Origin of the sequence: Leptotrichia sp. oral taxon 218 (assembly GCF_018128225.1) — a bacterium.
Taxonomy (GTDB): Bacteria; Fusobacteriota; Fusobacteriia; order Fusobacteriales; family Leptotrichiaceae; genus Leptotrichia.
In genome coordinates this window covers 1,672,474-1,787,816 of sequence record NZ_CP072377.1, presented here as the reverse complement: position 1 = coordinate 1,787,816, position 115,343 = coordinate 1,672,474, and the positions used below count along the sequence as shown (strand labels likewise).

Here is a 115,343-nt window from a genome sequence, read left to right as displayed (position 1 = left end):
AATAATACCCAAACAACATTCTAGGTACTTTGAAATTCAATATACTTACGAAGTAAAAGAAGTTCAAAGGGAATTAAATGAAAACAATGCACTAGGAATTGATTTAGGTATAGACAATCTTTGCACTTGTGTAACTAATAATGGAGCATCATTCATAATAGATGGTAGAAAATTAAAATCAATAAATCAATACTATAATAAGACAAATGCAAAATTGCAAAGCATTAAAGATAAGCAAAAGATAGAGCATATAACATTAAGGCAAAAGAGAATAGCTAGAAAGAGAAATAATCGTATAGAAGATTATCTTTCAAAAGCAGCAAGAATGATTATAAATTATTGTCTTAATAATGATATAGGAAAACTAGTTCTAGGATGTAACGAAGATTTTCAAAGAAAATCAAATATAGGAAGTATAAATAATCAAAACTTTGTAAATATACCATATGGAAAATTAAGAGATAAATTAATATACCTATGTAAACTATATGGAATAGAATTTAAACTACAAGAAGAAAGTTATACATCAAAAGCAAGTTTCTTTGATGGAGATGAAATTCCAGTATATGATAAAGAAAATCCGCAAGAATATATATTCAGTGGAAAAAGGATAAAAAGAGGACTATATCAAACAAGTAAAGGCTATCAATTAAATGCAGATTGTAATGGAGCATTAAATATATTAAGAAAAAGTAAAGTTGTGGACTTAAGCGTCCTATACAATAGAGGTGAGCTGGACACACCTAAAAGAATAAGGATAGCATAGGACTATCAAACTTCTTAGAAAATTTTTAAATATTTTTAAAGATTTTAGAACCCTGCGACTTTAGTCGTGGGAGGTTCAGTTGTCAGCAAATACTTTGATATTTGTCAGCACAAAGAAATTGTCAAAATGGGTTACAATTATTTTGGAGAAAATAGAGCGCAACTTTATCGAGATAAATTAAATGAAATTGGTAACAACGGTATCAAATGGGATTTTATTGGAAGATTGCAAAAAAATAAAATAAAGTATATAATTGAGAGCGTAAATTTGATACATTCCATCGATTCATATGATTTACTTTTAGAAATTAATAAAAAGGCGGCTGAACACGGAAGAATTGTGAATGGACTTATACAAATTAATGTTTCAAAAGAAGAGTCAAAAACAGGAATTTATATCGAGGATTTTGAAAAAGATTATGAAAAATATTTTTCACAAAGTAATGTAAAAATAATAGGTTTTATGACAATGGCGCCATTTTCAGCGACAACTGATGAAATTGACAATTATTTTAAAAAGATGCAAGAATTAAAAGAAAAATTTTCAAAAAAATATGATTATTTGACAGAACTTTCAATGGGAATGTCAAACGATTATAAAATTGCTTTGAAAAATGGTGCAACAATAATTAGAATTGGAAGCAAATTATTTGAATAGGAGGTTATAATTTTGGGACTAAAACGAAAATTAATGGAATTTTTTGGGGATGATGTTGAAGACGACGATGATGAATTGGAACAATCGGCAGCAGAAGAAAATAAAGAAGTAGAAAGTCCAAAACCACAACAGCCAAACCCAAAACCAAACTTTAAAGAGGAAAAACATAATGAAGAAAAAAAAGGTATAGGAAGTATTTTTGGCGTAGGAAATAAAAAGGAGGAGAGTGCAAAGATGACAGCAGAAATGGCATCGGCTACAAAAGTTAGTTATGTTTCAATAATCAGACCAAAAGTTTTTGAAGATTCAAGACTTATTGCAGATGCAATAAAAGAAAATAAAGTGGTAACATTTAGTTTGGAATTTTTAGAATATGAAGTGGGACAAAGAGTAATAGATTTCGTGAGTGGAGCGGCATATGCAATGAATGCTCATTTATCAAAAGTTACAGATAAAGTTTTGACTTCAATTCCAGTTGGAATAGATTATGAAGATATTGATGCTTCGTTAGGTGAAGATTCTAAAGACGGTAATTATTTATAATTATAAAATTTTATTTGATAAAAAGAATTATTTCTATATTTTGATTTTGTATTTTGTAATTTTAGAAATAGTTCTTTTTAATTTAAAAAAAATTTTTAAAAAATAGAAAAATTTGTTATAATGTAAAAAGAATATTTAAGTATTAAATAAAACATTAATCGAAAAAATAGGAGAGATAACTATGATAAAAATAAATAAGAAAAAAGTATTATTTGTTGTAGGACTGATGGCTATGTCAGCGATTTCTTACGGTAAAGATGTGTTTGGAAATTATGGAGTCAGTTTTGGAAAAGTAAATTTATCCAAAGTTACTGGAATTGGTCCAGAAGATGCCAAAAGAATCAATGGAACAACTTATCAGCTTATCGGAAGCGGAGATTATAGAATTATGGATGAAGGTGGAAGAAGGCTTGTTGTCAATATGAGTAACGGAGTTTTAAACGGTAATTTTAATGAATATTATGCAAATGGAAATCAATATACGACTGGAAGATATGTAAACGGTAAAAAAGAAGGAGAATGGCTAGTTTACTCGGAAAATGGGAAATTATGGAAAAGATATCAATATGCTAACGATGAATTAAACGGAAGATATTATTCATATTACGGAAAAACAGGAAGTCAAGAAACAGTTGGACAATATCAAAATGGAAAAATGACTGGAACTTGGACAGAATATTATGAAAATGGTTCGAAAAAATCACAAGGAACTTACATAGACGGATATAAAAACGGATTATTTACTGAATGGAAATCAAATGGTACAAAAATTTCAGAAATTAATTATCAAAATGACCAAGTTAATGGATTAATGAAGGTTTACTACGAAAATGGAAATTTACTTTATGAAGCAAATTTAAATAATGGAGCTGGGACTCTAAAAGGTTATTATACAAATGGAGCAGTTGGATTTACTGGAAATCTTAATGGAAGAAGAAGAGTTGGAACTTGGACTTATTATGACAAATCTGGAAATTCTAGAACTGTAAATCATTAAAAATTAAAAAAAGGAAAAAAAATGTCATATTCAGCAAATTTAAAAAGGGAAATACTGGGTTTGGAAAATAAGAAAAATGAAGCAGTTTTTGCGGAATTATTTGGAATACTTGCTTCAAAAAATGCGATTTTAGAAAATGGGATTTTTTTTAGCACAGAAAATGTTTCATTTGCCAAAAGAGTTTATTCAAATTTGAGAAAAGTTACAAAAATGGATATACAATTAAAGTATATCGTAAATAAACGGCAACTGTCGTCAAAAATATATAAAGTAATACTTATTCCAACAAAACAAAATGAAAAAGAGTATAAAAAATTTTTTGAAAAATTATTTTCTTTCAAAAATTGTTCAGTAAAAAATTTTGAAGATGAAGAAATGATTTCAGGAATAATTCGAGGTGCTTTTCTTAGCTGTGGTTACATAAAATCACCTGAAAAATCTTATGCATTGGACTTTTTTCTGGATAGTGAAGATTTTTCAAACTTTTTATTTAATCTATTTAGCGAGATGGGGAAAAAAATTTCAAAAACTGAAAAAAAAGAGAAAAAAATAGTTTATTTGAGAAATTCGGAAGATATTTTGGACATAATTTTTTTAATAGGAGCAGTAAATTCATTTTTTGAATTTGAAGAAGTTACGGTAAATAAAGAAATTCGTAATAAAATTAACAGAAATATGAACTGGGAAATTGCAAATGAAACAAAAAAAATCTCGGCGTCAGAAAAACAAATAAAAATGATAAAATATATTGACGAAAAAATAGGTCTGTCTGAACTCTCAAATGTTTTACAGGAAACCGCAAAAGCACGGCTTGAAAACGAAGAGTTTTCACTTCAGGAACTTGCGGATTTGATGAACATTTCAAAATCTGGAATAAAAAGTAGATTTAGAAGAATTGAGACGATGTATAAAGATTTATTAAATTTTTAAAATTGGAGAAAAAATTGGAATTATTATCAATAATATATGGATTTATAGTATTTTTACGAAATAAACTTTTTGATTTAAATATTTTGAAATCTAAAAAGTCGATGGAGTAAAAGTGATTTGTATCGGAAATATTGTTGCGGGAGGAACGGGAAAAACTCCAGCTGTGCAATATTTTGTGAATGAATATTTAAGAAAAAATATGAAAGTTGGGATTTTGAGCCGAGGTTATAAAGGCAAGAGAAAGACGGATTTGCTTTTAGTGCGAGATGAAGAGAAAATTTACTGCACTTCAAGGGAATCTGGAGATGAAGCGTTTTTTCATGCTGAAAATTTTAAAGTTCCAGTAGTTGTGTCAAAAGACAGATATAAAGGTGCAAAATTTTTGAAAGAAAATTGTGGCGTTGAAGTTATTATTATGGACGACGGATTTCAGCACAGAAAACTTTTGAAGGATGAAAATATCGTTTTGATTGATGCAACTAATCCTTTTGGAAATAATAAATTTTTGCCGAAAGGTAGACTTAGGGAATCGATAGATTCGTTGAATCGTGCGGATGAAATAATCATTACTAAAAGTAATTATGTGGAAAAAAAAGAAATTTTAAAAATTTTGGAAAAAATAAAGAAATATGAAAAAAAAGTTTTTTTTGCCATTTTTGAGAACGATTATTTTTATAAATTAAATTTTGAAAATGATGAAAAATTTGGTAAAATAAATAGTGAAAATAATAAAAATTTTGAAAATAAAGAAAAAAAAGAAAATTTTAAAAATAGAATTTCTAAAAATATTATAAAAAATAAAAATATTTTAATTTTTTCATCCATTGCAAATCCTGCGGTTTTTTATAAGACAATAAAAAATTTGTTACCAAAAAATGTGGATGAAATTAAATTTTCAGATCATCATTTGTATAGTTCTGAAGATTTTGAAGAAATTCAGAAGAAGAGTAAAAACTATGATTTTGTCGTAACGACAGAAAAAGATGCCGTTAAAATTGATAAAAATATAGAAAATTTGCTTGTTTTAAAAATGAAATTCGATTTGAAAAAAATTTTTTAAAATTATGAAAAATAAAAAAATAATAAATAAAATAGAGAAAAAAAATTAGGTAAAAAAAAAACAAAAAAGCAAAAAACTAAAAAACTGGAAGGAGAAAGTTTTGGAGATAAAAAGTTTTTCACAATTTATTTTGGAACATAAAAATCATTTTGAAAAAAGAAAATATTTTATTTTGGACAAAAATTTTAAGATTGTTCGCAAAGAGCCGTCGTTTATACTTGAGATGGCTTATATTTATTGTGAAAATGAAAAAAGAGAAAAAAAAGAACTAAAAGAACAAAAAAAGAAAAAATTTTGGAAAATATAAAAAGTGAATTTGAAAAAACATTTTTAGAAAAAGAAAAAAAAATAAAAAGACAATCTAAAATTGAAGTTAAAAAGTTGGAAGATAGTTTTACTAGAAGTCTTTTTAACAGAGAGAGCAATCACGCACTAAAACTTGGAAACGAAATGTTTTATAAAAATAAAAAAAAATTTTTTGAAATTTTGTATAATTTTTCATTTATTTCGGCTGACGAAAATAAATTTATAAAAACTTTTTTTGCGGAAAAAATGATTGAAAAAATTATTTTTGAAAATGGCGAAAAATATTCAAATATAAGATTTTTTGTGGAAGAGATTTTAAAAAATATTTTAAATTATTTTACAAAGTCACAATTTTGTTTTTTGGATTTTGAAGATGAAAAAAATATAAAATATTTTTTGGAAAATGAAATTTCTATACTTTATAAAAAAATTTATGTGAAAAATTTTGACAAAATTATAGAAAAATATGAGATTCGAAATTTGAAAAAAATAAATTTTGAGAAAAATTATAGTTTTGAAGAATTATCAGAAAGTAAAAAAATATTGTATAATTTTATTTAAATATAAAAATAAAAAATAAAAAAATAGAGAAAGGAAAAAAGATGCTAGAAATGAGATATATCCGTGAAAATGTGGATAAAGTAAAAGAATTTTTAAAAAATAGAAAGAGCGATTTTGATTTGGATGCACTTTTAAAATATGATGAAGTGAGAAGAAATTTATTGCAAGAAGTAGAAATGCTAAAAAAAGAGAGAAATGAATCAAGTTCATTAATTGGAAAATACAAAAAAGAAGGAAAAGATACGGCTGAACTGCTTTCAAGAATGCAAGAAGTAAGTGCCAAAATAAAAGAATTGGACCAAAAATTGGCTGAAAACGATGAGAAACAGCTTTTATTAAATTACACAGTTCCAAATAAATTAAGTCCTGATACGCCAATTGGGAACGACGAAGATGACAATGTTGAAATTAGAAAATGGGGAACTCCAAGAGAATTTGACTTTGAGATAAAATCTCATGATGAATTAGGAGTTAATCTTGGAATTTTAGATTTTGAAAGAGGTGCAAAACTTAGTGGTTCAAGATTTACAGTTTATAAAAATGCAGCTGCTAGACTTGAGAGAGCGTTAATTGCTTTTATGATTGATGTTCATACTCAAGAAGAAGATTTTGAAGAAATTTTCACACCACAGCTTGTAAAAAAAGAAATGATGGTTGGAACTGGACAACTTCCTAAATTTGCTGAAGATGCTTATAAAATCGAAGGGGAAGAAATGTATTTAATCCCAACAGCAGAAGTAACACTTACAAATTTACATAATGGAGAAATTTTAGACGAAGAAGAATTGCCGAAACATTATTGCGGATATACGGCTTGTTTTAGAAAAGAAGCTGGTTCAGGTGGTCGTGATTTAAAAGGACTAATTCGTCAACATCAATTTAATAAAGTTGAAATGGTAAAAATTGTAAAACCTGAAACTTCTTATGATGAACTTGAATCAATGGTAAACAGTGCAGAAAAAATCTTGCAGAAATTGAATTTACCATACAGAGTGATTTCGCTTTGCAGTGGAGATATAGGATTTAGTGCTGCTAAGACTTATGATTTAGAAGTTTGGGTGCCTAGTCAAAATAAATATAGAGAAATCTCATCTTGCTCAAATACAGAAGATTTCCAAGCAAGAAGAGCTATGATTAAATATCGTGATAAAGAAACGAAAAAAAGTCATTTTGTACACACATTAAATGGTTCAGGACTTGCGGTTGGACGAACATTGCTTGCAATTATGGAAAATTATCAGCAAGCTGACGGAAGTATTGTAATTCCTGAAGTTTTAGTACCTTACATGGGTGGAATGACAGTTATTAAGTAAAAAAATATTTCTTTAAGATTGTCATAAAAAAGTGATTAAAATTCGTAAATTGAATTAAGTTAAGTTAAAAGGAGGAAAATCATGAAACAAATTATATTCAATGTTTTGAAATTTTTGGTTGTTGTGATAATCTTTGGAGGAATAGTAATTTTTTTAGAATGGTGGGGATATTTAAATCACAATGAAGCACTTGCTCTATTTAAGGGACACAATGTTCAAGGACTTGATATTTCGCATCATCAGGATAAAGTGAATTGGACGAGAGTTGATAAAAAATATAAATTTATCGTATTAAAAGCGACAGAAGGACAAAATTTTTTAGATTCAGATTTTTCGTATAATTGGAATAATGCTAGAATAAATGGATTTACAGTGGGAGCATATCATTTTTTTACTATGACCAGCAGTGGAGAAGCTCAAGCGGACTTTTATATAAGTAAAGTTCCCTATTCAAATAAGACTTTGCCACCAATTATAGATTTGGAAATTTCCACAAAAAAATATAAAAAAAGTGAAGTTTTGCCAGAATTGAAAAAAATGGTACAAAAGCTGGAAAATTATTATCAAAAAAGAGTGATTTTTTATGTGAATTACAAAACATATAACAGTTACATAAAAGGAGAATTTTTGCAAAATAAACTTTGGATAACGGATTATAAGTATTATCCGAGAATTATGGAAGATGAAAGATGGGTAATTTGGCAAATTTCTAAAAAGGGAAGAATTGAAGGAATACCTGGATTTACTGATAAAAATGTGCTAAGAAAAGGACTTACAGTTGAAAAATTGATTAAAGACAGCAAATTAAATTAAAAAATAAAAAATTATTTTATTTTAATTATTGATTTTTATAAAAAAATTTGGTAACATATAAGTAGGAAATTAATTTATTAATTAAAATATTTAGGAGGCAAAAAAATGAAATATCATTTTAAAGATTTAGGGTTAGTAAACACTAAAGAAATGTTCGCTAAAGCAAACAAAGAAGGATATGCAGTTCCAGCATTTAACTTCAATAACATGGAACAATTGCAAGGTATTATTGAAGCAGCTGTTGAAACTGGTTCTCCAGTAATTTTACAAGTTTCTACAGGAGCTAGAAAATATATTGGTAAAGAAATGTTACCTTGGATTGCTAAAGCTGCAACAGCTTATGTTAAAGCTGCAGGATCTGATATACCAGTAGCATTGCACTTGGATCATGGTCCAAACTTTGAAGAAGCTAAAGACTGTATCGAATACGGATTCTCTTCAGTAATGTATGATGGTTCTCACCACCCATACGACGAAAATGTTGCAGAAGCTAAAAAAGTTGCTGATTTTGCTCACCAACACGATGTAACAGTTGAAGCTGAATTGGGAGTTTTGGCTGGAATCGAAGACGATGTAAAAGCAGCTGAACACATTTACACTCAACCTGAAGAAGTTGAAGATTTCGTATCTAAAACTGGTGTTGACTCATTAGCAATCGCAATTGGAACTTCTCACGGAGCTCACAAATTTAAACCAGGTGAAGATCCTAAATTAAGATTAGACATCTTAGCTGAAATCGAAAAAAGAATCCCTGGATTCCCAATCGTATTACACGGTTCTTCAGCAGTACCTCAACAATTCGTAAAAATGATTAAAGAATATGGTGGAGAATTAGCTGATGCAATTGGTATACCTGATTCAGAATTAAGAAAAGCCGCTAAATCAGCAGTAGCTAAAATTAATGTAGATACTGATGGAAGATTGGCTTTCACTGCAGGAGTTAGAGAAGTATTTACTAAAAACCCTAAAGAATTTGACCCAAGAAAATATTTAGGACCAGCTAAAAACTATATCAGAGATTACTACAAAGATAAAATCAAAAATGTATTCGGATCTGATGGAGCTTACAAAGCAGGTTCTGCAAGATAATAATTTTAATTAAAAAAATTAAAAAATTAATTCAAAAAGGAAAAGTTAGTGTAATCTTTATTGATTTGCTAACTTTTCTACATAAATTTGCATTGATTCTTTAAAATGAGATGAAAATTTTTTTTTTCATCTTTTTTTTGTAAAATATTTATAATTAATAAATAAAAAGACTGATAAATAAAATAAAAAATAAAATTAATATTAAATGTAATACTAAAATAATAATAGCGATAATTATAATTTAAGGAGGAAAAATGAAAGTAAAAGGAAACACAAAATATATATTTGTCACAGGTGGTGTTGTTTCTTCGCTTGGGAAAGGAATTGTTGCGTCGTCACTTGGTAGACTTTTGAAAGAGAGAGGATACAAAGTGACAATTCAAAAGTTTGATCCATATTTGAATGTGGATCCAGGAACAATGAGTCCTTATCAGCACGGGGAAGTTTTTGTTACAGAAGATGGTGCGGAAACTGACTTGGATTTGGGACATTATGAGAGATTTATCAATGAAAATCTTACACAGTATAATAATCTTACTTCTGGAAGAGTGATGTCAAGAATTATTGAAAAAGAAAGAAGAGGAGATTTTTTAGGAGGTACGGTTCAAACAGTTCCTCATGTTACCGATGAAATTAAAAGAAATATAAAACTTGCAGGAGAAAAAACTGGTGCAGATTTTGTAATTACTGAGATTGGCGGAACAATTGGAGATATTGAAAGTGATCCGTTTATTGAAGCTATTAGACAGTGGAAAAGAGAAGCTGGGAGAGAAAATATCGCTTATATCCATGTGACTTTGCTGCCTTATTTAAAAGTGGCTGGAGAACTTAAGACAAAACCTACTCAGCACAGTGTAAAAACATTGCAAGGACTTGGAGTTGCACCTGATGTGATAGTTGTGAGAAGTGAACATCCAGTGGATCAAAATATTAAGAAAAAAATCTCTATCTTTTGTGACATTGATGAAGAAGCCGTGATTGAGTCAGAAGATGCCAAAAGTCTTTATGAAATTCCGTTGACAATGGAAAAATTGGGACTTGCTGATGTGATTTGCAAACATTTTAACTTAGAAAATAAAAAGCCGTCTTTAGCGGAATGGAGCAAGATGGTAGATAAATTTAAACATCCTAAAAAATCATTGAAAGTTGCAGTTGTTGGAAAATATGTGGAATTAAAAGATGCTTATATAAGTATTCATGAATCAATAGAACACGCTGGATTTAATCTTGATACAAAAGTAGAAATTGATTATTTGAAAGCTGGAGATTTTGATGTTAAGTGCCTTTCAAATTATGATGGAATCTTAGTTCCAGGAGGATTTGGCGACAGAGGAATTGATGGGAAAATAGATGCTATACAATTTGCAAGAGAAAATAAAATACCATTTTTTGGAATTTGTCTTGGAATGCAGATGGCTTGTGTGGAATTTGCAAGAAATGTACTTGGATATAAAGATGCGACTTCGACAGAATTTGACAAAGATACAAAAACTCCTGTAATTAGTCTTATGGAAGAACAAGAAGGAATTGAGGATATGGGAGGAACTATGAGACTTGGAGCATATCCATGTATTTTAAAAGATGACAGTATTGCGGCACAAGTTTATGGAAATACTGAAATTTCTGAAAGACATAGACATAGATATGAGTTTAATAATACTTACAGAGAAGAATTTGAAAAAGCGGGAATGGATATTGTGGGATTATCTCCAAATGGAAAATATGTGGAAGTTGTGGAAATAAAAAATCATCCTTATTTTGTGGCTTGTCAATATCATCCTGAATTTAAAAGTAGACCAAACAGACCTCATCCATTATTTACTGGTTGGATAAAAGCTGCTATAAAAAAAATCGAAGGAAAGTAGGAAAAAATTATGGATATTCAAAAAATTAGAAAAAATGTGAAAAAATATTTGGACGAAAAAAGATATGCTCATGTGGAAAGAGTGGCAAAATGTGCAGTTGAATTAGCAAAAATATACGGAGTTGATCCATCGAAAGCCGAAGCTGCTGGGATTCTTCATGATGTGGCAAAATTTTTTGAAATACCTAGAATGCTTGATTTAGTTCGTGGGAAATATCCTGAGATTGAAAATAAGATTTTTTGGACAAATGCGATTTTACATGGATTTGCAGGAGCTGAATTTGTTGCAAAAAACTATGATTTGTTTGAAGTTGACGATGATGACATTTTTTCTGCAATAAAATATCACACAATTGGCAGCGAAAATATGACAACTTTGTCTAAAATTATTTATTTGGCTGATGCGATTGAAGAAAAAAGAGATTGGGATGGTGTAGAAACTGCAAGAAAATTGGCAAAAGAAGATTTGGATTTGGCAATAAAATTTGAAATTGACAGAAAATTGGAATATTTACTTGAGAGAGATTCGGTTATTCATCCAAATATTATTAAATTTAGAAATTCTATTTTAAAATAAAAACTTTAAAAATTTAAAAAAATTAAAATAAAAGTTATTTAAAAATTTTATATTTTTGAGTAACTTTTTATTTTTTATTTATATGTAATTTATTATATTATATATATTATTTAACTTAAATTACTTAAATTATTTATTTATATTTATATATAACTTATTTTTTTTGAAAAAATTTGATTTTTTTATGAAGTTGTGATAATCTAAATAAAAAACTAAAAAGGGAGATGAAAATAGACAGCTATGAGTATAATTTTGACATTGATATTACTTGGAGTTATAGTTTTAATTCATGAATCGGGACATTTTTTTATGGCAAAATTTTTTAAAATGCCTGTTTTTGAATTTGCGATTGGAATGGGACCTAAGATTTTTTCATGGAAAAAGGGAGAGACAGTTTATTCAATTCGTGCTTTGCCGCTTGGAGGATTTGTCAATATTGGCGGAATGCAGCCAGAAGAGTTTGATCTTGAAAATTTTAAAAGAGAAAAAATTGATGAGATTGCCGAAATTTTGAAAGAAGAAGAAGATTTTGAAAATTTAGAAATGGACGACGAAAAATTTGTGGACGAAGTGGAAAAAAGAGTGAATCTTGAAATGAGAGAAGAAGAAAAAAGACAAAATTACATTTCTAAAAATGGATTTTACACAAAATCTCCGTTCGCAAGATTTGCTGTTTTGATTGCTGGAGTTGTAATGAATTTTATTTCGGCAATAATTGCGATTTTTATAATGCTTTCTGTAACTAATATGAAACCTATGGAATTGACAGAACCTGTTGTTGGCGTAGTTAGAAGTGACTCAAAAGTTAATGGTAAGCTGGAGAAAAATGATAAAATTTTGGAAATTAATGGGAAAAAAATTCAAAATTGGAAAGAGATGACTAAAGAAATTTCAAAAATTGGTAAAAATTATAAAGACGAAAATATTTCGCTAAAAATTTTGAGAAATAATAAAGAAATGACTCAAAATGTGAAATTAACTTATTACGGAGAAGCTAAATCAAATTTGCTTGGAATACAAGTTTTGCAAAAAAAATTGACTTTTGGAGAAAAGATAAATTCGACTTTTTATACATTTAAAGATTATTTTAAAATGACTCTTGACGGTGTGAAAATGCTTGTCACAGGAAAAGTTGGAATGAATGATATGACAGGACCTGTGGGACTTCCAAAAATTGTTGGAATGGCTTACAGTAACGGTGGTGCTTTGGCTCTACTTGGTATATTTATTTTGATTTCAATAAACATAGGAATAATGAATTTGCTTCCAATTCCTGCTCTTGACGGAGGAAGAATTTTATTTGTTTTGCCAGAATTTTTTGGAATAAAAATTAATAAAAAAATTGAAGAAAAAATACATATTATCGGAATGATATTTTTGATAGCTATTATGTTAATAATAGTATTTTTTGATATAACAAAGTATTTTTAGAATAAAAAGATATTGACAAAAGGGGGAAAAAATTATATTATATTTATTATATTAAGTGACTTATTAGTCATTTAATATAATAAAAAAATACGATTTTGGGAGAAGAAAAGTTGGCTAGAAGTTGTGAAAAGGAGAAAAAAAGAGAGAGAATTTTAAAAAAATCTTGGGAATTATTTAAAAAAAATGGGTATGAGGAGATAAAAATTGAGAGGATAACAAAGGAAGTGGGAATATCCAAAGGAAGTTTTTACACTTATTTTAAGACAAAAGAAGATGTTTTGTTCTCGATTTTGGAAAAAATAGAAATTGAAATCGAAAATTCTATAAATGATATAGATACTTCTGAAGAACCGTCAAAAATTTTGTATAATCTATTGGAAAAAAGAGTGGAGCTATTTTTGGGGTATATTCAAAATATGAAATTGGGAAATTTGTATATTATGAAATCAGGTCAAATTGATGAATTTAAAAATAAAATAACAGTTTTTTATACAACTTTTATTAAAGAAAATATCATAAAAAAATATGAGAATAAAAAAATTTGGGATTTGGAAATTATTTCAAAATATATAAATTCTTCAATTGAAGGTTATTTTTTTGAAGAGATATTTGAAAATAAAGGAATAGATAAAGACTTTGAAGATAGGGCTAAAATAGCAATTAAAGAAATTGCAAGGTTTATAGATAGTGCATTAAAATAGACTTACGAGGAGGAAAAATGAAAAGAAGTAATTTGAGAATACTGGTATCATTATTATTGTTTATTGCGATTCCAGCTTTTGCTGAAAAAATCTCAATTCAAGATGCGGCTGAGATGGCAATTAAAAATAATAAAGATATTAAAATAGCAATGTTAAAAACTGAACAAAGTAAAATTGATGTGGATAAAGCATGGTCCAAAAAGTTTTTCACGGTTGGCTATACAGCTGGGGCAAATACATATCTAAATAAAAATTTTGCCAAAACAGGAGAAAAATTTCAACATTATTTGACTTTGTCACAACCAATTTACACAGGCGGAAAGTTAAAGCTAGGGCACGAAATAAGTAAAGAAAGTCTGACATTGTCACAGCTTAATTTGGATAAAGTGAGAAAAGATACAATTCTTGATACAGTTAAAGCATATATTGATGTCTATGATGCTATGAGCACACTTGAAGTTTTGCAAAAATCTAAGGAAACATTGAATCAAAATTTGAAGACGCAGCAGGAGCTGTATGATTTAAGAATGACAACAAAACCTGAATTTACAGAAGCTCAAAGAAGTGTGGCTGATATTGACGCACAAATTGTGGAACAGGAAGGAAATATTGAAGTTTCAAAAGAAGCGCTTGGGATTTTGATTGGAGTGAAAGATAGCTCACAAATTGAAATAATTCCTTTTGGAGTCGATGATAACTTTACTTCAACAGTTAAATTGGATGAAGATTTGGCAAAACTTAAAACTGATAATACAGAATATAAAATTGCAATGAAACAAAATGATTTAAGTAGAAAAAATGTGGAAGTGGAAGAAGCTTCTTTTAAGCCGTCTGTAAATGGAGTCATTAATTATGGGACATTGCAAGGGCAAGATAGATTTGGAAATATTTTAAAACCGAGAAATTTTTCGACTTCTGCGGGAGTTAATTTTAGCTGGGATATCTTTGATTGGGGACAGAGAAAAAATAATGTGAGATATGCTAAAAAAACTCAGGAAATTTCTTCTGTTCAAATTGACCAGACACTTGACACGGTTACTGCAAATATGAGAAAAACTTATTTTCAGCTAAAATCGCTTGAAAAAAGTATAAAAGCGTTGGAACTTGCGGTACAAAAAGCTGAAGAGTCGTATGAAATGGAAAAAGAAAGATATGCATATAGACTTATCACAATGGAAAATTTATTGCAGTCGGAAACTAGTTTAAGACAGGCTCGTGTAAATTATGCTCAGGCAAAATTAAAATACTATTATTTAGTTTCAAAATATGGAGCGTTTTTGGATTAATAATTTAGATTAGAAAAAATAGGAGGAATATATGAAAATTAATAAAAAAATAGTTGCAGTAGTGGCAATTCTAGCGATGTTTTCAATTTCATGCGGAAAGAAAAAGCCAAAGATGTCTAGCTCTTCAAGACCAGTGAAAGTTCAAATGATAGGTCAAAATGAAATTTCTATAGGATATTCTGCTAGTGGAACGATAAAAGGTATTGAAGAAATACCGTATACAGCGACTTCAAGTGGAGAAGTGGTGGCAATTAATGCACAAAATGGAGATTATGTGGATGCGGGACAAGTGATAGTTTCGATTGAAAATCAGGCGGCTAAATCAGGAGTGAGATCGGCAGCTTCAAATGTTCGAACGGCTGAGTCAAATATAAGTTCAGCAAGAGCGGATATTAGCGCATCAGAAGGAAATATAAGTTCAGCACAGGCCGCTGTCGAAGAAGCAAGAATTAACTTTAGAAAATATCAAATGCTGTATGACAAAAGGCTAATAACAGAAACTGATTATTTACAGGCAAAAACACAGTTAAGTGCAGCACAAGCTAAGCTAGATTCAGCAAGAAGCAGTTATCACACAGCAGTAAATTCATTGTCTGCCAGAAGAAACAGTCTTGATTCAGCACAAGCAGATCTTGATACAGCAAGAGATACAAATAGTAAATCAAGCATAAAAACAAAAGTTTCAGGAGTAATTGCCAATATGAATTTGGAGAGAAGTCAAGAAGTTTCAAATGGACAGCAATTATTTACTTTAGTTAATGAAAGTGAAATGAAATTGGAAATTGGGGTTTCAGCTGATGTAGTTCAAAAAATTCAAGTTGGAACACCAGCAACTGTAAAAATTGATGATTTGAAGGGACAAGTATTGCAAGGAGTTGTTTATGAAGTTGCGGCAACAGCTGATTCGGCAAGTAGACAATTTATTGTAAAAATAAAACTTCCAAATGAAAATAGACAATTAAGAAGTGGAATGTACGCAAAAGCTAATATTTCAACAGGAGCAGAAAATGGTTTAGTAATTCCTAAAAAAGCTATTGTTGTAAGAGGAGTTCAACAAGTTATTTATGTTGTGCGAAATGGAAAAGCAGTGGCAATTCCTATAAATATAACAAATCAAAATGAAACATTTGCAGCAGTGACAGGACAAGGTTTAGATTCTGGTGACGAGTTAATTGTCGATGGACAAAATGTTGTACAAGCAAATGAAAAAGTCAAAATTGTCAGATAGTTATTTTTCATAAATTTAAGGAAAGGAGTACACGATTTTTATCGTGTGAAAAAAAATGACAGTAGCAGAATTTGCAACGAAGAGAGTAGTGTCGACAACGATGATACTTATATTTATGATTTTTGCTGGTTGGGTAGCGATGACAGGTATGAAACAGGAAAGAATACCAGATTATGATATACCGATAGTTGTTGTTAATGCCACTTGGACTGGAGCGACAGCGGAAGATGTAAAAACACAAGTATCTAAAAAAATTGAAGATGCGGCATTGAATGTAGATGGAATTAAAAATATTACAACATCTTCATCTTATGGTTCATCAGTAGTTACGATAGAGTTTAACTATGGTGTAGATACAGATATTAAACAAGTACAAGTTCAAACACAAATAGATAAAATAAAAGGACAATTGCCAGATGATGATAACTTTAAAGATCCTACAGTATCAAAATTAGATATAGCAGGGAGTTCCAACATGGCGTTAATGATTGGAATTACTGGGAAAAATAAAGAGTTAATAACATCATTTGTTGAAGAAACATTACAACCTAGATTGAAGAGAAATAGAGGTATCGGTAATATTTCTGTAATGGGTAATGCGACAAGACAAATTAAAGTTTGGCTGGATCCAGCTAGATTAAAGGAATATAATTTGTCAGCGGCAGAAATTTATAGTAAAATAAAAGCAGCTAATACGGTAACACCAGCAGGTACAATAACTGATGGGACGAAAGAATTTATCCTAAAAGTTGATGGAGAATTAAAAGAGCTTGATCAAATTCAGGATATCGTTATTTCAAATCAAAATAATCAAACAGTTAGATTGGCTGATGTGGCAAAAGTTGAGTATGGAACAGAGGATCCTACATCATATGTAACATATAATGGAAAAGAAATGGTTGCCGTTATGATTCAAAAGAGTAAAGATGGTAACTTGGTGGAGGTTGCTAAAAAGGCTAAGGAAACTTTGAAAGAAGCAAAACCATTATTTCCAGAAGGTTCTAGTTATAATATAATAGTTGATAACAGTGAAAAAGTTAGTGAATCAATAAAAAATGTTGCAAGTTCTGGGATACAAGCGGTTATCATTACAATCATAGTACTTTTTGTATTCTTGAAAAACTTGAGAGCGTCATTAGTTGTGGGAACATTGATTCCGATTTCAGCAATGTTTACATTCTTCTTACTTACAACACAAGGGATAACATTGAATATGGTTTCGTTAATGGGATTATCACTTGCAGTTGGATCATTAGTAGATAACGGAGTTGTTACGCTGGATAATATTTTTGATCACATTCAGATTAATAAGGAACCAGCAGATGTAGCAGCGATACGGGGTACAAATGAAGTAATTCTTCCGATGATGGCGTCAACTGCAACTTCAGTTTGTGTATTTTTACCAATTATATTATTTGAAGGACTTGCTAAGGAAGTATTTAAGAGTATTGCATTTTCAATGATGTTTGCGTTGTCAGCTTCGATTATTGTTGCGATGTTATGGGTTCCAATGGCTTCGAGTTTATTTTTAGATGTTAAAAAAATATCAGATAATGCTGAAAAAGCTGCTAAATTTAATGCATTTAGAGATAAATATAAAGAATTAGTGGCAAAAGTATTGGAAAATAGATGGAAAATGGTAATTGGAGTTACAATAACATTTGTTATAGTTGTATTTGGAATAGGAAAAACGGTAAAAACTACGTTCTTTCCAACGATTGACGATAATCAATATTCGGTAGTTGCGACACTTGCGACAGGATTAGATTTAGATGTGTCAAAAGATATTGCAAATAAAATGGAAGCTGTTGTAAAAGCAGATCCAGCGACTAAAGATATAAATGTTATTGCCTCAAAAAGTGCAGCGACAATAAATGTCGATGTAAAGAAAGATACGATGAAGGCAATGAACCGTGTCAGAGAAAAATTAAAAGATTTACCAAATGTAACACTTGCGGTTTCACCACAAAAAGCAGGAGGTCGTTCATCGCAGAAAGATTATTCGTTTCAAATAGAAGGTGATGACCCACAAGAACTGAATAGAATTGCAAATTCGATAATGAATGATATGAAGAGTCAGTCTTGGTTTAAGGATGTTAAGTCATCGACTGAAGGTGGATATCCACAAGCTAAATTGGAAGTTGACAGAGTGAAAGCGGAAAGTTATGGAATAACTGTAACAGATATTACTCAAATGTTATTTATGACAGCTTCTGGATCTGCAAATCCGATTGATGTAACTCAAAGTACAGAAACATTGGATGTAGTGTTGGAATTGGAAAAAAATCAAAAAATTCATTGAATAAAATTATGGATTTAGAGATAAAAACTAATAAAGGAACTTATGTTAGATTAGGAGATATTGCTACAATGCAATATGAAGAAAGTGCGTCAACTATTTCAACAGAAAATGGTAAAAGAATTGTAACAGTTGGTGCAAACTTGGATAAATCAAAAGGATTTAACGATGCAGCGACATTTATTCAACAGTCATTCAAGAAGGCAAATCCAGCTGAAGGATACAAAATTGGGGTAGCAGGACAAGCTAAAAACCAATCTGAAATGGGTGGACAAATTAAGAAAGACTTGTTACTTGCGATTGTGTTGATTTATACAGTACTTGCGGTTCAGTTGGAATCATTTATCTTGCCACTTATGATTATGACAACATTGCCATTATCAATGATTGGAGTAATTTTAGGATTAGCGATAACTAGAGTACAACTTAGTATGTTCGTTATGATTGGTATCTTGATGTTATTTGGTATGGCGGTTAATAATGCGATTGTAATGCTTGATTTCGTTGCGGGATTGCGGAAAAAAGGCTGGTCGATTCATGATGCCTTAGTAGAAGCCTGTGGTTCAAGACTACGACCAATTTTAATGACAACGCTTACAACAGTATTAGGTTGGTTGCCAATGGTATTCTCGAGTAAAGGAAGTTCGGGATACTATCAAGGAATGGCGATTGCAGTAATGTTTGGACTTTCATTCTGTACAATCTTGACATTGTTCTTTACACCAGTGTTATATTCGTTGGTTGAAGAAAGAAAAGAGAGAAAACAAAAAGAAAAAGAAGAAAAGAGAAGACAGGAAAAAGAAGAAGAAAGAAGAGGATATGCTAAATAATTCGATTCTTTGATTTATTAAAGTGTTTGGTAACTTATAAAATTTACTTTTTTATTAAATAGTGCAAGAACACTCGCGACTTTAGTCGTGAGATGAATTGCACGAAAATTTTAGTAAGCATATAGGGAAACTTGTATGTAGACACGGAGAAAAATCGTGCAACAAAGAAACTGAATTGCTGGGAACTCTTAAAGCTAGTATGACCACAACATAATACCTAATTGAGAATATGGTATAAGTGTGAAGGTAGCGAAAGCAGAAAAAATATACTAGATGGTGCAAGGTTAAATCCTAAACATTATGATAATAGACAATCAGCAGCTAAGCCTGAAAAGGAAAGTTCAACGACTATCCCTCGTGAGGGGACAATATAAGTGATTGGTATTGGAAGTGGTTTCGCCTAAGGTGTCAAAATACACTATGGATAAGATATAGTCTGTGCTTGTTAGAGATAACAAGAAGTTCATAAGAGAACTACATAAGTAGTAGCGCACTTATGTGAACAACACTTCCCACTGTTGTGGGGGTTTAAAAACTTTAAAAATAAATAAAAAATATTACTTTTTTGACAGATAAAATGTAGAATACATGGTATAATATCTCTGATGAAAAGGAGGTGATATCTATGTATTTAACATTAAAACAGCAAGTAAAACATCTTAGTAAAAAAGAGTTTAGGAATTTAAAATATTTATCTCATATAGCCAAGAACTTAACTAATGAAGCTATATATAATATTAGACAATACTATTTTAATAAGAAAAAGTATTTAAGTTATAATGAAAACTATAAAATACTTAAAAATAGTGAAAATTACAAGAAATTAAATTCTAATATAGCTCAGCAAATTCTAAAAGAAGTAGATGGAAGTTTCAAATCATTTTTTGGACTTTTAAGACTTGCTAAAAATGGTCAATATGATAATAAAAAAATAAAATTACCTAAATATCTTGATAAAGATGGTTTTACAACTCTTGTTATAGGTTTTATTAGATTAAAAGATAATATGCTGATAGTTCCTTATTCAAATTCGTTTAAGAAAACTCATCAGGAAGTTAAAATTAAGCTACCACCAGTATTAAAAGGCAAGAAGATAAAAGAGATTAGAATAATACCAAAACAACATTCTAGGTACTTTGAAATTCAATATACTTATGAAGTAGAGGAAGTTCAAAGGGAATTAAATAAAGAAAATGCACTAGGAATTGATTTAGGTATAAACAATCTTTGTACTTGTGTAACTAATAACGGAGCTTCATTCCTAATAGACGGTAGAAAATTAAAATCTATTAATCAATACTATAATAAGATAAATGCAAAATTACAAAGTATAAAAGATAAGCAAAAGACCTCCCGCACAACATTAAGACAAAAGAGAATAGTCAGAAAGAGAAATAATCGTATAAATGATTATCTTTCAAAAGCAGCAAGAATGATAATAAATTATTGTCTTAATAATGATATAGGAAAAATAGTTCTAGGATATAATGAAGATTTTCAAAGAAATTCAAATATTGGAAGTATAAATAATCAAAATTTTGTAAATATACCATATGGAAAATTAAGAGATAAATTAATATATCTATGTAAACTATATGGAATAGAATTTAAGCTACAAGAAGAAAGTTATACATCAAAAGCAAGTTTCTTTGATAGAGATGAAATTCCAATATATGATAAAGAAAATATACAAGAATATAAATTCAGTGGAAAAAGGATAAAAAGAGGACTATATCAAACAAGCGCAGGTAAACTCATAAATGCAGATTGTAATGGAGCATTAAATATTTTAAGAAAAAGTAAAGTTGTGGACTTAAGTGTCCTATACAATAGAGGTGAGCTGAACACACCTAAAAGAATAAGGGTAGTGTAAAGCTATCAAACTTCTTAGAAAATTTTTAAATATTTTTAGAGATTTTAGAACCCTGTGACTTTAGTCGTGGGAGGTTCAGAAAAATTAGAGGGGAGAATTTTGTGAAAAGATTAGAAATATATTTTGATTCATTTTATACGAAAAAAATGAAAGAAGAATTAAGAGAGTATGGAATAGATCAATATTTTATAGTTCCAGCTGTTCATAGTTCTTGGAGTAAAACTTTTAAACATTTTAATACACATGTTTGGCCAGGGACAGACAGTATTTTAGTTACTTATTTGGAAGACAGGCACGCACAAGAGATTATACGGATTATTAAAATTATGAAAATAGACTTAGGTCGAGGAATTTCGATGGGAGCGGTGATGTTACCAGTAGATGATATCATTTTGTAAAATAAAAAAATCAGCAGAGATGCTGGTTTTTTATTTATATTTTTGTTTAAAAATTTTTAAATTTGTGATAAAATAACTTCAAGAAAAAATGGAAAGGAAGTAAAATTATGGAAAAAATAGTGGAGTGCAAAGATTTAAAAAAATTGTATAAAAATAATGTGGCACTAAATAGTATTAATTTATCCATTAATAAAAATAAAATAATCGGATTACTTGGTCCAAATGGAAGCGGGAAAACGACTTTTATTAAACTTGCAGTGGGACTTTTAAAGCCGACTTCAGGAGAAATTTTAATTGATGGACTGCCAATTGGTGTGGAGACTAAAAAGATAATTTCGTATCTTCCAGATAGGGATTATTTGGACAAAAATCAAAGTATTGATTCGTTGATTCAATTATTTTTGGATTTTTATCCTGATTTTGATGAAAATGTCGCAAGAGGGATGTTAAAAGATTTGAAAATTGATAAAAATGCGAAATTTAAAGCGTTGTCGAAGGGAAATAGAGAAAAAGTGCAACTTATTTTGGCAATGAGTAGAAAAGCAAAACTTTATTTGCTGGACGAACCTATAGCTGGAGTTGATCCAGTTACGAGAGATTATATTTTAAATACGATAATTAAAAATTATAACAAAGAGGCGACACTTATTATTTCAACACATTTAATCAATGATGTGGAAAAAATCTTGGATGAAGTTATTTTTGTGAATGATGGGGATATTTTGCTGTACGATTCAATTGAGAATGTTAAAAAAGAGCATAATGTCAGTATTGATGAATATTTTAGGGAGGTGTTTAAATAATGTTGAAATTGTTTAAATATGATTTTAGAGCGATTAAAAGACGACTTATACCACTTTATCTGGTGGCAATTATAATTGGAGTTGTAAATCAAATATGTACTACATTTGTTATACGATTAAGTATGACTGCATCACAAGAAAATGCAAGTTTTATTATTTTTTATCTTTTAAAAATGGTATTTTCGCTTTCGTTTTTTTTGATAATGTCATATGCTTTCATTTTAACTATTTTTATTTTAATAATGAATTTTAATAATTCAGTTTATGGAAATGAAGGGTATTTGATAAATTCCTTGCCAATAAGTTCGAAAAAGTTAATTTTGGCAAAATATTTGAATTTTATATTTTGGACATTTATTTCAGCGATATTTTATATAGTTTTTTACATAATCGGAACTATAAACGGTCTGCTTGCAAGTGGTCAAAGTTTAAAAGTTATAAATTCAGAATTAAATGAGTTAAAAATGCAATTGTTTCATAGTCCGTATTTTGGGAAATTTGTGGGAGTGGCAATAATTGTGTTAATTTGTATAATTTTACAATATCTTTTAAATTCTTGGGTTTTTATGATGTGTGTAACTTTTGCAAATTTGGTAAAATCTAACAAACTTATTATGGGAATAGTTACATATGTTGTAACAAATATAATACTTGGGATATTTTATTTTTCATTGATGGCAAGTTTTTTATTTAAATTGAACTCTGATATTGAAATAAGAGATAATGTATTTTTTAGTTTAATGACAGAATATGGGATAACTTATATAGTTTTTGTGGCTCTTTTAAATGTTGGAATTTTCTTTCTTATAAATTACATTCATTCTAAAAAAATAGATTTAGAATAGAAAAAAGTTTCAGAATGTGCTATAATAAATGATAGTTAAAAAATCGGAAAATTTTGAGAAAGGAAATTGAAAATGGGAAACAGCAGAAAAGTAATTAAGAGATTGTCCATTATTATGATAGTTGTATTTGCAATTGGAATGCTTGCAAGTGCGATATTATTTTTGAAAAATAATATTTTTGGACAAATGTCAAATAGAGAAGTTATTGCGACAGTTAATAATGAGAAAATCTATAAAGACCAGTTTGAATCATATAAACAGATATTAAAAGATCAGTTGTCACAATTAAATCAGCAAAAAGCACAGATGGGAGTACCCCAAGAAAATTTACAAGATGTGCCAGATAGCATAACAGACGAGATAATTTTACAAAATCTAGTAAGTAAAGCGCTTTTAATTTCAGCAGCATCTGATTTTAAAATAAAAGTGCCAAATGGCGAAATTAATAGACAAGTTAATAAAGAAATTAAAGGTGTGAAAAAAGAAGATCTTATGAATGCGTTGGCAGCTCGTGGATACAGAAACTTAACTGATTACAAAAATGCAATAAAACAAGATAAGATTATGCAAAAATTACAGGAAAAAATGTTTGGAGCAGATCAGATTTCTGATGCGGATGTAAAAAAAGCGTTTGACAGGGAACAATATGCTGGACTTGCTGGAAAAGATTTCAATGAGATAAAAAATCAATTGAAAGAAAGTTTACAACAGGAAAAAAATGATGCACTGCTAAACTCTTATTTAACAAAATTGAGCGAAAAAGCAAGAATTGAGTTTAAAAATCCTGAAATAAAAAAAATATATGATAATTCTAAAGTGATTGTAGCTAGAAATGGTGAATATAAAATATTAAATAAAACAGTAAATGAAAGACTTTTGAAAACTATTTCAGAATCACAATTAGGATATTCCGAAAATTTATTAAACAGTATAAAAGCTAATTTAAAAGTGGAATTAGATAAACTGGTAAAAATTTCAGTAAAAGCAAAAGCTGCTGGATTAAAACCAGATCCAGAACTTGTCGGAGTTGATCAATTACAAGATTTATCTAAAAGATATTATAATTCTTTGATTGACAACTATAAAACTGACGATGCGACACTAAGAGCTAGATTTGAACAGAAAAAAGATAGCTATAGTACGAAAAACAGCATTGGAGGATATGTTATAGGAGATGAATATCAACCAAGTTCACAAGATTTAGAAAATGCTAAAAAACAGGCACAGGAAATTATGAAGACAACAAATAAAGATAACTTTGCACAAAAAGCGAAAGAATTTTCAAAAGATTTTAAGTCAGCTTCTAAAGGTGGAAGTTTAGGAGAAACAACTGATCTATCTGGACTTGTCCCAGAATTTGCAAATGCGGTTAAAAATGGAAAAGCGGGAGATATAGTGGGACCTATTCAAACACAGTTTGGATACCACATTATTTATATTGAATCAAAAGATGCAAATAATCCAAATGTAGCAAAAGTTAGTCACATTCTGATTACACCAAATATATCAGAAGCTACAAAACAAAAAGTTGCACAAAAAATTAATGACTTAAAAGCACAAGTTCAAAGCGGAAAAGCTACTTGGGATCAAGTTGAAAAACAAGACAGATTTAACTTTAATGTAAAAGAAAGATTTAAAAAATTACTAAAAGGTGAGACAGTTCCTGGAATTGGAAAAGATGATGAATTGGTAAATAAACTATTTGCTTCTAAACAAAATGAAATAATAGAAAAAAATCTTCCAGCTGGTTATTTCCTAGTTGTAAAAACTTCAGAAATACCGTTTACACCTGCCACTTTTGAAAATTCAAAAGAAAGAGCAAGATTGGAATTGGCACATGAATTTGCTGAAAAAACTTTTGCAAGTATAAAATAAAATAATTAAATTAATAAAATAAAAAAAACTTTATTCATTGAATAAGGTTTTTTTTTATGATATAATTAAGGCCGCTAAAAACAAAAATTTTATTAAAAATTATAATATTTTTTTTTTAATTGAGGATAAGAATAGGAGAATTTATGACAAATAATTTAAGACAAGCTCAAAGAGATATGAAAGCGTTAGCAAAGCAAGTGAGAGGTGTGAGATATACCGAGGCTTTGCTATTTACATATCTTATGACAGGAATGATAACTTTTTCGACAGGACTTAACACAAATCCTAATATGCTTTACGAAAGAGTAAATAAAGAAATTGTGATGGCGGCGGACAGTACACGACTTCACATTAAGAAAACTAAAAAGCAGAATGAAAAAGAAATAGATGATGCAGAATTAGAATTAATCGAACTTATGGAACAAGGGGATCAAGTTATAAAATCACCTTGGAGCAGCTGGCAATTTGGAGTGAATACTTTTGCTAGCAGAAATAGCGGAGTTTTCAAAGGATATGGAGATAAAGAAGGAAAATATATGTATTCCAGAGGAGACTGGTCGCAAAGAGGAGTTTTACTTACAAAAGGAAGAAATGCACAAAGTATCATGGGTCAAATTACAAACTATGATTCGACAAGAAGAACTACAAAATCTGGACTTGTAAACTTATTAGATGTTCAAGAGCCAGAAGTAGAAATTCAAATAATGGCAAATGTAAGACCAAAGTCAATTCAAAAGGAAGAAATAAAAATAGAGCCACAAATTGACATGCCAAAAAAAGTGATAAAACCAAATGTGACTTTAAATGTAAATAAGCCACTAGATGCGCCAGTAATAAAATTGCCAACAATAACGCCAGTTTCAATAAATGTTACTGCACCAAAAGCACCAGAGGAACCAGTATTGGCACAAGCGCCATCAATTTCAATGCAGCTTAGTTCGCCAAATATTGAGATGAATATAACTGCGCCAAGTGTTAATGAAATTCAGGCTTTAACGGTAACTCAGCCACAAAAACCTGTTGTGAAAACTCCAAAACTTACTATTAATAATGTTGAGTTTCAAGTTCCAGCTTTAGAGCCGTATGGGAATAACCAAGGATTTACAATGAATCAGAATAAAAATTTAGATGGAAAAGATTATTATTTAAGTAAAGGTGCTGCTAATAAGCAAAATGCAATTGCTGAATATATAACTAATAGTGGAGATTTTACTACTGCAACAAATACTGTTATGTATGTAGATATAACTACAAAAAGAGCAGTTACATTAGATCCGGGACTGCCAACCAGCCAAAAAAATGGAATAATAGAATGGGGTGGAATTACAACACCTGTTTATTCTTTTACTAATAATGGTACTATTTATTTAGTAGCTGAAGTTACGGCTGGAATAGAAGTTCAGCCAGATACGCATCAAGTCATGAAAGTTACGGGTATAAATAATGGACTTATTCAAGGAAATAATAATAATCAAGTTGCAATGATATTTACTTCTGAAAAGAATACTGGTGTAAATAAGCATACCTTAATAAATAAAAAAAATATTGTTATGAATGGAGAAAATTCAGCAGGATTTGCAACAAGTGATATTTTAGTTGATAATTCCATCCTAAAAAATAGTTGGCATATGATAGCTATTAATGATAGTAGTGGAACTATCGACTTGGAAAATAAAAAAAGCCATGGAATGGTAGTTGCAAAAACTGGAGTTGATTTAGGAAATGAATCAAAATTTCAAAATTTAGGAAATATAAATGTAAAAGGAGAAGAATCAGGTGGAATCACTCTTTTGGATGAATTAGGAAATGATGGAGCTGTAAATGACGGAACAATTACAATAACGGGAAATAACTCATTTGGACTTTACTCTGAAGTTAATTCAAAAGTTGAGAATAATAAAAATATAATAATATCTGGAAATGCAACTGGAAGTATGGGAATCCGTGTTGGAAGTGCAGATGCTACAAATATGAAAAATACAAGTACAGGAACAATAACTATTAACAGCACTGTTGGTGGAAATATGGGAGTTTTTTCTGAAACGGCGGCATTTGCAAATGATGGAAAAATTGATGTAAATGGAGACAAAAATATCGGAATGTATTTTAGAAACATTACAGGAATTAATGGAAACAACAATACTATCAATATTGCTGGAACTAATGGCTATGGTGTGATGTTGGAAAATACAAACTTTAAAAACTCTGGGACAATTGCTGCAACTGGAAGTAATTCAATAGGAGTGTATGCTGGAAATTCTACCGTTACAAATGAAAGCGGAAAAACTATATCAAGTGATAAATATCATGCTGTAGTTCAAAATGGAGGAACATTTACAAATGAAGGAAATGTAACGACAAACGGTGGAGGAGCAGTTGCGCTTTATTCTGAAAATGGGACATTTTCTCACGATGCTGGAACAATTACGGCTAATAATGGTGGAATAGGGATTTTTAATAATAATTCAACAGGAACGGTAAAATCTGAGATTGTAGTTGGGAACTCAACAACTTCTAATACAGGGATGGGAGTTTATTCAGAAGCTGGTACAACGACATTTTCTGATAACGCTAAATTGACGCTTGGAGAAAGAACAATTGGACTTTATTCTTCTGATACTTCAGAATTTGGTAATAGATTTTCTATAAATAAATTGGAAACAAGCATTGGAAAAAATGCGGTTTTTGCTTATTTTGGAAATGTAGGAACGCCAACTGTAAATATAACTAATTCTATACTTGGAAATTTGACAGTTTCAAAAATGGCTGCAGGTTCAGCTTTATTTTATAGCGAAAATGGGACAACTGTAAATATTGATGATGATTTAAATACAACGGTAGCAGGGAAATTTAGTAATGTGTCTGACAAAGCACAGCTTTTTGTGACAAATGGCGGAACAGTGAATATAAATTCTGGGAAAATTTTGACTTCGAATATAAAGACTACAATTTCTGGAATAAATAGAGCAACAGTTGAAAATAATGGGACACTTGCTTTGACTGGAAATAATGGAGCTGTGGGAATTTATTTAAATAATTCGACAGGGTTAAATAATAATATAATAACTACTGCAAACAAAGGTTCTACTGCTATTTATGGTAATAATAAATCAACATTGGAAAATAAAGGAAATATTACGACAAGTGGAAAATCTTCTGTGGGATTATTTGGAGATGCGAGTACGGTTTCTAATTTAAGTGGAACAATCAAAACAGAAGCACAAGGTTCAGCTGGAATGTTTGGAAAAAATGATTCGACTGTGACAAATGCTGCCACTGTTGATGTTGAAGGTGATAAGTCAGCTGGAATTTATACACAGGACAGTAATTCTACAAATAATAGTAATGGTGTGATAAATGTAAAATCAGGCGAAAGTGCTGGAATGTTTGCAAAACTTACGATAAATGCAACGAAAGATTATTCTGCTGTAAATAATGGGAATATAAATCTTACGCCAAGTGGAACTCAAAATAAAAGTGTTGGAATTTATGGGGAAACAGAAAGTGGTGTTTCAAAAGTTTTGACATTGAAAAATGAAGGAAATGCGACTATTTCTGTAGATATGGATAACTCAGTTGGAATTTTGGCAAAGAATAATGTTTCAAATGGCGTGGATAAAATAAATGTTTTAAATAATGGTAAAATTGCTGGAAGTAAAACTAAATCAATTGGAATTTCTGCAACTAAGTCGACTGTGACAAATGATGCAACTGGTAAAATTGAGATGTCTGGCGATAAGTCAGCTGGAATTTACGGAGAAACTGAATCTACAATTACGAATTTGGGAAAAATTAAAATGACTAGCGATAAATCAGCAGGAATTTTTCTTAAAAACAGTGATGCTGAAAATAAAAACTCGATTACTATTGAAAAATCAGATTCAGCAGGAATTTATGGAGAGTTTTCAAGTAACAGTCATAGTATGAAAAATAGCGGAACTATAAATGTTGGAAATGCTGGAAGCAGTGAAAACAAAAGTGCTGGAATGTACGGATTATTAACTGGGGGAACTTTAAATATAACTAATGAAAATGCAGGAAATATAAATGTCAATATGACAAAATCAGCAGGTATTTTTGCTGAAAGTTCAACAAGTTCAAATTCTGACTTAAATGCAGAAAATCAAGGGACAGTTACAGTAAATGGAAATGAATCTGTTGGAATGTATGGAAATAAATCAACATTGAAAAATTCTAAAGATATTCTTGTAAAAAGTGACCAGTCAACTGGAATGTTTGGAAAAAATGGAGCAGATGTCTTAAATAGTTCTAATATAACTGTGGAAGGAACTTCTACTGGAAGTCAGTCAACTGGTATTTATGTAAGTGATAGCGGAACTAAAGGTAAAAATGCTGGGACAATTACTTTGAAAAGTAAAAATTCGACAGGAATGGCGGCTATAGCAAGTGCAAAAATTGAAAATGCAGGAACAATTGTAAGTAATTTTGAATCTGTGATTGGAATGTATGGAAAAGATACTGGAACTGAAGTTTTGAATTCTAAAGACATTGAGTTTTCTGGAAAAGAATCAACTGGAATATTTGTAAAAGATAACGCTAAAGGTAAAAATACTGGAAAAATTAAACTTGACGGAAAGTCGTCGGTTGGAATGTTTGGAGCAAGTAGTGCTGCTGGTAAAAAGATTGAATTGGAAAATGGCGGAACTATTGAAGTAAATGAAAAGAATTCAACAGGAATGTTTGCAAGTAATGTTTATGATGGAACTACAAAACTTTATGCAGGAAGTGTTGGAGATTCGATTATAAAAAATACTGGAACGATAAATTTAAACGATGAAAGCACAGTTGGAATTTATACTCCAAAATCGACAATTTCTCAAGAAGGAAATATTGTACTCTCTAATGCAGCTAATTCTTCTGTTGGAGTTTATTTAACTCAAGATGCGACAGTTGACGGAACAAACGGAACTATTGACTTGAACAAAAATTCTCAAAATCAAGTCGCTTATTATATTAAAAATGCTGGGAAAATACAAAATTCTATTGGAAGAGTAAATGGTTATGGAGTAGGAGTCTATCTGGATGGAACTAATGAATCAGGAAATAATTCATCAACTCCAGCTGAACTTGTTTCAACAACTCCAGCACTTGACTTTACAACAGGAGCAGATGGTGGAAATGGAATTATTGGATTAGTTTTAAAAGGAAATACGAAAATTTCAAGTTACACAGGTGGAATAAAAGTTGGAAATACAGACGGACAAAATTATGCAATTGGTATTTATGCCGATAAACAAGGAGGTTCTACGCCAAAAACGATAGATACTTCGATTACAACAGGAGCAAATGGTGTTGGATTATTTGCCGATAATGGAAGTAAAATTTCTTATACGGGACAAATGAAAATTGGAGATGGAACGACAGCAGGAACAGGTATTTATATAGGAAATGGCGGTGGAAGCGCTGTATCCGAAGTGACAATTGCAAGTGGATCAAATATTAAATTAAATGGATCTAATGGAGTTGGAGCAATTGTTACGACAGGTTCAACAGTTAATTTTCAAGGTGGTTCTAAAATTGAGTTAGGTGGCTCAGGAGTTGCTATTTTTGGACAAAGAGGAGCAATTATTAACGATGGCGGTGGAACATTTACAACAAATGGATATTCTTCTGAAAGAATTAGGCTTACAGAAGGACCAGCAATAACTAAGGCAAATGTAACTTTGGAAACTGGAAATGTGATGTCGCATGTGATAAATGGAGAGGCTATTTTAAATTCAGGATTTTTGGTCAATGCCACAGCAGGTTCAAAAAATATAATTGGACTTATGGCTGAAGGAAATGAAAATGAAACTTTAACTGCTCCAGTAGCTTGGAGAGAATTAGGTTACGAAGTTGTAAATAATGGAACGCTTGATTTGTCAAATGCAACTAGTTCGACTGGAATATATTTGGATTCAGCTCGTGGAAAAAATGCTGGACCTTTGAAAGTTGGTGACAAGTCGACAGCCATTTACGGAGTTTATAATTCAAGTACAGCGCCATATAGCGGTGCAGCTGCAGGATATGTAAATAAATCTGAGATTTTAAATGAAGCCACTGGAAGTATAACAATAGGAAATGGTTCGGCTGGAATTTATGCGATAGGATTTGACAAAGTGGAAAATAAAGGTCCTTTGACAGGAGGAAATAATTCTGTTGGAATTTATGCGACTGATAAGGATATTTCTGGAAATATAGTAAGAAATCAGGATTTGAATGTAAAAAATAGTGGAGATATAACAATAGGAAATGGTTCAGCTGCAATTTATGTAACTCAAAATTCAGCAAACAAGGCGACTGTAAATAATACTGGAAACTTAACAGTTGGAGATTCTGTCTTAAATCCTGACGGAACTGTAAAAAATCCAGCAGTTGCGATGTTTATACAAAATGGAACTTTGACAACGACAGGAAATGTAATTGTGGGAAATCGTGCTTTTGCCTTTTACGGAAAAGACGCCACAATAAATGTAAATGGCGGAAACTATAATTTTGCAAATAGTGGAAGTTTAGGATATTTGGAAAACTCAACGCTAAATTATAACAATACTGGAACTCTTGCAACTTCATCAGAACCATTGTTATTTATTGACAATAGTAAAGCTATTTTAAATGGAAACGATATTTTTGTATCTGCAAATGGAGTTGGGGCCTATATGACTGGAAAATCTGAATTTACAGGATGGAATAAAATAACTTTGGGGACAAGTTCGACTGGAATATATGTTGACGGTGCAACAGCTAAAGTTAATGGAAACTCAATTGTAAGTACAAATAATAAAGCAAAAGGAATTGTTGCGCTAAATTCAAATGTGACAAATGACGCAAAAATAAGTTTATCAGGTGACGACTCAATTGGAATTTTTAGTAGAAATACGAGCGGAAGTGCAAAACAAATTGTAAGTAATCAAAGTTTTGACATTTCTGGTAAGCGTTCAATCGGAATTTATTTGGAAGGAACAGATGAGCAGAATGTTATAAATAATGGAACAATGAATATTGCCGCTACAACTGATTCCAATAAAAATAATTCAACTGTTGGAATTTATGCAAAAGGTGGTTCTAAAATTAATATTACAAATAATGGAACTATAAATGTAAATGACGGTTCATTTGGAATTTATTCATTAAGTGAAAATGGAAATGTGACGACAAATTCTGTGATAAATGTAGCAGACCAGGCAATAGGAATTTACAAAAGAGGTGGAAGCGTTAATTTAAGCGGAACGGTAAATGTGGCACCACATACAGCGACTGCACTAAATAGTGAACCTGTCGGAGTTTATGGAACAAATGGAGTTGTAGTCAGTGACAATACATCAAATTTCAATGTCGGAGATAAATCGTACGGTGTTATTTTAGCAAATCCAGGTACAGCGACAAACTTTTACACAAACTCTGCAACTGAACAAGTAAGTTTGGGAAATGAGTCAACTTTCCTTTATTCTGAAGGAAAATCTGTCGTAGTAAACAACGCTAATATAAATTCTGGAACAAACGGAAAAATAATAGCAATTTACGCAAAAGATGGCGGTTATGTGGCAAACAACGGAAATATTGACTTGTCACAAGGACTTGGAAATATCGGAGTTTATTCAACTGGATTAAATTCTGTGGCAGTTAATTCAAATGGAGGAGTTATCAGAGTTGGAGAAACTGACGCAAGTGATAAAAACAATGTTTACTACGGAATTGCAATGGCTGCAACTGATGGTGGAGCAATTGAAAATAGAGGAGATATATATGTAACCGGTGGACTTAGTATGGGGATGTATGGAAATGGTGCAGGAACTACAATGAGAAATTCTGGAAATATCTATTTAGACGCATCGGGAGCAACAGCGGCAAAACCAGTCAACACAATGATAGGAGTTTTTGCGGATAATGGTGCAAAATTTGTGAATGAAGCAAATGGAGTAATTAGAACAGCTGGTTCTTATTCTGGAAATGATAATGTGAAAAGTTTGGTTGGAGTTGCTGTGTTAAATGGAAGTACGCTTGAAAATTATGGAACAATTGATATTGACGCTGATAGAAGTTATGGTGTGTTAATTAAAGGAACACAAAACAATAAATCAGTTATAAAAAATTATGGAACAATTAATATTACTGGTTCAAGATCGTATGGAGTGAGATATGACGCTAATTCAAACGGTGTGAGCGGAAATTCACTTCCAATAGGAAAAGATGCCGAAAATACTTCAAAAGTACTGAGTGAATTAAATGCTGGTGGAGTGATTAATTCTGCAAATGGAGCAAATGATTATTATGCACCAAAAGATCCAAGCAAAACTGTAGGTGGTGTTGGAATTGTGACACTTCCAAACGGAAAATTAGCAATCCAGAGAAATGGAGTCATTTTAACCGACAGCCAAGTTCAGACAATTGATTTTCCTGTGCAAAAAAATATTGGATTTTCAAATTTTGGAGTGTATGTTGACACGCTAGGAAGAACAAAACCAATAAATTTAAACGGCGTTTCATCAATGGCAATAGATAGTGACTTAATAATCGGAACTGAATTTTCAAGACTTACAAATTCAAAAAATGTAGCAATAGGAAGTCAAATTTTAGATCCATTTTTAAATCAAATAAGAGCAGGAATATTTAATTTTACTCCTTATTCAAGCTCCCTAACTTGGATGGCAACTCCTGAAGTTGACCCAGTAACAGGACAAATAACAAGAGTTCTTATGACAAAAATTCCTTATACGGCTTTTGTTTCAAAAACTTCAAACGAATATAATTTCACAGATGGATTGGAACAAAGATACGATATGAATGCACTGGATTCTCGTGAAAAAGAAGTGTTTGAAAAATTAAATGGAATTGGAAACAATGAACAAGTTTTACTAGCTCAAGCATACGACGAAATGATGGGACATCAATATGCAAATGTTCAGCAAAGAATTTTTGAAACAGGACATCTGTTAAATAAAGAATTTGACTATTTGTATAACGAATGGGAAACAAAATCAAAACAATCTAATAAAATAAAAGTATTTGGAATGAAAAATGGATACAAAACTGACAGCGAAGGAATTATAGATTATGATTCAAATGCGTATGGAGTGGCATATTTACATGAAGACGAAACAGTTCATTTAGGAGATACAAAAGGATGGTATGCTGGTTTTGTGAGAAATAATTTTAAATTCGATGACTTAGGAAAATCAAGAGAAGTTCAGCAAGTTGCAAAAGCTGGAATCTTTAAATCAACTCCATTTGATTATAATAACAGCTTAAATTGGACAATTTCATCTGAAGTATTTGGCGGAGTTAATAACATGAAGAGAAAATTTGCAGTTGTGGATGATATTTTTGAAGCAAAATCGGAATATTACAGCTACGGAGCTGCAGTGAAAAATGAAGTTAGTAAAACTTTTAGAACGAGTGAAAAAACAAGTATTAAGCCATATGCAAGTTTGGCGCTTGAATATGGAAGATTCACTGGCGTAAAAGAAAAAGACGGTCAAGTGCGGCTTGAAGTCAAAGGAAACGACTATTATTCGATAAAACCTGAAGTTGGTGTGCAATGGAAATTTAAGCAAAAGATGGCAAAACGAACAACATTTATAGCGACAGTTGGACTTGCCTATGAAAGCGAACTTGGAAAAGTAAATGATGCAGACAACAGAGCAAGAGTAAATTATACAACTGCCGATTGGTACAACTTGAGAGGTGAAAAAGAAAATAGACGAGGAAATGGAAAAGCTGACTTAAATCTTGGAATTGAAAATACAAGATTAGGAGTTACGCTAAACGCTGGATATGACACAGATGTGAAAAATTTAAGAGGTGGATTTGGAATTAGAATAATTTATTAAAATATAAACTGTACCTAAAATCTTGGATAAAAACAAGACAAAAGGTGCAGTTTTTTGAAAAATTTATTAAAAATTTTGATTCTTTGTAAAATACTGGCAAGTTACAAGAAATTTTAAAGAAAAAAAACAAAATTTTTACAAAAATATGGGGTATAATATACTTGAATAATAAAATTAAAATAATAAAAAATTTAAATATAAAATATTTAAAGAAAAGGAGGAGTTTATTATGAAAATAAAAACTTTAGGAAATGTAGTGCTTGGAGCTTTAATCGCACTGGTTGGATTTGTAATATTGACTGAAAGCAAAGATAATCGTATTGATATAAAAATTTCAGATAAAGGAAATTTAAATGTAAATAATGTAAAAAATGTAACGGCGATAACTGAAAAAAAAGGTTCAGGAAAAAAAGTAAAAGCTGTTGTTATTGAATTTGACAAGTCTTTAAAAAATGAAAAATTGTCAAACAATGCAGTTACAGTGACTCAAAAACATATTTCCAAAAAGATAAAAGAAGATAAAGGGGATGAACCAATAGTTAATAATACAACAGAAACAAAAGTAAACAGAAAAGTTTCTAAAATTTACACAAGTGATAAAATAGACGATGAAAATGTAGAAGCAAAAGATGGGAAATATTTGTATTTGGAATTGAGCGAAGATAAAGATTCTGACAAGGAAACAGCTCAAAATGATACGGAAGATTTAAAAATCTCAGTTTCACAAAACAAAAAAAATTATTTTACGAATAATAGCAAAAGTTTTAATGTAGACAGTAAATCATAATTATAAATATTAAATTATAAAAATAAAAAAATTGATTAACTAAATTAATTAAATTAACTATAATTAAATTGACTAGATTGAAATTGAAATTGAGATTGAGATTAGGAGATAAAATGAAAAATAAAAAAATTTTATTAATTTTTGCAGCAGTTATTTTTGCACTAAGCTGTTCAAATGAAAATGGCGTTAAAAAAAATAATATAAAAAATCAACAAATTAATGAAAATGTAAAAGATACAAAAAATACAAAAAATTTAAAACAGAACAAGAATATTTAAAAAGCATAGATTACTCAAATATAGCGGATAAAGTCACTCAAAATCAAATTCGTGAAATTTTAGAAAATGCAAAAGTTAATTCTGGCAATATAGCTCTTTTTTTGAAAAGTGTAAATTATTATAACGAAGCGACTGAAAATAAAGGATTGATAAAATCAGGATTTTTAAATTCTAAAAATATAAATCCGAATTACGATGAAGCGGCAATTCAGCAAATTTGGGACAAAAAGAATAAAAATTTTCCTGGATTTAATTGTCGGATAACGGCATTTACATTGATGAAAGATTATATAAAAATGGAAAAACCAGTTGTAAAAGTAGGAGAAATGCTTTTTATGGATGTGGAGTCATTGAAAAATGTGCCATTTGAGTTATTTTCTCAAAATGAAAAAGATAAATTTGTTAATTTATTTTCAGAAATTCCGACAGAGATGACTAAAGATGTGAGAATTCACGCTAAAAATGTAAAAAACACTTGGAAAGAGCGTGGAATTGTATTTGATAAAAATAGTAAAATTTCGATGATTTCTGTATTTTTTCATTTTAATGATGATCCAAAGGAGAATATTTTGTTTGTAGGACATGTTGGAATTCTAGTTCCTGAGAAAGATGGAAAATTATTATTTATTGAAAAATTGGCATTTCAGCAGCCTTATCAAGCATTGAAATTTAATAATCGGACTGAACTTAATGATTATTTGATGAATAAGTATGATACTGCATGGGGACAGCCTGTGGCTAAGCCGTTTATTATGGAAAACGATGAATTGCTTAAAGAATATAGAATTAATCCAAATAATAAAAACTAAAAATTTTAAAGCTCTAAAAATATAAAAAGACTATTTCATAAAATCTTATTTTTATGGATAGCCTTTTTTATTTCTAATTTTTTTATTTTTTTATTTTATTCTACTTCGACCAAAATTGAATGAAAGTTTGTGTAAATGACATTTCCAGGTTTGCTATTTTTAATTTTTTTAACAAACTTTCGCTGGCAATAATCAACTGTGACTTTGTCGCCTTTTTGTGCTTTTGAATGTTCACAAGCCAATTTTGCTGCATAAAAAATGACATCTTCACTTGGAACTCGGTTTCCACAAAGAATTAGCACATGACTTCCAGGAATATCCTTTATATGAAGCCAAATATCGTTTGGTTCTCCTTTTGCAAAAGAAATTTCTTCATTTTCTTTATTATTTCTTCCAACAAAAATTTTAAAGCCGTTATATTCAAATGAAAGGAGTTCTCTTTTTTTATGTTTATTAAGTTTAATTTTTTTTGTATGAGTGAAATTTGACATTTTTAACTCTGACTCAATTTCTTCAATTCCAATAAAATCATTTTCTTTTTCAATAAACATCTTAATTTGCTCAAAATATTTAATTTCATTTTGAATGTCAACAAGCCTTTCGTTTAGCGCTGTAAGTGTTCTTTTCCCTTTGTTATACTTGTTATAATAAAAATTTAAATTATCTTTTGGCGAAAGAGTTGGATCAAGATTTATCGTAATTTCTTCATTTGCGTAAAAGTCAAAAGCTGTGACTTTTTTCATTCCATATTTTAATTTATGCATATTTGCAGCTAAAATATCGCCAATATTTTTGTATTTTTGATAATTTTCATTTTTTTTCAAATCGGTATTTATATTTTTATTTATTTTCTTAAATTTTTTAATTTGCGTGTCGACATATTTTAGCAAATTTTTTTTCTTTTCGTTAAGCACATTTGAAGTAATCGTTGCTTTAAAATATTCGTTAAGACCTTCGTTCAAAGTTTCATAATATTCATTTTCGCCAACCTTTTTTTCTTCAAATTCAGAAAATTCATTGTAAGTAAAAATTTTTTGTATTTTTTTATTTTTTGAAATTTTATAAATCACAGGTTTATAATTTTCCAAATATTTTTTAAAAGTGTCATAATTACTTGCACACTGCACAGCAAATGGAATTCCAGCACCTTCGCATTTTTTCAAAAAATCATCCGTTTCAAAAGGAAAATTTTCGCTCTCAAAATAAATTGGCGGAATTTTCTTTTCTTCAAATGGCAAAGTGTATTTTGCGCCAGTCATAATGACACGATTTCCAACTTCAAGTGTAGTAAAATAAAGTGCAGCTAAAATTTTATCTCTGCAAGTGAGAAAGACATTACTCGCTTTTCCCATTATTTCAATAATAAGTGTATATTTTTCAATATCTCCAAATTGATTGAGTTTTTCAAAATCAAAATATACAATTCTGTCAAAACTTTCCTGTCTTATATTTATTAAAACTGAATTTTGCAAATATTTTTTCAGAGATAATAAAAACTTTGACTGATAATCTGTATTTAAATCTTTTTCATTTTTTAAATAAAAAATCGTAGAATTATCTTTCACTTGAAAAATTAAATTATTTTTTCCAAAAAAAAGTGAAAATGAATTTCTGTCATATTGAAAAATTTTTGTAATTTTATATCTTAAAATTTTTTCTTTAATCTCTTTAACCAAAAATGAAATTCCAATTCCATCCAAATAAAGCATATTCCCTCCTTTTAATTTAATTTGATTTTAAAATATATTAAAATTATTTTTAATTTGAAAAATAGAACTTCTTGTTATCACAATATTATTATTATTATTTAATTTTTATTTTTTTTTATTTTTTAATTATAATTTTTAATAAAGTTCTAGTTTATACGGCAAGTAATAAAGCGGTTTATTTTTATTCGCAAGAGCTACATCATATGTTTCAAGCGCTTTTTTAGCTCCAGGAATTTTTTCTTTTAACTCAGTTGATAACTTAAATTTTTCGGAAACTTTTGAAGTCAGCATTTGTAATTTTGTCATAAAGTCTTCTTCCAAATAAATATTTTCAACCGCATAATCTCTTTTATCAATTCCCAAATCTTTTGCCATAGTTTTAATAACTTCGTCAAGACTGGCAATTCCGTCAACCAAATGTATGTTTTTAGCTTCATCCCCAAGCCAAATTCTTCCTTGTGCATAATTTTCCAGTGTATTTTCATCAATTTTTCTATTGTTTGTAACTCGAGATTTAAATTCAGCATAAGTTTGCTGCATTGACTGAACAAGTTTTTGTTTTGATTCTTTAGAAAGTGGTGCAAAATTGTTGTCAATATCAGAATATTTTCCTTTGCTAATACTATTTGACGAAATTCCAAGTTTATTTTGAGCGTTATAAAATTTTGGAATCATTGAGACAACACCAATAGAACCTGTTATTGTCGCATTGTCGGCAAATACTTTTTTACCTGACATTGAGATGTAATAACCACCAGATGCTGCCATATCAGACATTGAGACATAAACTGGCACATTTATTTTAGAAAGTTCCTGATAGATAACTTCTGAAGCCAGAGCCGAACCTCCACCAGAATTTACACGAAGTACAATTCCCATCAAATTTTTAGTTTTCATCGCTTTTTCAAGTTTTTGAGTGATGTTGTCGGGAGTAATTACACCTTGCGTAACGCCACTTGCATCATACAAAATCGAACCTTCTGCATAGATTACAGCAATTGTTCCGTTTGATTCATTTCCAATTTTTGTATCTTTTACATTTTTTTCATAATAATCATAAATATCAGAAACATTATCTTCTTTAATATTTAATCGTTTTGTAAAATCAGAAAAATGTTCCAATTTATCAACTAGTTTTTTATCTCTTGCATCAAAAGTCGATAAATTAGTGTCAATTCCATTTACAATATCATTATTTAAAGAATTTTTATCAATATTTCTATTTTTAGAAATATCATCTATAAATTTTTGGTATCTATTTTCAAAAATTCTTGTAAGTTCTGATTTTAGTTCAGGCGACATTTGATTAGAAACATAGTTTTCTCCATAAGATTTATAGTTTCCAATTCTTACAACTTCCATATCCACTCCAAGTTTGTCAAGAAGTCCTTTCATATAAATATCAGAATAGTTGTAGCCAGTTAAATTTACATTAGCTGAAGCTGATGGAACTGCTATAATTTCATCGGCAATGGACGCCAGTTTATAATTTGCATTTGTGATATATGCTCCAAAAGCGTATATTTTTTTATGATGCTGCTTAATCTCTAAAAATTTTTTTGTAAGTTCTTCAATTTTAGAAGAAGACAAATTGATGTCATCTAGCGACAAAATAATACCTTTTATAGAATCATCATCTTTTATTGTATCTAAACTTTGCAAGACATCCATATACGAAATATCTTTTTTGTCAGAAAGTAAATCTGAGCCAATAACTTTGTCTTCTACAACATCTGAAACATTAAATAGCACATAGTCATTATTTTTCTTGACTTTTTCGCCATTTAATTTAGAATTTAGAATTGCTACAGTTGAAAATCCTATAATAAAAATTAAGATTATCAGTAATGTCAACTTCAAAAAAAACGAATAAGTTTCTTTTAAAGTGAGCCAAAAAAATTTTTTTATAAAATCAAAAAATTTCATTTTTTACCTCCAATTTAAGTTGTTTAAAATTATAACATTTTAAAAATGAAATATCAAATACAGAAAATACAGAAGTATTTAAATAAAGCTGATCATAGCTGTAGCTCTTCCACTCATTTTCCCTTCTCTTCTGTAAGAGTGAAATTTTGGATTAAAAGTGTCTTCGTTTGAAACAATTAAATTTTCTTTTAAAATCCCCAGTTTTAGTGCCATAATTTCATTAAATTTTGTGTTATCAAAATGATATTTTTTAGTTTTTTCATTCCAGCAAAAAGATTTTTTTATAAGTTCACTTTCTTTTCCAAATTTATCTGAAAACTTTTCGTAAAATTCCATTCCAACTTCATAATATTTTTGTTGCATTCCAATTCCAAGTCCCGTTAAGACATCTTTTGGATCAGTTTGGTAAATCTCTTTCATCTTGTCAAGTCCACTTTTCATCATTTCTTTAAATGTTCCTGGCCATCCTGAATGCCACACTCCGATAACTTTATTTTTTTTGTCATATACAAAAATTGGAAGACAGTCCGCATAAAAAGTGAAAATTGCAACATCTTTTCTCTTTGTAAGAAATCCATCTATGTCGCACTCTTTTTCATAATAATATTTTTTCGTATTTTCATCAATCACAAAAACATTTGCAGAATGTGTTTGAAATGCCATAACGGACTTCTTATTTTCAAATCCAAACTGCTCCAATAATTTTTTTCTGTTTTCTTTTTGGATTCCTTCAATTTGATTTTCAATGGGACAGTAATCTGACATATTTCCAGCATTTTTTTTTGTGTAAATCGCTTTTACTCCCAGTTTTTCAAATTCTTCTATGTAGAAGTGATTTTCTTTTTCAACAAACATTGTTTTCCCCTTTATTTTATAATGGCTTGTGATAAATTTGAAAATATAATTTCTATATTTTTAATTTGTTCATTTAAATCTTTAATTTGCCATTTTCCGTTAATTTTTTCCATATTCACAGTTGCACTTACTTGCGTGTAATTTTCTTCTTTTTTCATTTCATCGTCCATAACTTCAGCAATTCCGTTCATAATTTTAGAAGTACCTTCGTTTTTATCCATTGATTGCATTTTAGAAATCATTTCGTTTACATCTTTATATTTCAATTTTTTTGCTACAAGATCAAAAAGTACACTCTCATTTTGAAGTTTTTGAATTTTAGAGTTGTCCAAAATTTTCACTTTTTGAGAAATTTGAGCGTCTTTGTCACTGAAAAATTTTATTTCTTCGATTTTTGATTTTTGATATTCAATTCCTTTTTCAATCATTCTAACCGCCATTTGTTTAGCAGTTTGAAGACTTAGATCGTCATTACCGTTTTTAGTTGATTTTATTTGGTCTTCGATCACTTTTGTCGCAAGTTCTTTCACTTTTTCCTTAAATTTTTTCTGATCTTCTTCAAACGCTTTTTTCACTTCCAAAGAATTTCTTTTCAACTTTTTTTCAGAAATTTTATAATTTTCACTTTTTGTTACATTGTAATCTAATTTTAGGTCAGGACCACACATTTGTATTGACATAGCAAGTAAAAAAATCATAAATAGTTTTTTCATAAAGTTCCCACTTTCTTTTTAAATAAAATTTTTTTTATTTTTTTCTGTTCTCAAAATATTGCGTAAGTTCCATAAGCAATTCGTTTCCGTAAAAATCATTTTTTATAATTTCATTCGCTTTTTTTAAACATTCATCTAACATCTCTTTGCTTTTTTTCAAACCAAATAAACTTGGATAAGTCAATTTTCCATTTTCCACATCGTTTGATTTTTTTCCAGTATTTTCAAATTCTCCTTCGATATCCAAAATATCGTCTTTTATCTGAAAAGCAAGTCCAATAAGTTTTGAATATTCCACTAATTTTTCTCTTTTTTCTTTTTGTGTATCAAAAGCAATTAGCGGCAATTCAATTGCAGCGGTTAAAAGTTTTCCTGTCTTATGGGTGTGAATGTATTTTAATATTTTTTTATTTTCTTCAATATTTATATTTTTTTTGATATTTTTTTCTGTGTCTAAATTTAGTATTTTTTCAGATTCAACATCTTTATATTGTCCGCCAACCATTCCGTAAAATCCTGCATATTCTGAAAGTTTTAAAATTATCGCAACTTTATTTTCATCGCTAATTTTCGTTGAACTGGAAATGACATTAAATGCTTCCGTCAAAAGCACATCTCCCACCAAAATAGCTGTTGCTTCATCAAATTTTATGTGAGTTGTCAATTTTCCACGGCGATACATATCGTTGTCCATCGCTGGTAAATCGTCGTGAACAAGTGAATAACAGTGAATAAACTCAAGTGCAACCGCAATATCTTCCACATTTTCATAACTTTTTTGAAATAAGTCGCACATCATATACATAAGAATGGGACGAATTCTTTTTCCGCCGTTCATAACGGCATAATTCATCGCTTCAGAAAGTCTTTCTGGATATTCATATTTTTGCAATTTTTTTTGTAAATTTTTTTCTATAATTTCTTTTTTTTCTTTTAAATAATCTTTTAACATAGTTTTTTACACCGTTTCATATTTATATATTTTTTAATTTTTTTAATTAAAATAATTTTTTTAAACTAATCTAGATCTTCAACTTCTATTTTACCATTTTTTTCCAAAACTTTTAGCACTTTTCCTTCACCAATTTCTAGTAATTTTTCTGAATCTTTTATAAGTTTTATCGCTTTTTCATATTCTTCAATTGAATCATCAAGTGACAATTCTTCATTTTCCAATTTTTCCAAAATTTCATCAATTTGTTCAATATTTTCTTCATAAGTTTGTTTTTTTGCTGCCATTTTTTCTCCTTTATTTATAAATTATTTAATTTTATTTTTAAATTTTTTATTCAAAATTATAAAAGCTGACAATTTTTTTGTTGTAATCTCTCTCGTCATATTTTACAAATTTTTCTATTTTTTCTGGCATTTTTTCATAAACGCCATGTTCTGAAATAATAATTCCATTTTCGTCAAGTATTTCGCACTCAAAAATTTTTTTAATTGTCTTTACTGAAATATTTTCTTTATATGGCGGATCTAAAAAAATTATATCAAATTTTTCATTTTTTCTGCCAAGTATTTCTATCGCACGAAAAACATCATTTTTGTAAGCTCTGCAGTTGTCTGACAAATTTAAATTATTTATGTTTTCAATAATTATTCTCAGTGCTTCTTTGTCTTTTTCAATCATAACAGCTCTTTTAGCTCCACGGCTCAGTGCTTCAATCGCAATATTTCCAGTTCCCGAATATAAATCTAGAAATCTTGCATTTTCAATTTGTTCGCCAAGTATGCTAAATATCGCTTCTTTAATTCTCTCTAAAGTTGGTCTTGTATCTCTTCCTTCTCTTGAGTAAATTTTTCTGTTTTTTAATTTTCCAGCAACAACTCTCATTTTTCTCCTTTCATCTGTTAAATTAATTAATTAATAAAAATTTATGACCATTTTGTCATCTAAATTAACATTTCCTACAAGAAGTTCAAAATGTTCCTTATTTTTATTTGTACTTATATTTTTAAATTCATAGTTTTTGTAATCAATATTTTTTATTTTTTTAGCCGATTTATTATAAATATTTACATAAAAAATTTCTGCTTTATTTTTATTCAAAAAATTATTCACTAAATCAAAACTGTATGTGAAATTTTTTGTTCGCAAGAAATCTGTATTTTTTAAGTCATAAGAAAGATAAAGTTTTCCTTCTTTATTTGGTTCTACAGTTTTTGAAATCGCAAACCATTCTCTTTGAATGTCTTCTCCATTTTGATTTTTATAAATATTTTCGTCAAATTTTATAACTGCTCTCAAATTTTGAGATTTTTTGTAATCAGAGAAAAATTTTATATTGTTAATATATTTTCCACGATTATTCGTATTTTTATTGCTAAAATCTTCTTTTTCAACTTTTTCAATGTTCGAATCCAGCCAAAAAAGAAATGTCGATTTTACATTATAATTTCCAACATTCTCAAAAGTGTAAAAACTTTCAACTTTTATAGTGTTATCTTTTTCAATTGTAATATTAAGATCTTCTCTTTTAATTGCAAGTGGCTCTTGCCGCACAATTTTCACATTTCCAACTGCCAAAAATTTACTATTTTGAGTAAATGTTATGACGCTAAATAAAAAAAATGTCGTTAAAATTAATATTTTTTTAAACATATTTACCTTTCTAAATTTATTTATTTAATTAATTATATAAAAATTATCATAGACTAAAGTAAATGTCAAGATATAACTAAATTTTTCTAAATTTTTCTAAATATTTTATTTATACAGATTTTCAATATATTCACTTTTTTTCCCATTTTTATCATAAACAAAAATTGGCATTTCAATCAAAAGTCCGCTATTTGCATCTTTAATCGCTTCAATCATGCAAATTTTAGCATTTTCATTCCATTTAGTATAACAGTTTTTCATTCTCTTTGGCTCTAAATTATATTTTTTTAGTAATTCCAAAATTTCAATTAGCCGCTCACTCCGAAAAACTATCGAAAAACTTCCCATATTTTTTAATAAATATGCTGAAATTTTTATAATTTCTTCAATCGTCAGATTCATATTATGTCTAGCACAAGCCAATTGCTCCAAGTCATTAATCTGAGAAAAATCTCCCTTAAATTCAAAATATGGTGGATTTGTGACAATTGTGTCAAACTGCGCTTCTGAAAAAGTTTTTTTATAATTTTTAATATCTTCGTTCACAATCGAAATTTGTTCATAAAAACCGTTATTTTTAACATTTTCTTTCGCAATTTCAGCCATTGTTTCCAAAAGTTCAATTCCAGTAATTTTTGCTTTACTTCGTTTTGCCAAAAGAATTGAAATAATTCCACAGCCAGTTCCAATATCAAGAATTTTTTTTGTCTTTCTGTTGATTTTCACAAAATCAGAAATTAATACAGAATCTAAAGTGAAATTTTGAAAATCGTTTCTTTGAATAATTTTCAAATCTTTAATTGGTGTTGTCGTTTTTTCTCCATTTTTTTTCATGATTTTTATTATTTTTTACCTTTCTTATTTTTCAACCTTTTTTCAAAAAAATAAAAACTCTTTCTTTACTCTTTAATAAATGAAAAAAATGCAAGAAAGAGTTTTTAAGTTTAAAAAATTACAGAGAGTTTTTTCTAACCATTATATTTTCTGCATCTTCCACATTTAAAATTTTTTCATCTCCGTCAACTAACATCGTAATTAAAAATTTGTCGATATTTATAATTTTTATAAGAGATTTTATCAAAACTCCCTTTTCATTCAAATATTTTCTTATTGCAACACTTCCTTTGATGGAAGAAACTTGAACGGTGTCGCCTTCTTCAAAAGTTAAAATTGATTCAGGTTGAATATCTTTTTTCACTGCTTCCAAATTGTTTACAATAGTTTCAAAAGTTGTGACAAAAGCCTTTAATTCTTCTTTTGGAATATTTTCTGTAATTTTTTCTAAAATTGTTGAATGAAAATTTCCATGATAATTTAACGCCATTTCCCCTTTTTTAGAAAGTTTTACAAAAACTTTTCGTCTATCTTCGTCAGAACGAATCCGCTCGATAAATTGCTTCTCATTTAGTTTATTTATGGCAATTGATGCAGTTCCCATTGTAATTCCAAGTTTTTCAGCCAGTTCGTTCATTGTGATTTTATCTTGTCCGATGGCTTCAATTACATGTATTTCAGTAGTCGTCAGACATTTTATAACTTGATTTAAATTAATTTCTTCAATTTTATAATATGTTTTATAAAATTGATCCAATAAATTTTCCATTTTATTATACATTTATTTTTTCCCTCTCTTTAAAATTTTAATGAGTTAATTTTATTTTCATAATTTCCGCTAAATATGTAAGAACCTGCAACTAATATATTTGCTCCAGCTTGGACTGCCAGTTTTCCAGTTTTATCATTTATTCCGCCATCCACTTGAATATCAATTTCTGGTGCTAAATTTCTTAGCTCTTTTATTTTAGGAAGCATTTCAGGAATAAATTTTTGTCCGCCAAAACCAGGATTTACCGTCATAATTAAAACCATGTCAATATTGTCTAAATCATATTTTATAAAATCCAGCGGAGTTGACGGATTAAGAGCAACTCCAACTTTTTTTCCAAAAGATTTTATCAGCTGAATGGTTCTGTTCAAATGTTTCGTGCTTTCTGCGTGAACAGTTATGATGTCCGCACAGTCTTTGAATAGATGAATCAGACGGTCAGGATTTTCAACCATCAAATGAACATCAAAAACAAGTTTTGTGTGAGGTCTTATCGCTTCTAAAATTGGAGAGCCGAAACTGATATTTGGCACAAAATTTCCGTCCATTACATCGAGATGAAGAAAATCCGCTCCAAATTTTTCCACTTCTTGAATTTCTTTTTTTAAATCGCTAAAATCTGCTGCTAATAGAGAAGGTGCAACGATTATTTTTTTTCCCATCAAAATTTCCTCTTTTCTTTTCTTTTTCTTCTTTTTTTTTCTTTTCTTTTTTTTTCTTTTCTTTTTTTCTTTTCTTTTGTTTTTTAATCTATTTAATTTTTATGTTTTCTAGCGAATAAAGATAAAAGTCATATCGCTTTTTATGAATTTTCTGATTTTGAACATTTTCTTTAATCGCACAATTAGGCTCATTCGTGTGGATACAGTCACGAAATTTACAGTCTTGTAAAAATTCCAGAAATTCTGGAAAAAGGACTTCCAACTCCTTTCTATTTTTCAATTTTGGAAAATCAAGCGTTGAAAAACCAGGTGTATCAATCACATAAGAATGTTCATCAGTCATAAAAAATCTGCTTTCTGTAGTTGTGTGCCGTCCCTTTTTTGTCTTTTGGCTGACATCACTTGTGGCAAGTATCTCTTCTCCCATTAAAGAGTTAATAAGTGAAGATTTTCCTGCACCAGACGGTCCTGAAATTACAATGGACTTCTTCTTTATATAATCTTTTAATTCTTTTATTCCAAAATTTTCTTTTATAGAAATTGGAAAAATATGAACTGTATTTCCAAAAACTTTTTCAAACTCTTCCAAAAATTGGTTTAATTGATCTTTAGAAACAAGATCAACCTTTGATAAAATCAAAATGCACGGAATATTTTGATAATTTGCATTCAATAGCATTTTTTGAAAATTAGTAAAATCAAATTTAGGATTTTCAATTGCAAATAAAATTCCAATGAAATCTATATTTGAGAGAAGTGGTCTGTGCAAATAATTTTTTCTATCAAAAATTTTTGTTATAACTTTTTCATCTTCGTCAAATTCGACCACATCTCCAATAATACAATTCAGTTTACTGTTTTTCACTTTTAAGCTGCCTCTCAATTTGCACTCAAAAATATTTTCTTCGCTTAAATTTTTGGCGTCTTCTTTTACGACATAATAAAAACCTTTAATTTTTCTAATAACTTTTCCTTTAACTTTTTCTTTTATGATTTAATCCCCTTTCTTTTTTATTCTCCACTGTCATCTTCTGATTGTTGACCACCTGAGTTGTTTTCTTGTGATGAATTATCTCCGTCACTTCCACTGTTTCCGCTATTTCCATTATTTGTCGAATTATTTGTACTATTATTATTTCCAGGACTACTACTATCAATTTTATTAATTGTGTCGTCAATCGCTTTTTCTATTCCGTTTTTATTAATGTCATTTTTTGATCTATTTATTATTTCTTCAGTTGTCTGCCGTCTTCTGGCACGAGAAGCTGTATTTATGACAACGGATATATTTTGACCTTGCTGAATTCTAGCTCCTGCTGCAGGATTTGTAGAAATAATAGTATTTAGTGGTAAAGTTGGGTCAGTTGTGTAAGACACATTTTGAATATTTATTCCAACTTGTTTTGCAAGTTCTCTTGCATCGTTTAAGTCAAGTCCTATCAAATTTGGCATAACAGATGGATCTATCATTTGCTGAGAAGATACAAGTATTGAAATTTTTTGATTAATTTCAAGTTTTGTTCCAGGTTTTGGATAAACACCTAAAATTGTATTATATTTTTGGTTCGAAGGATAATAATCAATTGTTTCAATTTGAATATTTTGTCCTCTTAATTTTGATCTGGCTTCCAAAAGTTCAAGTCCGATTATATTTGGCACAACTTGATTTTGTCCATTATTAACCCAAATTTTTATAACTCTATTAACTTTAACTTTTTTTCCAGGTCGTGGATCTTGATTGTGAACCACATTTAACGGCACTTTTTCAGTTTTTGAATGGATAACTTTAACTTTTAGTCCAGCTTCCTTCAAATATTTTATCGCTTCTTTTTCATTTAAGTTCATAACATTTGGAATAACGGTCATACGCGTGTTAAAAAAATGTCTATCAAATACACCTCGTCCAAAAATTCCTAGTGTCACTAAACAAATCATCACAATAACAAATCTTGTTACTTTACCGGGATTTAATTTTCTTGTTGTTGACATCGTACACCTCATATTTTTATAGTTTTTATTTTAATAAATTACTCATTAATATAATATCACAATTAATAAATAAATACAATTTTTAAATGAAAGATTATAAACTAAAAAATTCAACTTTTAATTTTATAACTTTTAAAATAAAAAAAATATGGTATAATTATGATTAAGTAAGATATAAAATAGTAAAAAAATAGATAAAATTTTAAAAAATAAAAAAATTAAAAACAAAAAAACAAAAAAAGAAAGAAAGAAGGAGGATTTTATGAAAAAAATAATGATGTCTTTGCTTATTTTAAGTAGTTTTAATTTATTTTCAGCAAACGAAAATCTCATAAGAAAAATAAGCGTGACTGGAAATTCTGAAAAAGAAGTTATGCCAGATGTTGCAGTTATAAATTTTTTGATTTCAGAAAAAGATAAAGATTTGAATGTGGCGACTAAAAAGACAAAAGATGCGCTGGAAAATTTTAAACAAGGACTTCGTGCAAGAAAAATTCAAATAGGAGAAATTGAAACTGTTTCATTTTACGACAAAAAAGAGACAGAGTATAAAGAAGATGTAAAGCCAAAAAATTCAAAAAATCAAAAACAAAAAACTGAAATAAAAACACCAGTTTCTTATACCGCTAAAATTGAGATTTTGGTAAAAAATATTGATTTTAACAGATTAAGTGGATTAATTGGCGTAGACGGGGATAAAAATTTTGATAAAATTGAAAAAAATTTTTCACAAAACGCTTATTCTGTAAATTTAAAAGAAACAGATAAAACTGTAGATGCAGCATTAAATAAATTATTTGTCAAAGTAAATGATGTAAAAGAAAAATTGCAAAGCGTGAGTGACACCAAAAACGATGTCATTTTTGGCGGATATAAAATTACTGAAAATTTTACAAATGACAGCAAAACTCCTGTTGACATGTATTATGTAATTCATAATTTAAAATTGTCAGTAAAAAATTTAAAAAACTTAAACACAATAATTTCCCTTGCGGCAGACAACGACATTTACATAAATGGTTCAATTCAGTTTGACTTGTCAAATAAAGATGAAATTGAGCAGCAGATGTATAAACAGGCATTTAATGAAGCCGAACAAAAGGCAAAAAGCATCTTAAAGTCAAGTGTACTAAAACTTGGAAATCCAATTATGGTCAGCGAAGATTTGGATTTTCAGCAAAAAATGATAGATAAAATTGACAGTCAGTGGGAAGTAAAAGCAGTGACAAATACAGTAGCACTTTCAGCACCAGAAAAAGAATATGGTTTTGCTGCTGAATATTCAGATGGATACGGATATTCTTCAGCAAAAAGAGCAGTCAGTACAAAAGTTGATTATACTCCAAAACCATTAAAATTGGAGCAGAATGTGTCTGTGATGTATGAGATAAAATAAGTTTAAAAAAATAAAAAATTTAAAATATTAGTAAAGTTGTAAAATCTTTAAAGGAGATACAAAAATGAAAAAAATATTAGTGGCACTTTTTGCATTATTAAGTCTAAATATTTTTTCTGCAAATGAAGATAATGTAAAAAAATAAGCGTGACGGGAAATGCACAAAGAGAAATCATGCCAGATATGGCAACTTTGAGCTTTCAAATTAAGGATAAGGACAAAACTTTGAGTGCGGCGTCTTCCAAAGTGAAACAAAAATTGGAAAAATTTAAAAAAGATTTGAGAACGAAAAATTTAATGTCTGGCGATATTGAAACAGTTTCTATTTCAGATAGAAAAATTAAAGATAAAAATTATTCAGGTAAAAAAACAGTTTCTTCGTATTCTGGTCAAATGAGCGTTTTTGTAAAAGATGTCGATTTTGAAAAATTGGGAGAATTGATTGAATTAAATAGTGGAGATAAATTTCAAAGCGTGGAAAAGGATGATGAAGAAAATGTTTATGAAATTAAGTTAAAAGAGAGTGATAAAACTTTAAATGGAACTTTGAATAAATTATTTTCTAAAATTGATATTTTGAAAAATAAATTAAGATTGATAAATGCGGCAAAAAATAATGTTTTTTTTGGAGATTATGAAATTAAGGAAAATTCTGAAAATTATGAAGAAACGGAAGTTTACGAAGTGACTCAAAATTTAAAAGTTGTGACAAAAAATTTGAAGAATTTAAATGAGATAATTTCTTTGGCTGATAGCGATGGACTCAATATAGCTGGATCAATAAAATTTGATTTGTCAAATAGAGATGAAATTGAATCCCAGATGTATGGCGATGCTTATAATCAGGCAAAACAAAAGGCAGAAAGTATTTTAAAATCAAGTGATTTAAAAGTTGGCGATGTGATTGTCGTAAGTGAGGATTTGGATTTTCAGCAAAAAATGATAGACAGGATTGACAGCCAATGGGAAGTGAAAACTGATGTTGAAAGTTCATTGAATAACTTGGAAAGTCAATTAAATGGATTACAAGGCATGGAAGAAAATAATTATTCAGATATGAAAATAAAAGGTGGGTATGATTTTTACAGAGGTTATAAAACTAGTAAAGTAAGAGTTGATTATACTCCGAAACCTTTAAAAATAGAACAAAATATATCTGTTATGTATGAAATGCAAAAAAAATAAATGAAAGGAGATAAAATTATTTAAATAATAATTTTAAAACAAAATAATGAAAAAAATAATGACATTTTTATTTATGATGACTTGTGTTTTGACATTTTCTGATGTCGTTTCTGGAAAAAGAATACAAGTTAGAGGAATTGCAAAAAAAGAAATATTTCCAAATTCGGCAAAAGTGGAGCTTGTAATAAAAACTCAAGATGAAAATTTGGATAAAGCAAGTCGGGAAAATTCTCAGAGACTTGAAAAATTTAAAAGTCTTTTGAGTAGATCTGGCGAAAAATACGAAAAAATAGATTCAATATCTTATTCAACCGACAAATCTTACGATTGGCAATATGAAACAGTCAATAAAGGAGCAAAAGCATATGAAACAGTTTTAACAATCGAAGCAGATAACATTGACTTGAATAATTTGAAAGACTTTTTACAAGTTTTGGCAAATGAAAAAATTTATGAAGTTGATAAAATTTCACAAGGAATAAATACTTTTAAAATAAAGGTACAGGATAAGACAGCTAAAGTCGCTTATCAAAAAGCAATTGATAAGTTTAATGAACTGCAAAAAAACTTGGTGAAAAAGGAATTGGAAATGTTGTAAAAATTGCTGGATTTAAAAATGATGAAGTCAGTCTTGAAAAAAGAGAAAGTGTAAAAAAAGAAATTAATACCGTTACTCACAATGTGGAAGTTACAACTCGTGATATGAAAAACTTGGGGAATATAATAAGCGTTGCATATGCAGTTGGAATTGGGACAAACGGCTACATTGAATATGACATTGACAACAAGCAAAAATTGGAAGACGAACTTTACGAAAATGCTTACAAAGAAGCATTAAAAAAAGCACAAGTTATCTTGGGAAAAACTAATTTAAACTTAAAAAATCCTGTTACGATAACTGACAAGTCAAATGGCGTAATTCGAGCATATTCTGACTATGATTACAGCTACAATTTGTATGCTTCAACTGATTCAAAAATTTTAGAAAAAAGCGATAAAGAGCTAATGGACAAAGTTTTGGAAAAAAATGTTGTGATAAATCCATCAAAACTCAATATTTCAAAAGAAGTTTATATTGAATTTGAAATGAATTAATTTTTTTAAAGGGAATGAAAAAAATTTCCCTTTTTTTGTGGTATAATTATAATGAAATAATTAAATTTTAAAAATAAAAAATAAAAATAAGGGAGAGTAAAATTAATGGAAAAAAATTTTGAGCAAAAATGGTGGCATAAATCAGTAGTTTACCAAATTTACCCAAAAAGTTTTAATGACACGACTGGAAGTGGACAAGGAGATATAAAAGGAATTACAGAAAAATTAGATTATTTGAAAAAATTGGGAGTGGAAGTGCTGTGGCTAACACCGATGTATAAATCTCCACAGAATGACAATGGTTATGATATAAGCGACTATTACAGCATAGATGAAAGTTATGGGACAATGGAAGATTTTGAAGAAATGTTAAGAGAAGCTCATAAAAGAGATATAAAAATTGTGATGGATATCGTTGTAAATCATACTTCGACTGAAAATGAATGGTTTAAAAAATCTGAAGAGGGTGATCCTGAGTACAAAGATTTCTATATTTGGAAAGATGCGGTAAATGGGAAAGAGCCGACAAATTGGCAGTCAAAATTTGGTGGAAACGCTTGGAAGTGGAGCGAAAAAAGAAAACAATATTACTTGCATTTATTTGATGTGACTCAAGCTGATTTAAACTGGAAAAATGAAAAGGTGAGAAAAAAAGTTTATGAGATGATAAAATATTGGCTTAATAAAGGAGTTGACGGATTTAGATTTGATGTAATTAACTTGATTTCAAAAGACCAGAGATTTTTAAATGACGATGGAAGTGATACAAGATTTGTTCCAGATGGAAGAAGATTTTACACAGATGGGCCTAAAATTCACGAATATTTGAAGGAAATTCACAAAGAGGCATTTGGAGAAAACGAGTTACTGACTGTTGGAGAAATGTCATCAACGAGTCTTGAAAATTGTGTAAGATATTCAAATCCGCAAGAAAAAGAACTTTCAATGGCTTTTTCGTTCCATCATTTAAAAGTGGATTATCCAAATGGAGAAAAATGGGTAAAAGCACCATTTGATTTTGTTGAACTAAAAAGAATACTTTCAAAATGGCAGATTGGAATGTATGAAGGAAATGGTTGGAATGCGACTTTCTGGACTAATCACGATCAGCCAAGAGCTTTATCAAGATTTGGAGATGACAAAAACTTTCATGAAAAGTCAGGAAAAATGCTTGCAACTGTGCTTCACGGACTTCAAGGAACTCCATATGTTTATCAAGGGGAAGAATTTGGAATGACAAATCCATATTTTGACAAAATTGAAAAATATCAAGATGTAGAATCTAAAAATATGTATAAAATATTGAGAGATAAAGGACTTTCTGAAGAGGAAGTGCTTGATATTTTGATGCAAAAATCAAGAGATAATTCAAGAACGCCAGTTCAGTGGGATGATACAAAGAATGCTGGATTTACAAGTGGAACTCCTTGGATTGGAATTCCAGAAAATTATAAAAAAATAAATGCCGAAAATGCGCTGAAAGATAATAATTCAATATTTTATCATTACCAAAACTTAATTCAGTTAAGACGAACAGAAGAGCTTTTGATCACCGGAAGATATGAAGATATTGATTTAGAAAACAAAAAAGTTTATGCTTATAAAAGAATTGGAGAAAATGAAGAATTAATCGTAATTTCTAATTTCTATGATGAAGTTACGGAATTCGATGTAAAAGGATTAGATTTAGAAAAAGCCTTTATCTTGCTTTCAAATTATGTTCAAAGTCCTGAAATAAAAGAAGATAAAATTATTTTAAAACCTTATGAATCAATAATTTTTAAAAAAACAAAATAAATTTAAAATTGTTTAAATATAAAAAAATTAGAAATTTTGTTGACTTTTAAGAAAAACAAGGTATACTTTTATAGTGAGAAAAAATTGGAGAAAATATTTATTAGATTATAAGGAGGAAAATGGCTAAAAATTACGAAGAAATAGCTAAAGAAGTAGTTGAAGCCGTCGGTGGAAGAGAAAATATCCGTTCATTTGCTCATTGTGCGACAAGGCTTAGAATAATGGTAAATGACGAAAATAAAATAGATAAAGAAAAAGTCGACAATATTGAAAAGGTAAAAGGAACAATGTTTACTTCAGGACAGTACCAAATTATTTTTGGAACTGGAACGGTAAATAAAGTTTTCGAAGCGGTTCAAGGACTTGGAGGAGTCAGTGAATAATGTTCTTTAAATTTATCCCAGTAGTTGGATATCAAGGGACAGTTTTACCAGCGTTATTCGTTGGAATGATTGGAGCAAAATTAGAACAAAGATTGAGAAAAGTTGTACCAGATGCATTAGATTTACTGCTTACACCATTTTTAGTATTTTTAATTAGGACCAGTATTCCATTCACTAGAAACTTATATTTTAAAAGGAACAGAATGGATTTTTGCACTTCCTTTTGGACTTGCAGGAATCGTAATTGGAGAACTTCAGCAATTAATAGTTACAGGAGTTCACCATGTATTTAATTTCTTGGAAATTCAGTTACTTGCAAAAGATGGATTTAATAAGTTTAATCCATTGTTATCAGCAGCAGTAAGTTTTATATTGACCTATATGTTTGTAAAATTGGAAAAATAATTAGACAATATAGATTGAAAAGACTATTTCTAAATTTTTTAGAAATAGTTTTTTTGAAAAAAGTTTCAAAAGGAAAAAAATTTTTATATTAATTTTGAAAAAATTTAAAAAAAAACTTGCAAAATTTTAAATTTTGTAGTATAAGATATTTGTTAATCAAAATAAATTTTAAAATAAGGAGATATAATTATGGCAAAAGAAACATTAAACCCATTTGAAATCGCACAAAAACAAATTAAATCAGCTTGTGACAAATTAAATGCAGATCCAGCTGTGTATGAAATTTTGAAAAATCCACAAAGAGTATTGGAAGTATCATTTCCTGTAAAAATGGATGATGGAAGTATTAAAACATTTACAGGATACAGATCTCAGCACAATAATGCAGTAGGACCTTACAAAGGTGGACTTAGATTTCACCCAGGTGTTACAAGAGATGAAGTAAAAGCGCTATCTACTTGGATGACATTCAAATGCTCAGTTGCAGGAATTCCTTACGGTGGTGGAAAAGGTGGAATGGCAATAGATCCTAAAGAATATTCAAAAGGTGAATTGGAAAGAATTTCAAAAGGATTTGCAAAAGCAATTTCGCCAGTAATCGGAGAAAAAGTGGATATTCCAGCTCCAGATGTAAATACTAATGGACAAATTATGTCTTGGATGGTTGAAGCTTACGAAGAAAAAGTTGGAAGATCGGCAAAAGGAATTTTCACAGGAAAACCACTAGAATTTGGAGGTTCTCTAGCTAGAACTGAAGCTACAGGATATGGAGTTCACTTGACTGCTAAAAAAGCACTTAAAAAATTGGGAATTGATGTAAAAGGAGCAACTTACGCAGTTCAAGGATTTGGAAATGTAGGATTTTACACAGCTTATTACGCTCACAAAGATGGTGCAAAAATTGTAGCTTTCTCGAATGCTCATGTTGCAATTTACAACGAAAAGGGAATTGACATGGAAGCTGTAATTAAAGATTTTGAAGAAAATGGCCATATTGAAAAAAATAAAGGATATGGAAAAGATATTACTAATGCTGAATTATTAGAATTAGAAGTAGATGTTTTGTCGCCTTGTGCACTAGAAAATCAAATCACTTCTGAAAATGCTGATAGAATTAAAGCAAAAGTTATTGCAGAAGGAGCAAATGGACCAACAACTCCAGAAGCTGACGAAATTTTATTCAAAAAAGGAATTACTGTAATTCCTGATATACTTGCAAATTCAGGTGGAGTTGTAGTTTCATATTTTGAATGGGTACAAAACTTACAAAGTTACTATTGGCCATTTGATGAAGTTCAACAAAAAGAAGATGCACTATTATCAAAAGCATTTGAAGATGTTTGGGAAATAGCTGATGAATATAAAGTAGATCTAAGAAATGCAGCTTATATGAAGAGTATTGATACAATTTCTAAAGCTATGAAAGTTAGAGGTTGGTATTAAAAAGTTAGTTTTTCTAATTTTTGAAAAATTTAAAAAAAATAATAAAAAAGGCTTATGTTAAAAAATAAGTCTTTTTTTTTTATTTAAAATTTTGAGAAAAAAAATAAATATAATAATTGACAAATCTTCAAAAAAAGTATAAAATTGTAATAGGTACAAATAAGTTATTAAAATATTTTCATAAAATTAGTTAAATAAAATAATATAATAAAATTTAAGGAGGAAAATATGCACATAGAAAATGTGGGTGAATATTTAAAAGGAAATGGTATAAAACCTTCCATCCAAAGAATGAGAATATTTCAATATTTACTTGACCATCACACGCACCCAACAGTTGATGATATTTTTAAAAATTTGTCACCTGAGATGCCGACTTTATCAAAAACTACAGTCTATAATACGCTGAACATATTTGTTCAAAATCGTATTGTTCAAGAAATTGTAATTGAAGAAAATGAAGTTAGATATGATGTGATAACAGAAAATCATGGTCATTTTAAGTGTAAAAAGTGCGGAGAAATATTGGATTTTGATGTTGACTTATCAAAAATTGATTTGTCTTCATTAGGCGATGTGGAAGTAAATGAAATGCATTTTTATCTAAAAGGAATTTGTTCTAAATGTTTAAACAAAAATTAAAATAAAAAAATAAGGAGAGAAAAAACAATGAAATTAAACAACGAATTAGAAGCATTATTAAATGCGCAAGTAAACATGGAAATTGAAGCAGCACACCAATACAAAGCAATGGCAGCTTATTTTGAAGGAAGAGAATTAGAAGGATTTGCAAAATGGATGGATGCACAAGTGCAAGAAGAATTGGAACATTCAAGAAAAATCTATGATTATATTTTTAAAAGAGATGGAAAAGTTGAATATTTTGCATTAGAAAAACCTAAAGCTGATTTTTCTTCAGTAAAAGAAGTTTTCGAAGTAGCTTTGGCGCACGAACAAAAAGTGACTGCTGCTATTAGAGCACTTTACAAAGCAGCTAGAGATGCAGAAGATTATGGAGTAGAAACATTTTTAAAATTTTTTATCGAAGAACAAGAAGAAGAAGAAGAAACTGTTAAAAAAATAATTGACAAAGTTACTTTCTTAGATGCTGACAACAAAAATGTTAATTTGTATTTATTGGACAAAGAAATGGGAGAAAGAAAATAATAAATTAATTGATTTTTTGGCTACACCTTTTTAGGTGTAGTTTTTTTTATTAAAAAAAATAAAAATAATAAAAAAAAATCCCAAAATAAATTTGAGATTCTTTTTATCATTTTATTATTGTTAATTTTAATGTTAATTTGGATCTTAATATTAAGAAGATTAATCTTCAATATAATTATTAACTTCAATTGGTTCAATGTTCCAAATTTCTTTTGCATATTCTGCAATTGTTCTGTCAGAACTGAATTTACCAGCATTTGCGATATTTTTAAGAGCTTTTCTAGTCCATTCTCTTTTATCTTTAAATGCATTTTGAAGTTTGTCTTGTGCTTCCCTGTAAGATGCGAAATCTTTTAATAAGAAGTAAACATCAGGTCTTGAACCATCTACACCGTATAACAATGAATTTTGTAATTCTTTGAAGATACCTGTGTGATTATCGTCATAAGTTCCATCTGCCAATTGGTCAATAACTTTTTTAAGACCTTCTACATTCATATATTCTTCATAAGGGTTGTATTCGTTGTTAGCTTGGTATGCTTCAACTTCTTGAGCTGAAAGTCCGAAAATAAATGCATTATCATTTCCAACTTCTTCAACGATTTCTACATTTGCTCCGTCCATTGTTCCTAGTGTCAATGCACCATTTAACATAAATTTCATATTTCCAGTTCCTGAAGCTTCTTTACTTGCAGTTGAAATTTGTTCTGATACATCTGCTGCTGGGAATATTTTTTCAGCAAGTGAAACTCTGTAGTTTTCTAAGAACACAACTTTAATTTTATCGTTGATAGATGAGTCGTTATTGATAACTTCTGCAATTGAGTTAATCAATTTAATAATTCCTTTAGCTCTTCTGTATCCAGCGGCAGCTTTTGCACCAAAGATGAAAGTTCTAGGTTCTACATCCAAATATGGATTTTCTTTTAATTTATTATACAAGTCCATAATGTGTAAAACATTTAAAAGTTGTCTTTTATATTCATGCAATCTTTTAACTTGAATGTCAAAGATAGAATGTGGATCAACTTCAACACCAGTTGTTTCTTTTATGTAATCAGCCAATCTCTTCTTGTTGTTAAATTTAATTTCAGAAACTCTATTTAAAATATTGTCATCATCTAAATATTTTTCTAATTTTTTAAGTTCATATAGATCAGTAATCCATTTGTCCCCGATTAATTCTGTAATTAAAGCGGCTAACTCAGGATTTGATTTTAGAAGCCATCTTCTTTGAGTGATTCCGTTTGTTTTGTTTAAGAATTTTTCAGGATACAATTCGTTCCATTCTTTTAATTCTGAATTTTTAAGAATTTCTGTATGAAGTTCTGCAACTCCGTTTACTTTGTGTGAACCAACTATTGCAAGCCATGCCATTCTAATTTGTCTGTTTCCAATAATTGACATTTTGTTAATTCTTTTCCAATCTCCTGGATATTTTTGCTGTAATTCAAGAACAAATCTTCTGTTAATTTCTTCTACAATTTGGTAAATTCTTGGTAAAAGTGATTGGAATAAAGCGATATCCCATTTTTCCAATGCTTCTGATAAAATTGTATGGTTTGTATAAGCAAATACTTTTTTACAGATGTTCCAAGATTCATCCCAACCTAATTTTTCTACATCTAAGAAAATTCTCATAAGTTCAGGAATTGCAACAACTGGATGTGTATCATTCAATTGAATTGCAATTTTGTCAGCAAATCTTGAGAAATCGTTTCCATAGATTGATTTGTATCTTCTTACAATATCCTGTAATGATGCTGAAGTAAAGAAATATTGCTGTTTTAATCTTAATTGTTTTCCATCTTTTTTAGTATCATTTGGATATAATACTCTTGAAATATCTTCAGCTTCTACCGCTTTTGCTGAAGCTTGTAAATAAGTTTGATCATTGAATAATTTTAGGTCAAACCCTTCAGGTGATCTTGCTTCCCACAATCTCAATGTATTTATAGTGTCATTTCCGTAACCTACTACAGGTACATCGTAAGGAACTGCATGAACAGTTTCAGTGTTTATCATTTTATAATATTCTTTTCCGTATTCATCTTTATGAACTTCAATTTGACCACCAAAGTTTACTTCAAAAATTCTGTCAACTCTTTTAATTGACCAAGGGTCACCATATTTTGTCCAATCATCAGGATATTCAACTTGGAATCCATTTTCGATTTTTTGTTCAAACATTCCATATTTGTAACGAAGTCCATATCCGTGTCCAGGTAATTTTAAAGTTGCAAGTGAATCTAAGAAACAAGCGGCAAGTCTACCAAGTCCACCATTTCCAAGTCCAGCATCCATTTCAGAATCTTCAAGTTTGTTAATGTCAACTCCGAATTCATCCAAAGTTTCTCTAATAACATCATTAATTTTTAAGTTAATCAAATTATTTCCCATGAATCTTCCCATTAAAAATTCTGCAGAGAAATAATAAGTTTGTTTTGCCTGTTTTTTGGCATAAGTTTTTTTAGTGTTGTACCATTTTTCTACAACATATTCCAAAGTTGCACGAGAAACTGCATAATACAATTCATATTCGTGAGCTTCTTCGACAGTTTTACCAAAGTTTGCTCTTAATTCTCTAGTAATACTTTTTTCAATTCTGTTTTATCAATTGTCATTTTTCCTCCTAAAAGACTTTCAATTTTTTCAACTGATATTTTACCCTTTTTTTTAAAATTTTTCAATTAAAAAAATATTAAAATTTATCTATAAAGATAAAATTTAATTATAATTTCTATAAAATACCTTTTTCTTTAAAAACTTTTGTTAATGTTTCATAAGTTTTTTGTTCTGCTGAAACAAGTGGCAATCTCACATCGTCGTTGTCTATCATTTTTAAAATTTTCATAGCAGCCTTTACTGTGACAGGATTTCCTTCTAAAAACATATTTCTGCTGACATCGTAAAGTTTTGTATGTAAATCAAACGCTTTTGCAAAATTTTTGTTTAAAAATGAACTGATTAAATCATTCATTTCTTGCGGCATAATGTTTGCAACAACAGAAATTACTCCTTTTGCTCCAATTGATAGCATTGGTAAGATTAAATGGTCTTCTCCTGATAGAATTTCAATTTTGTCGCCACATAAATTTTGAATTTTAATCATTTGTTCAAGACTTCCTGTCGCTTCTTTTACAGCTACAATTTCTGGAATTTCTGCCAATTTTGCAACTGTTTCAGGTTCGATATTTGTTCCAGTTCTGCCAGGAACATTGTATAACATCACAGGAAATTTTGACTCGTTTGCAATTTTTTTGTAATGTTCATAAAGTCCACGCTGACTTGGTTTGTTGTAATATGGACAAGTGCTAAGTGCAGCATCTGCTCCCAATTCTTTTGCATATTTTGTAAGTTCTATCGCTCTATTTGTATTATTTGAACCAGCTCCTGCGATAACTTGAATTCTTCCTTTTACTTCTTCCACAACAATTCTAATAATTTTTTCGTGTTCAGAAAATGTAAGTGTTGGTGCTTCTCCAGTTGTCCCACAAGGTACAATTCCAGCTGTTCCATTTTCAATGTGATAATTTACTAATTCACGCAATTTATCTTCGTCTAATTCAGTTCCATTGTTTTTAAATGGCGTAATTAGAGCAACATAAGATCCTTCAAATTTCATTTTTTAATCCTCTCCATTTTTTATCTTTTATATTTATAAAATCCTTCGGCAACTTTTTCACTAGGTCCAGTCATAAAAGCGTCGTCACCTTCTTTGTCATATTCTATGACAAGCTGTCCACCAGGTACTTTTACATTGACCTTGTATTCTGTATAGCCAAAAATTCTCGCTAAAACAGCAGCGGCAGTGACACCTGTCCCACAGGCAAGAGTTCTTCCAGCTCCTCTCTCCCAAGTGATAACTTCAATGTGAGTCTTGTCGTAAACTTTTACAAAATTCACATTAACTTTTTTTGGAAATAATTCAGTATAATTTTCAATTTTTTTCCCAAAAGTATTAATAATTTTGTTGTCAAATTCATCGACGAAAATTACACTATGGTCAGTTCCAGTAAAAATGTAAGAAATTTCAAATTCTTTTCCATCAACTGTAATTTTTTCTTTTAAAAATCTCTCTTTTTCGGTATTAATTAACTTATTTACATCAAAGATAGGTTTTCCCATATTTACACGAGCGTTAAAAACATCGTTTTCACAGTCGTAACTTGTTCTGATAGTCAAATCTCCAGGAACAGTTTTTACTGTAAATTCGTTGCCATCAACCAAATGATTGTTAGTTAGATATTGAGAAAAGCATCTGATTCCATTTCCACACATAGGCGCTTGACTTCCATCTGAGTTAAAAAAGAACATAAATGGCATATTTGCCACATATTTTAAAATTATAAGTCCATCTGCACCAATACCATAATGTCTATCACAAATTTGAGCTGCAAATTCATTGTAATCAGGAATTCCTTTTTCTATCAAGTCTCTTTCATTTACAATGACAAAGTCATTCCCAGCTCCCTGATATTTTTCAAATTTTAACATAATTTAACCTCCATTAATTTCTTAATTTTAATAAATTATTTTAATTATTTTTATAATTTTCTAGAAAATTTTTTAGTATATAATCTGAGATACTTTCTTTTGAAATCCATTCATTTCCTTTTAATTCAAATTTTAATTCAATGTCCATAATTTCTGAGATATTTTTATCATTTTTCATTAAGTTTTTTGAATAAGTATCTAAATATTGAGATATTTCAGATTTTATTTTTTCATTTAAAAGTATGTCCAAATCTACTTGACCATTTTTTTCATATTTTTTTAACATATATTCTTTTAATTTACTTAAAGTATCAAGTGCATCTACAAATTTTAATTCAAGAGTTCCATTTGCCTTGTTTTTTGATATATTCTTAATATCATACAATTCAATTTTCGAATTATAGATAATATTTTTTAAATGTTGTTCTGTAATCATTTCCATCAAGATTCTAAATGATTTTTGTTTCTTTTTATCTGCCACTTCCATACCGTTGAATTGTATCATCTCATCAGTCAAAACTGATTTTTTTTTCATCATTTCATTAAATAATTTATTTTTTTCAGTTTCATTAAACTGATTTATTGTTTTATTTATTGCTGATTTTAATTGAGCTTTATCATTAAATTCACTAAAGGATAGAATGTTAATAAACAATAGTAAAAATAATAATATTTTTTTCAATGCAAAGCCTCCTATAAATCAAATTCTTTAGCAAATAATTCAGCCACTTTTTTACCCATCACTTCATCGACAATTAGAGAAATACTTATTTCCGAAGTTGAAATTTGGTGAAAACTTATGTCGTTTTCTGCTAAAATTTTGAACATTTTTGAAGCTACGCCAACATTGCTTATCAAACCAATTCCTACAATTGAAACTTTTGTTACATAAGGATTTACTATAAAAGAAGTTTTTTCATATTTTTCTTCGATTTCCTTTCCAATTTTTTCAAGAGCTGCCATATCAGTTTTTGGACAAGTGAAAGCAAAACTTCCGTGGTGACTAGAAACATCATTTTGACTAATCATATCTATATTTATTCCACTTTTTTCTGCTTTTTCAAAAATTTCAGAAACATTTTGCGCATTTGTTGGGATTTCCTCCACATTTACCATTATTGTATTTTCGTTTATTGACACTCCTGTGATTACTTTTTGTTCCATATTTTTATTCTCCTTTATTTTTTCGATTGAAGTTATTATTGTTCCATTTTTTTCACCTAATGATTTTCCTACATAGATTTCAACTCCATATTTTCCACCTAATTCAACGGCACGAGGTTCCATCACTCCAGCTCCTAAATAAGCTAGTTCCATCATTTCGTCATAAGAAATAAATGGCAATTTTTTAGCATCACTGTAAACTCTTGGGTCGATTGAATAAATTCCATCAACATCTGTATAAATTTCGCATTTTCCTTCAAGAGCTGCCGCCAATGCAACTGCTGATGTATCAGAACCTCCACGACCTAGAGTTGTCACATCTCCAGCTTCATTTACTCCTTGGAATCCAGCAACTACAACGATTTTTCCACTGTTTAAATGTTTTTTTATAGAATTTGCATCAATGTTGTCAATTCTATTTTTCATGTAATGTCCGCTTGTTTTAATTCCCGCTTGAGCTCCAGTAAGTGAAATTGCGTCATATCCCAAAGTTTGTAAAGCAATGCTTAAAAGTGAAATTGTCTGCTGTTCTCCTGTTGACATAAGTCTGTCCATTTCTCTTGAACTTGGATTTTCTGTTATTTCATGAGCTAATTTAATAAGTGCGTCAGTTGTCTTTCCCATAGCAGAAACAACAACAACAACATCATTTCCAGCGTCTTTTACACTTCCCAAATATTTAGCAATGTTCATAATTTTTTCTGTTGTGGCAACCGAAGTACCACCATATTTATGCACGATAATCACAATAAATACACCTTCCTTTTTTATTTTTAATTTTTATTATAATTCAAAAATTTCATCATTTCTCAATAAATCTTCATAAGATTCTCTTCTAACAGCAACTTTTGCTTTACCGTCTTTTACAAATACAACTCCTGGCGTAACCATTCTGTTGTAGTGACTTGACATTGTATAACAATAAGCTCCTGTCGTACCAACTGCAACTATATCCCCAATTTTAGTCGATTTTGGCAATTTACCATTTTGAATAATAATATCTCCCGATTCACACAATTTCCCAGCTAATGTAACATCTCTTGTGTCAGTATCTTCCATTTTATTAACAACACCAGCCTCATATTCAGCTTGATAAAGTGCAGTTCTTATATTATCTGACATTCCTCCATCAATAAACACATAAGTTTTTCCACCAACAGTTTCTTTAATTCCACCAACTTCATACAAAGTAGTTCCCGCATTTCCGACAATACTTCTTCCTGGCTCAATACAAAGTTCTTTAAATCCAATTTGATATTTAATTTCCATTGCTTCAGTATAAGTTATAATTTCGCTAAGTACTTCTTCAATCGGCTTAGGATCATCTCCATTTTTGTAATAAACTCCAAATCCTCCACCCATATTTACTGTGTGAACTACAATTCCTAATTCTTTTTTCAATCTATCCAAATATTTGAAAATTTCATCTAACGCAAATATAAAAAATGCAGATTGGAATATTTGTGAACCAATATGTGTATGGAACCCTTTAAATTCAATATATGGACTATCATTCAATCTTTTTACAATATCAATCAAATTTTCTTGGAAAAGTGAAATCCCAAATTTCGATGTAAGTCCTGAAGTTTTTATATAATGATGCGTATGTGCTTCAATCCCTGGATCAATTCTCACTAAAACCGCTTGTTTCTTACCTTTTTCCTTACAAACTTTTTCAATCTTAGCAATTTCATCTTCATTATCTACAACAATCGTATCAATCCCATATTCAACAGCCATTTCAATCTCATTCACCAATTTATTATTCCCATGCAAATGCACTCTTTTCATCGGAAATCCTGCTTTATGTGCCGTATACAATTCTCCACCAGACACCACATCTAAATCCAATCCTTTAGATTCAACCAATTTAATCATCCCAGTTGTCAAAAATGCTTTCCCTGCATAAGCTATTCTTGTCTTAAATCTTGATGATTGAAAAGCCTCTTTCATTTTATCAATAGTTGTTTCAATCAATTCCTGATCCATTACATAAAGTGGCGTTTTAAACTCTTTTGCCAACTCTATCGTATCAACTCCTCCTATTGATAAATTCCCTTTTTCATTAATTTTTGCCGTTCCAAATAATTTCATTAAATTATTATCCTTTCGTATTATTTAATTTATTTTTTATTTTATTCAGCATTTAAAAAAATTAATAATTAAAAATGCTGATAATAGCATATCAGCATATAAAACATACATTTATCTTTAACTTTTAATTTTAAATAATGAATTATATCTGACAGCTCCCCATTATCTTATTGATAATGACAGTTCTACGGATATTCTCCACAGACCCAGTATCAAAGCTGGTCAAACTTTGTACTTCGGCAATTATTCCTTTCAATTTATTTCATCAAATTGACCATTCTCCGTAAATCTACTTATAATAATCGCACCTCTATCTTTTTTATATTTATTATTATAACCAATTTTTTAACTTTTGTAAAGAATTTTTACACAGTTAATAATTCTTTTTCTTTTGCAGCAAGAGCTGTATCAATTGCAGCGATGTATTTGTCAGTTGTTTTTTGAACTTTTTCTTCATTTGTCTTTAATTCGTCTTCAGTAATTTCACTATCTTTTTCTAGTTTTCTAAGTTTATTATTAACATCTTTTCTTATGTTTCTTATGGCAATTTTTCCTTCTTCAGCTTCTTTTTTTACCATTTTTACATATTCTTTTCTTCTATCTTCAGTTAATTCTGGAACTAGAAGTCTTATAACTTTTCCATCATTTGAAGGATTAAATCCTAAGTTTGCTTGTAAAATTGTCTTTTCAATAACTTTTATTAGTGATTTATCCCATGGATCGATTACTAGAAGTCTTGCTTCTGGAGCTGAAATTGTTCCCACTTGGTTAAGTGGAGTTGGTGCACCATAAGCTTCGATTGTCACACCGTCAAGCATAGAAACATTTGCTCTTCCTGCTCTTGTGTGAGAAAATCTCTCTTTTGTATTTTCAACTGATTTTGACATTTTGTCTTCAGTTTCTTTTAAAATTGTATTTAGCATTTTTTTACCACCTTTTTATTTATTTTTTTACTGTTGTTCCAATAGTTTCCCCTTGCGCCATCTTTAAGATATTACCTTCTTCAAGTGCGTTGAAAACTACGATTGGCATTTGATTTTCCCTGCAAAGAGAAAGTGCGGCTGTGTCCATCACGCCTAAATTTTTTGAAATTGCTTCGTCAAATGAAACTGTGTTATATTTTACAGCGTCGTCAAATTTCATAGGATCTTTGTCATAAATACCGTCAACTTTTGTACCTTTGGCAAGTACATCAGCCTGTATTTCTACAGCTCTTAGCGCTCCCGATGAATCTGTCGTAAAGTAAGGGTTACTTGTTCCTCCTGCAAAAATTACAACTCTTCCCTTTTCCAAATGTCTTATAGCTTTTCTTCTGATAAAAGGTTCAGCTACTTGTGGCATTTGAAGAGCGGTCATAACACGAGTTGGAACTCCTAGATTTTCAATTGAATTTTGAAGTGCAAGTCCATTCATGATAGTTGCAAGCATTCCCATTGTGTCGCCAGTAACTCTGTCAAACCCTTTCTCCATTCCGCTTATTCCACGAAAAATATTTCCACCACCGATTACGATAGCTATTTCTACACCTTTTTCGTGAACTTCTTTAATTTGTTTTGCAAAACTCTCTAAAACTTTGTTTGAAAATCCAAATTCTTTGTCTCCTGCAAGTGCTTCACCACTTAATTTTAAAAGTATTCTTTTATATTTTAACACAAAATCCAACCCTTTCATAAATTTTTTTAAAAAAAGGGGATTTTATCCCCTTAAAATGATTAATTATTATTGTCCTAATTGAGCAGCTACTTCTGCAGCAAAATCTACATCTTCTTTTTCGATTCCTTCTCCAACTTTAAATCTGTCAAATGAAATAATTGTGCATGGAGCGATGAATTTTTCAACAGTAACTTTGTCGTCTCTTACATATTTTTGTTGAACTAGACAATTTTCTTCGTAGAATTTTCTCATTTTACCTTCTAATATTTTTTCAATTATATTTGCAGGTTTTCCTTCAGCAGTTAATTGATGTCTTGCAATTTCTTTTTCTCTATCTAAGTCAGCAGTTGTAACTTGTGATTTATCCAAATATTTAGGATCCATTGCAGCTACATGCATTGCAACTCCTTTTGCTTTTTCGATATTTTCGTCAGTTGCTTCACCATTTACATTTAATAAAACTCCAATTTTTCCACCTAAGTGAATATAAGTTTCGATAAATCCTGTAGTTGCAACTAATTTTAATCTTCTGATGTTCATGTTTTCACCAATTTTAGCGATTAATTCTGTCAAATGAGTTTCAATAGTTTTTCCTTCGTGTTCAAATGCTTTTAATTCATCTTCACTTGTCAAATCGTGTTCCAAAGTCAATGTAACTAATTTTTCTCCAAATGATTTAAATTCGTCATTTTTAGCAACGAAATCTGTTTCTGAATTAAATTCCAAGATAGCACCTTTTTTTCTATCTTCAGAAACTGCTGCGAATACCAATCCTTCAGCTGCTACTCTTCCTGATTTTTTAGCTGCTTTAGCAATTCCTTTTTCTCTTAACCAGTCAATTGCTTTTTCGATGTCTCCGTCATTTTCTCCTAGAGCTTTTTTACAGTCAAGCATTCCTGCTCCTGTTCTTTCTCTTAATTCTTTAATAAGTGCTGTTGTAATTGCCACTTTATTTTCCTCCTATATTATTTATTTCTAATTTTTGTTTTTTTTATTTTGTTTAATAACCAATTTGTTAGTGAACTACTCCAACTTTTAGAAGTTAGAGACTTCTTGCTATCTTTTTGTTAAAAAAATTATTTTGAAATATTTTTTAGTATATTTAAAATTTCTGGATTTTCGTTATCAAATTCTAAAAAATCCTTCGCATATTTTTCTGCCATCTTATAATTTTTAGTGCCAGAATAATGGACTGCTAATCGGTATATTGAATAAGCATTACCAATTAATGCCATTTGTTTGTGGCTTCTAAGTTCTTTAAGTTTCTCGTGCGTAAAACCAACATCTGATAGTTGCTTTACATATTTGTCTACTATGTTCTTTTTTTCAGTTTTCTCTTTAGCAGTTAAATTTAATAATTTTAGAAAATTTTCATCACTGTATAATAAAACCAGTGAATACGCTCCTGTGTCATTATCTCCTAACTCAATTGCTTTTAAATAATACTTCTCTGCCTCTTTTAAATTACCTAGTATATCATAATCAGTTCCTATTTCTTCATAAGCATAAGCATCATTTGGATATTTTTTAACATATTCTTTTAGTAATGCAATTAGATTTTTCTTATCACTCTTTTCAGATAAAGCCATATATTTATTTTTAAATTCAGTCTTTTCTTTTGAATACAGATTCATAAGGCTTCCATCTACTGTAAAATACTGATTATCCATATTTTCAGTATAATTTGAAGTGCTCACAGTTTTTTTCTGGCTGTTTGCACCTAGAACACTTAAACTTGCTATTAAAAATAGTCCAATCAAAACTTTTTTCATAATCGCTCACCATTTCTTTTTTATTTTTGACCAATAAAAATGTGAGTTCATTTCTTTATTAATTTAAATTTTCTATTTTACAAGAACAGGGAAATGACTTTATTTCCCTATTGTTTTTATATATTTAGCAAAAAATCAATTGTTTTAATTATCGATATTCAGATGGATTATCACTTAAAATTAAAGCGCAAATAACATATGCAAGTATTCCGCTTCCAAATCCGAATGCAAATAAAACCCAGATTATTCTTATAACATTTGAATCAACATTAAGATATTCCGCGATTCCACCACAAACTCCTGCTATTTTTCTATCTTTTACTGATTTGTATAATTTTTTTTCCATAATATTACCCCCTAAAATACAATTTTTAATTTTATTTTTGTAAAATTAAATAATTTTGTATTTTTAGTGTATCAATTTATAATTTTAATAATTTTAATTTATAAATATTATTCTTCAGTTGGTACTTCTTCTTCAACTACTTCTTCTACAACTTCTTCAGTAGTTTCAAATTCTTCGTTTAATGGAGTTTCATCAGCGTTTGCTTCAATTCCACCGTTAGCTTCAATTGCAGCATTTGCGATAACTTGAGAGAATAATTTTACTGATCTTATAGCGTCATCATTTGCAGGAATTTTGTAAGTTACTAAATCAGGATCTACATTTGTATCGATTAATGCAATTACAGGAATTCCTAATTTTTTAGCTTCTTCCAATGCCAAGAATTCTTTTTTGATGTCAACTACAAATAATGCAGCTGGTAGTGTGTTCATTTCTTTAATTCCACCGATGTTTTTAGAAAGTTTTGCCATTTCTTTTCTTAATAATCCAGCTTCTTTTTTAGTGTATGCTTCGTCTAAAGTTCCATCAGCATCCATTTCTTCTAATTCTTTTAATCTTTTTACTCTTGTTTTAATTGTTTCTAAGTTAGTTAATAATCCACCTAACCATCTGTGGTTTACATAAAATCCTCCAGCTCTTTGGGCTTCTTCTTTAATAGCTTCTTGAGCTTGTTTTTTAGTTCCTACGAATAAGATTTTTCCACCTTCTTCAGAAATTTGTCTTACAAATTCATAAGCTTTTTCAGTTGCTTCTAAAGTTTGGTGTAAATCCAAAATGTGGATTCCGTTTCTTTCTGTAAAAATATAAGGTTTCATCTTTGGATTCCATCTTTTTGCTTGGTGTCCAAAATGTGCTCCTACTTCTAATAATTGTTTCATTGTAATTACTGCCATTACTAATTTCCTCCTAAATTTTTTTGGTTTTTTCTCCCACTTTTCTTTTGCAACAGATTGCAGAATTTGCAACACCCTATCGCAAAATAATACAAAGTGTGATTAATTCACAATATTATAACATTGATATATATTTTTTGTCAAATATAAAAATAAAATTTTTAATTCGATACTTTTTAAATAAATTGTTAAAATCACAATTCTTCAACTAAAAATTTAAAAAATTCTAAATTTGAGAAAAAAGAAATATGTGGATATCCTGCAAGAGCACTTTTTTTTCTATATCCACAATTCCATTTTCTATCGTCATTTTTAAAAATTTTATAAAATGTAAAATTTTCTTTATTTTCACCTATTTCAGAATAGTGAAATTCATGTCCTTTTAATTTAATCTCATTTCCTGTTTCAATATTTATGTATCCAAAACGCTTGATATTAAGATTTTTTCGCATTTTTATTTCTAAGTCAAAAATTCCGCAAAAGTCATAATTTGCACCATCTAATAGATGGATTTTTTTAGCTAAGTACATAAATCCGCCACATTCCGCATAAATTTTTGTTCCTTTTTCAAATTGTTCCAAAATGCTTTTTTTCATAGAAATATTGTCTTGCAGCTCCTTTGCAAAAAGTTCTGGATAACCACCACCAAAGTAAATAAAATCAATATTTTCTGGAATTTTTTTATCGAAAATCGGACTAAATTCAATTATTTCAAAGCCGCAAAATTTTAATAAGTCAAGATTTTCCTGATAATAAAAAGAAAAAGCTTTGTCTTTTGCAATTGCAATTTTTTTGCCAAAGTATTTGTTTTTCAAATTTTTAATTTTTTCCCAGTTCTCAAAAGTCATTTCTGGCTCAAAATTTTTAGCAATTTTTTTAATTTTTTCCAAATCCAAATATTTTTCTCCAATTTCACAAAATAAATTTTTTCGCTGCAAAATTTCAGCTTCATTTTCTTCAAACGCCAATTTTAATCCCAAATGTCGACTTTCAAGCGCCAAACTTTCATTTTTTGGAACATACCCGAGACATTCAATATTTGCATATTTTTCTATAGCTTGTTTTAAGCTCAAATAGTGTCTTTGTGAACTCACATTATTTAAAATAACGCCACATATATTTATTCTAGGATCTAGCATTTTAAAGCCAAGAGCGATGGCGGCACAGCTTGTAGAAATCGCTTTAGCACTAATTACCAAAATCACTGGAATATCTAAAATTCTTGCAACATGTGCTGTACTAAAATTGTCAAATTCATTGGAAAGTCCGTCAAAAAGTCCCATAACTCCTTCAATAACCGCAATATCTTTATTTTGTGAATAAATTTCAAAAATGTTTCTCATATTTTCTTCACCAACCATAAAAATATCCAAATTATGTGACTTATTTCCCGTGAAAATCTCGTGATAAGTTGTGTCGATATAGTCAGGACCTACTTTAAAAGGAGCGACATTTTCTAGGCAAGACATAAGAATACTTGTAACTGTTGTTTTTCCACTTCCGCTGTTTGTTCCAGCAATCAATATTTTTTTAACTTTTTTCATTTTTATTTTTATTTTTTTCCTTTCTTTTCTTTACTTTTCTTTTTTTCTTTTTTTTTTAAATTTTATTTATTAATTCATTAATTTATTAATTTATTTATATTTTTTTATTTTATTTCTTCTTTCTTCTTCTTCTTATTTATTTTTATTTATTTTTATTTATTTTTATTTTAATTATTATTTTATTAATTAATTAATTTTTTTTTTTATAAAAATTGTTTTTTTTGTATATTATTATACTTTATTTTTTTGAAAATTTAAAATAAAATAATTTTAAAATTCTAATTATTGTAAATTTATAAAAAAAATAAATTATTTCATAATTGATTTTATTACAATTTTTTGATAAAATATAATTGTAAATTTTGTTTGAGAAAAAAACATTTATAAATAAAATATTTTGGAGGTAAAAATAAAATGAGTTTATTACAATTAAAAGATATAAGATCTGAAGTTGAGGGAAAAGAGATTTTAAAAGGTCTTAATTTAAACATTAACAAAGGGGAAGTTCATGTTATAATGGGACCAAATGGTGCTGGAAAATCTACGCTTGCAAGTATTCTGGTGGGAAATCCGAAACATAAATTAATCGGTGGAAATATTATTTTGGACGGAGAAAATATTAACGATGATACTGTTGATGAGAGAGCAAAAAAAGGAATTTTCTTGTCATTTCAATATCCTGAAGAAATTCCGGGACTAACAGTGGAAGATTTTTTGAGAACAGCGAAAGAGGCTGTGACTGGGGAAAAACAATATTTGATGCAATTTCACAATGAATTGGAAGAAAAGATGGAAAAACTTCACATCAATCCAGAGTATGCTCAAAGACATTTGAATGTAGGATTTTCTGGAGGAGAAAAAAAGAAAAATGAAATTTTACAAATGGCAGTGCTTGAGCCAAAATTGGCGATTTTAGATGAAACTGATTCGGGACTTGACATTGATGCGACAAAAATCGTGTTTGAAGGTGTGCAAAAATTAAAGACAAATGATACAGCGCTTTTAATTATAACACACTACGACAAAGTTTTGGACTATTTAGATCCAGATTTTGTACATATTCTGATGGATGGAAAAATTGTGAGAACTGGTGGAAAGGAAATAGTTGAAGAAATTGAAAAAAATGGTTATGGAGAAATGAAAAAGCAATTTGGGTTATAGAATTTTAAGAGAAAAAATTAAAAAATGGAAAGTGTAGGAAATTATGGAAACAAGAAAAAAAACATATGTCGCAGATATTGAACGGGGAGTCTATGACATAAAAGACGAAGTTAAATACAGATATAAAGTTCAAAAGGGGTTGACAGAAGAAATAATTAGAAAAATTTCTGCTAGAAAAAATGAGCCGGAATGGATGTTAAATTTTAGACTAAAAGCGCTAGAAGTGTATAATTCAAAGCCGATGACTGATTGGGGTCCAGATTTGTCGGACTTGGATATGAATGACATAATTCACTATTTGGAGCCAGATTCTGCGCCAATGAATGAAAATTGGGACGATGTGCCAAGTTATATAAGAGATACTTTTGACAGACTTGGAATTCCTGAAGCGGAAAAACAGTCACTTGCAGGAGTTGGAGCGCAATATGATTCAGAAGTTGTGTATCACAGTATTCATAAGGAATTAACTGAGCAAGGTGTCATTTATACGGATATTGAAACAGCCATCAAAGAATATGAAGATATTCTAAAAGAATATTTTATGACTTTAATTACAGTAAATGATCACAAATTTTCAGCACTACATGGAGCAGTTTGGTCGGGAGGATCGTTTATTTATGTGCCAAAAGGTGTAAAGGTCAATATGCCACTTCAATCTTATTTTAGATTAAATGCGCCAGAAGCTGGACAGTTTGAGCATACATTAATAATTGTTGATGAAGGTGCGGACTTACATTTTATCGAAGGATGCTCTGCGCCAAAATATCAGAAAAATGCGCTTCACGCTGGAGCAGTTGAGCTTTTTGTAAGAAAAGGTGCTAGACTTAGATATTCTACGATAGAAAACTGGTCAAGAAATATGTATAATTTAAATACTAAAAGAGCGCTAGTTGAAGAAGATGGTGTAATTGAATGGGTTTCAGGTTCATTTGGGTCAAGAGTTTCAATGCTTTATCCGATGAGTATTTTAAAAGGGGATCGTTCAAGATGTGAATTTACAGGAGTTACTTTTGCATCAAGTGGACAAAATTTGGATACTGGTTGTAAAATTGTACACATTGGAAAAAATACGACTTCGACAGTACATTCAAAATCCATTTCTAAAAATGGGGGAGCGGCTTTTTACAGAGGTCTTTTAAAAGTTATGCCAGAAGCGACTGGAACTAAAGCGACAGTTGAATGTGAATCGCTTATGTTAGACAATATTTCGTCTTCAGATACGATACCTATAATTGACATAAGAAATGACAGCGTCGATATAGGGCACGAAGCTAAAATTGGAAGAATTAGTGATGAGGCAATCTTTTATTTGATGTCGAGAGGGATTAGTGAAGATGAAGCAAAAGCGATGATTGTAAGAGGATTTGTTGAGCCAATCTCAAAAGAATTGCCACTGGAATATGCAGTTGAGCTAAATAAACTTATTGAATTAGAATTGGAAGGAACAATTGGATAAAATTTTTAAATTTTTTTAAAATTAACAAAAAATAAAATAAAATAAAAAGATATTAAAAATTTTAATTTTTAAATAAATAAATATAATTAAAATATTAATTTGTAAAGGAGAAATGGGATGCTAGAAAAGACAAGTTTAGAAAATCTTGAAAATAGCGAATACCGGCTAAAAGTTTTTGAAAAATATAAAGACTTGAAAAAACCTGAGTGGAAAAGAGTTAAATATAAATACGAAGAACCGCAAGAATTTAAAAAATTTGATAATTTTTCAGCAAAAAATGAAAATCAAGAAGGTGTGGAAATAAAAGGGATTAATGATTCTCTAGAAGATTTGGAAAGATTGAAAAGTAGTTATGAATACGGACTTGGAGAGTTTTTTAAATTACAAAATTTTGCTTTTTATAATCAGGGACAATTTATTAAAATAAAAGAGAGAAAAAAAATTGAACATCCAATTTATTTGACTTATGTAACAGATAAAGAAAATAATTTTTTGGTTGACTACAATGTGATTGAAGTGGAAGATTTTGCAAGCGCTACAATTATTATAAGCTATAATTCAAGTGACGATGCCGAAAGTTATCACAACGGAGTTATAAAAGTGTTTGCTGGAGCAAATTCAAATGTGAAAATAATAAAAATTCAAACATTGAATACAAAAAGCAGAAATTTTGAAAGCTCTAAAATTGAAGTGAAAGGGCAGGGAATCGTAAATTATTACAGCGTTGAGCTAGGGGCGCAAGTAAATGCAGTTAGCCACACTTCATATTTATTGGAAGATAATTCACAGGCGTATGTATTTCCAGGATATTTGGCTGATGGAGATAGAAAAGTTGACTTGGAATATTCAACAGTATTTTACGGCAGAAAAACATTGGGAGACATTCACGGAAGAGGAGCTGTAAAAGATACTGCAACTAAAGTATTTCGTGGAAATATGTACTTTAAGCAAGGTGCTTCAAAATCGGAAGGAAGAGAAGGAGAATTTGCCATTTTGCTGGACAAAAATATAAATGTTCACTCAATTCCGACATTATTTTGTGATGAAGACGATGTAATTGGAGAACATTATGCGTCAATTGGAAAAGTCAATGAATCACAGCTGTTTTATTTGATGAGCCGTGGATTATCTGAGAGCAGAGCAAAAAAATTAATTGTGGAATCGTCATTTAAACCAATATTAAATAATATCGATGATGAAACATTAAGAGAGCATTTATTAGAAGAATTGGAAAAAAGAATATAAAAAAAATATAAAGAAATATAAAATTTGAAAAAATACCCACTGAGTGCTATACTTTAAGTAGTAGTGAAGTGGGTTAAATTATATTTTTTAAAAATTTAAAATAAAAAAATAAATAAAAAAATAAATAAATAAAAAAATAAAAAAATTTAAAATAAAATAATATAATTTTTAAAATAAAATAATATGATTTAATTTAAAATAAAATAAAACTCTTTAAGAAAGGAAGAAAAAAATAAAAATGAATTATAAAAATAAATTTCCGATATTTTCAAATATAGAAAATCATTATTTAGACACAGCTGCAACTTCTCAAAAGCCAAAAGTTGTGCTGGATAAAATTAGAGAATATTATGAAAAGTATAATGGAAACCCTGGACGAGGGTCACATAAATTATCTGTGGAAGCACAGTCGCTGTTAAGTGATGCAAGAGAATGTGTGAGAAAATTTATAAATGCAAAAAGAGCCGAAGAAGTGATTTTTACAAAAAATACAACTGAAAGTATAAATTTAGTCGCTTATACTTATGGAATGAATTTTATAAACGAAAACGATGAGATTATTTTAGGAATTTCAAATCATCATGCCAATATTGTGCCTTGGCAATTTGTGGCAAAACAAAAAAAAGCTAAGTTAAAATATATTTATCTTACAGAAAATGGACAATTTGACTTGGAAGATTTAAAAAATAAAATTTCTGACAGAACTAAAATTGTTGCAGTTTCTGCGGTTGTGAATGTAACAGGTGTAATTCAGCCGATAAAAGAAATAATTGAGATAGCTCACAGTAAAAATGCTCTGGTTTTGGTTGATGCAGCACAGTCAATGCTTCATTTTAAACACGATGTGCAAGAATTAGATGCAGATTTTTTGGTATTTTCAGGACATAAAATTTTTGCACCTATGGGAATTGGTGTGATGTATGGAAAAAAAGAGATTTTGGACAAAATGCCACCATTTTTGTACGGTGGAGATATGATTGAATTTGTTACAGAACAGGAATCAACTTTTGCGCAGTTACCGAATAAATTTGAAGGCGGAACTCAAAATGTGGAAGGAGCTGTGACTCTGGAAGAGGCGATTAAGTTTATTTGCGAAATTGGGTATGAAAAAATTGAAAAAATTGAGGAAAATTTGGCAAATAAAGCACTAGAAGAATTAAATAAACTTGATTTTGTGGAAACTTATTTTACAAAAGATGTGGAAAGAACAGGAGTTATTGCGTTTAATGTGATTGGAGTTCATTCGCACGATGTTGCATTCATCTTGGATTCTTTTGATGTAGCCGTGAGATCAGGTCATCACTGCGCACAGCCACTTATGAAATATATTGGAGTTGCGTCTTGCTGCCGTGCTAGTTTTAGCATTTACAATGATGAAAGTGATATTCAAAAATTAATTGAAGGACTTTTGAAAGTAAAGGAAGTTTTTAAATTGTAAAAAATCGAAAATTAAAAATTAAAAATTACAAATTTTTGGAAATAAAAAATAATAAAAAAGGAGATAAAAAAATGGATTTGGAGAGAATTTATCAGCAGACAATATTGGAATATAGCCGTAGAAAAGAATTAAATCATGAAATGGACAATCCAACTTATGTGGAAAGAGGTCACAATCCAAATTGTGGAGATGACTTGACATTGGAATTAAAAGTGGAAAATAATATCATTGTGGATGCGGCATTTATCGGCTCTGGGTGTGCTATTTCGACTGCTTCAATGGCAATGTTAATTGATTTGATAAAAGGAAAAACTTTGGAAGAAGCAAAAGAAAAAGTTGACATTTTTTTCAAAATGATGAGCATAGATGAAAATAAAGAAAAATTGACAAAGGAAGAAATGAAAAAATTAGGAGATGCAGTGCTTTTGGAATATGTGGCTAAAATGCCAGCTCGGGTAAAATGTGCTACGCTTAGTTGGCATTCACTAAAAGTGATTGTAGAAAATAAAAAATAAAAAAAATAATTAAATTTTGAACTTTTTAAAGAGTTTTTATAAAATAAAAAATTGTGAAATTTTTAAAATATATGGTAAAATAATAATAAAAAAGAAAAATAAAAAAACAAGAAAATAAAATTAAGGAGAAAAAATTAAATATAATGAAAGAATTAAAAATAGTATTATTTGGACATCCAACTTTAAAGAAAGTTGCCGAGAAAGTGGAAAAATTTGATGATGAACTGAGAGAGACATTGAATGAAATGGTTAATTTGATGAGAAAAGCTAATGGAGTGGGACTTGCTGCAAATCAAGTTGATATTCCTGAAAGATTTTTTGTGCTCGAGTACGAAGGAGTTGTGAAAAAGGTCGTTAATCCAGAAATATTAGAATTTAGTGAAGAAAAGGTGGATTTTGAAGAAGGATGCTTGAGTATTCCTGGAATTTATAAAAAGGTTGTAAGACCTAAGAAAATTAAAGTTAAATATTTTGATGAAAATGGAACTGAAGTTCAAGAAGAGCTTGATGAAATGTGGGCTAGAGCATTTCAGCATGAACTGGATCATTTGGACGGAATTTTGTTTACAGAGCGGCTTTCTGTTATGAATAAAAGGCTTGTTGCAAAAAAATAGAAGTTTTGAAAAAAGATTTTAGCAAAGGTAGAATTTATAGGGAAGATTTGGATTAAAAGAAGGAGTGAAATTTTTTGAAAACAATATTTATGGGAACGCCAGAATTTGCAATTCCAAGTTTGGAAGTTGTGGCAAAAAATACGGATTTGAAGGCAATTTTTACGAAAGAAGATAAAGTTAATGCCAGAGGAAACAAAATAATTTTTTCGCCAGTAAAACAGTTTGGAATTGATAACGAAATTGAAGTTATTCAGCCAAAAAAAATAAAAGATGAAAAAATAATTGAAAAAATAAAAGAGATAAATCCAGATTTAATCGTAGTTGTGGCTTATGGAAAGATTTTACCAAAAGAAATTATAGATATACCAAAATATGGAATAATTAATGTTCACTCTTCGCTTTTACCAAAATACAGAGGTGCTTCTCCGATTCACTCAGCAATTTTAAACGGTGACACGAAAAGTGGCGTGAGCATAATGTACATTGAGGAAGGATTGGATTCAGGCGATGTGATATTGCAAGAAAGCTGTGATATTTTGGAGAATGACACGCTTGGAACTTTGCACGACAAGTTGAAGGATTTGGGAGCAATAGGACTTGAAAAAGCACTGAAATTGATTGAAACTGGAAAGGTCGAAGCTACAAAACAAGATGAGAGTCTTGCAACATTTGTAAAACCAATTACGAAAGAACAGGCTAAAATTGATTGGAATAATACAAAAGAAGTGATTTTTAATCAAGTTCGAGGGTTAAATCCATTTCCAGCAGCACATACTTTTAATGAAAAAGATGAAAATATAAAAATTTATAAAACTGAAAAATTAGATAAAGAATATGAAGGACAAAATGGTCAAATTGTCGATATTATAAACAAAAAAGGACCTGTTGTAAAAGTTAAAAATGGAGCTTTAGTTTTACTTGAAGTGAAATTTCAAGGGAAAAAACTTCAAAGAGGAGTAGATGTAATTAACGGAAGAAAAATGGCTATTGGTGAATGTTTAAAATAAATTTTAGTAAAAATAAATTATAAAAATTTATATATTTTTGAAAAGGAGTGTTGAAATGAAATTTAAAAAATTGGAAATTTCAGAAAAAGTGATTCAGAGATTGACAGAATATTTATCAATTTTAAAAGATATTCAAAAATATGAAAATGAAATTAATTCAATTGAACTTGCCAAAATAATGAACACTACATCGGCACAAGTCAGAAAAGATTTATCCACTTTTGGAGATTTTGGTGTGCGTGGAAAAGGTTATGATATTTCTAAGTTAATTGAAATTATTGAAGATATTTTAGGAATAAATAGAGTGAATAATGTTATAATTGTTGGACACGGGAAAATGGGAGAAATGATTTCATCAAACAGCAATGTTTTGGGAAAAGGGTTTCAGATTGTTGGAATTTTTGACAAAGATAAAGATAAAATAGGAAAAGTTGTTTCTGAAAATCTTGAAATTCGTGATGTCAATTATGTAAAGGAATTTAGAGAAAATTTTTGTGGAGAAGTTGATACGGCAATTCTTGCTGTTGTAAAGGAACAGGCGCAATTCGCTGCAGAACAGCTTGTAAAAAATGGAATAAAAGCCATTTTGAATATGACGACTTACAAACTTGAGCTAGGTTCGGATATAACAGTTGTCAATATTGACATTTCGGCAAAATTGCAAGAGTTAAATTTTTGGAGATTGAATAAAGAAGAAAAATAAAATGGAGGTTTTATGGGAAAACTTATTGATGGAAAAGTGCTTTCACAAAAAATTTTTGAAAATATAAAAGAAGAGCACGATAAAATTAAAGAAAAAATTGGGAGAAGTGCGGGACTTGCAGTGATTATAGTCGGAGAAAATGCGGCTTCGCAAGTGTATGTGAGAAATAAAATAAGAGCTTGTGAAAAAGTTGGATTTTATTCTGAAAATATAAAATTGCCAGAGAACATTACGCAAGAAGAGTTGCTTTGCGAAATAAGAAAATTAAATGAAGATAAAAAAATTGACGGAATTTTGGTGCAATTGCCACTTCCAAAGCATATTAATGAATTAAAAGTTATAAATGAAATTGCAAGTTCAAAAGATGTTGACGGATTTCACACTGAAAACATTGGAAAAATGATGATAGGTGACAAGACAGGTTTTTTGCCATGCACTCCGTATGGAATTATGCAAATGCTTGAAGAGTATAAAATTGAACTTTTGGGAAAAGATGCTGTAATTGTTGGAAGAAGTAATATAGTTGGAAAACCGCTTGCACTGCTTTTAATTCAAAGTGGAGCGACTGTGCAAGTTTGTAATTCAAAAACTAAAAATTTGAGCGAGAAATTACAAAAAGCTGATATAGTTGTCGCAGCCGTTGGAGTTCCTAAATTGATAAAAGGTAGAGATATAAAAGAAAATGCGGTTGTAATTGATGTGGGAATAAATCGTGTGGATGGAAAACTTTGTGGAGATGTGGATTTTGACGAAATTTTTGAAAAAGCTAGTTTTATAACACCAGTTCCTGGCGGAGTTGGACCTATGACAATTGCAAGTCTTATAAAAAATACATTTAAAAGTTATAAAAATAAATTATAAAAAAGTTGAAAAATCAAGTAAAAATAAAGAAATAAAAAAAATAAATAAAAAGTAAAAAGAAAAATAAAGAAATAAAGAAATAAAGAAATAGAAAAATAAAGAAATAAAGAAATAAAGAAATAAAAAAACAAAGAAATAGAAAAATAAAGAATGAAGAAAAAGTAAAAAAGGAAGTGTATCAATTATGGTAACATATGCAATTAGAATAAAAGATAGACAAACTGGGAAAATATTAGTAATTAAAATAGCGGCAAAATCTATTCAAGAGGCAAGGCAAATAGCGGCAAAGGATTACGGTGTGGCTTATGAAATTTTATAATTGATGTAAAAAAGATCAGCATAAAAAACTGGTCTTTTTTAATAAAAATGAAAATTGAATAATATTTTTATTGTTATTTATTTAAAATCAATGTATAATATAGGGGTAAAAAATTATGAAAAAAAGGAAAGTGAGAAATTAAATGAAAGAAAAGATTAAATTTATTAAAGAATTAGCACAAAGCATGAATGAAAATAAAATTGAAACAGTAAAATATGAAGAAAATAATTTTGAAGTTATGTTAAGCAAGAAGAGAAAAGAAAAAAAAGTTGTAGTTAGTGCGGGAGCAGTTCCACAAAATGTAGTTTCAAATGCAGCGCCAATACAAGAACAATCTGTGGAAGTGCAAGAAGAAAAATCAAGTGAAGAAAATGAAGAAATCACAGGAAATAAAATTACTTCGCCAATGGTTGGAACTTTTTATTCAGCGCCATCGCCAAATACACCGCCATTTGTAAAAGAGGGAGCAAAAGTTGAAAAAGGTCAGACACTTTGTATTGTAGAAGCCATGAAACTTATGAATGAAGTAAAATCAACAGTTTCAGGAACAGTAAAAAAAATATTGGCAAAAGATGGAGATGCAATTAAAAAAGGTCAAACTTTGATTATAATAGAATAAATTTAAAAAATAAAATTTTTGTTTTATAAAAAATTATTTAAAAAAATTATTTTTTAAAATTAAATATATTTTTTGAATAGAATTATTAAAAAAGAAGGGATAAAAATTGGGAGAGAAAATAATATCAATGGATATTGTGTTATTTATAGTTGTGCTGTTTTTTACAGCATTTTTATCGACAGCTGAATCAGCGCTTTTATCACTTAGGCAAATTCATTTGATTAACGGTGATAATGAAAAAGATGTAAAAGAGGGAAAACTTTTAAAATTGTGGTTGAAAAATCCAAATGAGCTTTTGACAACGCTTTTGTTTGTAAAAACAATTTTGTGTTCTTTTCTAATTTTTTTAGAAGTAAATTTAATAAAACAATTTGTTGAGAAAAAATTATATTTTTATTTAGCATTTTTCATTTTCTCAATAATAATTTTAATATTTGCTGAAATGATTCCAAGGCTTATCGCAAGAGTAAAAGTTTATGAAATTTCAAAAACTGCGATAATTCCGTTAAATACATTAAGAATTGCGATAAAACCAATTATTTCGCTTTTTATACACATTTCACGATTTATTATGAAAATGTTTAAAATAGAAGTGAAAGATCAGATGTTTGAAATAACAGAAGAAGAAATTTTAACATTTGTAAAAGCGGGAACTCAAAGTGGAGCTATTGAAGAAGGCGAAGAAGAAATGATCTCAAGTATAATAGAATTTGCCGATATGACTGTGAAAGAGATCTTGACACCAAGAAGAGATGTTTTTGCGTTAGATTCTGAAAGTAAGCTAGAAGATGTCTGGGAAGAAATTTTGGAACAAGAATTTACTAGAATGCCGATTTATACTGGGACAATCGACAATATCGTGGGAACGGTTCATATAAAAGATTTACTTCGTTATGCAAATGACAAAAGCAGTGGCAACCTTTCGATGAAAGAATTTATGAAAGAAGCATATTATGTGCCAATTACAAAATCTCTTGTGGAACTTTTGGAAGAATTTAAGACAAAACAGCTTCATATGGCAATTGTGATTGATGAATATGGTGGAACACAGGGAATTGTAACAATTGAAGATTTGCTTGAAGAAATTGTTGGAGAAATTAGGGATGAATTTGATAAAGAGGAAGAAAGTATTCAAAAAATTCGAGAAAGAATATTCGATGTAAAAGGTGACACGCTTATTGAAGAAATAAACGAAAAACTTGATTTAGATATTCCGTTATCTGAGGAATATGACACAATATCAGGTTATATTCAAGATAAGTTAGGAAAAGTTGCAGATGTCTTTGACCAAATTAAAGAAGATAACTTTGTTATGAAGGTGTTGGACACTGACAATAAAAGAGTGGAAAGAGTCAGAATAGTTATTTTAGAAAAAAAAGAAGAAGAATAGGAGAAGTAAAAAAATGGAAGAGTTAAGACCTCGCATAAGAGTGGCAGGAATACTTATTGAAGATGATAAAATCTTATTAATTCAGCACAAAAAAAATGATAAAAAATATTGGCTAATTCCTGGTGGCGGAAATGACTGGGGAGAAAGTACAAAAGAGGCTGTAATTCGTGAATATAAAGAAGAGACAAATCTTGACATAAAAGTCGATAAATTTCTATTCTTTTCTGAAACAATTTCGCCAGATAAAAGTCGACATGTACTAAATTTATTTTATAGCGTTCACAGAGAAAATAGAGATGACAAAGTTATGAAATTGGGACATGAAGCTGTACTTGCAGATTTAAAATTTTTTGGAAAAGATGAAATAAAAAAATTGACGATTTATCCGAATATTAAAGATAATCTTATTAAAATTATGAATGGGGAAAAAGTTGAAGATTATTTAGGAAATTTATGGAATGACTAAAAAAATGATAAAAATAAAAAAGAAAAAGAGGACAAAAAAATATGAATAAAAAAGAAAAAGAATTTGTTGCAAATTTAGTGAGAAGTATAGAGGATTTTCCTGAAAAAGGTGTAATTTTTAGAGATATTACAACGGCTCTTAAAAATAAAGAGGGATTACAAATTATTATAAAAGATTTGACAGAGAGATATAAAGATAAAGGAATTGACTATGTCGTAGGAGCTGATGCCAGAGGATTTATTTTTGGTGCTGCAATTGCTTATAATATTGGAGCAGGATTTGTTCCAGCAAGAAAGCCAGGAAAATTACCCGCTGAAGTTGAAAGCGTCGAGTATAGCTTGGAATATGGGAAAAATAGCATAGAAATTCATAAAGATGCTTTTTCTAAAAATGATAGAATATTAATAGTCGACGATTTATTGGCAACTGGTGGAACTGCTAAAGCGATGGTTCAATTAGTGGAAAAATTGGGAGCTAAAGTTGTGGAATTAGCATTTATGATTGAACTTGCCGATTTAAAAGGAAGAGAACTTTTAGATGGATACGAAGTATATTCTCAGCTAATTTACTAATACAAAAAAAAGTTTTTTATAAATTAAAAAAAAGAAATTAGGAGTATACTTACTTAACTTAAGAAAGAGAGAAAAAAAGAAAAATAAAAAGAAAAAAATAAAAAAAGAAAAGGAGAAATAAAAATGAAATTAAAAAAATATATATTGGTATTCTTAGTTATGGGATCAGCATTAAGTTTTTCATCTTCAAGAAGATTAAAAAGATTGGGAAAAAGAATTTCAAATATAGTTAAAAAAGATAACAAAGAAACAACTGACAGACAAGGTACAGATGACATTTTTCAAAAAATTGAGAAAAAAGGTAAAGACAAAAAAGACAAAAAAGACAAAAATGTCAACAGAGCTGGAATAGATGAAGCAATTAAAAAGAAAAAAGTTGAAGATAATTCGCCAGAAGTAAACTTAAAAGAAACTCAAGAAGGTCTTCGTAACAGAAATAATCAATAGATAAAATTTGATTAATTATGAAAATTTAAATTAAAAAAATAAAACGAAATAAAATAAAACAATGAAAAAGAAACGAAAAAAAGTAAAAAATAAAATAAAAAAGGATTGAAATATAAATCAGTCCTTTTTATTTTTTATTTTGAGAAGATCCATAATTTTATGTAAATGCATATACAAATCTAGTAATATAAGGATTCTCTAGTTATTTATACAAAAAAAATTGCACTTTTTTTATTTTATTTTATTTAGATTATTTTTTTTGAACTAATAAGTTTTATAGTTGTTACAATAATATAGATAAATACAGCATAAGGAATTAATTCAAATCTGTGTAAAAATGTCCAGATTACATCGAAAACAAATATTAATAACGAAATTCTTAAAATTCCAAATATTTTTTTTATTAAATTTAATTTATAACCAAAAACAACTGGTCTGAAAACTTTATTGATCTTTTTTGAAAAAATGTTTAAAATAATTATTGAATATGACAATGCTTCAAACTGAATCCCAAGTTTCCAGAAAATAGCCATTGTAAGTCCTATCATAACTCCGTAGTAAAATTTTCCCCATGAATATGTTGGACTTGTCGGCATGTCTGTAGCCATAAAAATTCCTGCGAGCATAAGTCCTCCTATTGAAATCTCAGCTTCTTTTACAAAAAGTGAAACTATAAAAACTGTGGAAAATAAAGCCGTTGGAATATGCCAAGAAATTCTATTTTTTAAAAGCAAATAAATTCCTCCAGCAATAAGTGCCAAAACTGAAACTTCTCCTAACGCACCTGTTGGATTTAGCAGGATTTTATCCAAATAATTTGTAAAATCGTTGTTATTTATAAAAGAGAATATTTTTAATTCTGAAATATTTAAGGAATTTCCAAACCATATCGCAGGTGATGACATTGTAAGTGGGAAAAAAACTGTCATAAATTCTCTTCCAACAATAGCGGGATTTAATCTATTTTTTCCAATTCCGCCGAAAATTAGTTTTCCAAAAATAACAGCCATTGCGCCACCAAATGCAGCTACATAAAACGGAGTGTAAGGCGCTAGTGTAAATGCCAGTAAAATTCCTGTAATTACAGCCGACAAATTTTTTATGCTAGTTATTTCGTTAAAAAATATTTTGGAAAAAATTATTTCTGTCAAAACTGCGGATATTACACAAGTTGCTATGAGTATAAATGCTGTAAGTCCATAAACTAAAAGTGCGATTAACATTCCTGGCAAAAGAGCAAGTATAACATCAAGCATTACTATTTTTACATCATCTTTTACTCTTATATAAGGCGTGTAACTATTTTTAAAATCCATTATTTATTTCCCTCCATTCTTATCAAAGTTTCTTTTCCATTTTTTATGCTTTCAATTAAAGGAACTCTCGATGGACAAGCATATTCACAGGCACCGCATTCGATACAGCTCATTATATTAGCTTTTGCCATCATTTTATATTCGTTTTTTTCATAAAATTCAGCAAATTCCAAAGGCATTAAATTCATTGGACAGACTTCCACGCAATATCCACATGAAATGCAGTTGTTTCTCTCAATTTCTCCTTCATTTTTTAAAAATAAAATTCCAGAAGTTCCTTTTATAGTTGCAGTTGAATTCTCAAATATTTCTTGACCCATCATAGGTCCGCCAAAAATAATTTTTGAATTTTCATTTGGTTTCAATGTTTTAATTATATGTTCAAGTGGAGTTCCAATTTTAATTATGTAATTCCCAATTTTAGATAAATTTTCTCCAGAAATGGTCACAATTCTTTCAACTAGCGGGATTCCATTAGTAAAGGCATCATAAGTTGATTTTATTGTACTTACATTACTTACAACAACTCCTTTATTTATCGGAAGTTCTCCTTTTTTTATTTTTTTTCCAGTAATTTTTGCAATAAGCTGTAATTCACTTCCTTGTGGATACGAAGTTGGAAGTATTTTTATTTTAATTTTCATCTTTTCTTCCAAAATTGCTTTTTTCAAAATTTGTTTCAATTCAAAATTTTCGTCTTCAATTCCAATCACAATATTTTTAGGATTAATTAGATATTTTACAATTTTAATTCCTTTTATTAAGTCATTTGCAAAATTTTTCATAACGGAATAATCTGAAGTCAAGTAAGGTTCGCATTCTGCACCGTTTATAATAAAAGTTTTAACTTTTTTATTTTTTATGTCATATTTGACATAAGTGGGAAACTGTGCTCCACCTTCTCCAACAATTCCGCTATTTTTGATAATTTCAAGAATTTCTTCTTTTTTATAGTTTTCTAACTCTGAAATTTCTCTTTTTTCAGTTTCAATTTCTTCGTCTTTAAAATCATTTTTTATAACAACAGTTCTAGTCATTTTTTTATTTGGCAAAATCATTTCTTTTATGTCAATAACTTGACCAGATACAGGCGAGTGGACAGGTGAAGAAATGTTTCCTTGCATTTCCCCAATTTTTTCATATCTTTTTACAAAATCTCCAACTTTTACTGTTTCTTTTGAAATTTGTCCGATATGCTGTGCCAAATAAATATGAAAAATTTTTGGATCTTGCAATTTTTCTATTTCCAAAACTTTTGTCATATGTTTCATTGACTCAATTTTCATTATATCTTTACTCATTTTCTCTCCATTTTTTTCTTTTTTATAATTTAAATTTAAAATTTTTAAATTTTTTATTTAACATATTCTAAAAATCCGTCAGTATAATGTATTTCCCCATTTTCATCAATCAAATATCCTTCAATTTTTATTTCTTTTGAAAGTTTTTTTATTATTTCATGAAAATTTTTAGGAGTTTGATTATAAAGTCTAGTTGAAATCATATCTCCAAAAAAAGCATTTTCAGTAATGATTCCAATCTGTTTGTTTTTTGCAGGAAATCCTGTTTTGGGACTGATTATGTGACCATATTTTTCACCATCAATTTCCAAAAATGTATTTACCTGATTTGAAGTAGAATATGTTAAGTCTTTTATTTCTATCTCAAATAAATCATTATATTCGTCATTTCCTTCATACTTTTCTTTTGTAATTTTCAAAATTTTTCCATCATCATTTTTTAACAATTTTTTCTCAGGTTCAGGATTTTCTACAATAATTCCCCATCCGTTAATAGCCGCAATACTGCTTCCACCAGCATTAATTATGGCGTCGTCAATTTTAAGTTCTTTCATTTTTTGAATAGCTTTATCAATCGCATATGCTTTTATAAAAGAACCTGTTATAATTTCTTGATTTTTATCAATTTTTACTTTTAAATTTTTTTTATCGATAATAATTTTTTTATAATCCACCAATTTTTTTATTTTTTTAATTTCAAGATTTTCTGGAATTTTATCAGAATTTTCTTTATAAAATCCCCATAGTTTTATAAGTGGCATTATAGTTATGTCATATTCTCCATTCATAATTTCAGAAAAATGTACTACTTTTTCCAATAAATTCACAGTTTCTTCATTCACTTGCACAAATTTTCCGTTATTTTTATTAATTTTATCAATGTAAGAATTTTTTGAATACGAATTATAATTTTTATTCACATCTTCCAAAATTTCAAATAGTTCATCAAAAACTTTATTTTCAAAGCTATCAGGAATTTTTATCTTAATATTTGTGTGAAATAAAAATCTAGTTTGTACTTTATATTCTTTTTCCATTTTTGTCTATTCTTTCTCTTAAATAATTTAATAATTTTTTTATAAATTTTATTAATTTTTGTTAGAAGTTGCTCCTTCAGAACTTTTTACTTCACTTGGATTAGTTTTTTTCTCTTCGTTAGCTGTTTTTCCAGAATCTTTATTTTCTTTTTGAATTTCTAAATTATTTTTATTTTCTGGATTTTTATTTTGATTTTCATTTTTGGAAGAAGTCGCTCTTTCCTTTGTTTTTTGTTCAATCTTTTGATTATTTTGATTGATTTCTTTTTGTACTTTAGAAGAAGATGAAGCTCTTTCGGCTCTTTTATTTTCTTTTTTTATGAAATTTTTATTTTCATCTTTTCCTTTAGAAGAAGTTGCTCTTTCAGGTGATTTATTTTCAATAGTTGTGCTATTTCCTAAAAAATTTATATTTCCAGAAGGATTATTTGTGGTCACTTCTGCAATTTTAGATTGCTGTCTGGCGTAAATTCCCCACACAACAAGTGCTATTGCTCCTAAAAATAATATTATTTTTTTTATATTTTTCATTTTTATCTCCATTCTATTTTTTAAATCAAAATATTATATCTCATTTTTCTTTGTTTCAACTTTTTTAAGTTATTTTCTTTTGTTTGTTTATACAAAAATAAAAAAGAACCGTTTAAAAAATTTATTTTCTAAACAATTCTTTATAATTTGAAAAAATTAGTTAAAAGTATTATAAATTAGGCAATTTTTCTTTTAAAAATTCCAATAGTTAGTTTTCTGTAATATGGAACAAAAATTGGTCTTGCTTTTTTATCTTTATTTCCAAATATTTTCTTATGTACAAATTTCGCGATAAAATATGAAAGAATAACACTTGCAACAACATCACTGCTCCAATGATGCACCAAATAAATACGGCTCACTCCTACTAAAATTCCTAAGATGAATAACGGTATTTTTATTGCTTTACTTTTTATAATAAAAGATAAAATCCAAATTGTTCCCCAAATAGTAATTGTATGTCCTGATGGAAAAGATACATAACTTCCTTTCCAAAATGAACTATTTTTAATCAAAGTCATGATTCCATAAAATTTATCAGGATTTACAGTTATCGACGGTCTTGCTCTTGCGAACAATACTTTCATTACATTTACCGTAACTTGAGTGGAAAGCAAAGTAAAAATTATTGCTAAAATATATTTTTTAAAAAAATTGTATTTCTGTTTATTGATTAAAAGGAATGAGAGCAATACAATTGTAAGTAACAATTCAAAATATCCTTCTCCAAATTTAGTAATAAAACGAAAAAATCTTTCAATACTTTCTGAATGTTTAAAAATGCTAAAATCTGAATTGTATGATAAATGTTTAAAAAAGAATTTATCTACAGAAAAAATATAATTTGTTAGTTTCAATTGTATCACTTCTCCTTCTCTATTTAAATGAAAAAATTATTAGTTATTTGATTTATGTTTTTTTATTTTTCTAAAATTAAAATATAATATTTTTAAGATAATTAATATTAACATAAAAAATAAATTTTTAAATGAATTTAAACTGAATAAAAAATTTTTAATTTTTGGTGCACTTGGGTTATTAATATATTATTTAGTAATATTAAAGTGTTCGTTAAAAAAATTTATTGACTTTTTATATAACAGGTGTTATAATGCCATAAATAACATGTGTTATAATAATATAAAATTAAAAATAGTGGAGGTATTTTTATGAAACAAAATTTTTTAAGTAATAGTATAAAAATTAAAACAACAGAAAAAGAATTTTTAAAGAGTACTTTTTTAGTATTGAGTGGAGTTGTATTTTTATCAATAATGTCACAACTTATAATACCGCTTTATTTTACTCCCGTACCTATTTCGCTAGGATCGTTTGGAGTAATATTAATGGCGTTATTATATGGTAGAAAATTGGGAACAGCAACTGTGCTTTCATATGTTGCAGCAGGTAGTTTGGGAGCTCCAATTTTTGCTGGATTTAAAGCAGGTTCATTGTTTTCACCAACAGGAGGATACATTTTAGGATATATTGCAGCTACAGTAATTTTAGGATTTTTATCTGATAAAGGTATTGCAAAATCTTATGTGAAGACATTTCTTTCATTGTTACTTGCCAGTGCCGTTATTTTGGCATTAGGTGCATTAGTATTGATATTATTTGTGCCTATTAAGAATGTATTTATGGCTGGTGTACTTCCTTTTATTCCTGGAGATATGTTAAAAGCAATTGTAGCAACTCTTTTATTTCCAAGATTATGGAAATTTATAAAAAAAAATAAAAATTAAGTTATTTTATTTGTTGAACGAAAAATCTCCTTTATAAAAATTTTAGGAGATTTTTTATTTATATTATTGTGTCTTCAAATAATACAATTTTTTTAGTACAAAAAAGAAAGGAAAAAACGAAATGTCAAAAAATAATAATCAAATTGAACTAGTTAAATTTATATCAAATTTAAAAAATAAAATTATAAATGAAAAATATGAAATAAGTCGTAAAGAAGCAATCTTTTTATCAAAAATTCCTAATAATGATATGGAAACTTTAAATATACTTTTTGAAGCAGCGAATCAAATTAGAGAAAAATTTTGTGGAGAAAATTTTGATTTATGCACCATTATTAACGCAAAATCTGGGAAATGCTCTGAAAATTGCAAATACTGTGCACAATCAATTCATTTTAAAACAGCAGTAGATGTATACGGTCTTATTTCAAAAGAAACAGCACTTCGTGAAGCTGAAAGAAATGAAAACGAAGGTGCTCATAGATTTTCACTTGTGACAAGCGGCAGAGGATTTAATGGAAATGAAAAAGAATTAAATGACTTGGCTGAAATTTATGAATCTATACGAGAACACACTGATAAATTAAGTCTTTGCGCTTCTCATGGCATCTGTACAAAAGAAGCGTTACAAAAATTGGCTAATGCAGGTATTTCAATGTATCATCATAATTTAGAAACATCGAGAAGATTTTATCCTAATGTCTGTACATCTCACACCTATGATGATAGAGTTAATACTATAAAAAATGCAAAAGCAATTGGGTTAAATGTTTGCAGTGGAGGAATATTTGGTTTAGGAGAAACTATTGAAGATAGAATTGATATGGCATTTGATTTAAAAGAATTAAAAGTCAATTCTGTTCCGATAAATATTTTAACTCCAATCCCTGGAACTCCATTTGAGAATAATAAAGCAGTAGAGCCATTAGAAATTTTAAAGACTATATCTATTTATCGTTTTATTATGCCTAAAACTCATTTAAGATATGCTGGAGGAAGAATTAAATTAGGAAATTATGTAAAAACTGGTTTAAAATGTGGAATTAATTCTGCACTTACAGGAAATTTCTTAACAACTACAGGAACAACAATAGAAAAAGATAAGAATATGGTAACAGAATTAGGATATAAAATTTAAAAATTTTTTGCAATTTTTATTTTTATATATTTTTAAAAACCTTTTTTTCAAGGAAAACAGAGTGGCTATGACCACTCTGAAATTATTTATACAAATATATTTGGATTTATTATTTTTTTTTAATTAAAAAAAATAAAAAGAGATTTATAAAAAGCTCCATTTTTATTTTTAAATTACTATTTTAAACGAAAAAATTATTAGTTATTTGGTTTATATCTTTTTATTTTTCTAAAATTAAGATATAATATTTTTAAGATAAGTAATATTAACATAAAAAATAAATTTTAAAATGAATTTAAACTGAATAAATTTTGGAGAGGAAAAATAAAAGAAAAATGGGGAAGATATTAGTTGTTGAAGATGATAAAAAAATATCGAGAATTTTGAAATTACAGCTGGAGCGGAAAAATCATGAAATTACGGTAATTGAAAATGGAATTGATGCTTTGAATGAAATTGATAAAAAGAGGGATTTTTATGATTTGATGCTTTTGGATTTGGGACTGCCTTTGATGGAAGGAAATGATGTTTGCAAAAATGTTAGAAAAATATCAGAAGTTCCAATAATCGTTGTTTCTGCGAAAAATAACATTGAAGAAAAAGTTGATTTACTGAAATCTGGAGCGAGTGATTATGTTACGAAACCTTTTGATTTTCTTGAGCTTGATGCAAGAATTGACATAAATATTAGAAAAGAGAAAATTTCTGAAATTGTTTATAAAACTTTAAAGTTAAATACGGAAAATTATTCTGTTTATTTGGAAGAAACACCTGTTTTATTGACAAAAACAGAATTTGAACTGGTTAAACTTTTGACTGAGAATAAAGAGGAAATTGTTTCACGAGATAAAATCGTTGAAAAAATATGGGGCTGGGAAGCTAGTGATAATCTAATTGACAGTACGATTAAAAAAATTAGGCAAAAATTAGGAAAAGAAAAAATTAAGACTGTGAGAGGAATTGGGTATATTTTAAAAATATGAAAAAAATAAAATTAAAAAAAATAAAAGATAAAATAATTTTTGCAAATACAGTGAGTCTAGTTTTTATCTCGTTTATAATTATCTTGGGAATGACTATATTTTTAATTCATAAAGCTGTTGAAGCCGAAACTAAAGAAATGGATAAACTTGTCTTATCTGCCATCGAAAAATTAAATAATGTTCCGACTGATAAATTGAAAGAGACTTACAAAAATTACGATTATGCTGATAAACAATATATTTCTCTTGCGGTTGAAAAAAATGGGAATTTTATTTATTTGACAGATGATGAAAATCATTCGGATTTTAAGAAAATTAAAGAGAATAAACTTGAAACAAAATGGGACAGATTTGTCTACAAAAGAATTTACACTGTGAATAATACAAAATATTATGCAATAAGAAATTTTAAATTTATTGAAGCACATGAAATTTTGTATGTTATGCTTTTAATGTTTGTTTTAATTACAATTTCGATTATTGTAATTTCAAAAATTGTTGCTGAAAATGTGTTAAATCCTTTGACAAACATAATTTCCCAAAGTAAGGAAATGAATGAACACAATATTGATGCACAATTGACAAAAACAAGAGATGATGAAATTGGAGAATTAATTGATGTATTAAACGAAACTTTTAAGAAAAAAGAGGAAATTATAAAAAGTCAGAAGACATTTTCTTCTGATGTGTCACATGAATTAAAAACGCCACTTGCCATAATGAAAGGTTATTTGGATGTTTTAAAATGGGGGAAAGATGATGAAAAATTATTAGAAGAAGCCATTGAAAATATGGATATTGAAGTAAAAAATCTTGAAAGAATTATAAATACACTGTTTTTAAGTTCCAATCTTGAAAAAATTACTATTAAAAAAGAAGTTATTGATGTAAAACAACTTTTTGAAAAAATAAAAAAAGATTATGAACTTTTGAATATCAAAAGGGAAATTTTAGTAAAATCTGATGACAATGCGAACATCTTTGTCGATAAAAACTTGATTTCAGAAGTTTTGCGTGGATTGATTGACAATAGCATAAAATATTCTATTGGAAATATTGAATTAATTGCGAAAGAAAGTGAAGTAGTTGAAATTATTGTAAGAAATTATGGAGAAGGAATTCCTAAAGAAGAAAAGAAAAAAATATTTAGTAGAAATTTTCAAGGTAAAAATGCTAAAAAAGGAGCAGGACTTGGACTTTCTATTATACGAGATATTATTTTATTAAATGATGGAGAAATTTACTTGGAAAATAGAAAAGATGGAGTTGATGTGAGAATGGAATTTAAAAAAATTGAAATTGAATAATAGAGTGTGTAAAAATTTTTGTATAAACAGAATAGCAAAGTATTGAATTTACTGAATTCATCTATTAATTTACACAAAATTATGGACACTTTCAAATAAAAAACAGAGTGGCTATAACCACTCTGAAATTATTTATATAAAATAATTTATTATTTTTTCAACATTCTAGATAAAAACTCTTTCGTTCTATTATGTTTTGGATTTTCAAAAATAATTTCTGGCTTATCGTCTTCCAAAATTATTCCTTGATCCATGAAAACTACTCTGCTTGAAACATCGTGAGCAAAATCCATTTCATGCGTAACAACAATCATTGTAAGTCCACTTTGAGCTAAATCTTTCATTACTTTTAAAACTTCTCCAACCATTTCAGGATCTAGTGCTGATGTTGGTTCATCAAATAACAGTACTTCTGGCTCCATTGACAATGCTCTTGCAATTGCGACCCTTTGCTTTTGACCACCTGAAATTTGGCTTGGTTTTGCATTGATAAATCTTGACATTCCAACTTTTCCTAAAAATTCTTTTGCAACTTTTTCAGCTTCTTCTCTAGTTCTTTTCAAAACTTTCATTTGTCCAATGACACAGTTATCTAGAACACTCAAATTATTGAATAAATTAAATTGCTGAAAAACCATTCCAACTTTTGCTCTCAATTCAACTAAAGGAACATCTCCACTCAACACATCTTTCCCATGAATCAAAATTTGTCCACTAGTAGGCGTTTCTAGTAAATTTATACATCTTAAAAGCGTAGATTTTCCACTTCCAGAAGAACCAATGATACTCACAACTTCTCCTTCGTGCACATTAAAGTTTACATCTTTTAAAACTGTTCTATTCCCAAAATCTTTTCTTATATTTTTAATTTCTATTACTTTTTGTTTACTTGACATTATTTTTCTCCTTCTTCAACTTCTTCTAAAAATTCAAATGTTTGAGGCCCATCTATTTTTTTCTCAAGTTGTTTTAGAAGTAGTGACAATGTAAATGTTAAGAAGAAGTAAATCACACTCGTTATAATAAACACTTCGTAATATCTCGAATATGTTCCCGCAACAGATTTTGAAATAAAGAATAATTCTGTAACACTGATTACATTCAACACAGATGTATCTTTAATATTTACAATAAATTCATTTCCAATCATTGGTAAAATATTTCTAAACATTTGTGGGAAAATTATACTCTTCATTGTTTGGAAATTTGTCATTCCAATTGCTTTTGCAGCTTCAAATTGCCCTTTATCAATCGAATCAATTCCACCTCTTATAATTTCACTCATATAAGCTCCAGTATTTATCGAAACAATAAACAACGCAGCTACAATCGGTGATAAATTTAATCCAAATACTTGCGACAATCCATAATAAATTACCATTGATTGCACCATCATTGGCGTTCCTCTAAACACCGCAATATATATCGCAAAAAATTTATTTAAAATATAAAATCCAGCTTTTTTAAATTTAGAAGTTCTGTGATCAGTTTCAGCTTCCACTTGTCTTGACAACGCTACTACCATTCCAATCAAGAATCCAACTACAGTCCCTGTCAATGAAATAAATAATGTAACAATTGTCCCTTTAACAAATTGATGCCAGTTTTTTTGGATAAAGAATGCTACCCATCCAAAAAATGATCTTGAAGTATTTCCAGGTTGTGTTTTTATTGCCTTTTCCATTATTTTTTGTCTAACTTTTGGCGTTAAATCCTGATCAAGTATTTTGTTTACTTTTTCTTCTAATTCTGTATTCCCTAACTTCATCCCAATCGCAACATTTACTTCTGAAGTTTCATACTTAAATCCTGTATTTTTATCAAATGATATATATGTTAAATTTGGATTTGAATATTGAGCTGCCATCGCTCCTGGTCTTTCTGACACATATCCATCAATTTTATTAGAATTTAAAGCAACTATCATCGCTGGAAAACTTTCCATTGCAGTCTGTTTACTAACACCTTTCATTTGATCAATTACATCATAATGCAATGTATTTAACTGTCCTGTAATTCTAGCTCCTGAAAAATCATTGATTGATTTTGCTTTGGCATATTTTCCATTTTTCTTAACAACTACTACTAAATCTGATTCATAATATGGTTTGGTAAATAATAGACTTTGTTTTCTTTCAGGTGTTGCCGACATACCAGCTATTACCAAATCAACTTTCCCAGATGTCAATGCTGGACCTAATAAAGCATCCCATTCTGTTTTTACTATTACTAATTTTTTCCCTAATTTTTTAGCTATAACCTTAGCTATTTCAACATCGTAACCACCACAGTATCCACCATTAGTTGGAACTGCACCATTTTTATTCGTATCTTGAAACCAGTTGAATGGAGCGTATCCACACTCCATCCCTACTTTAATTTCATTACTTGCACTATATCCTGTTACGAATGTCAACATAAAAATTAAGAATACTACTAATCTACTTTTTATCTTGTTCATTCTCATTTTTATCTTTAACAATACTCCTTCTTAAATTAATTTTTTTAAAATATTAAAATGTTTTTTTGCAAATATATTTTTTTATAAATATTTCAATTTTCCTTTAAATTCTTCGATACTTTTGTATCCTTTTTCTTCCATAATTTCTTTTAATTCATTTGTAATTCTTGAAAATGCACTTGCTCCTTCTTTGTGTAAAGTTGTTCCAATTTGAACCATACTTGCACCACATAGAATATGCTCAAATGCATCTCTTCCTGATAAAATTCCTCCAGTTCCAATAATTTGAATACTTGGGTTTAATCTTTGGTAGAAAGCGTGAACATTTGCAAGAGCAGTTGGTTTTACATATTCTCCACCAATTCCTCCAAATCCATTTTTTGGTTTTATAACCACACTCTCATCTTCAATTACAATTCCATTTCCAATGCTGTTTACACAATTTACAAACGCCAATGGAAATTTGTTAAAAACTGCCGCTGCTTGGTCAAAATGTACTAAATCAAAATATGGTGGCAATTTTATTCCAAGTGGCTTTTTAAAATATGAAAAAATGTCTGTCAACAATTTTTCAGTTGTTTCCAAGTCGTAGGCTATTTGTGGTTTTCCAGGAACATTTGGACATGATAAATTAAGTTCTGTTATTCCGTCAAAATCACTTTCTTGAACTTTTTTTAACAATGTGTGAGTGTCATTTTGCGACATTCCCACAAGTGAAAAGAAAAATGTTCGTTCTGGATGGGTTTTCTTTAATTCCAATAAGAAATTTAAATAATAGTCAAATCCTAAATTTGGAAGTCCCATCGAGTTAATGCTTCCTAATTTTGTGACGTGGTATCTAGGTTCAGGATTTCCATCTCTTGGCTCTAGCGTTGCTGTTTTTGTGACAAAAGTTCCAGCTGAAGAATTTAATATTTGTGTCAGCTCGTCTTTGTCGTAGCATAAAACTCCTGCTGCATTCATAATGCAGTTATCAAATTCAAAATTTGCAATTTTTGTCTTTGTAGAAGTCATAAATTTAGTTTCCTTTCTTTTTTTTTATTTATTTAATTTTATTTATTTAATTTAAATTTTTTTATTTTTTTCTTTCTTTTGCTTTCTCTTTTTTTATTTTTTTATTATATTATTATTTATTATTGAATATGAAGTGCTAATTTATAATATTCGATGGCAGTTTTAAACTGGTTAGCTGCTTCGTAAAGTTTTGCAACTTCGATAATATTTTCGTTTTCGCATAAATATTTATTTTCTTTAAAGCATTCTTGTGCAATGTCAAATTTTCCAAGTGACACGCAGCTTTTACCGTAATTAAATCGCAACTTTTCCTTGTCGATTCCGTCCATATTGACTGTGGGACTGTCTTTTAAATGTGAAGTTGCATTAAAAAAGTTGTTGTAATTTGAAAATGCAAGTCCGTAATTTTTTTCTTGTGTAAAAATATCTCCCAACTTTATAAACGCATCTAAATTATTTTTATCGGCAAGTAGTGACAAATAATGCTTTCTTAGTGTCAAATTATCTTTGTAATAATCAACCAATTTCTTTTGAGCTTTTTTATAATCATATTCATCAGCCGCAATTTTCCAGTTATTTTCAGCTAAAGGTAACTCATTTTTTTCTTCATACAAATTTCCTAAATAATAATAAGCTTTTGCATTATCTTTTGCAGCACTGAAATATTGCTGTGCCAAGTCAATTTGTCCAGAATCTTTGTAAATTTTTGCAAGGAAAACTTGTGCTTGTTGATCTTGTTCTTGATCAGCCGCAATTTTTAAATTTTCTATTGCCATATCGTTTTTTTGATATTCGTAGTAAAGTTTTCCCAAATTATAATGAGCCTTTCTATTTCCATTACCAATCGCCAATTTGAAGTAATATTCTGCAAGTTCAAAATTAGCTTTTTTTCTATAAACTTCTCCCAGCTTATTTTGAAACTCAAAATCTCCGCCATCAGCAAGAGGTTTTAAATATTTTTCCGCAATGTTAGTTCTATCGTCTTTTAAAAATATTTCAAAAAGTAGCAAAAATGCTTCTCTATTCCCAGATTTTGTCGCTTTTTTCAAATATTTTTCCGCCAGTACAAAATCTCCTTTTTCAAAGCATCTTTTCCCTATGTTAAAAGCTTGACCTAAATCATTGTTGTCAAAATTATCCAAATTCATCCCTTCCATAATCATCACCTGTTTTAAGTTATATTAGATTAATTATATCAAAAAAAAGTGAGAATAGCAACTGATTAATGAATGAATGCAAGAAAACATTTGTAAACTTTTAACTTATATTTTTTTATGAATATTATAATTTTTATAAAGTTTTTTTTTTTTGACTTTATTAAAAATAGATGTTACAATTATTTTACTATATTAAAAATAACAGGAAAGAAGGGAATCAAATGTTAAAAGAGTTTGAACACTATTTTAAAAAAATGATTAAACGAAAAGAAAAATATACGAAGGCATTGCTAATTACATTTTTAATGACAGGAGCATTGGGATTTTCTGTTCCAATAACTCCAAATGCTAATGGCGAATATATTGTAAATTCTGGTACTGGAGATGGAGAAGTTTATATTTCTGGTGGTACTAGAAACATTTTTAAAGTTGATGATGGTAAAAAACTTACTTTTACAGGAGCTGGAGATGTTTTTTCAACAATGGCTACAACACCTCCTACACCAAGACCATTAATAACAATTTCAGGGTCAAATACTGAGTTCTTTGGAACGGGTATAACAAATAAAGCGGAGTTTTCAAGTGAAGATAATATTGTTTTATACTCTGTAAAGGGTATAGGAGGAAACTATATTAATGGTTCGAATCAGAAAGTAACATTTAAAAATATGAAAGCAGGTGATGCATCAATAAGTTCTGGAGAACCAGCAATAAAAGTGGAAGCAAAAAATGGAAATAATATAAAAGGAGCAGAGTTCAATCTGATAGGAACAACAAATAATGATGATGATGAATTTGGAATAGCACAAAATAGTAATTGGGTAGTAGAAGTTGAAGGAGATGCAATTAATAATAAATATTCAGAATTAACAGTTAATGTAAAAGGGAATACAAGTATAACAGGATTAATGCATAAAGAAGTTAAGTCTGTTATAAATGTAAATTTGGAAGATGGGGGTAAGTGGTCATTCAGCAAAAATTATAAAAATGGTTCAACAACAACAACAATTAATTCATTAAATATTGGAAATGATGGAATTTTGGATGTAACTTTTTATCCTTCAGAATCAGATGGTGAGACTGGTATATATACTATGAAATTAACTTCTGATGGAATTAACAATGATGGGACATTGACAAATGCAGGAGAAATAAATCTTTACAATGGTTCTTACAAAGATGTTTTCACAATTGAAGGAAATTATCATGGAAATAATGGAAACATAATAATGAATACTCTTTGGAATGCTCCAGGAGGAGAAAATGGAGAAAATTCTGAATCGGATTTAGTCTACATCACTGGAAATGCATCTGGAAGCACTAGAGTTTCTCCTTCTTCTTTTGAAGATGAAGCAGATTACAATATTATAGATGGAACTATTCAGCAACTTTCTACAAGATTAAATAGTGTTCCTGTTGTAAAAGTAGCTGGAAATTCATCGCCAACAACATTTACTGGAACTGCAAAAACTACTGGAGCAGCTGAAGCACAGCTTACTAGTAGACAAGTTAATGGAATTTGGGAATATTACTGGACTATAGCGCCACTTGGAAATGCAAATTTAGGGGTAATTCCTGGAACAGGAACAACAACTGGATCAAATGGAGGACAAAATACTTCTTCTAAACCAATATATATAATGGCACAGCCAGTTTCTTCGTATGTCTTAATGCCAAAAGTTAATTTAGAAATGGGATATGAAACTGTTGGAACTCTTCACGAAAGAAGAGGAGAAAATCAAATTTTAAATTTAGAAAATATGTCAAAAGATAAAGGTCAAATTTGGACTAGAATTTTTGGACATGGATTAAATGAAAAAGGAAAAGAAAGATTTGAATACGAAAGTGATATTTATGGAGTTCAAGTAGGACATGATTTTAAAATAAATGAAGATTCAAAAGGAAATACTCACTTACTAGGAGGATATATTTCATATAATAGAGCAAATACAGATTTTTTTGATAAATACAGAGCAGAAAATGGATATATTTCCGATGATAAATTTACAGGAAAAGGAAAATCTGAAAGTGTTTCTTTAGGACTTACAAAAACCAAATATACACAAAATGGATCATATTATGATTTAGTTGGTCAGATGTCATTTTTACAAAATAAATATAATTCAAGAGATGATTATGCTGCAAAACAGAAAGGCTATGGATTATTACTGTCAGCTGAAGTTGGAAGACCATTTAAATTTTCTAAAAGTGTAAATGGAACTAGTTGGTCAATTGAGCCACAAGCACAGTTGAGTTATCAACATTTGCATATAAAATCTTTTAATGATGGCTTAAGAAGTGTGAATCAAGATAACAGAAATGGATTGAGAACGAGAGCCGGAGTAAGAATTTCATACGACAAAAACTCAGAAGTTACAAATAGAACAAATACATATTATGCAGTAGCAAATGTGTGGCACGACTTGACAAAAAATAACAATAGAGCTACAAATATCGGACTTGACAAAGTGAGTGAAAAATATGGAAAAACTTGGGGAGAAATAGGAATAGGTGCTCAAGCTCCTGTTGGACAAAAAAGTAATCTGTATGTAGATACAAGATATGAACATTCATTTGGAAACGAAAATCGTTCAGGTTATAAAGGAACTATTGGATTTAAACATACTTTTTAACAATATTTAGCAAGAAGTCTCCTTCTTCTATAAGTGGGAGATGAATTGCAGAATATAGCTTGAAATAACAGCTCTTACATGGTATAATATTCATAGTCAGGGCAGGGACTGTCCATTGAGCTTGGTAAATATATCTGCAAAAGCAGATACTTCCCAAGAAGCTCCCTCTTCTACAAGTGAGAGTAGTTCACTTAACTATATTTTAATATAAATTTTAATCTATCTTTATTTTTAAAAAGATAGATTTTTTTTGAAATATATAGTAAAATTGAAGAAAATAAAAGCAGGTTTGATTTTGACCTGAAAAGGAGGAAGATATGGAACAGGAAAAAGTGATAAATAAAACATCAAAAGAGTTGCTTGAGCAGCTTTTTGACAGAATTAAGAAAAATAATTTGGATGTTGATACTGAAGAGATTTCTCAAGCATTTACTTTGGCGAATGAGTCGCATATTGGACAAAAGAGAAAAAGTGGAGAAAATTATATTTTACATCCTGTGGAAGTGGCAGAAATTCTTGTGGATTTGAAGATGGATACGGATACGATTGTCGCTGGAATACTTCATGATGTCGTGGAAGATACGCTTATTACCTTGCCTGACATTGAGTATATTTTTGGTGCAGATGTCAGAAAACTTGTTGACGGAGTGACGAAACTTAGAAATTTGCCGAGAACGGATAGCAAAAAGATTGAAAATATTCGGAAAATGGTCGTTGCAATGTCTGAAGATATTCGGGTTGTAATTATAAAACTAGCTGATAGACTTCATAATATGAGAACACTTAAATACATGACTCCAGCAAAGCAGCTTGAAAAATCTAAAGAAACGCTTGAAATTTTTGCGACAATTGCACATAGAATTGGGATGTCAAAGATTAAAACAGAGTTGGAAGATATAAGTTTTAGATATTTACATCCAGAAGAATATCAAGAAATTAAAGAGCTTGTAAATACAAAAAAACAGGAGAGAGAAAATTATACTAAAAAAGTTATTGAAAAAATAGAAAAAGAACTTGAAAAGCATAATTTAAAAGGAGAAGTTACGGGAAGACCCAAACATCTTTACAGCATTTACCGAAAAATGATTGAAAAAGAAAAGAGATTTGCTGACTTGAATGATTTGATTGCGGTCAGGATAATTGTCAATCGGGAAGACGAATGCTACAATGCGCTTGGAATAATCCATAATTTGTTTATTCCAGTTCCTGGAAGATTTAAAGATTATATCGCTGCACCTAAGATAAATGGGTATCAATCGATTCACACAACTGTTAATGGACCTGATAATCAAAAAGTGGAAATTCAGATTAGAACAAAACTGATGCACCAAATTGCTGAAGACGGGGTTGCGGCACACTGGAAATATAAAGATAAAAAATATAAAGATAAAAAATCTAAAAATGAAGAATATTATGCAGCTGTTAAAAAAATTATTGAAAAAAGTACAAATGAAGTGAATGAAAAAGAAAAGACGAAAAGTTTTGCAAAAGAAGTTACGGGAGATGTGCTAAACCAGACAATTTTTGTTTTTACTCCGAAAGGCGATGTTGTTGAACTTCCAAAAAATTCAACTGCACTTGATTTTGCGTTTCAAATTCACACGCAAATCGGTTATAGAACGATTGGAGCTAAAATTAATGACAGAATAGTTCAACTTAATCAAACTCTAGAGAATGGAGATAAAGTCGAAGTTTTGACTTCCAAAAATACAAAAGGTCCAGGAAAAGACTGGATAGCGATGGTAAATAATCACAGTTCAAAATCAAAAATTAGAAAGTGGTTTAAGGATAAAGAGTTTTTGGAAAAATCAAAAGAAGGGGAACAGCTTTTAGAAAAAGAATTTGAAAAATTGGGATTAAAATTTTCGGATATTGCGGAAGAAGAAAAAGTATTTTTGTATATGAAAAAATTTAATATTTCTTCAAAAGAATTGCTTTTTTATAAATTTGCAACTGGAGATTTGTCGCTTGACGGATTTTTGAAAAAATTTGAGAGAAAACAGGAGAAAAAGCTGGAAGAAGTTTTGGAGGCGGAACAGGAGAAAGGGAATAAGAGAAAGGAAAAGAGTCAAGGTGGAATAAAAATTTCTGGAACAGAAAATACGATGTACCGTTTTGCAAAATGCTGCAGTCCGCTTCCTGGAGATGAAATTTGCGGGTATGTTACTCGTGGAAGAGGAATTGCGATTCACAGAAAAGATTGTCCAAATTTTAAAAGGCTGATGGAAATTGAGCCAGATAGGGAAGTTGATGTTTATTGGGATGAAGAAGAAATTAGCAAAAATACGACAAGATATCAATTTAATTTTTCGATAAAAGCGTACGACAGAAATGGACTTCTTTTGGATATCATAAGAATTTTAAACGAATATAAAATGGAAATAGTGAATGTCAACACAAATGTTTTGAAAGAAAATGGAAATCAAATTTGTCTTATGCATTTAGGAATAATGATAAGAGGAAGAGAAGATTTTGATAGACTTGCAAATAACTTGAAATCAATAAAAGATGTGATTGATATAATAAAATAAAGGTTTTTGGGGGAATAAAAATGAAAATGCTTATAACAATAATTATATTTTTTTTTATTTTAAAACTAATTTTTAGAGTTGCAGAAAAATTAATATTTTTTGTGATAATATTTGCATTGGTATATTATATTTTGGAGCATTTATTTTAAAGTATTTTGATTTATAAATTCAGTTTTAAATTAAAAATGGATTTTTATTCAAAATTATGTTAAAATACAAGGGATATTTTTAGTTGAGAAAATATCAGAAAAATAGGGTAAAACAATGGTTTTATAAAAGTTAAACGAATTTATAAAAATATACAATTTTTTATAAGTTTAATTGTTATAGTAATTATATTTTATTGAAAGTTATTTTAAATTATTAAAAAAACTATTTAATAAAATAATATTATTAAAAACAAAAAGTTAAAAAACATAAAAATTATCCTTTTCAAATTTGAAAAAGTCATTTTATTATGGCTTACAGTGCAGATAAAATTGCACAATTTAAGGAAAAGGAGGTAAAAGTTGTGAAATGAGATATTTGAAAAAATCTTTAATGGTTTTTATTCCGCTTCTTTTGGCTTTGATTGCACTAAAGTACTATATTTCAACACCACATTTTAAGTCAACGCTGACGAACATTTTGAAAACAAATGTATTAAATGTTGAGTTTGACAAAGTTAGACTTTATGGATTTGACAAGATTCAGATTGATAATTTGAAAGTTAGAGATTTGTCAGGAAATATGGTAATTGATGCAAAAAAGGCAGTTGCAAAAATAAATTTACTTACACCGACTAGGCTTAACAGAATAGATATTTACAATGCAACTGTAAATTTGGAGCGAAGAAAAGATAATGACTTTAATATTTTTCACATAATGAAGAAAGAAAAAAAAGTAAAAACATTTGACAGGACAAGTCGAATTGGAAAAATTTTTGTTCACAATGCGCTGATTAATTATGCCGATACAAGTTTTAAAGAAAAAATACGAAAATCTATGTCAAGTGTAAATGGAAATTTGGAATCTGCAAAATCTCGTGGATTTTTGTTAGTGGCAAAAGGAACGGGAAACTTGAATGCGGACAATACGCTTGAAACTTTGGGAATCGAATTAAATCAAAAGTTAAATTCGGAGCAGTCGTTAAAGTCAAGATTTGATAAAATTAAAAATAGTTCTGAAAAGAGAAAAGAGCTTCATTTAAATTTTGATTTTGGAAATGTGAAAGTTACAAAAGAACTTGGTCAGTATCTTCCGCTTGAAATGATAACAATAAAAGGCGGAATGTTAAATGGAAAACTTAATTTGACAAAAAATGAAGTTACAGAAACTATGGAACCAACTGGAAATTTGGCTGTAAAAAATGGAATATTGAGTTATATTGATTTTGACGGCGATATTGATAAAATTAATGCAAATATCAATATGACAAAAGAAAACATTAAAATTGACGCAAATTCAATGTTGGCACAAAAACCAGTTTCACTGCTGTTAAATTATGGACAGAAAAATTCAAAACTTACTCTAAAAATAAAGACAAAAGAAGTTCCTTATTCGCAAATTGCAAGGTACAAAATTTTGAAAGATTTTAAAGTGAAAGCCGAAGGAAATGTCACTGGAGAATTAAATGTAAAAGTTGATGTTGAAAAAGCAAAAACGAAAGAGCAAGAGAAAAAAAATGAAATAGAAAAAGATAAAAATAAAAATAAAAATAACTCTAAAGAAAAACCTGCAAAAGTTGAATTAGATGGAAAATTTTCATCAAAAAATATAAAAATAGAAAATTATAACTTTAGAAATATTAGTACAAATATGAAACTTTCCACTCAAAAAGGTTTTTTAGAATTAAATGATACAGCTTTTCGTTTTGATGAAGTTATAAGCGGATTTCACATAAAAGATGATGTAAAAATTCCAAAATTTATATATGATTTAAATAAAAAAACTGGAAAAGGTAATTATGTCTTGATAAATAAAGGTTCAGATTACGATATTCCAAGGTTCACTGGAAGTGCACAAATTTCAAATAAAAATATTATTTCAGGAACACTTGTTTCAAAAAAATTAAATGCGGATTATGTAGTAAATCCAACTGCTAAAACAGTTCTTGTAAACGCAAAAGGAAAAGGTTACATAACTGTTAAATATGGCGGTAAAAAATATGTAATAAGTCCAGAAGTAAGAAAGTTATTTGTCAAATTTGATGCAAAAAATATGCTTCGTTCAGGAAATATAAAAGCAAAAATTAAAAATTTGCCAATAAAAATGATAGAGAGCGTAGTTGCGGACATAAATATAAATAGAGGAAATTACAACATAAAAGCTAAAGTAAATACTGGCGGAATCGTAGTAAATATAAAAGGTACAACGACAGCTGATATGAAACATTCTTACAGCATTCGAAATGAAAGTGAAATGGATTTGGCAAAACTTTTGAAAAATTATGGATATAATTTTAAAGGGATGGATAGAGCAAAACTTCCGATGGATGTGAAAGCTAGAATTGGCGGAACAAATGAGAAAATTGGAGGAAGTTATGAAATTTACAGTCCTTATGGAGAATATTTTGTAAAATATAAAAATTTACATGCGAGTGGGAAAATTCGTGATTTAGCAAAAATGGATTTGGATATGAATGTTCTGGCAAATGAAGTTTTGTGGGAAGACCAAAGACTTAAAAATTTAACTGCAAAATTAAATATGAAAAACGATATTTTGAAAATCCAAAGTTTGGGAAATGATAAATTGTTTGCACAAGGAAGTTATCATTTAAAAACTGGAAGAGCAGAAATTGACGCCAAATTGAATAATTATGTCTTTAAATCCAAAAAGTTAAATGACGCAAAATTTCTTTTAAATGCAAAGGCTAAGATTAGTGGGAAAGTCGATGACAAACTTTCTGGAAATTTTGAAGTTTACAGTCCTTATGGAGAGTATATTGCAGAGTTTGAAAATTTACATGCAAATGGAAAAATTCACGATTTGGCAAAAATGAACTTTGATATGAATGTTTTTGCGGATGAAGTTTGGTATCAATATCATAGACTTAAAAATTTGACTGCAAAATTGAATATGAAAAATGATATTTTAAAAATTGAAAGTTTAGGAAACGACAAATTATTTGCACAAGGAAGTTATAATTTAAAAACGAAAAATGTAAAACTTGACGGAGAACTTAAAAATTATGTCGTTTATGGCGTAACAGATCCACAGTTGAGCATGTATGTTGATAGTTTAAAAGCAAATATTTTTGGAACGCCAGATAATTTGAATGGAAGAATTTTGCTGACTCCGTCGACTACAAAAATTAATTTTAATTCGATTGGACAGACAAGAGCGGATTTAGATATAAAAAACAGCGTAGTAAACTTTAAAGATGTGACTTTGAGAGGAAATAATATTTCGGGAACATACAATTTGAAAAATAAAGTAGCTGATCTGGAACTTAATTTAGATGAAGACGATATTCCAAAATTATTAAAAGTCGACGATTTGACATTTGGAACAAAATCTAAAATTAATTTAAAAGGTCATTTAAATAAATTTAATATGTATGGACATTTAATTTTGGGAAATATGAGTTACAGAAGTTATAAAATTCCACATATTGTAGCAAATATCGACTACAGTAACGGAAATATTGATAAGTTATTTAAATATGGAATTTTTGATATAAAAAGTTTAAAATTTATCGGAGAAAATGATGAAACATTGTTTGAGACAAATACAAAATTTGACTTGGCAAATGTTGACATTGACTATAAAGTTGAAGATCACAATTTTGCGCTAGATTCAGTACAAGATTTGAAAAATAAAGGATATAGCGGAAATATTGACTTTAATTTCTTTTATAAAGGAAGTTTCGAGAAGTTTTTGACTGGATTAAAAATAAAATCTGACAAAGTAACTTTGGCTGGATTTCCAGTAACAAACCTTGATGTAGATCTTCAAGGAAATGAAAAGACAGTAAATATCGGACTATTTAATTTGAACTATGAAAATAATCCACTTGTAGTCAGCGGATATTTTGATTATTCGCCAATAAAATACGACATTTCGGTATTGGCACAAAACTTTAATTTAAACTTTCTGGAAGCTAATAAAGATGTGGCAAGTGCGAGTGGAATTGCAAATATTGACGCTATTCTTTCGAGTAGTAACGGAACTTCAGGGCATATTTTGTTAAATAATTTTAATTATAAGACAAAAGATGAGTTGACTTTGGTTGACAATGTCAATGCCAATATTGATTTGAAGGGCACAAAACTTATTGTAAATAGATTAGATGGTGGATTTAACAATGGAACATTTAATGTAACAGGAAATTTGGATGTGCCAACGATACCGCCTGACTTTATGAAAACTAAGCGATTGCAATTTGGGAAATTTGAGTTGAATGCGGATTTAAATAAACTTGGGCTTCATTATGGAACTGATATTGATTATGCGGTTACAGGAGATTTAGTACTGACTGAAGATAGATTGTTTGGAAATTTACTTGTAAGTGATGCTGAAATTAGAGCGATACCTGATTTTGAAAATAAAGCAGCTTCAAATACTTCTGAACTTCAAAAGCAGGAAAAAGATAAAAGCATTGTGGAAGGAATAGTTGAAGAAGTTTTAGACAAAATTATGAAACAATATACAGCTAATTTAAATATTCAAATTGGCGATAGAGTAAAATTAAACATTCCTAGTGTCAGCCTTGTTAAAAATATAAAAGGTACAATAAAAGGAGCGTCTGAAATTACATTTGAGAATGGAGCAATTGGATTAATTGGAGATTTTAATGTTTCAAAAGGTTCGTTTTATTTAAATGGAAATGAATTTAAAATAAATAATTCAGTAATTAGTATTTCAAAATCGACTTTGGAGACAGACTTTATGTCAAATGCATTTGTTGATTTTGAAGCAAGTACAAAAATTGGAACTGACAGAATAGAGATAAATGCCACAGGAAATATAAATAATCCTAGTATTAAATTTAGTTCAAGTTCTGGAAAAACTGAAGAAGAAATAATTTCACTTTTAGCTTTTGATAAAGTAATTGGAAATGGAAGCAAAAATAAAAAAGATGGAAAAGATAATTCAGAAGACGGAGTTATTGTAGCAGGTTCACTTTTAAATACTGCATTAAATGAGTTGATTTTTTCTTCAATAACTGATAAAATTGAAGGGGCCTTGGGACTATCAAAAGTATCTGTATCAACAAATATAGATAAATCAAATAGAACTGGTAAATATAATGCTTCTACAACATTAAGTTTACAGGATAAATTATATAAAGATAAGGTTTATTGGAATTTAGCAATAAAATTCCCTTTCCAATCTTCGGGAGAAAAAGAAGAAAATCCAATAGGATACAATGCTTGGTTAAGTTATAACATTGCAACTGGACTTGATCTTAGAGTTGGAGGAGAAACAGCGCCAAAAAATAATAAAATCAATTTAAGAGCACCGAATAGAAAGCAAAATAGGATAAATTATTATTTTGGAGTTGATTTTTCAACAAAAGCCGATAGTATTGGTGATTTATTTAAAAGAATATTCAAAAAAAGAAAATTGGATACATTAAAAAAATAGGAGGAAAAATGAGAAATAAAATTTATGCTTTAATTGTGGTAGTTACATTATTCGTTTCGATGAATAATATGTCACAAGCAGCTGAAAAAGGAGAAAAGACTGTTGAAAGTAAAAACAAAATAAAACAAGAAAAAACGGAATCATCAGCATTAGTAGCAGATGCCGCAACAGGTTCTTTATCAGCAGCAGCAGTGTCAGCAACGACGACAACAGAAAATGAAGATGATGAGACGCCAAGAGCGACAACATCTCAAAATCAAAGCGAGGAAATAAATTCTACTGGCGAAGAAACAACTTATTCTGCGACAGATTCTGAAGAAGAAGTTCAAGAACAAGGGAAAAAAAATAAAAAAAATAAAAAAGAAAAAAATCTAAAGAAAGACAAGAAAAAAATCAAGTAGTAATAAATAGAAATGATTTAAAAGTTGGGAGAATAAATGTTTCTAATTTGAGACAGTTGCCAGAAGATTTGATTAAATCAAAAATTCCAGTTCAAACTGGAGAAGATTATTCAAACAAAGATTTGAGTGATATTTACTTGGCATTAAAAAGAGAGAAATATATCTTAAATGTAAATACAGTTCCAAATGTTAATGGAGATGCAGTAGATATTGATGTTGCAGTTGTTGAACATCCAAGTGCGCAAGAAATTCTTCAGTCACAATTACAGCATGAAGAAAATCAAAAGGAAACAAACTTTACAGTAAGAAGTGTAGATATTCAAGGAATTAAAACTTTAAATAAAGAAGATTATTTAAAAGATTTTCCAGTAAAAGTAGGAGATAAACTTATTCCACAAAAGGCAATTGACGGTGCTCAAAAAATATTTGAATCAGGTTATTTTTCATCTGTAGAACCAAAAATAGATAGAAAAGCCGACAATACTGCTTCAATATTGTATGAAGTAAAAGAAAATCCAGCTGTTCAAAGTATAAATATCCAAGGAAATACTTTATTTACTAATGCTCAATTGGAAGAAGCATTAGGAATAAAAAGAGGAGAAATTTTGAATGGTAATTTATTAAGTCCTGAATCAAACGGTATAATAAAATTATACAATAAAAATGGATATGTAACAGCAAGAATTGAATCAATAACTGTTGGAGAAACTGGAGATATAAATATAGGTCTTACTGAAGGTATAGTTAAAGATGTAACTTTTGAAAAAAATATATTAAAAAATGATGATGAAAGACAAAATAGCAAAAGATTAAATTTAAGAACAAAAGATTATGTTTTGGAAAGATATATGGAAGTAAAACCAGGGAAGGTATTAACTAGTAGCGACATAGAAAATTCAATCAAAGAATTATATAGAACTGGTATTTTTACTAGACTAGAACCAGAAATTTACGGAAGCGACAGTGATCCTAATGAAAGAAATGTAAAATTGTTAATAGAAGAAAGACCTACAACAACAATTAATGGAAGTATTTCTTACGGTACTTCAGTTGGTTTAGTTGGAGGACTTAAATTATCAGATGAGAACTTTTTAGGAAGAGATCAACAGGCTTCAATTAATGTGGAAGCTTCAAATAGAGGAAATAAAACATTTTCATTGGACTGGTTTGATCCTTGGGTAAGAGGAACTGAAAGAGTTCAAGCAGGAGGTTCTGTTTACTGGACACAATCTGTTGATGATGACGCTGACTGGGATGAACTTGAAAAAGTAAAAACAATAGGAACAAGATGGACACTTGGTAAAGGATTAAGTAAGGATATTTACGCAAGAATTTCAGCAAGATACGATCATAAAAAAGAAATTTATTCAGGAGGAGATGTTAAAGATAAATATAATTTAATAGCGGTAACTCCAGAATTAATTTATGACACAAGAGATAATATAAGTGATCCAACAAAAGGACTTTATGCTGATTTGACTTATGAAAGAGGAGATCTTTTGAAAGATCCTAGAAAATATGATAGATTTGAAGCTGATTTAAGAGCGTTCCATCCATTATTTGGTAAGAAAAATGTGATGGCATATAGAGCAGTTTGGGGGTCAACAGGAAGTGGAACTCCTGATGCGATGAGATTTAGTGTCGGAGGAGCTGAAACACTTCGTGGATATGAATATGGAGCGTTTGATGGATATGATCAATTTTATGCAAGTATTGAAAATAGAACAAAAATCAATGATACAATACAATTAGTTGCTTTTTTTGATATAGGAAATGCTTGGCAAAAACAAAAAATAAATCCAGCAACTGGAAGAAGAACTTATTCACCTGACAGAAAAAATGCACATAAATTCAAAGATCTTAAAAAAGGTTATGGAATTGGACTTAGATTAAATACGCCAGTTGGACCGTTAAGATTTGACTATGGTTGGCCAATGGATCCTGAAACACCTGGTAAGAAAAAAGATAGCGGTAAATTTTATTTCAGTTTTGGACAATCATTCTAGAATATAATTTGCAGTTAAAAATTGTAAGTACAAAGTTGTTTTATAAGACAGGGGATTTAAAAATTCCCTGTTAATTTTTTGAAAATAAAAAGAGGTGGAAAAAATGTATGGTATAAAAGAAATAGCAAGTTTAATAAATGGAGAAATTGTAGGAAATAGCGAAATAAGTTTTACAAGATTAGCGCCTTTTTTTGCTGCAAGTGAAAAAGAATTAACTTTTGCAGCTGATGAAAAAATGTTAAAAAATATTGACAAATGTAATGCTGGAGCTTTAATAGTTCCCAAAATTCCAAATTTGCCAAAAGATAAAACATTTATTGTAGTGGATGAAAATCCTAGAGAAATAATGCCGATTTTGTTAAATCATTTTAAACCAAAAGTAAAACCTTTTGAAAAGCCAATAGAAGATTCGGCAGTGATAGACGAGACAGCAAATGTTTCAAAAATTAATACATATATCGGTCACAATGTAAAAATAGGGAAAAATGTTGTTATTTATCCAAATGTTTCAATATTTGAAGGTACAGAAATTGGCGATGGAACAATTGTATATCCAAATGTTACAATAAGAGAATTTTGTAAAATTGGAAAAAGATGTATTTTTCAGCCAGGAGCGGTAATTGGTTCAGATGGATTTGGATATATAAAAGTAAAAGGGAACAATGTAAAAATAGAGCAAATTGGAAATGTAATTTTGGAAGATGAAGTAGAAATAGGAGCAAATACTTGTGTTGATAGAGGAGCAATTGGTGATACGATAATAAAAAAAGGAACTAAAATTGACAATTTAGTTCATATTGCTCACAATGACATAATAGGTTCAAACTGTTTTATAATAGCGCAAGTGGGAATTTCAGGAAGTGTGGAAGTCGGAGATAATACAACTCTTGCAGGTCAAGTTGGAGTAGCAGGACATTTAAAAATAGGAAACAATGTTGTAATTGCTGCAAAATCAGGTGTAACAAATAATGTACCTGATGGAAAGCAAATGTCAGGATTTCCATTAAGAGAGCATATAGATGATTTGCGAATAAAAATGTCTATGGGAAGAGTTCCTGAACTTGTGAAAAAAGTAAAAAAATTGGAAAGAAAATTGGAAAATAAATAAAATTTCATTTTATTTTATTCTGATAAAAAAAGGTAAAATCTTGGACATAAGCATAATCATTTGGATTATAATCGTTATATTTTTAATGAATGATCCAGGGGATAAAACATAAAAAAATTTTATCTTATTTCTTTGATTCAATCCAAAATAAAAATGTATCTGATGGAAAAAATCCAAAAGATACATTTTTTATAAGAAAAAAATTTTAAAATAAAAAAAATTGATAACTGGTATTATCAATTAAGTAATGGTGCCCAGACGCGGAATCGAACCACGGACACAGGGATTTTCAGTCCCTTGCTCTACCGACTGAGCTATCTGGGCATAAATGGCGGAAGTGACGAGACTCGAACTCGCGACATCTTGCGTGACAGGCAAGCACTCTAACCAACTGAGCTACACCTCCAAAAAAAATGGTGGTCACAATTGGGCTCGAACCAATGACCCCCTGCTTGTAAGGCAGGTGCTCTCCCAACTGAGCTATGCGACCATCACATTATTTACTACTCAATTATTATATCACAAAAAGAAAAAAATTGCAACTACTTTTTACAAAAAATTTTATATTTTTTTGAAAAATAAAAACAATATAAAAAATTAGTGAAGTAATGAAATAATAAATAATAAAATAATAAAAAAATTTTAGAATTATGGATAATATGTTAAATATAATTAAATTAAAAGCCTATTCAACGACCTTAATAATAGTTGAAGTATATAATAAAAAAATATTTGGAACTTGAATAAATATAAAAGGAGAAAAAATGAAAAAAATATTTGTAGTAATTTTACTTGTGATGAGCGTAAGCTATATTGGAAATGCAAAAGTAAAAAATGAAAAAATTAAAAATGTTAAAAAAACTTTGACTACATTGAAAAGTTTAAAAAGTAACTCAAAAGAATTGAATAGTCAGGAATATGCAAAAGTTTTGGAAAATTTTATAAAAAAATCTGAGAAATATCTTGAAAGTGGAGATAAAATTCAGCTTGTAGACGATTATATAAATGATATTGAAAATGCTAAAGTTTCTAAAAAGGCATTGAAAGATAATTATGACGCTGATAAAGAGGCTTTTGGGATTGTTGAAGTGGCAATATTTATGAAAAGCTCGTATTCAGATGGAGAAAAAGCTAAAAAATTGACAGATGAAGATTATAAAAAAATGCAAGAAAAATTTGTAAAAACAAATAAATTTAAACAGTTGGAGGGATATGTAGAAATACAGCCAGTACAGCCGCTACAAAATAAATAATAAAAAAGCTCAGATAAATTTAATTAAGTAAATTATCTGAGTTTTATTTTTTTGTAAATACAATTATATAAAAGATTTTCGTTTCTTAATAACTTTTCATAATAAAATATTAAAAAAATATATAATATAATAAATAGTTATGATATAATAAACAAAAGCAAAGTATAATTCTAAAAATTTATGTAAATTTAATGAAAAAATAAAAAAATAAAATAATTAAGAAGATAAAGAAATTAAGAGAATAAGAGTATAAATAAAAGAATAAAAGGATAAAAGGATAAAATAGAAAAAATGGAGTTTAAAGAAAAAAATTTTTTAAAAAAAGATAAAACAAAAGATAATCAAATTGAAGATATGAAAATTGTTACTAAAAATATGAGCTTAAAAAAAATTTCAGAAAGTGAGATATTTTTTGTTCCGCTTTTGCAACATAAGGGGGAGAGAGCTTTTGAGATTGTGAGAGTTGGTCAAGAAGTTAGAAAATATGAGAAAATAGCGCAAGGTTATGGAAATATTTCGGCAAATATCCATTCGCCTGTTTCAGGAAAAGTTATTAGAATTATGAAAAATTTTTTGCCTGATGGAAGTAAAGTTAGAACAATAATTATTAAAAATAATTTTAAGGAAGAACAGGTGAAACTTGTAAAAAGAGATGTAAGAGAACTTCGGATGACAACAAGTGAAGAAATTTTGAAAATTATTGAAGAAGCTGGGATTGTGGGTCTTGGTGGAGCAGGATTTCCAGTGGCGGCTAAATATAATATAAAACTTGAAAAAATTGATACATTTATTATTAATGGAATGGAAAGTGAACCTTATTTGACGGCGGACTATTTGCTTATGAAAAATTATGCAAAAGAAATTTGCCGTGGAATTAAAGTGGCTGAGAAAGTTTTAAGACCAAGACATATGGTTATTGCAATTTCAGAAAAAAATAAGGAATTAGTCAGCATTTTTGAGAGAATGGCAAGAGAAGTGAACATAGATTTGCAAATTAAAATTTTGTCAGCTGATTATCCGCAAGGAAGTGAAATTTTATTAATTGATAAAATTACTGGTAAAAAAATTCAAAAAGGGGAATTAACCATTGAAAAAGGAGTTATTGTGAGTAATGTTGGAACGATTAAAGCAATTTATGACGCTTTTTTTGAAGGAAAACCGCTAATTGAGAGAATTGTCACAGTTTCGGGAGAAGAAGTTCAAAATGCTGGAAACTATAAAATTAGAATAGGAACGCCACTTGTTCATATAATTGAGTCTTTAAACATCACAAAAACGGATAAAATTATTTTTGGCGGACCAATGATGGGAAATAAAGTGAAAGAACCTAGTACGCCAATTATTAAAGGGACTTCTGGAGTAATATTTTTAAATGAAGAAAAAATTGAGTCA

General features: G+C 29.1%; 97 protein-coding genes, 3 tRNA genes, 2 pseudogenes and 1 riboswitch (2 of these 103 only partly in view). Of the genes and pseudogenes, 64 read left to right on the top strand and 38 right to left on the bottom strand.

The features are described from left to right. The 28 genes and pseudogenes from J5A73_RS08390 to J5A73_RS08265 all read left to right on the top strand — a co-directional run. Positions 1-766 carry the 3' portion of an RNA-guided endonuclease TnpB family protein gene (locus J5A73_RS08390; protein WP_211614850.1) on the top strand. 482 nt of this gene lie to the left of the window's left edge, so 766 of the gene's 1,248 nt are visible here — the last part of the coding sequence; its start codon lies beyond the left edge, outside the window; its stop codon occupies positions 764-766. A 66-nt stretch (positions 767-832) separates the two neighbouring features. Further along, entirely contained in the window at positions 833-1,423 is a 591-nt protein-coding gene (locus tag J5A73_RS08385; protein ID WP_211614838.1) for a YggS family pyridoxal phosphate-dependent enzyme, read from the top strand. Positions 1,424-1,435: 12 nt separating this feature from the next. Then, positions 1,436-1,966, top strand: a complete 531-nt coding sequence (locus J5A73_RS08380; protein ID WP_249069234.1) for a cell division protein SepF — start codon at positions 1,436-1,438, stop codon at positions 1,964-1,966. A 181-nt stretch (positions 1,967-2,147) separates the two neighbouring features. Then, positions 2,148-2,963, top strand: a complete 816-nt coding sequence (locus J5A73_RS08375) for a toxin-antitoxin system YwqK family antitoxin (protein WP_211614835.1) — start codon at positions 2,148-2,150, stop codon at positions 2,961-2,963. 21 nt (positions 2,964-2,984) lie between these two features. Continuing rightward, complete coding sequence (gene whiA, locus J5A73_RS08370) at positions 2,985-3,893, top strand: DNA-binding protein WhiA (protein WP_211614833.1); 909 nt, start codon at positions 2,985-2,987, stop codon at positions 3,891-3,893. A gap of 112 nt (positions 3,894-4,005) precedes the next feature. After that, a complete protein-coding gene (gene lpxK, locus J5A73_RS08365) occupies positions 4,006-4,953 on the top strand; it encodes a tetraacyldisaccharide 4'-kinase (RefSeq protein ID WP_249069232.1) in 948 nt (315 codons plus the stop codon). Positions 4,954-5,053: 100 nt separating this feature from the next. Continuing rightward, entirely contained in the window at positions 5,054-5,260 is a 207-nt protein-coding gene (locus J5A73_RS10555) for a hypothetical protein (RefSeq protein WP_249069231.1), read from the top strand. Then, positions 5,248-5,820 carry a hypothetical protein gene (locus J5A73_RS08360; protein ID WP_249069230.1) on the top strand — a complete coding sequence of 191 codons (573 nt, stop codon included), beginning with the start codon at positions 5,248-5,250 and terminating at the stop codon, positions 5,818-5,820. Before J5A73_RS10555 ends, J5A73_RS08360 begins: the two co-directional genes overlap by 13 nt. A gap of 41 nt (positions 5,821-5,861) precedes the next feature. After that, the gene (gene serS, locus J5A73_RS08355; RefSeq protein WP_211614822.1) at positions 5,862-7,133 is read left to right on the top strand and encodes a serine--tRNA ligase; all 1,272 of its coding nucleotides are present in this window, start codon (positions 5,862-5,864) and stop codon (positions 7,131-7,133) included. An 81-nt stretch (positions 7,134-7,214) separates the two neighbouring features. Next, positions 7,215-7,946, top strand: coding sequence for a GH25 family lysozyme (locus tag J5A73_RS08350; protein WP_249069229.1), 732 nt, complete (start codon positions 7,215-7,217; stop codon positions 7,944-7,946). Between the two features lie 105 nt (positions 7,947-8,051). Further along, the gene (locus J5A73_RS08345) at positions 8,052-9,035 is read left to right on the top strand and encodes a class II fructose-bisphosphate aldolase (RefSeq protein ID WP_211614820.1); all 984 of its coding nucleotides are present in this window, start codon (positions 8,052-8,054) and stop codon (positions 9,033-9,035) included. A gap of 254 nt (positions 9,036-9,289) precedes the next feature. Then, positions 9,290-10,900, top strand: a complete 1,611-nt coding sequence (locus J5A73_RS08340; RefSeq protein ID WP_211614818.1) for a CTP synthase — start codon at positions 9,290-9,292, stop codon at positions 10,898-10,900. Between the two features lie 9 nt (positions 10,901-10,909). After that, entirely contained in the window at positions 10,910-11,476 is a 567-nt protein-coding gene (gene yqeK, locus J5A73_RS08335) for a bis(5'-nucleosyl)-tetraphosphatase (symmetrical) YqeK (RefSeq protein ID WP_211614815.1), read from the top strand. Between the two features lie 240 nt (positions 11,477-11,716). Next, the gene (locus J5A73_RS08330; RefSeq protein ID WP_211614812.1) at positions 11,717-12,907 is read left to right on the top strand and encodes an RIP metalloprotease; all 1,191 of its coding nucleotides are present in this window, start codon (positions 11,717-11,719) and stop codon (positions 12,905-12,907) included. 110 nt (positions 12,908-13,017) lie between these two features. Next, positions 13,018-13,608 (top strand): TetR/AcrR family transcriptional regulator, encoded by a 591-nt coding sequence (locus tag J5A73_RS08325; protein ID WP_211614810.1) that lies wholly within the window; start codon positions 13,018-13,020, stop codon positions 13,606-13,608. A 17-nt stretch (positions 13,609-13,625) separates the two neighbouring features. Beyond that, entirely contained in the window at positions 13,626-14,894 is a 1,269-nt protein-coding gene (locus J5A73_RS08320; protein WP_211614799.1) for a TolC family protein, read from the top strand. Positions 14,895-14,925: 31 nt separating this feature from the next. After that, the gene (locus J5A73_RS08315) at positions 14,926-16,122 is read left to right on the top strand and encodes an efflux RND transporter periplasmic adaptor subunit (RefSeq protein ID WP_211614797.1); all 1,197 of its coding nucleotides are present in this window, start codon (positions 14,926-14,928) and stop codon (positions 16,120-16,122) included. A gap of 55 nt (positions 16,123-16,177) precedes the next feature. Further along, a pseudogene (locus J5A73_RS08310) lies at positions 16,178-19,251 on the top strand (efflux RND transporter permease subunit). A gap of 97 nt (positions 19,252-19,348) precedes the next feature. Continuing rightward, a complete protein-coding gene (locus tag J5A73_RS08305) occupies positions 19,349-19,465 on the top strand; it encodes a MarR family transcriptional regulator (RefSeq protein ID WP_211614794.1) in 117 nt (38 codons plus the stop codon). Between the two features lie 411 nt (positions 19,466-19,876). Then, on the top strand, positions 19,877-21,124 hold the full coding sequence (locus J5A73_RS08300; protein ID WP_211614791.1) for an RNA-guided endonuclease TnpB family protein: 1,248 nt from the start codon (positions 19,877-19,879) through the stop codon (positions 21,122-21,124). A 101-nt stretch (positions 21,125-21,225) separates the two neighbouring features. Next, the gene (locus J5A73_RS08295; RefSeq protein ID WP_211614788.1) at positions 21,226-21,522 is read left to right on the top strand and encodes a PG0541 family transporter-associated protein; all 297 of its coding nucleotides are present in this window, start codon (positions 21,226-21,228) and stop codon (positions 21,520-21,522) included. 107 nt (positions 21,523-21,629) lie between these two features. Continuing rightward, positions 21,630-22,325, top strand: coding sequence for an ABC transporter ATP-binding protein (locus tag J5A73_RS08290; RefSeq protein ID WP_211614785.1), 696 nt, complete (start codon positions 21,630-21,632; stop codon positions 22,323-22,325). Next, positions 22,325-23,170: an ABC-2 transporter permease gene (locus J5A73_RS08285; RefSeq protein ID WP_211614781.1), complete on the top strand. Its 846-nt coding sequence runs from the start codon at positions 22,325-22,327 to the stop codon at positions 23,168-23,170. The genes J5A73_RS08290 and J5A73_RS08285 overlap by 1 nt, the downstream gene beginning before the upstream one ends. Positions 23,171-23,242: 72 nt before the next feature. After that, on the top strand, positions 23,243-25,045 hold the full coding sequence (locus J5A73_RS08280) for a peptidylprolyl isomerase (RefSeq protein WP_211614778.1): 1,803 nt from the start codon (positions 23,243-23,245) through the stop codon (positions 25,043-25,045). Between the two features lie 143 nt (positions 25,046-25,188). After that, positions 25,189-34,875, top strand: coding sequence for an autotransporter-associated N-terminal domain-containing protein (locus J5A73_RS08275; protein WP_211614775.1), 9,687 nt, complete (start codon positions 25,189-25,191; stop codon positions 34,873-34,875). 229 nt (positions 34,876-35,104) lie between these two features. Continuing rightward, positions 35,105-35,662 (top strand): hypothetical protein, encoded by a 558-nt coding sequence (locus tag J5A73_RS08270; protein WP_211614772.1) that lies wholly within the window; start codon positions 35,105-35,107, stop codon positions 35,660-35,662. 113 nt (positions 35,663-35,775) lie between these two features. After that, positions 35,776-35,940 (top strand): hypothetical protein, encoded by a 165-nt coding sequence (locus J5A73_RS10545; protein ID WP_249069226.1) that lies wholly within the window; start codon positions 35,776-35,778, stop codon positions 35,938-35,940. 5 nt (positions 35,941-35,945) lie between these two features. Further along, on the top strand, positions 35,946-36,749 hold the full coding sequence (locus J5A73_RS08265; protein WP_371813432.1) for a DUF4300 family protein: 804 nt from the start codon (positions 35,946-35,948) through the stop codon (positions 36,747-36,749). Positions 36,750-36,844: 95 nt separating this feature from the next. Here the strand turns inward: J5A73_RS08265 and J5A73_RS08260 are convergent, their stop codons facing one another. The 13 genes from J5A73_RS08260 to J5A73_RS08200 all read right to left on the bottom strand — a co-directional run bounded on the left by J5A73_RS08260 (position 36,845) and on the right by J5A73_RS08200 (position 48,814). Then, entirely contained in the window at positions 36,845-38,458 is a 1,614-nt protein-coding gene (locus J5A73_RS08260) for an NFACT family protein (RefSeq protein WP_211614769.1), read from the bottom strand. Positions 38,459-38,593: 135 nt separating this feature from the next. Next, positions 38,594-40,384, bottom strand: a complete 1,791-nt coding sequence (gene sppA / locus J5A73_RS08255; RefSeq protein ID WP_211614767.1) for a signal peptide peptidase SppA — start codon at positions 40,382-40,384, stop codon at positions 38,594-38,596. A gap of 78 nt (positions 40,385-40,462) precedes the next feature. Then, on the bottom strand, positions 40,463-41,239 hold the full coding sequence (locus tag J5A73_RS08250; RefSeq protein WP_211614765.1) for a polyphenol oxidase family protein: 777 nt from the start codon (positions 41,237-41,239) through the stop codon (positions 40,463-40,465). A gap of 11 nt (positions 41,240-41,250) precedes the next feature. Continuing rightward, positions 41,251-41,952, bottom strand: coding sequence for a hypothetical protein (locus J5A73_RS08245; protein ID WP_211614762.1), 702 nt, complete (start codon positions 41,950-41,952; stop codon positions 41,251-41,253). Positions 41,953-41,986: 34 nt separating this feature from the next. Next, positions 41,987-42,904, bottom strand: coding sequence for a polyprenyl synthetase family protein (locus J5A73_RS08240; RefSeq protein WP_211614760.1), 918 nt, complete (start codon positions 42,902-42,904; stop codon positions 41,987-41,989). A 65-nt stretch (positions 42,905-42,969) separates the two neighbouring features. After that, complete coding sequence (gene xseB, locus J5A73_RS08235) at positions 42,970-43,191, bottom strand: exodeoxyribonuclease VII small subunit (protein WP_211614758.1); 222 nt, start codon at positions 43,189-43,191, stop codon at positions 42,970-42,972. Positions 43,192-43,237: 46 nt separating this feature from the next. Beyond that, entirely contained in the window at positions 43,238-43,789 is a 552-nt protein-coding gene (rsmD, locus tag J5A73_RS08230; protein ID WP_211614756.1) for a 16S rRNA (guanine(966)-N(2))-methyltransferase RsmD, read from the bottom strand. 30 nt (positions 43,790-43,819) lie between these two features. After that, a complete protein-coding gene (locus J5A73_RS08225; protein ID WP_211614754.1) occupies positions 43,820-44,557 on the bottom strand; it encodes a hypothetical protein in 738 nt (245 codons plus the stop codon). Positions 44,558-44,662: 105 nt separating this feature from the next. Next, the gene (locus J5A73_RS08220; RefSeq protein ID WP_211614752.1) at positions 44,663-45,391 is read right to left on the bottom strand and encodes a tRNA1(Val) (adenine(37)-N6)-methyltransferase; all 729 of its coding nucleotides are present in this window, start codon (positions 45,389-45,391) and stop codon (positions 44,663-44,665) included. 118 nt (positions 45,392-45,509) lie between these two features. Beyond that, positions 45,510-46,172, bottom strand: coding sequence for a MarR family transcriptional regulator (locus J5A73_RS08215; RefSeq protein WP_211614750.1), 663 nt, complete (start codon positions 46,170-46,172; stop codon positions 45,510-45,512). A 17-nt stretch (positions 46,173-46,189) separates the two neighbouring features. Continuing rightward, positions 46,190-46,825 carry a ribulose-phosphate 3-epimerase gene (gene rpe / locus J5A73_RS08210; protein ID WP_211614748.1) on the bottom strand — a complete coding sequence of 212 codons (636 nt, stop codon included), beginning with the start codon at positions 46,823-46,825 and terminating at the stop codon, positions 46,190-46,192. 88 nt (positions 46,826-46,913) lie between these two features. Further along, a complete protein-coding gene (rsgA, locus tag J5A73_RS08205; RefSeq protein ID WP_249069494.1) occupies positions 46,914-47,780 on the bottom strand; it encodes a ribosome small subunit-dependent GTPase A in 867 nt (288 codons plus the stop codon). A 56-nt stretch (positions 47,781-47,836) separates the two neighbouring features. Beyond that, positions 47,837-48,814: a PASTA domain-containing protein gene (locus tag J5A73_RS08200; RefSeq protein WP_211614746.1), complete on the bottom strand. Its 978-nt coding sequence runs from the start codon at positions 48,812-48,814 to the stop codon at positions 47,837-47,839. Between the two features lie 262 nt (positions 48,815-49,076). On the opposite strand from J5A73_RS08200, the gene J5A73_RS08195 reads away from it, so the two are divergent. From J5A73_RS08195 to J5A73_RS08160, 9 genes are all read left to right on the top strand, one after another. Further along, positions 49,077-50,210: an SIMPL domain-containing protein gene (locus J5A73_RS08195; protein ID WP_211614744.1), complete on the top strand. Its 1,134-nt coding sequence runs from the start codon at positions 49,077-49,079 to the stop codon at positions 50,208-50,210. A 147-nt stretch (positions 50,211-50,357) separates the two neighbouring features. Then, positions 50,358-51,395, top strand: coding sequence for an SIMPL domain-containing protein (locus J5A73_RS08190; RefSeq protein ID WP_211614742.1), 1,038 nt, complete (start codon positions 50,358-50,360; stop codon positions 51,393-51,395). A 58-nt stretch (positions 51,396-51,453) separates the two neighbouring features. Next, complete coding sequence (locus J5A73_RS10540; RefSeq protein WP_249069225.1) at positions 51,454-51,993, top strand: SIMPL domain-containing protein; 540 nt, start codon at positions 51,454-51,456, stop codon at positions 51,991-51,993. Between the two features lie 83 nt (positions 51,994-52,076). After that, positions 52,077-52,490, top strand: a complete 414-nt coding sequence (locus J5A73_RS10535) for an SIMPL domain-containing protein (RefSeq protein WP_371813397.1) — start codon at positions 52,077-52,079, stop codon at positions 52,488-52,490. Positions 52,491-52,595: 105 nt separating this feature from the next. Further along, complete coding sequence (gene treC, locus J5A73_RS08180; RefSeq protein ID WP_211614740.1) at positions 52,596-54,287, top strand: alpha,alpha-phosphotrehalase; 1,692 nt, start codon at positions 52,596-52,598, stop codon at positions 54,285-54,287. Positions 54,288-54,406: 119 nt separating this feature from the next. Further along, on the top strand, positions 54,407-54,670 hold the full coding sequence (locus tag J5A73_RS08175; protein WP_211614738.1) for a PTS transporter subunit EIIB: 264 nt from the start codon (positions 54,407-54,409) through the stop codon (positions 54,668-54,670). Positions 54,671-55,264: 594 nt separating this feature from the next. Beyond that, the gene (locus J5A73_RS08170; RefSeq protein ID WP_211614736.1) at positions 55,265-56,518 is read left to right on the top strand and encodes a Glu/Leu/Phe/Val dehydrogenase; all 1,254 of its coding nucleotides are present in this window, start codon (positions 55,265-55,267) and stop codon (positions 56,516-56,518) included. 228 nt (positions 56,519-56,746) lie between these two features. Further along, a complete protein-coding gene (locus J5A73_RS08165) occupies positions 56,747-57,160 on the top strand; it encodes a Fur family transcriptional regulator (protein ID WP_211614733.1) in 414 nt (137 codons plus the stop codon). A 27-nt stretch (positions 57,161-57,187) separates the two neighbouring features. Beyond that, positions 57,188-57,685 (top strand): ferritin, encoded by a 498-nt coding sequence (locus tag J5A73_RS08160; RefSeq protein ID WP_211614731.1) that lies wholly within the window; start codon positions 57,188-57,190, stop codon positions 57,683-57,685. Between the two features lie 159 nt (positions 57,686-57,844). On the opposite strand, the gene J5A73_RS08155 is transcribed toward J5A73_RS08160, so the two are convergent. From J5A73_RS08155 to J5A73_RS08095, 13 genes are all read right to left on the bottom strand, one after another. Beyond that, the gene (locus tag J5A73_RS08155) at positions 57,845-60,277 is read right to left on the bottom strand and encodes a glycogen/starch/alpha-glucan phosphorylase (protein ID WP_371813431.1); all 2,433 of its coding nucleotides are present in this window, start codon (positions 60,275-60,277) and stop codon (positions 57,845-57,847) included. 148 nt (positions 60,278-60,425) lie between these two features. Next, a complete protein-coding gene (gene dapA / locus J5A73_RS08150) occupies positions 60,426-61,310 on the bottom strand; it encodes a 4-hydroxy-tetrahydrodipicolinate synthase (RefSeq protein WP_211614729.1) in 885 nt (294 codons plus the stop codon). Between the two features lie 20 nt (positions 61,311-61,330). Continuing rightward, positions 61,331-62,182 carry a diaminopimelate epimerase gene (gene dapF, locus J5A73_RS08145; RefSeq protein WP_211614727.1) on the bottom strand — a complete coding sequence of 284 codons (852 nt, stop codon included), beginning with the start codon at positions 62,180-62,182 and terminating at the stop codon, positions 61,331-61,333. A 40-nt stretch (positions 62,183-62,222) separates the two neighbouring features. Beyond that, complete coding sequence (locus J5A73_RS08140) at positions 62,223-62,864, bottom strand: hypothetical protein (RefSeq protein WP_211614725.1); 642 nt, start codon at positions 62,862-62,864, stop codon at positions 62,223-62,225. An 11-nt stretch (positions 62,865-62,875) separates the two neighbouring features. Next, positions 62,876-64,093: an aspartate kinase gene (locus J5A73_RS08135; RefSeq protein ID WP_211614723.1), complete on the bottom strand. Its 1,218-nt coding sequence runs from the start codon at positions 64,091-64,093 to the stop codon at positions 62,876-62,878. Between the two features lie 36 nt (positions 64,094-64,129). Next, positions 64,130-65,440, bottom strand: a complete 1,311-nt coding sequence (gene lysA / locus J5A73_RS08130; protein WP_211614721.1) for a diaminopimelate decarboxylase — start codon at positions 65,438-65,440, stop codon at positions 64,130-64,132. A 144-nt stretch (positions 65,441-65,584) separates the two neighbouring features. After that, a riboswitch (Lysine riboswitch) is annotated at positions 65,585-65,761 on the bottom strand. Between the two features lie 44 nt (positions 65,762-65,805). Continuing rightward, the gene (gene frr / locus J5A73_RS08125; protein ID WP_211614719.1) at positions 65,806-66,363 is read right to left on the bottom strand and encodes a ribosome recycling factor; all 558 of its coding nucleotides are present in this window, start codon (positions 66,361-66,363) and stop codon (positions 65,806-65,808) included. A gap of 19 nt (positions 66,364-66,382) precedes the next feature. Continuing rightward, a complete protein-coding gene (gene pyrH, locus J5A73_RS08120) occupies positions 66,383-67,093 on the bottom strand; it encodes a UMP kinase (protein WP_211617405.1) in 711 nt (236 codons plus the stop codon). Between the two features lie 66 nt (positions 67,094-67,159). Beyond that, entirely contained in the window at positions 67,160-68,041 is an 882-nt protein-coding gene (gene tsf / locus J5A73_RS08115) for a translation elongation factor Ts (RefSeq protein WP_211614717.1), read from the bottom strand. A gap of 128 nt (positions 68,042-68,169) precedes the next feature. After that, complete coding sequence (locus J5A73_RS08110; RefSeq protein ID WP_211614715.1) at positions 68,170-68,865, bottom strand: lipopolysaccharide assembly protein LapB; 696 nt, start codon at positions 68,863-68,865, stop codon at positions 68,170-68,172. A 148-nt stretch (positions 68,866-69,013) separates the two neighbouring features. After that, positions 69,014-69,211: a PspC domain-containing protein gene (locus J5A73_RS08105; protein ID WP_211614713.1), complete on the bottom strand. Its 198-nt coding sequence runs from the start codon at positions 69,209-69,211 to the stop codon at positions 69,014-69,016. Positions 69,212-69,318: 107 nt separating this feature from the next. Continuing rightward, the gene (rpsB, locus tag J5A73_RS08100) at positions 69,319-70,104 is read right to left on the bottom strand and encodes a 30S ribosomal protein S2 (protein WP_211614711.1); all 786 of its coding nucleotides are present in this window, start codon (positions 70,102-70,104) and stop codon (positions 69,319-69,321) included. Between the two features lie 194 nt (positions 70,105-70,298). Beyond that, a complete protein-coding gene (locus tag J5A73_RS08095; protein WP_211614710.1) occupies positions 70,299-71,648 on the bottom strand; it encodes a cobyrinate a,c-diamide synthase in 1,350 nt (449 codons plus the stop codon). Positions 71,649-72,062: 414 nt separating this feature from the next. Here J5A73_RS08095 and sufC point away from each other — a divergent pair, with 414 nt between their 5' ends. The 15 genes and pseudogenes from sufC to J5A73_RS08025 all read left to right on the top strand — a co-directional run bounded on the left by sufC (position 72,063) and on the right by J5A73_RS08025 (position 84,461). After that, entirely contained in the window at positions 72,063-72,809 is a 747-nt protein-coding gene (sufC, locus tag J5A73_RS08090) for a Fe-S cluster assembly ATPase SufC (protein WP_211614708.1), read from the top strand. 43 nt (positions 72,810-72,852) lie between these two features. Beyond that, the gene (gene sufB / locus J5A73_RS08085; protein ID WP_211614706.1) at positions 72,853-74,265 is read left to right on the top strand and encodes a Fe-S cluster assembly protein SufB; all 1,413 of its coding nucleotides are present in this window, start codon (positions 72,853-72,855) and stop codon (positions 74,263-74,265) included. A gap of 117 nt (positions 74,266-74,382) precedes the next feature. Then, positions 74,383-75,510 carry a Fe-S cluster assembly protein SufD gene (gene sufD / locus J5A73_RS08080; RefSeq protein WP_211614704.1) on the top strand — a complete coding sequence of 376 codons (1,128 nt, stop codon included), beginning with the start codon at positions 74,383-74,385 and terminating at the stop codon, positions 75,508-75,510. A gap of 238 nt (positions 75,511-75,748) precedes the next feature. Continuing rightward, a complete protein-coding gene (locus tag J5A73_RS08075) occupies positions 75,749-76,948 on the top strand; it encodes a SufS family cysteine desulfurase (protein ID WP_211614702.1) in 1,200 nt (399 codons plus the stop codon). A gap of 71 nt (positions 76,949-77,019) precedes the next feature. Beyond that, positions 77,020-77,463 carry a Fe-S cluster assembly sulfur transfer protein SufU gene (gene sufU, locus J5A73_RS08070; protein WP_211614700.1) on the top strand — a complete coding sequence of 148 codons (444 nt, stop codon included), beginning with the start codon at positions 77,020-77,022 and terminating at the stop codon, positions 77,461-77,463. Between the two features lie 143 nt (positions 77,464-77,606). Then, a pseudogene (def, locus tag J5A73_RS08065) lies at positions 77,607-78,133 on the top strand (peptide deformylase). Between the two features lie 18 nt (positions 78,134-78,151). Then, positions 78,152-79,084 (top strand): methionyl-tRNA formyltransferase, encoded by a 933-nt coding sequence (gene fmt, locus J5A73_RS08060; RefSeq protein WP_211614696.1) that lies wholly within the window; start codon positions 78,152-78,154, stop codon positions 79,082-79,084. 55 nt (positions 79,085-79,139) lie between these two features. Then, on the top strand, positions 79,140-79,787 hold the full coding sequence (locus J5A73_RS08055) for a redox-sensing transcriptional repressor Rex (RefSeq protein ID WP_211614694.1): 648 nt from the start codon (positions 79,140-79,142) through the stop codon (positions 79,785-79,787). A 12-nt stretch (positions 79,788-79,799) separates the two neighbouring features. Beyond that, on the top strand, positions 79,800-80,648 hold the full coding sequence (gene folD, locus J5A73_RS08050; RefSeq protein WP_211614692.1) for a bifunctional methylenetetrahydrofolate dehydrogenase/methenyltetrahydrofolate cyclohydrolase FolD: 849 nt from the start codon (positions 79,800-79,802) through the stop codon (positions 80,646-80,648). Positions 80,649-80,832: 184 nt separating this feature from the next. Continuing rightward, complete coding sequence (locus J5A73_RS10705; protein WP_256438636.1) at positions 80,833-80,967, top strand: hypothetical protein; 135 nt, start codon at positions 80,833-80,835, stop codon at positions 80,965-80,967. 142 nt (positions 80,968-81,109) lie between these two features. Then, positions 81,110-81,586 (top strand): acetyl-CoA carboxylase biotin carboxyl carrier protein, encoded by a 477-nt coding sequence (accB, locus tag J5A73_RS08045; RefSeq protein ID WP_211614689.1) that lies wholly within the window; start codon positions 81,110-81,112, stop codon positions 81,584-81,586. Positions 81,587-81,713: 127 nt separating this feature from the next. Continuing rightward, the gene (locus tag J5A73_RS08040) at positions 81,714-82,976 is read left to right on the top strand and encodes a hemolysin family protein (RefSeq protein ID WP_249069223.1); all 1,263 of its coding nucleotides are present in this window, start codon (positions 81,714-81,716) and stop codon (positions 82,974-82,976) included. 13 nt (positions 82,977-82,989) lie between these two features. Beyond that, complete coding sequence (locus J5A73_RS08035) at positions 82,990-83,442, top strand: NUDIX hydrolase (RefSeq protein WP_211614685.1); 453 nt, start codon at positions 82,990-82,992, stop codon at positions 83,440-83,442. Positions 83,443-83,483: 41 nt separating this feature from the next. After that, the gene (locus tag J5A73_RS08030; RefSeq protein WP_211614683.1) at positions 83,484-84,014 is read left to right on the top strand and encodes an adenine phosphoribosyltransferase; all 531 of its coding nucleotides are present in this window, start codon (positions 83,484-83,486) and stop codon (positions 84,012-84,014) included. 123 nt (positions 84,015-84,137) lie between these two features. Then, positions 84,138-84,461, top strand: coding sequence for a hypothetical protein (locus J5A73_RS08025; protein ID WP_211614682.1), 324 nt, complete (start codon positions 84,138-84,140; stop codon positions 84,459-84,461). A gap of 245 nt (positions 84,462-84,706) precedes the next feature. On the opposite strand, the gene J5A73_RS08020 is transcribed toward J5A73_RS08025, so the two are convergent. From J5A73_RS08020 to J5A73_RS08000, 5 genes are all read right to left on the bottom strand, one after another. Further along, positions 84,707-85,777, bottom strand: coding sequence for an RnfABCDGE type electron transport complex subunit D (locus tag J5A73_RS08020; protein WP_211614681.1), 1,071 nt, complete (start codon positions 85,775-85,777; stop codon positions 84,707-84,709). Then, a complete protein-coding gene (gene rsxC / locus J5A73_RS08015) occupies positions 85,777-87,078 on the bottom strand; it encodes an electron transport complex subunit RsxC (protein ID WP_211614680.1) in 1,302 nt (433 codons plus the stop codon). The genes J5A73_RS08020 and rsxC (J5A73_RS08015) overlap by 1 nt, the downstream gene beginning before the upstream one ends. A 53-nt stretch (positions 87,079-87,131) precedes the next feature. Then, positions 87,132-88,115 (bottom strand): FAD:protein FMN transferase, encoded by a 984-nt coding sequence (locus J5A73_RS08010; RefSeq protein ID WP_211614679.1) that lies wholly within the window; start codon positions 88,113-88,115, stop codon positions 87,132-87,134. Between the two features lie 51 nt (positions 88,116-88,166). Then, entirely contained in the window at positions 88,167-88,646 is a 480-nt protein-coding gene (locus tag J5A73_RS08005; protein WP_211614678.1) for a hypothetical protein, read from the bottom strand. Between the two features lie 176 nt (positions 88,647-88,822). After that, complete coding sequence (locus J5A73_RS08000) at positions 88,823-89,512, bottom strand: phosphatase PAP2 family protein (protein WP_249069222.1); 690 nt, start codon at positions 89,510-89,512, stop codon at positions 88,823-88,825. A 303-nt stretch (positions 89,513-89,815) separates the two neighbouring features. Here J5A73_RS08000 and J5A73_RS07995 point away from each other — a divergent pair, with 303 nt between their 5' ends. From J5A73_RS07995 to J5A73_RS07980, 4 genes are all read left to right on the top strand, one after another. Beyond that, the gene (locus J5A73_RS07995; protein ID WP_211614677.1) at positions 89,816-90,391 is read left to right on the top strand and encodes a biotin transporter BioY; all 576 of its coding nucleotides are present in this window, start codon (positions 89,816-89,818) and stop codon (positions 90,389-90,391) included. Between the two features lie 121 nt (positions 90,392-90,512). Then, positions 90,513-91,529, top strand: coding sequence for a biotin synthase BioB (gene bioB / locus J5A73_RS07990; protein ID WP_211614676.1), 1,017 nt, complete (start codon positions 90,513-90,515; stop codon positions 91,527-91,529). A 335-nt stretch (positions 91,530-91,864) separates the two neighbouring features. Continuing rightward, complete coding sequence (locus tag J5A73_RS07985) at positions 91,865-92,512, top strand: response regulator transcription factor (protein WP_211614675.1); 648 nt, start codon at positions 91,865-91,867, stop codon at positions 92,510-92,512. Further along, the gene (locus J5A73_RS07980) at positions 92,509-93,819 is read left to right on the top strand and encodes a HAMP domain-containing sensor histidine kinase (protein WP_211614674.1); all 1,311 of its coding nucleotides are present in this window, start codon (positions 92,509-92,511) and stop codon (positions 93,817-93,819) included. The genes J5A73_RS07985 and J5A73_RS07980 overlap by 4 nt, the downstream gene beginning before the upstream one ends. A 149-nt stretch (positions 93,820-93,968) precedes the next feature. On the opposite strand, the gene J5A73_RS07975 is transcribed toward J5A73_RS07980, so the two are convergent. From J5A73_RS07975 to J5A73_RS07960, 4 genes are all read right to left on the bottom strand, one after another. Beyond that, on the bottom strand, positions 93,969-94,715 hold the full coding sequence (locus J5A73_RS07975; RefSeq protein ID WP_211614673.1) for an amino acid ABC transporter ATP-binding protein: 747 nt from the start codon (positions 94,713-94,715) through the stop codon (positions 93,969-93,971). Continuing rightward, positions 94,715-96,301 carry an ABC transporter permease subunit gene (locus tag J5A73_RS07970; RefSeq protein WP_249069220.1) on the bottom strand — a complete coding sequence of 529 codons (1,587 nt, stop codon included), beginning with the start codon at positions 96,299-96,301 and terminating at the stop codon, positions 94,715-94,717. The genes J5A73_RS07975 and J5A73_RS07970 overlap by 1 nt, the downstream gene beginning before the upstream one ends. 60 nt (positions 96,302-96,361) lie before the next feature. After that, the gene (locus J5A73_RS07965; RefSeq protein WP_211614671.1) at positions 96,362-97,294 is read right to left on the bottom strand and encodes a dihydroorotate oxidase; all 933 of its coding nucleotides are present in this window, start codon (positions 97,292-97,294) and stop codon (positions 96,362-96,364) included. Positions 97,295-97,413: 119 nt separating this feature from the next. Beyond that, entirely contained in the window at positions 97,414-98,451 is a 1,038-nt protein-coding gene (locus J5A73_RS07960; RefSeq protein ID WP_211614669.1) for a lipopolysaccharide assembly protein LapB, read from the bottom strand. A 221-nt stretch (positions 98,452-98,672) separates the two neighbouring features. On the opposite strand from J5A73_RS07960, the gene J5A73_RS07955 reads away from it, so the two are divergent. From J5A73_RS07955 to lpxD, 6 genes are all read left to right on the top strand, one after another. Next, complete coding sequence (locus J5A73_RS07955; RefSeq protein WP_211614667.1) at positions 98,673-101,084, top strand: autotransporter outer membrane beta-barrel domain-containing protein; 2,412 nt, start codon at positions 98,673-98,675, stop codon at positions 101,082-101,084. A 317-nt stretch (positions 101,085-101,401) separates the two neighbouring features. Further along, positions 101,402-103,615: a bifunctional (p)ppGpp synthetase/guanosine-3',5'-bis(diphosphate) 3'-pyrophosphohydrolase gene (locus J5A73_RS07950; RefSeq protein WP_211614665.1), complete on the top strand. Its 2,214-nt coding sequence runs from the start codon at positions 101,402-101,404 to the stop codon at positions 103,613-103,615. A 516-nt stretch (positions 103,616-104,131) separates the two neighbouring features. Beyond that, a complete protein-coding gene (locus tag J5A73_RS07945) occupies positions 104,132-109,183 on the top strand; it encodes a translocation/assembly module TamB domain-containing protein (RefSeq protein WP_211614663.1) in 5,052 nt (1,683 codons plus the stop codon). An 8-nt stretch (positions 109,184-109,191) separates the two neighbouring features. Beyond that, entirely contained in the window at positions 109,192-109,584 is a 393-nt protein-coding gene (locus J5A73_RS10530; RefSeq protein ID WP_249069218.1) for a hypothetical protein, read from the top strand. Between the two features lie 47 nt (positions 109,585-109,631). Continuing rightward, a complete protein-coding gene (locus tag J5A73_RS07940) occupies positions 109,632-111,590 on the top strand; it encodes an outer membrane protein assembly factor (RefSeq protein WP_249069216.1) in 1,959 nt (652 codons plus the stop codon). Positions 111,591-111,693: 103 nt separating this feature from the next. After that, positions 111,694-112,698, top strand: a complete 1,005-nt coding sequence (gene lpxD, locus J5A73_RS07935) for a UDP-3-O-(3-hydroxymyristoyl)glucosamine N-acyltransferase (protein WP_211614661.1) — start codon at positions 111,694-111,696, stop codon at positions 112,696-112,698. Between the two features lie 248 nt (positions 112,699-112,946). Here lpxD and J5A73_RS07930 read toward each other — a convergent pair. From J5A73_RS07930 to J5A73_RS07920, 3 genes are all read right to left on the bottom strand, one after another. Continuing rightward, positions 112,947-113,022 (bottom strand) — tRNA-Phe (locus J5A73_RS07930). 5 nt (positions 113,023-113,027) lie between these two features. Continuing rightward, positions 113,028-113,104, bottom strand: a tRNA-Asp gene (locus J5A73_RS07925). 8 nt (positions 113,105-113,112) lie between these two features. Continuing rightward, positions 113,113-113,188: transfer RNA gene (locus tag J5A73_RS07920), tRNA-Val, on the bottom strand. Between the two features lie 274 nt (positions 113,189-113,462). On the opposite strand from J5A73_RS07920, the gene J5A73_RS07915 reads away from it, so the two are divergent. Both J5A73_RS07915 and rsxC (J5A73_RS07910) read left to right on the top strand, forming a co-directional pair. Continuing rightward, positions 113,463-113,951 (top strand): hypothetical protein, encoded by a 489-nt coding sequence (locus J5A73_RS07915; RefSeq protein WP_211614660.1) that lies wholly within the window; start codon positions 113,463-113,465, stop codon positions 113,949-113,951. 291 nt (positions 113,952-114,242) lie between these two features. After that, a protein-coding gene (gene rsxC / locus J5A73_RS07910) for an electron transport complex subunit RsxC (protein ID WP_211614657.1) crosses the window boundary here: on the top strand, positions 114,243-115,343 show its 5' portion. Its footprint extends 240 nt past the window's final position; 1,101 of the gene's 1,341 nt are visible here — the first part of the coding sequence; it begins with the start codon at positions 114,243-114,245; its stop codon lies beyond the right edge, outside the window.

What these genes read in the sequence shown, in the direction of transcription:
- J5A73_RS08375 (WP_211614835.1), top strand. Translation starts at nt 2,148, where the DNA reads ATGATAAAAATAAATAAGAAAAAAGTATTATTTGTTGTAGGACTGATG.
- whiA (WP_211614833.1), top strand. Translation starts at nt 2,985, where the DNA reads ATGTCATATTCAGCAAATTTAAAAAGGGAAATACTGGGTTTGGAAAAT.
- serS (WP_211614822.1), top strand. Translation starts at nt 5,862, where the DNA reads ATGCTAGAAATGAGATATATCCGTGAAAATGTGGATAAAGTAAAAGAA.
- J5A73_RS08350 (WP_249069229.1), top strand. Translation starts at nt 7,215, where the DNA reads ATGAAACAAATTATATTCAATGTTTTGAAATTTTTGGTTGTTGTGATA.
- J5A73_RS08345 (WP_211614820.1), top strand. Translation starts at nt 8,052, where the DNA reads ATGAAATATCATTTTAAAGATTTAGGGTTAGTAAACACTAAAGAAATG.
- J5A73_RS08340 (WP_211614818.1), top strand. Translation starts at nt 9,290, where the DNA reads ATGAAAGTAAAAGGAAACACAAAATATATATTTGTCACAGGTGGTGTT.
- yqeK (WP_211614815.1), top strand. Translation starts at nt 10,910, where the DNA reads ATGGATATTCAAAAAATTAGAAAAAATGTGAAAAAATATTTGGACGAA.
- J5A73_RS08330 (WP_211614812.1), top strand. Translation starts at nt 11,717, where the DNA reads ATGAGTATAATTTTGACATTGATATTACTTGGAGTTATAGTTTTAATT.
- J5A73_RS08320 (WP_211614799.1), top strand. Translation starts at nt 13,626, where the DNA reads ATGAAAAGAAGTAATTTGAGAATACTGGTATCATTATTATTGTTTATT.
- J5A73_RS08315 (WP_211614797.1), top strand. Translation starts at nt 14,926, where the DNA reads ATGAAAATTAATAAAAAAATAGTTGCAGTAGTGGCAATTCTAGCGATG.
- J5A73_RS08300 (WP_211614791.1), top strand. Translation starts at nt 19,877, where the DNA reads ATGTATTTAACATTAAAACAGCAAGTAAAACATCTTAGTAAAAAAGAG.
- J5A73_RS08290 (WP_211614785.1), top strand. Translation starts at nt 21,630, where the DNA reads ATGGAAAAAATAGTGGAGTGCAAAGATTTAAAAAAATTGTATAAAAAT.
- J5A73_RS08285 (WP_211614781.1), top strand. Translation starts at nt 22,325, where the DNA reads ATGTTGAAATTGTTTAAATATGATTTTAGAGCGATTAAAAGACGACTT.
- J5A73_RS08280 (WP_211614778.1), top strand. Translation starts at nt 23,243, where the DNA reads ATGGGAAACAGCAGAAAAGTAATTAAGAGATTGTCCATTATTATGATA.
- J5A73_RS08275 (WP_211614775.1), top strand. Translation starts at nt 25,189, where the DNA reads ATGACAAATAATTTAAGACAAGCTCAAAGAGATATGAAAGCGTTAGCA.
- J5A73_RS08270 (WP_211614772.1), top strand. Translation starts at nt 35,105, where the DNA reads ATGAAAATAAAAACTTTAGGAAATGTAGTGCTTGGAGCTTTAATCGCA.
- J5A73_RS10545 (WP_249069226.1), top strand. Translation starts at nt 35,776, where the DNA reads ATGAAAAATAAAAAAATTTTATTAATTTTTGCAGCAGTTATTTTTGCA.
- J5A73_RS08260 (WP_211614769.1), bottom strand. Translation starts at nt 38,458, where the DNA reads ATGCTTTATTTGGATGGAATTGGAATTTCATTTTTGGTTAAAGAGATT.
- sppA (WP_211614767.1), bottom strand. Translation starts at nt 40,384, where the DNA reads ATGAAATTTTTTGATTTTATAAAAAAATTTTTTTGGCTCACTTTAAAA.
- J5A73_RS08250 (WP_211614765.1), bottom strand. Translation starts at nt 41,239, where the DNA reads ATGTTTGTTGAAAAAGAAAATCACTTCTACATAGAAGAATTTGAAAAA.
- J5A73_RS08245 (WP_211614762.1), bottom strand. Translation starts at nt 41,952, where the DNA reads ATGAAAAAACTATTTATGATTTTTTTACTTGCTATGTCAATACAAATG.
- J5A73_RS08240 (WP_211614760.1), bottom strand. Translation starts at nt 42,904, where the DNA reads ATGTTAAAAGATTATTTAAAAGAAAAAAAAGAAATTATAGAAAAAAAT.
- xseB (WP_211614758.1), bottom strand. Translation starts at nt 43,191, where the DNA reads ATGGCAGCAAAAAAACAAACTTATGAAGAAAATATTGAACAAATTGAT.
- rsmD (WP_211614756.1), bottom strand. Translation starts at nt 43,789, where the DNA reads ATGAGAGTTGTTGCTGGAAAATTAAAAAACAGAAAAATTTACTCAAGA.
- J5A73_RS08225 (WP_211614754.1), bottom strand. Translation starts at nt 44,557, where the DNA reads ATGTTTAAAAAAATATTAATTTTAACGACATTTTTTTTATTTAGCGTC.
- J5A73_RS08220 (WP_211614752.1), bottom strand. Translation starts at nt 45,391, where the DNA reads ATGAAAAAAAATGGAGAAAAAACGACAACACCAATTAAAGATTTGAAA.
- J5A73_RS08215 (WP_211614750.1), bottom strand. Translation starts at nt 46,172, where the DNA reads ATGTATAATAAAATGGAAAATTTATTGGATCAATTTTATAAAACATAT.
- rpe (WP_211614748.1), bottom strand. Translation starts at nt 46,825, where the DNA reads ATGGGAAAAAAAATAATCGTTGCACCTTCTCTATTAGCAGCAGATTTT.
- J5A73_RS08200 (WP_211614746.1), bottom strand. Translation starts at nt 48,814, where the DNA reads ATGTCAACAACAAGAAAATTAAATCCCGGTAAAGTAACAAGATTTGTT.
- J5A73_RS08195 (WP_211614744.1), top strand. Translation starts at nt 49,077, where the DNA reads ATGAAAAAAATAATGATGTCTTTGCTTATTTTAAGTAGTTTTAATTTA.
- J5A73_RS10540 (WP_249069225.1), top strand. Translation starts at nt 51,454, where the DNA reads ATGACATTTTTATTTATGATGACTTGTGTTTTGACATTTTCTGATGTC.
- treC (WP_211614740.1), top strand. Translation starts at nt 52,596, where the DNA reads ATGGAAAAAAATTTTGAGCAAAAATGGTGGCATAAATCAGTAGTTTAC.
- J5A73_RS08175 (WP_211614738.1), top strand. Translation starts at nt 54,407, where the DNA reads ATGGCTAAAAATTACGAAGAAATAGCTAAAGAAGTAGTTGAAGCCGTC.
- J5A73_RS08170 (WP_211614736.1), top strand. Translation starts at nt 55,265, where the DNA reads ATGGCAAAAGAAACATTAAACCCATTTGAAATCGCACAAAAACAAATT.
- J5A73_RS08165 (WP_211614733.1), top strand. Translation starts at nt 56,747, where the DNA reads ATGCACATAGAAAATGTGGGTGAATATTTAAAAGGAAATGGTATAAAA.
- J5A73_RS08160 (WP_211614731.1), top strand. Translation starts at nt 57,188, where the DNA reads ATGAAATTAAACAACGAATTAGAAGCATTATTAAATGCGCAAGTAAAC.
- dapA (WP_211614729.1), bottom strand. Translation starts at nt 61,310, where the DNA reads ATGAAATTTGAAGGATCTTATGTTGCTCTAATTACGCCATTTAAAAAC.
- dapF (WP_211614727.1), bottom strand. Translation starts at nt 62,182, where the DNA reads ATGTTAAAATTTGAAAAATATCAGGGAGCTGGGAATGACTTTGTCATT.
- lysA (WP_211614721.1), bottom strand. Translation starts at nt 65,440, where the DNA reads ATGAAATTATTTGGAACGGCAAAAATTAATGAAAAAGGGAATTTATCA.
- frr (WP_211614719.1), bottom strand. Translation starts at nt 66,363, where the DNA reads ATGCTAAATACAATTTTAAAAGAAACTGAAGACAAAATGTCAAAATCA.
- J5A73_RS08110 (WP_211614715.1), bottom strand. Translation starts at nt 68,865, where the DNA reads ATGAAAAAAGTTTTGATTGGACTATTTTTAATAGCAAGTTTAAGTGTT.
- J5A73_RS08105 (WP_211614713.1), bottom strand. Translation starts at nt 69,211, where the DNA reads ATGGAAAAAAAATTATACAAATCAGTAAAAGATAGAAAAATAGCAGGA.
- rpsB (WP_211614711.1), bottom strand. Translation starts at nt 70,104, where the DNA reads ATGGCAGTAATTACAATGAAACAATTATTAGAAGTAGGAGCACATTTT.
- J5A73_RS08095 (WP_211614710.1), bottom strand. Translation starts at nt 71,648, where the DNA reads ATGAAAAAAGTTAAAAAAATATTGATTGCTGGAACAAACAGCGGAAGT.
- sufC (WP_211614708.1), top strand. Translation starts at nt 72,063, where the DNA reads ATGAGTTTATTACAATTAAAAGATATAAGATCTGAAGTTGAGGGAAAA.
- sufB (WP_211614706.1), top strand. Translation starts at nt 72,853, where the DNA reads ATGGAAACAAGAAAAAAAACATATGTCGCAGATATTGAACGGGGAGTC.
- sufD (WP_211614704.1), top strand. Translation starts at nt 74,383, where the DNA reads ATGCTAGAAAAGACAAGTTTAGAAAATCTTGAAAATAGCGAATACCGG.
- J5A73_RS08075 (WP_211614702.1), top strand. Translation starts at nt 75,749, where the DNA reads ATGAATTATAAAAATAAATTTCCGATATTTTCAAATATAGAAAATCAT.
- sufU (WP_211614700.1), top strand. Translation starts at nt 77,020, where the DNA reads ATGGATTTGGAGAGAATTTATCAGCAGACAATATTGGAATATAGCCGT.
- J5A73_RS08055 (WP_211614694.1), top strand. Translation starts at nt 79,140, where the DNA reads ATGAAATTTAAAAAATTGGAAATTTCAGAAAAAGTGATTCAGAGATTG.
- folD (WP_211614692.1), top strand. Translation starts at nt 79,800, where the DNA reads ATGGGAAAACTTATTGATGGAAAAGTGCTTTCACAAAAAATTTTTGAA.
- J5A73_RS10705 (WP_256438636.1), top strand. Translation starts at nt 80,833, where the DNA reads ATGGTAACATATGCAATTAGAATAAAAGATAGACAAACTGGGAAAATA.
- accB (WP_211614689.1), top strand. Translation starts at nt 81,110, where the DNA reads ATGAAAGAAAAGATTAAATTTATTAAAGAATTAGCACAAAGCATGAAT.
- J5A73_RS08040 (WP_249069223.1), top strand. Translation starts at nt 81,714, where the DNA reads ATGGATATTGTGTTATTTATAGTTGTGCTGTTTTTTACAGCATTTTTA.
- J5A73_RS08035 (WP_211614685.1), top strand. Translation starts at nt 82,990, where the DNA reads ATGGAAGAGTTAAGACCTCGCATAAGAGTGGCAGGAATACTTATTGAA.
- J5A73_RS08030 (WP_211614683.1), top strand. Translation starts at nt 83,484, where the DNA reads ATGAATAAAAAAGAAAAAGAATTTGTTGCAAATTTAGTGAGAAGTATA.
- J5A73_RS08025 (WP_211614682.1), top strand. Translation starts at nt 84,138, where the DNA reads ATGAAATTAAAAAAATATATATTGGTATTCTTAGTTATGGGATCAGCA.
- J5A73_RS08020 (WP_211614681.1), bottom strand. Translation starts at nt 85,777, where the DNA reads ATGGATTTTAAAAATAGTTACACGCCTTATATAAGAGTAAAAGATGAT.
- rsxC (WP_211614680.1), bottom strand. Translation starts at nt 87,078, where the DNA reads ATGAGTAAAGATATAATGAAAATTGAGTCAATGAAACATATGACAAAA.
- J5A73_RS08010 (WP_211614679.1), bottom strand. Translation starts at nt 88,115, where the DNA reads ATGGAAAAAGAATATAAAGTACAAACTAGATTTTTATTTCACACAAAT.
- J5A73_RS08005 (WP_211614678.1), bottom strand. Translation starts at nt 88,646, where the DNA reads ATGAAAAATATAAAAAAAATAATATTATTTTTAGGAGCAATAGCACTT.
- J5A73_RS07995 (WP_211614677.1), top strand. Translation starts at nt 89,816, where the DNA reads ATGAAACAAAATTTTTTAAGTAATAGTATAAAAATTAAAACAACAGAA.
- bioB (WP_211614676.1), top strand. Translation starts at nt 90,513, where the DNA reads ATGTCAAAAAATAATAATCAAATTGAACTAGTTAAATTTATATCAAAT.
- J5A73_RS07985 (WP_211614675.1), top strand. Translation starts at nt 91,865, where the DNA reads ATGGGGAAGATATTAGTTGTTGAAGATGATAAAAAAATATCGAGAATT.
- J5A73_RS07980 (WP_211614674.1), top strand. Translation starts at nt 92,509, where the DNA reads ATGAAAAAAATAAAATTAAAAAAAATAAAAGATAAAATAATTTTTGCA.
- J5A73_RS07975 (WP_211614673.1), bottom strand. Translation starts at nt 94,715, where the DNA reads ATGTCAAGTAAACAAAAAGTAATAGAAATTAAAAATATAAGAAAAGAT.
- J5A73_RS07965 (WP_211614671.1), bottom strand. Translation starts at nt 97,294, where the DNA reads ATGACTTCTACAAAGACAAAAATTGCAAATTTTGAATTTGATAACTGC.
- J5A73_RS07960 (WP_211614669.1), bottom strand. Translation starts at nt 98,451, where the DNA reads ATGGAAGGGATGAATTTGGATAATTTTGACAACAATGATTTAGGTCAA.
- J5A73_RS07955 (WP_211614667.1), top strand. Translation starts at nt 98,673, where the DNA reads ATGTTAAAAGAGTTTGAACACTATTTTAAAAAAATGATTAAACGAAAA.
- J5A73_RS07950 (WP_211614665.1), top strand. Translation starts at nt 101,402, where the DNA reads ATGGAACAGGAAAAAGTGATAAATAAAACATCAAAAGAGTTGCTTGAG.
- J5A73_RS07945 (WP_211614663.1), top strand. Translation starts at nt 104,132, where the DNA reads ATGAGATATTTGAAAAAATCTTTAATGGTTTTTATTCCGCTTCTTTTG.
- J5A73_RS10530 (WP_249069218.1), top strand. Translation starts at nt 109,192, where the DNA reads ATGAGAAATAAAATTTATGCTTTAATTGTGGTAGTTACATTATTCGTT.
- lpxD (WP_211614661.1), top strand. Translation starts at nt 111,694, where the DNA reads ATGTATGGTATAAAAGAAATAGCAAGTTTAATAAATGGAGAAATTGTA.
- J5A73_RS07915 (WP_211614660.1), top strand. Translation starts at nt 113,463, where the DNA reads ATGAAAAAAATATTTGTAGTAATTTTACTTGTGATGAGCGTAAGCTAT.